Source organism: Salinicoccus luteus DSM 17002 (assembly GCF_000712035.1).
In the GTDB taxonomy this organism is placed as follows: Bacteria; Bacillota; Bacilli; order Staphylococcales; family Salinicoccaceae; genus Salinicoccus; species Salinicoccus luteus.
This window is the reverse complement of the sequence record NZ_KL544008.1, coordinates 555916-671258: the sequence shown is the minus strand read 5'-3', so window position 1 is coordinate 671258 and position 115343 is coordinate 555916. Positions and strand designations below refer to the sequence as shown.

The following is a 115343-nucleotide window of genomic DNA, read 5'->3' as shown; positions in this document are numbered from 1 at the left end:
GAGCCTGAAAAGTATAGGACTTGGATAAAAAGAATGGAAGATGAAGATGTGCTCGATGCTGGGACATTCCAGGAAATTGTGGAGGATTATCTGCTCGACTTCAAGGACCGCCACATGTACTTCAGGTTGAAGGACAACGAAAAACACAATATATATCATAATGGGTTCAGCACAAGGCGGTTTGATGATAAGCTTCATGTCACTGAAGTGACGGATGAGGACCGCCTGGAGACTGGTGATGCCCTCCTTTCTTTGGATGATGTACCGATCAGTGTACTTGTTGAAAAACACGCAAGGGAACTGTTCGAAACCGTGGCAGAGAGGGAAAACTGGAAGCCGATTATCCAAAGGTATACCAGCTGTGAAGTTGAAGCGAGGGATGGGACAATAAAGATGTTGGAGCTGAAGCAGTTTGCACAACAGGATCGGAAGCCCAGATTTAAAGTGGACAAGCTTAATGATGATGTACTTTTCATGTCCCTCCCCTCGTTCGGCGATGTAAAAGCTGTAGAGATGCTGCTTGAGCAATATGAAGGGGAATTGGATACTGCTGAAAAACTCATCATCGATGTCAGGGAAAACAGTGGCGGCAGTGATCTGGCATTCAGGAATCTGCTGCCCTACCTCTTTCCGGAAGGAGAGAACTCAATTTCGCTTGAGGATTCAATCCAAGAGTTCAACTGTACCCGGCGGAATGTCGAACTGACGGCAAAGGTGTTTGGTCAGTTCCTTGAAAACATCAATGATGAAACGATCAAAAAGAACTTGAATAAATATGTGGAGGACATGAAGAAGAATGTTGGACAAGGCTTCAAAATATTGGAGGATGAGACACCCACCATCAATATTCAGGGAAAGGCTTTTCCTAAAAAGGTCGTCGCTCTATCTGATGTGCACTGTGCCAGCGCGTCTGAAGCCTTGATTGAATTCTGCAAGGAATCTCCCAAAGCTACAGTCATGGGCCGGGCGACTGCAGGGGTCAATGACTACTCCAATCTTGTCATCGAAGAGTGGGAAGATCTATTTGAATTGTGGTACTCGACTTCAAGGATGGCAGGCGTGAATAAAAGAACTGCTGGTGAGGCTGTTTCCGTCATCCATCCGGAAATCTATATACCATGGACTTCTAAACATACTTGCGAAGATATGGATTTGAAAAAAGCATTGGAATTCCTGGAAGAATAAATTGCAGTAATTACGACTCCTTATGTTTGAACATACCACCAGCCTGCCGGCTGCATGCTAGAGTGGCAGGCTGGTGGCTTCATTATTCCAACTCATTTCTTCTTCCTTATGAACAGATAGATGAGAATGAGCGCAAGGATAATCAATATCGCATAGACGATTCTGGAGTACACATTCATATAGTCTACGATCGTCTGCCATGAATTGCCGACGGAGGCACCAAGATAGACCAGAACCACATTCCAAATCAGTGTACCTGCAGTTGTCAGCAAAAGGAACGGAATGATATTCATTTTTGCCATGCCGGCAGGAATGGAAATCAAGCTGCGCATCAATGGGATGAAACGGCAGAAGAATACTGTCCAATAGCCGTATTTGTCAAACCACCCCTGGGCCTTATGGATGTCCGCCTTCTCGAGTCGAAGAACATGCCCCCATCTGCCCACTATCCTCTCCAATCTTTCTACACCGAGCTGGCTGCCGAGAAAGTACAATACGACAGCACCTCCGACAGATCCTGCGGTTGCTGCAATGACAACTCCTGTAATGCCCAAGTTTGACTGTGTAGTCATGAAACCACCGAATGTCAGCACGACTTCAGAGGGTATGGGGGGAAAGATATTCTCAACAGCAATCAGAAATGCAATGCCAATATATCCGAAATCATTCATTATATCCGTCAGCCAATTTTCCATATTCTCCTCCTTGATTTCCCGGGATTGACAAAATCATCAATGGTGGCCTTCATGATTTTCACTGTCATGGGCGCCGAGCGATTCCAAGATGATGTGCTCTTCGTGAGTCAAGTCACCGACTGAAAAATACTTTATAGGCGCAGCGGTGATGTCTCCTGAAATGACGTTTGCCTTGGCATTAATACAAGCCTTCTTCCCGGATATCAATAGCTGTTGCGTATATACCTTCGTCATGGAGGAGTTTATATTTTTCAGCCGATTTTTCATCATCCACTGCTCTCCATACCTCGATTTCCACTTCTGCATCCTCCACCGGAACTTCACTTTCAGTGATTTCTACATAGATGGGCTGGTTATCAGCAGCTTCTATAACTTCTCCAGTATTTACACTGACGGTGACAGCGGGCAAAGTGTTATAGTCTTCATGATTATCTATATTGCATGCTGCCAGTGTTATAACGGCTAGCAGAAGCACAAGAAATTTATACATTCTTATCCACCTTCCCCTTGTCAGCATTAAACCAATCTCTGAGTTTGCCAATTCTCTGGATGATCATAACATCCATAAGGAAGATGATGACCATCGAGATGCCTGCCAATGGGAAAATCACTCCCAGTATGATGAGTATGGAGAATGGAACTTTATATCTTATGATGCCATCTGATTTCGGCGCCCCACTGTTTCCCTTCGGCTTTCTTCTGAGCCATAGCCAAAACCCGCTGAAGACCATCCCTACGAGACCGAGGCAGATCAGGAGACCGAACAATTGATTGATGATGCCGAACTGCAGTCCTTTGTGCATCGTTATGCCCAATGCCATGATTTTTCCAATAGCACCGTAGTCATCAAACTGATAGTCGGCTATTGTGACACCTGTATATTGGTCGATATGGACAGTCGCTTCGTCCTGAGCCTGATTTGGAAATGTGGAAAGTGTAAATACCCCTTCTGGCGCATTCGGGTAGAACACGTTATATGTCGGATGTACATCGAGCCGTTCTGCCTCTTGAACGACATCATCGATGGATATTTGCGCGTAGCCGGAAATGATTTCAGAGTCCGGCACGGGCAGATTTTCAGCCGTCCAGGATACATCGGCTACCTCTTCCGTTTTTACATCGGACTCAGGCGCTTCTCCTATCCATATGGAAGGCGGATAACCTGCACCACTGCTTGTGGTAAGGTGCTGAACTCCATTGCCCCAGAACCTACTCCACAAAAGGCCGCTGAGCAGAAAGAAGATTAATCCGCCGGACCACCACAAAGCCGGTACCGCATGCAGGTCGCGAACGAGTATTCGGGACCCCTTCCTGAATCGCGGAAGAAGGGTCCCCCACAATTTTCCTCTCTTTCTTGGGAACCAGAGATACAGGCCTGAGACGATGAGTATGATTGTCCAGCAGCAGCAAGCTCCACAATCCGGTCTCCAGCAGTCCCTGCCATGAGCTCGCCGTGTATTTCTTCTATCCGATCCATCAGCCGGTGCCCATCATTTAAAGTTCCGAGTACTTCCCCGTTGTATGGATTGATGAATACTGTAAATGATTCCCCCTGTTCCGTAGCAATTCCCACTTCTGCAGATCGCACATCGGATTCCCCGGGGCGGAACCTCATCACACTCCCGTCAATTTCATCAAGGGCAGCATCCACCTGTGCCTGTGCAGCTATCGGTGTACCGGAAGGTGTCACTTCATAATAGTCGGCATACAAGGTGTCTTCAATATCATGTTTGAATAGATAGCCCCCACCGGTAACAGCCAGCACAAGCAGAAGGGGTGCGATGACAATCCCTGCATAAAAGTGCCAGCGCCAAATCGCCGGGTATATCAGTTTCTTTTTTCTTTCCATTAACAACTCCTTCTGACTCGATCCATAATTAACTCTTCCTTTTCATGAATGACGGTATTGGAAGCAATCCATATCAAGTCCTTGAAAATTATTTTAGCATGATTTCTTTATAGCAGATCACTTCTCCTCTTTTTATTGGAGTTGTTTCTTCTTTTCTGACTTTCTGGCCACTTTGATAGTTTATGCAGGATTTCAAGGGGAATTGGAAGGTATCATTTTTTTCAGGAAGTGAGGATTTTGACAACATCACAGATTGTTCTACTTTTACTTATTGGCTATATTATATTCACAATCGATAAAAAGCAGGAAAACTTTCCTGTACCCATCATTCTCCTGATGCTGGGCATCAGCCTTTACTTCATACCATATTTCTCCACGATAGAAGTATCGGGACAGATGATCTATCATGTTTTCCTGCCGGCGCTTCTCTTTACATCCGCCTATCAGTTTCCAGCGGATGGACTCAGGAAGAACGGGGGTATCATCGTTTTCCTTGCAACTGCTGGCATTATGATGACTGTCGCCCTTCTTGGTGCTGCCATATATGCACTCAGCGGGCCATTTGTATCCATCCCTTTTATAGGCGCAATGCTGCTTGCTGCGATTCTTACACCCACTGACCCGGTTTCAGTCGTCTCGGTTATCAAAAAAGCCTCAGGGGACGAAAAGGTGGCGGATGTAGTAGAGGGGGAATCGATGATTAACGATGGCACCAGCATCGTCATCTTCAGTGTACTTGCAGGCATGTTTGCCAACAGCCGTTCCGTCTCGCTATTCTCCTTCATCGTAGAATTCCTTCTCGTTTCGCTGGGAGGCGTTGCACTTGGTGTAATGTTTGGTTGGCTGATGGCTAAAGCGGTCCACTTCACCCATCATAGGCAGTATCAGGTGATGCTCAGCATCATACTGGCCTACGGCATATTCAACCTTGCTGAAGCAATCGGTGTGTCGGGTGTGCTCGCCACCGTATTTGCCGGAATAATGCTGTCGTTCGAGTATGGCACCGCAAGCAGGGAAGAGCACTTCCGGGAATCATTGGATGGCTTTTGGGGGATTATCGAACCTTCCATCCTCTCACTGCTCTTTCTGTTGATTGGAATACAGGCAGCAGATACACTCCTTTTTGATTCATGGGGCTTTGCCATCATTGTCTTTGTCCTGTCATTGATAGTTCGTTTTATTGTAATTATGGGGACTACACAAATGTTTTCCAAATGGCGACACAAAATCAATTGGAGAGAATCGGTACTCATATCATGGTCTGGACTGAAAGGCTCCATGTCGGTCTACCTGATTCTGAGCCTGTACTCCGAAACCAACTCCGGAGATGCGGATATCATCATTTCACTTGGTTTCGCAGCTGTTTTCCTCTCACTTGTCATCCAGAGCCTGGGTGTTTCGCCTTTGTCCAAAAAATTGATCAAATGATGCTTTTTGAACTGAAAAAGCCTCTTCCAGTTGAATGGACAGAGGCTTTTCATTATGGTTTTCTATTATTGTTTTCTTCAAAATAGATATGGTGATGCAACTTGCATCCCGCGTTGAACTCGGAACTGCACTGCAGACATCTGTCTGTATTCTTATATTCGCTGATGGTATGTTCCCTTCCGCACACACCGCACAGTATGGCATACTCATCATATTGATTTGTTTCCCAAGGGATGACGGTGTGCGCTTCTTTATCATCGTGGCACCTGTAGCATGGATAATACTTACCGCAGCATTTGAACTTAATGGCAATGATGTCTTCAGCAGAGTGATAATGAATGCAGCGTGTCTGTTCGTCGATTGTATTTCCATATACTTCAGGCATAATTTTATAGCTCCCTTGCTTTTCCAGTATCATTCTTTATAGGCACTAAAAGTCCTGTCACCTTCATTGAATTCATCAAATCTGACATTCAATGTCTCTTCGCCATTTACTTGAATATCCAAATTCAATATTAAAGTATTACCCAATATAAGTGAATAGGGGCATTTCTTCGTAATTATCCATCGAGAAATTCGGAAATGACACCCTTTATATCTTCTGCCCAGGCAATTGCGGAGATGAGTGAGATGCCATCGGCGCCACTATCCATACACGATTTATAGTTGGTCAGGTCGATGCCTCCAATTGCGACCATCGGCATATCACCGATCATCCGCCTCATTTCGACCAGACCCTCGACACCGATTGCTGTCCCTGCATCTGCCTTCGAAGGTGTGCTGAACACCGGTCCTGTACCGATGTAGTCGACATTCTCAAGACTGCTCACTTCGAGTTCCGCTGCGTCCCTTACAGACAGACCGATAATCTTATCATCGAAATATTCAGGGAGGTCGGCTACTGCCATGTCATCCTGACCGAGATGGATGCCATCTGCATCCACCGCTTCAGCCAATTTCCAATCATCATTAACGATGAACGGCACACCATACTCTCTGCATAATTTCTTTATTTCAGAAGCGAACTGAACCAGTGCTTCTCCCTCAAGTGGATGTATTCCCTTCTCCCTGAGCTGGAACATGGTTACTCCGCCTTCCAGTGCTTCGCGTATGGTCTCAACCGCATCCCCTTTCGCATCCTCACTGCCACAGATGAAATAGAGCCTGAGCAGTTCGCGGTCCATCATACGCCACCCACCATACTGTCTTCCAGCAGAGTATCATCATTCAGATACAGTTCATCGATGAGGCCGGCTATGAATGTGCCTGGTGCCGGCATGGCACATTTGCCTGCAGCCGCTTCAGCACATAGATTGTAGTAGCTCACAGCATCCACAACCGCCTCTCGGCCGAAAGTATCCGCAGTCCCGATGAATGCAGCAATAATGGCGCCAAGCAGACATCCGGATCCTGTAATCCTGCCCTGCAGACCATGTCCATTGGCCATCGTTGTCACCCCGTGCTCCGTTGCCAGTGCATCCTTCTCTCCAGTGACCAGTGCCGGGACGCCATATCTCCGGTGGACAGCCTCCGCGATTTCTGTCGTATTTGCCGATTCGACGGAATCCACACCTTTCATCCGGCTTTCTGACCCGGATAGTGCCAGCATCTCTCCCGCGTTGCCCTTGATGAGTGCCACTTTGTGGCGGGCAAGCAGATCTTCCGTGATATCCACCCTGAAACGCGATGCACCGAAACCGACCGGGTCGAAAACGATGGGCACACCATTCTCCTCTGCCGCTTCCATCATTTCATCCATCAGATGCACTTTTGCGCGGTCCGCCGTGCCGATGTTGATCAATAACGCTGACGCCGCCTCCATCAGATCCTCTGACTCCGTGATTTCACCGCTCATTATCGGAGAGGCGCCGATGGCCAGCATGCCATTTGCCGTAAAGTTTTTAACCACGTCATTGGTGATGCAGACAACCAGAGGATTTTCATTCCTCATTTTTTCCAATCTATTCATGAACCTGTTCCTCCCTGAAACTGAAGTGGTTGACCGGACCGTTGCCCTTGCCGATGCCCGGACTGTTTCGAATGGCGGATGTAATGTATCTTTTTGCCAGACGGAAACTCTCTTCAAGCGTCTTTCCTTTCGCGAGTTCTGCCGTCATTACAGCAGAAAACGTGCACCCTGTGCCATGTGTGTGGCTGGTTTCTATACGCGGTTCACTCAGAATGACTGTGTCGTCATGCGTAAAAAGATAATCCACCGCATCCCCTTCCAGATGTCCGCCCTTTATCGTCACACTGTGCACCCCGAGTTCATCAAGGAATATCCGGGCGGCCTTTCTGATGTCCGCTTCCTGTTCGATTTTATGTCCTGTAATCTTCTCTGCCTCGTGGATGTTCGGCGTGACGGTAAGTGCGGCAGGGAGCAGCGTATTCCTGAGGAACGCGATCGACTCCTCCTCTATCAGGGCATCTCCACTGGTGGCGATCATGACCGGATCGATGACGAAGGGAATGTTGTGATCCTCCACCATATTCGCAACCACCACCATCATATCGACAGTCGCGACCATTCCAGTCTTCATCGCGTGGGGTACTTCATCACTGAATATGCTCTCGAGCTGCTTTTCCAGAAATTCTGCAGGAACATTGAACACATCCTGCACGCCCATCGTATTCTGGGCAGTCAGCGAAGTCACCGCCGCCATGCCGTATACGCCTCTCGAATGGAATGCCTTGCTGTCTGCAAGCACCCCTGCGCCACCGGTTGGGTCCGTCCCTGCCACCGTCAGTGCAATTGGCATCCTATGCATGGACATCCACCTCCATCCAGCGCTCTTTCGTCGCCGCCATATTGAAGAAGCGCCTTTCATGTTCCGTACTTTCGATGAAATTCCTCTTTAGCTGCCCGATATCTTCATCCGGCATTCTTTCCGCTTCATTATCGATTATCGTCAGCATCACATCGAGTGTATCGTCCATGTCCCTTGAGTAGAATTCAAACCAGCCGCGATAAGGATGGTCCGCTTCAAACGTATGACGTGCCATCACCTTCTCGGCAATCCTTCTGTAGACATATGGACAGGGTGCCATCGCACTCAAAGTGAATGCGATATTCTCTCTTGTGAATGCATTGAAGTACATATGCTTGATGTAGTGGTCGGCGGATGGGTACCACTCCCCGTCCCGGATGATATCCTCATAGGGTATATCGACCGCCTGCGCCAGTACTTCATGTGCTTCGCTTTCACCTTCAAGCAGGAATTCCATCTGTCCCAGAAGGTATTTCACAGTATCCTTCGAGTCGGATTTTGCAATCAGCATGGCATAGAGGTTCGCAAACTCCTCCAGGTAAAGTGAATCCGCCCTCAAATAATGGATGACTGCAGCCGCATCGATGTTTCCATGTATCAGCCCCTGGATGAAAGTGTCATTATAGATTGCTTCGATGATTGGTTCCGCCTCATTCTTCAACTCTTCAGTCAGCATATGATCTCTCCTTTTCCAATATAAAAACCCGTTTCCAGCGTAGGGAACGGGTTCAGTATGGAGGCAGGATATGCCGGACCAACCCACTTTCCTACGCTGGTATTATCCAGATCAGGTCCAAGGGATCAGCCAAACGGCTGTCTCAGCAAAAAAGCACCCCTAGTGGTGTTGCTATTCGATTGACTCCAATAATAAGGAAGATTCATTGCCATGTCAAACAATAATCGAAAATTTCAATATCTTGCATTTTAAAAAGAGAAGATATACACTGAATATATCAAATAATTTTGATTTAATAGGGGTGGTGCTAATTATGCAGCTTATGAACAGCAAAGAGGGTACGGCCAGTGAAAAAAACCTCGAATTCTATGAACAAATGTTCAATGCACTTGCGGACAGGATACGATTGAAAATAATCAGCGAAATAAGCAAAAGTACCAATAGGCAGCTCTGTGTGTGTGATCTGGAGGAAATACTGGATCTGAAGCAGTCGAAGATCTCCTATCATCTGAAGAAGCTTGTGGATGCGGACATCCTTTCGACCGAAAAGCATGGAACCTGGAACTACTACAAAGTCAATGAATCACACCTTCAGCGCATAGTGTCAGAAGAAGTCTGCTCAACCATCCTGTGATGGCCTCTTTCTACACTATAAATCAAATTTTATTGATTTATATATCAAATATTTTTGATGAATATAATGATAAGGAGCCAAGATGATGACTGATTCCATTACCGAATTCCTGCGGACGTTCTTCCAGCTCTCCACCACTCTAATCGTCCTGTTCATCATCATCAGTTTCCTCGTCAGCCTCCTCCAGCAGATAGTATCGGAAGAGAAGATAATGAAGGTTCTGAACCATCCCAACAAAACAGTCGGTTATATGCTCGGTACACTTTTTGGTGCGGCCACCCCCTTCTGTTCCTGCTCGACCATTCCCATTCTGGCAGGCCTGTTGAACTCAAAGGCACCATTCGGCCCTTCGATGAGTTTCCTGATCGCTTCCCCATTGATGAACCCGGTGATGATGTTTACATTATGGATACTGTTGGGATGGGAAGTCGCACTCGTCTACTTTATAGTTCTTGGTGTTTTCAGTGTTTTTGCAGGCGCCATTTTTTCAAGGTTGGATCTGGCAAAGACCTATAGGGAGGTCGGAATAAAAGTAAAGCAAGAACAGGAGCCGATGGAAGAAAATTCAAAAGTGAAACAGGCGATGGAGGATGCATGGGGATTTCTCTTCCCGATGCTGCCGTACTTGTTCATCGGTGTATTCATCGGTGCTTTCATATATGGATTTGTGCCTGAATCATTCATCGCAGGATATGCGGGGGGAGACGGCATTCTTTCCGTCTCCCTCGCTTCAGTGGTGGGCATTCCGATGTATATCCGTGCTGAAACGATGCTTCCCATCGCAGATGCCCTCATAGCCAAAGGCATGTCCCTTGGAACCGTCATTGCCCTGATCATCGGTGGTGCCGGCGCAAGCATTCCGGAAGTGGTCCTCCTGTCGAAACTTTTCAGCAGGAGATTTCTGGTGGCCTTCATCTCGGTAATCCTATTGGCAGCGATAAGTACAGGACTCATATTTAATGCATTGCTCTAATACAGCCGAAGGAGGTGGAAAAGATGGACATGAAGAATCTGTTTAAGAAAATCAGCCCCAAAGAAAAAGGATGCTGTTTATTGGAAATCGAAGAAAAAAGGCAGCACGGGAAGATGGAAAATGAAGGTAAGCCTTCGGAAACACAACGCAGTCAAAAGAGTGCTGAAAAATGACATTCAAATCGAAACCAGTCGATGCCTGTACATTACATTGTTTAACTGCAGGGCTGAGAAGGTAAAACAAATTATATCACTTATATCAAAATGCAAAGGAGTGTATGACAATGACAGAGGAAAATAAAGACCAGCAGGAACAGATGAGGGAACAAGCAGAGCAGAAAGCTGAAGAAGGCAAAAGCCAAAAGGAACAGATGAAAGAAAAAGCCCAGGCCAAACAGAAGGATTTCAAGGATGAGAAATCCAAAGTACAGTCAAAACAGGATGAAACCCAAGGGAAGGTCGATGATGCGGAAGATCAGGTCTTTCAGGAAAAGGGAGATAACCAGTTCAACCAGTACAGATAGATCCAATCTGCATCCTACTGGAACACGCGGACTTTGAATGAACGCTCCAACAATCCAAAACAGCAGTTCCCATTTGGGAGCTGCTGTTTTCTTGTCCTATTTTTCTGTTCTGCCTTTCACTTTCAAACCCCGGTAACGGTTGATAGCGGCACAGAATTCCTGCTTTCTGGGCAGCGCGAGATTTCCCGGATGACCCGTATAGGGTGAAATGGAGTCGAGGCCGTTTTCTTCGATATGGGCATAGATGAGGTCGGCCGCTTCGGACAGCGTACGTCTGTCATCCAGTATTTCATTCCTGAAATAATCCAGCATGACGGCGATACAGTTCGTTTGACTGGCATCGACGAGCTGCTCCAGGCCCGACATGTCGATCGGCTCGCGGCCGTACAGGATGCTGGTTCTGCCTTTTGGCTTCAGCCGTGCATCCTTCCCGGATTTGGAAAATCCAGCTTTCAAAGGGATTCTGTCAGACACTTCGCCGAATCGACTGTCAGAGGTCGTTTCCCGCCTGTACCCTTCCGTATCCGCGATGTCCTTGGCGGCCTCCGTGACATCCTTCAGCCTGTATTCATCCATCATGAGCACCTGGTCGGCCGCTTCAAAATAGTCGCCGGAACCACCGACAATCAGGATGGTGGAGACGCCCCTGTCATCATACAGCGGCTTCACTTTGCTGGAGAACGGTGTGATGGGCTCCTTGTCCGGTGCAATCAGCTTCTGCATCCTTGCATCCCGTATCATGAAATTCGTGGCAGAGGTATCTTCATCAATCAGCAGAAGGGACGATTCATATTCCAGCGCCTCCATCACATTTGCCGCCTGTGAGGTGCTCCCGCTGGCATTTTCGGTTGAGAACTGTCTCGTGTCCTTTTTGGCCGGCAGGTTGTTGATGAAGGTGCTGATGTTCACCTTCTCGATATTGCGTCCGTCCTCGGCACGGATCTTCACCGCGTCCGGCCGGGTGATGACCATCTCCCGGCCATCCCCTGGAATGTGATGATAGACCCCGCGCTCCAGAGCTTGGAGCAGGGTCGACTTCCCGTGATACCCGCCGCCGACGATCAGAGTGATCCCTTCGGGGATACCCATCCCGGTCACTTTTCGGCCGCTCGGCAGAGAAATTTCAATCTTAAACCGCTCCGGGCTTACAAATGGGACGGCACCCTCCATCGGCCTGTCGGAGACGCCGCTTTTTCGGGGGAGGATGGAATCATTCGCCACAAAAGCGACCAGGTTCCTGCGTGCCAATTCCTCCTGCACATATGCCTGATCGACCATGAGGGTCACCTGTTCCTTGAGCGCCTTCTGATCCAGGTTGCGATACAGCAGGGCCTGCTCGGCCATCTTCGGAAGTATGTCCATGAAGATGTGTGCAGCCGCCTTTCCGAGAATCTTTCTGCCTGCTGCAGGCATCCCAACTTCAAAACGCACTTCCAGCTCCTTTTCTCCAATCATCACGGAAGTGCGCTCCAGAATTTCCTGGCCGCATCTGTCAATCTGGATGCTGCTCTTGCCCTTTGAGGCATTTTTGTTGGACTGTATCTGCTCTGCGAACGTACGCGTCAAAAAGTCGGATACTGCGATGGCTTTATTTTTGGCGTCCATCAGTTCATCAGGAATACCCGCTGTGTCCAAATCCATGATGATCCGCATTTTGGATGGCGGTGCATAGGGATCGGACTGGATGTTGTCCACAGCCAGCCTGAACCCATCAAAACGGTATGTTCCCTTCAGGCGCTTGTATGCACCATATTTCTGCCCATCCAGGCTTCTCAGCAATTGATCAAACTGCCTAGCATCCTTCATTCAAATTCTCCTTTAGCTCATGTGTTTCATTCTGTACACTCACTCCCGATTCTAGCAACTCGTCTGGATGAAGTACAGCCATTATGAAATATGATGCAGTCATCCGGGTATGAAGTATAGGAGAAAGGAGTGTTTGAATGACACATAAAGTCTGGTTCCGGACAGCGGTTGCGATTATTTTCCTATTACTAATCATTCGTTTGTTCATGGAAGTTCAAGGAATATTTTCTCCAATTTTTGTAGTCGCACAAACCATCTTCCTACCCCTGCTGCTTGGCGGCGTACTTTTTTATCTGACAAGACCCGTGTTGTATTTCCTGCAGGAAAAGGGATTCCCCAAATGGGTGGCCATCCTGCATATTTTTATTCTGCTGGGCGCACTTATATGGCTGTTCTACATCCTGATTGCACCCATTGTTGCCAGTCAGATCAATTCTTTTGTGAATAATGCTCCTGGAATCATCAGAAGTGCAGAAGAATATGTAAGATCTCTCCTGGGTCAGCGTGAACACCTCCCAGATTCTGTCCAGGAACAGGCAAACAGCATAGCCGGACAATTTTCCGACTGGGCTTCCAATGTCGGTTCGTGGATTGTATCCTTCCTGTCGGGGCTGGTATCTGGAGTGCTTACACTTATTCTCGTTCCTTTTTTCCTGGTCTACATCCTGATTGACCACCAGAAGTTTGCACCGTTTGTCGCTCATTTCTTTTCCGGGGAGAGGCGCAGCTGGATCCACAAAACTTTGCATGAGGTGGACGAAACTTTGAAGGCCTATATCGTCGGACAGCTGTTTGTCAGCCTGTCTGTCGGTACCATGCTGCTGATCGGTTACTTGATCATTGGCCTTGACTATGCCTTTCTCCTAGCTCTTATTGGTGTTGCAACAAATGTAATTCCATTTCTCGGCCCCTATCTCGCGGTGATACCGGCACTGATAGTCGCTCTGGTGCAGGATCCGATCATGGCTTTGTATGTGGCCATCATCATGATTGTCGCCCAGCAGATTGAAGGGAACCTGATAACTCCGAATGTCATGGGCAACGCGCTGAATGTCCATCCCCTGACAGTCATCACAATAATACTCGCTGCAGGAAACATTGCCGGCATTTGGGGCATCATACTCGCAGTACCTTTCTACGCTGTGCTGAAAACGATTGTGACGAACATCTATGAAAAACGGGAGGAAATCACAAGGAAGGCAAGAGAAGAACTCTACTGACAGAAAAGATTGAAAGGCGCATCGACACTCCAGCTGATTGGAATTGGCCCTACTCCCTTCCTTAATCTGGAATTCACAGAAGGTGAACCGTCACCCGTCGAGCAGGCGAATATGTAAGTAATGCCCATCCAGTGGATGGGCATTATTCATAGCTTACCGATATCTTCAATCAATGCTTCAACATCATTTTCGTCGGTCGACCAGCTTGTACAGAAGCGAATCACTTTCCTGTCCGCATCCAGGTCTTCCCAGGGCTGGAAAGCATACTTTTGGTTCAACTTGTCGATCTGTCCTGTAGTCAAAACAGGAAACAGCTGATTGGTCGGCGATGGATAATGCATTTTGATCCCCTTATTTTCAAAACCTTCCTGCAGGCGCTTTGCCATTTTCAGGGCATGTCGGGATATATCGAAATACAGACCGTCTTCGAATAGCACTTTGAACTGGAGGCCAAGCAGCCTCCCCTTCGCCAGCATCCCGCCCTTCTGCTTGATGATATAGCGGAAATCCTCTTTGAGGGTGCGGTTCGATATTACGACTGCCTCCCCGAACAGTGCCCCCACTTTCGTACCGCCGATGTAGAAGACGTCACACATCCTGGCCAGATCGGCCAGGGTGATGTCGTTCTCTTTGGAAGCGAGTGCATATCCGAGCCTCGCACCGTCAATCATGAGATGGAGATTATGATCATCACAAACCTTTCGAATCCCCTCCAGTTCCCGCTTCGAATACATGGTGCCGGACTCGGTCGGCTGGGAGATGCAGATCATCTTCGGCTGGGACATATGCTCCCGGATGGGACTGTTCCAATGTCCCTCTACGAAATCTTTGACCTGTTCTGCACTGATCTTTCCACTTTCGTTTTCAATGATCAGCACTTTGTGGCCTGTTGCCTCTATCGCGCCGGTTTCATCAGCTGCGATATGTCCGGAATCCGGGGCAATGACGCCCTGATGCGTCCGGAGTGCTGATGAGATGATGGTCAGGTTCGCCTGTGTGCCCCCGACCATGAAATGGACATCGACATCATGATCGCATATGCTGCTGATCAGCGCCTTCGCCTCATCCGAGTAGTGGTCCCTACCATACCCCGGAAGCTGTTCTCCATTTGTATCTACGAGTTTCTCAATAATTCTTGGGTGTGCGCCCTCTGTATAGTCATTGTCGAATCGGATCATGCCTATCCCTCTTTCCCCATGTTTTGGACCTTATCAACTCCAAAGAACCCTTTACCTTTATAATAGTGTTCTGGTGGCATAGGCGTCAATTACATGGATTCTGATTTTTATCCCCTACAGAAATGGAGAGCACGTAAGCCCTCCTTCACATGAATCATTCGACTTCGAAACGGTGCAGAAGCTGTGCATTGATGGCGACTATGATGGTGCTCAGACTCATCAGGATTGCCCCCACGGCAGGACTGAGGATGATGCCCCAGGGGGCGAGTATGCCTGCTGCCAAGGGAATCGCGAAGATGTTGTAGCCGGTCGCCCAGATCAGATTTTGGATCAGTTTATTGTATGTCCGCTTCGACAGGCTGAATATCGCAAGTATATCCTTTGGATTGCTGTCGACGAGGACGATGTCTGCACTGTCCATGGCGATGTCGGTCCCAGCCCCGACAGCAATGCCGACGTCCGCCCGGGTCAATGCGGGAGCATCATTGATTCCGTCCCCGGTCATCGCTACAACAAGTCCCCGTTTCTGGATCTCTGCCACTTTTTCCGCTTTCTGGTTGGGCAGGACTTCAGCATATACTTCATCAATTCCGATCTGTTCGGCCACATAGTCTGCCACTTTTCGATTATCGCCGGTCAACATGATGGCTCTGATATTGCGCTTGTGCAGCTCGGCCACCGTCTCTTTTGCACTTTCCTTGATTTTGTCTGCAAGTGCGACCGCACCTGAGAGTCTTTCATCGACCATGAGGAAGACAACGGTCTTGCCCTGTCCGGACCATTCATTGAGCCGGGCATCGTCAAAGTCGATATTCTGTTCAGCGACGTAGCCGGGACTGACGACCTTGACATCTCTGCCATCGACTGTCCCTTCTATTCCGACGCCTGAAATGGAATTGAAATTGGACAGTTCAAGAAGTTCCAGATTTCTCTCAGAAGCTTCATCCAGTATGCCCGTCGCAATCGGGTGCTCCGAATCATTCTCCACTGTTGCCGCATAGGACAGAACTGTATTTTCATCCATGTCGCTGAAGGTTTCGATATCTGTGACGCCGAATGTTCCTTCAGTCAAAGTGCCCGTTTTATCGAATATCACAGCGTCTATATTGCGTGCCCGCTCGAACTGTGGACGCTTGCGTATCAGCAGCCCATGCTTGGCAGACAAGGCGGTGGAAACCGAAATGACGAGTGGCGCCGCCAACCCCAGTGCATGTGGACATGTGATGACCATGACTGTCACCATCCTCTGAATGGCCGTATCCACAGTCGAACCGATAGCCACCCAGACGATGAAGGTGATGATGCCTGCTGCCAATGCGATATAGAAAAGCCACTTCGCTGCCTGGTTGGTGATGTCCTGTGTCCTGGATTTGGTCTTCTGGGATTCCTTCACCATTTCGATGACCTGATTCAAGTAGGACTCGTCCATGAGCTTCTCTATTTCTACAGTAAGGGAGCCTTCCCTGTTGATTGAACCACCGATCACTTCATCACCTGCGGATTTGACTACAGGAACGGATTCGCCGGTCAGCATCGATTCATCGACCTGGGATTTCCCTTTGATGATCTTTCCATCCAAGGGCATCTTTTCTCCCGGCTTCACCATCACATGGTCCCCTGCCTTGATTTCCTCCACCCGTACCTCTTTTGTAGACCCATCTTCGGAAATGCGGTTTGCCGTGTCCGGCATCAGGGAGGCCAGGGACTCCAATGCTTTGGATGCATTGTTGATGGAACGCATCTCAATCCAGTGGCCAAGAAGCATAATGAGTACCAGTGTCGCCAGTTCCCAAAAAATCTGTTCCCCATCAAAACCAAATACGACGGCAATGCTATAGAAGAAGGCGATGGATATGGCCATGGCAATCAGGGTCATCATTCCGGGTTCCCCATCCTTCAGTTCACCGGATGCACCCTTGATGAATGGCCATCCCCCATAGAAGTAGACGAAGGTGGACAATGTAGCCAAAATATAGATATCACCTGTAAAACGCCAGTCCACTCCCATGAAGTTCTGAATCATCGGTGACAGCAGCATGATTGGTATGGTGAATATCAATATGATGAAAAACTTATTGCGGAACTCCGTCACCATGTCCCCATGGTGGTCATGACCCGCATGGCCATGGTTGCTGTAATCCCTGGGGTGGGGCCCGTGATGCTTTTCGTGGTCATGGTGATGATCGTCTCCATGATGATTATGCTGTCCATTTTTAGTGTGGTTCATCCTATCACTCCCTAATATATCATTTCACCCGAATTATACCCCTATAGGGTATAATTAAACAAACCTAATGCTTATCAGGCGGGCATAAAATCATTTGAATGAACACAACATATGAATTTTTCAGGGAAAGGAACCATATGTTAGAATGGAATGACAATCAAGAGCAACGATTTCTATTCCTATAAGGGGTTTTAATATGAGAAGCAGCAGCACAATACTGTATATATTGATTGCTGTAGCACTTATCGTCTTAGCTAGTGGAGCATATAATATTGCGGTCAACAATACGGCGAGTGTATTGCAGATTATCGCACTTGCAGGCCTCGGGGCAGTTTCTGTTGTAGCACTTCTGGGCTTGATCGTCAGACTGTTCACCACTTGAAGATGATAGGATATTGAATTAAAAAAGAAGTCCCGCATGAAAATATTTTCATGCGGGACTTCTTTATTTTATTGTCTAATCGGTTTTTTCAACAGTCCAAGCATTACTGCACCAATGAGTGTACCTATGAGAAGTGAAAGCAGGAACATGAGTCTGCCTTCTCCGATCGTCAGTGCAACGAACAGCCCGCCATGCGGTGCATTGATCGTCGTTGCGAATGCCATGGCAAGGGCACCTGCTGTTGCAGAGCCAACGACCATAGACGGAATGACTCGAAGCGGATCGGCGGCTGCAAACGGGATGGCACCTTCAGTGATGAAGGAGGCGCCCATGATCAGATTGGTTGGACCGGACGATCTTTCCACCTGTGTAAACCTGTTTCTGAATACCATTGTTGCGACCGCAATCGCAAGTGGCGGAACCATGCCGCCAATCATTGCTGCGGTGATCGGTTCAGGGTTGTTCGCAGACAGTGCTGCGATACCAAAAGCATAGGCCGCCTTGTTGATTGGGCCACCCATATCTATAGCCATCATGCCGCCAACAATCGCACCGAGGAGAATGATGTTGCTGCCGCTCATATTGCTTAGCGTCGTATTCATCCAGTCATTGAGTGCCGTAGCTGGAGGATCTACAATGTAGTACATGATGATACCTGTCAGGAATACACCAATCAACGGATAGAGCAATACAGGTTTCAGTCCATCGAGCACCTGTGGCAGCCCTTCAAGCAGCTTCTTGATTCCGACCATGAGATAGCCAGCGAGAAAACCTGCAATCAGACCACCGAGGAAGCCTGAACCCATTGTCGATGCCATGAGTCCTCCAATCATACCGGGAGCAAGGCCAGGCCTGTCCGCGATACTCATTGCGATGAAACCGGCGAGAATCGGAATCATCAGTTGGAATGCATTGCTGCCGATGAAGTTGATCATCTCTGCAAGTGGATTGTACTGTGCGTGTTCCGGATCGGCGGAGTGGATGCCGAACATGAAGCTGATTGCAATCAGTATACCTCCGGCAACAACGAACGGCAGCATGTTGGAGACCCCGTTCATCAGATGCTTATAGATGGAAGGTTTGCCTTTGGCACCCTTCTCTCCTTCCATCTGCTTTTTGGACTGTTCTGCACGGTATGGTGCCCTCGATGTGTCGAGAGCTTGGCTGATCAATTCATCAGGTCGCTTGATTCCATCTGCCACAGGGGCTTCGACGACATTCTTGCCATCAAAGCGTCCCATCTGGACATTTGTATCTGCTGCGACGATGATGCCTGTAGCACGGGCGATATCCTCATCAGTAAGTTCATTTTTCACGCCTGCAGACCCGTTCGTTTCGACCTTGATGTCGTAACCCATTTCCCCTGCCTTTTTCTTCAGTGCATCAGCTGCCATGTAGGTGTGCGCTATTCCTGTTGGACAAGCTGTGACACCCAAGATGAACGGACGGTCGGATGGTTCCGAAACAGCATCCTCCGTCGGCTCGGAGTCGTCGAAAGCATCGATCGTTTCGATGACTTCATCTTTTGTGGAAGCATTCATCAGCTGGTTTCTTGCATCGTCATTCATCAGTATGGTGGACAGTTTCGCCAGCGCATCCAGGTGCGTAGTCGCCTGACCCTCGGGCGCGGCGATCATAAAGAACAGATATGCCGGCTGACCGTCCATGGAAGCATAGTCGATGCCTTCCTGGCTGCGCCCGAACATGATCGCCGGCTCAAGCACTTCCGCAGTCTGCGCATGGGGTATTGCGATGCCATCACCCACGCCCGTCGTACTTTGTGACTCCCGTCTATGGATGGCTTCCTGGAACTTATCCTTTTCGGAAATCTTTCCTGCTTCATGCAGCCCTTCCACCAGTTCCGTGATGACAGCATCCTTTTCTGATGCACGGACGTTCATATTGATAGTGTCTTTAGTCAAAAGTTCTGTAATTCTCATCATTTCACCTCTTCTATCGTCTGGATTTCTATCTGGTCAAGCAGTGCTTCTATGTCCCCACGTGTGGCAAGATCATCACTGAACGCCGTGGCGCTGCCGCATGCTATGGCATATCTGAGCTGTTCCGTGATGGGATGCCCTTTTCTGCTGATGAAACCGGCAACAGTAGAATCCCCGGCGCCGACCGAATTCTTCAACGTTCCTTCCGGCGACGGGACATAGTACCTATGCTCCGGATTGATGAATAGCGCACCATCGCTGCCGAGGGTGAGCAGAATATTCTTTGCTCCAAGATCGAGCAGTCCCGTTGCCGCCTCGATCATCTCAGCTTTGGTCGACGGCTTCTTGCCGGTGATGCCTTCAAGTTCAAACAGGTTCGGTTTTATCAGATATGGCCTGTATTTGAGTGTCGATGTCAGCTTGTCGCCTTCGGCATCGATGGTGAACTCTATTCCTTTACTGTCAAGAAGCTGTGCCAGTTTTTCGTACAAGTTGTCGTGTCCCGAGGGAACACTTCCTGCAAATACGACATGGTCTTCTGTGGTGAGTTTTGATAGCTGGTCTTTCAGCCTATCGATATCGGAAGTATCTATCAGTGGCCCTGCAGCATTGATTTCCGTCTCTTCACCAGTTTTCAATTTAATATTTATGCGCGTGTCCCCCATAACTTTGATGAAGTCATGATGGATGCCCTGACTTTGAAGCGTCTCCTCTATGAAAGTTCCTGTGAACCCACCGACAAAACCGAGTGCGGTCGACGGCACTTCAAGGGCATTCAGAATCCTGGAAACATTAATTCCTTTACCTCCGGCATATTTTGCAGTGTCGCTGGTCCGGTTCAAAGCGCCAATTTCAAGCGCATCCAGGCGGACAATATAATCCACCGAAGGATTGAATGTGACTGTATAGATCATTATTTTTCACCCCCATAAATTTCAGTGCGTGATTTTATCTTTTCCACAAAAGGATGCTGCACATCGTCGGTGATGATGGATGCATCCTCTATGTCGGCAAATCTGATGAAAGCCGTACGATTGAATTTTGTGCTGTCTACCAGTGCATATGCATTCCTGGACTGGCGGATTGCACGACTCTTGATATACGCCTCCTCCTCTTCGGGAGTGGAAAGGCCATGCATCACATCCGCAGCATTTGCCCCGATGAAACACTTGTCAAACGACAGCCTGCTGATCTTGTCGATCACTTCAGGTCCAACAACTGCTTTGGTGACCGGTTTGATCCTGCCCCCAAGTACATGGACCTGATGACCATTGCGTACCAGCTGCTCAATCAATGTGATACCATTGGTTACAATTGTAAGATTCTGCTGAGAGATGAATGGCACCATCTCATATGTCGTCGTGCCGGCATCTATGAAGATGATGTCGCCCTCTTCAATCATACTTGCTGCTTTTTGAGCGATTTTGATTTTTTTGGAAAGATTTCTTACAGATTTTTCCCCATAATCTTCTTCCCTTTCAATTTGACTTATTGTAGCCCCGCCATGGATGCGCTCAAGCATCCCCTTTTCTTCAAGATACGTCAGATCCCTACGAATAGTAGGCGCACTGCTTGAAGTTATTTCTACAAGCTCATTGACTGAAGCCATCGTATTAGCATTCAAATAGTCCATTATTTTCTCGTATCTTTGATTGGTCAGCATTTCATCACCTTCTTCCATTAAAATATACTCCATTTTATAATCATAGTCAATCATAATCGTTCATAAACAATCAAAAAGGGCAAAAAAAGAAACGCCAGCATATGCTGACGTTATCTTCTGGATCTCGGTTTTCCGATGATTTCTGAAAAGATGACACCATTTACGATATCCTTGCGACCAAAGGAAAGGGATTCCTTTTGCACTTTCGGCTTCTGTTTCGGTTCCGCGGACTTCTGTTGCCTGCGGGGGCGTTCTCCCACCGCACTTGTTTCAATCTCATCCCTTTGTCCACGATCTTGCCGACGGTTTTTCACTTCTTCACGGGCTCTGTCGGCCCAATCGTGACCCTGTGGTACTTCTCTCGATTTCTGCATATAGGGGTCCGCCACCCTTTTGCCTACATTCGTTTCTTTGGCCTTCTCTTCAAGACTTCTTCCAAATGACCGCTCGGTCATAGGACGCTGATTCGATTGACGTTCTGCACGTTGGGATGCAGGTCTTGATGGACTGGCTTCCTGTGCAGGCTGTCTCGAACTTTTTGGAGTCTGATCTGTTTCACCGGAAAAGCGACGTTCTATCTCTCCGACCATATCATCAAAAAGTCCTTTTGACTGATTGTCAGAGCTTGATTGTCTTCTTCTGGGAGCAGCTGAACCGGTTGGACGGTCCATCTTGCTCGGATCAATATTCCGCTCTTCTTTCTTGCCTTTATCCTTCTGGCTGGCAATCGCCGTGTAGATGATGCCGCCTATGAAGATAAGCAGAGGGAGTATTTCCATATTATCACAGCCTATTCATCGTCTTGGGTATCGCGTGTCGGATCAGTCATCTTGTTGATTGAATCCCTCATGTTCGTATCCGCTTCGACGTTTTTAAGGTTGTAGTAGTCGCTTACGCCGATATTTCCACTTTTGAGTGCCTGGGCAAATGCAAGAGGCACTTCGGACTCGGCTTCTACAACTTTCGCCCTCATCTCTTGAACACGTGCTTTCATTTCCTGTTCTTGTGCTACGGCCATTGCACGACGTTCTTCGGCTTTTGCCTGTGCAATATTCTTATCTGCCACAGCCTGTTCAGTCTGGAGATCGGCACCGATGTTCTTGCCGATGTCCACATCCGCGATATCTATGGACAGGATTTCAAATGCTGTACCGGAATCGAGGCCTTTTGAAAGGACGGTCTGGGAAATGCTGTCCGGATTCTCGAGTACTGCAGTATGTTTGTTGGAAGAACCGATTGTTGATACGATGCCTTCGCCGACACGGGCGACAATCGTATCTTCACCGGCACCACCGACGAGACGCTCAATATTCGCACGCACTGTAATACGTGCTTTCGCCTTCACTTCGATACCATCCATCGCAACACCGGCAATGAAAGGCGTCTCGATGACTTTCGGATTGACGCTCATCTGTACGGCTTCAAGTACGTCACGACCAGCAAGGTCGATTGCCGCACATCTTTCGAAAGTCAGATTTATGTCTGCACGCTGCGCCGCGATCAGTGCATCAACGACACGGTCTACATTACCACCTGCCAGGAAGTGGGACTCGAGCTGGTTTGTAGTGACTTTTAGTCCAGCCTTATGCGCCTTGATCATTGGTTCAATTACACGCTTCGGCTTGACCCTTCTCAATCTCATCCCGACAAGGGAGAAGATTCCCACATTCACACCGGCGGCAATGGCTGAAATCCATAGACCGATCGGTACAAAGGATAGGAGGAAGGAAATGACGATGAATGCGATGACAATAAGGAATATTATCATCAGACTTGAACCGGTGATAAACATTAGATTCATGTAAAACGCTCCTTTTAAATTATTCTTCCAGTGGACGTACTACAACCCTGGTTCCTTCAACATGTATCACTTTAACTTCAACATCCCCGGCGATATAGCCGCCTTCCGCCACGGCGTCGATCCGCTCGTCCCCATATCTTATCGTGCCCGAGGGCCGGAGCGGTGTGACGGTCTTGGCTGTCTCGCCGAGCAGATAGGATCTGTCATCGAATGATGTATAACCCGATTCTGCATCTGTCGCATCCCTCAGAATCAGACGATTGAGGAATGGCAGCTTACTCTTTTTCTTTTTCACAAATATCACCCACTCGATTATAGCTAGAAAAATGATGACGAGAATGTAAAAGCTGAACAGAAGCGCACTGCCGCTCACCAGAACCATACTTATTATTATTATGATCCCGCCTGTCAGGGCGAGGAAACTCCCAGTCATGAAAAGTCCCACAATTATGAAGAGGGTACCGATGATGAAAAGGGCAAGCACGATTCCGTTATATTCACCGATGAGAAGATGTCCTGCATAGTAGACGATGATGGAGAGTATTGAAAGTATACCGATGATACTGACTCTTTCGGAAAAGAGCTGATAAATCAGCCCCAGGAAGAATATCGCTAATAAAATAAAGGCAACCAATGGCATCGTGACTACATCTCTGAAGGCAGTCAGAATATTCCCTATCAAAAATGCCTGAACTAGAGCCATTGTAATCCCCTCCATTAACTTCATTATACATGAAACCGCTATATTATTAAATTGATTGCACAAAAAAAGACAGCACAGTGTGCTGTCTCTATATCGTGATTATCAGAGGGAGTCGAACTATTTGAATTTACGCTTACGGGCAGCTTCAGATTTCTTCTTACGCTTTACGCTAGGCTTTTCGTAGAATTCTCTCTTACGAGCTTCCTGGATCGTACCGCTTTTAGAAACTGTGCGTTTGAAACGACGCAGCGCGTCTTCAATAGGTTCGTTCTTTTTAACTACTGTTTTAGACATCGTCTTCCCTCCCTCCGGATAACAAAAACCTTACTTTTACATAGCTATTACTATGTACTCACACATTATAATATATTGTAAAAAGCGGGTCAACTGCTAATTCAATAACTGCTCTCACTTGTGCCGCCGCTGACGATCTCTTTCCCGCTTGATGCACCGATTCGTGTTGCACCGCTTTCAATCATGATTCTGGCGTCTTCGAATGAACGTACACCGCCGCTTGCCTTGACACCCATATCTTCTCCGACCGTCATGCGCATCAGGGCGACATCCTCCGCTTTGGCACCTTCCCCATTGAAACCGGTGGAAGTCTTGACGAAGTCTGCTCCGCATTTTTTGCTCAGTTCACACGCTTTGACGATTTCGTCGCTGTCGAGCAGTGCAGTTTCTATAATGACCTTGACGATCACTTCCTGTCCGGCTGCATCGCAGACAGCTTTGATGTCATTGTAGACAAGGTCTTCATTGCCGGATTTTAATGCACCGATATTGATGACCATATCGACTTCGTCGGCACCATTCTGGATGGCATTCATCGTTTCAAAGGCCTTGACCTCAGATGTCGTCGCTCCAAGCGGAAAGCCGATGACGGTACATACTTTGACATCGCTCTCCTTAAGCAGATCTTTGCATGTTGAAACCCATGTCGGGTTGATGCACACGCTGCAGAAATTGTATTCCATTGCTTCCTGGCACAGCTCGAAGATCTGGTCCTGGGTTGCTGCCGGTTTAAGCAGTGTATGATCGATATATTTCGATAGTTCCATAGTATCACTCCATTAGTTGTTGGGATCGGTTGTTCGGTCCTGTTCCATTATATACTAGTTGGACCATTCATACATCAGATAGTGCGTTCGAGATAGGCATAGGCTTTGACCATCGGCTTCTCAAGTACCTTGACGACCTCACCCCTGCTCACTGGGTAGCCCGGTTCGGTGATCTTCACTTTGACAAGCTCCCCGGTCAGTGAAGGGTCTCCTTCGACCTCCACCTTGAGGTAGTTGTCGGAGTGGCCGATGAGTTTGCCGTCCTTCTCCTCTTCAGGGATGATTTCGAGTACGTTGTCCTTGAACTGTTCTGCATATGAAGTTGCAAGTTCGTTTGACAGTTCAATCAGACGATGAACCCGCTCATTTTTCGTCCCCTCATCCACCTGATCGGTCATCCGTGCTGCCGGTGTACCCGTCCTGATGGAATATGGGAAGACGTGCAGTTCTGAGAAGTGGTGCTTTTTGATGAAGTCGAATGTTTCCATGAACTCCTCTTCCGTCTCACCCGGGAAACCGACGATGACATCGCTTGTGATCGCGACGTTCGGCATGATTTCCTTCAGCTTGATGATGCGGGATTCGAAGAATTCCATCGTGTATTTTCTGCGCATGCGCTTAAGTACGGTATCACTTCCGGACTGGATCGGTATATGGAGGTGGCGGACAATCTTGTTGGAATCATTGATGACATCGATTACTTCGTCCGTCAGCTGACTCGCCTCGATACTGGAGATGCGCAGGCGGTTCAGTCCATCGACTTGTTCTAGGTCACGAAGCAGTTGTGCAAGGTTGTAGTCCTTGAGGTCCTCTCCGTATCCACCGGTATGGATGCCTGTAAGGACAATCTCCTTATAACCCTGATCCACGAGCTGCTGCGCCTGTTCCACGACCTTTTCAGGGTCCCGGGAACGCATGAGCCCTCTGGCCCAAGGGATGATGCAGAAGGTGCAGAAGTTGTTGCAGCCTTCCTGGATCTTCAATGTTGCGCGGGTACGGTCTGTGAAATAAGGCACATCCATCTCTTCGTATGTACGCTTCTTCATGATGTTCTTCACGCCGTTGATTGGTTGGCGCTCCTCATGATACTGGTTCACATAATCAATCAGTTTGTCGCGGTCTTCGGTGCCGATGATGATGTCAACACCGGGGATATTCATTATATCCTTCGGTGCCGTCTGGGCATAGCAGCCCGTAACGCAGACGACGGCGTCCGGATTGTTGCGGATGGCACGTCTGATGACCTGCCTGCTCTTCTTGTCGCCCGTATTCGTCACTGTGCATGTGTTGATGACGAATACATCCGCATTCTGAGTGAAGTCGACGCGGTCGTAGCCTTCGCCCTTGAAGAGCTGCCACATCGCTTCTGTCTCATAATGGTTCACTTTACAGCCTAATGTATGGAATGCGATTGTTTTTTCGCTCATAAAAATCAGATCTTTCTTCAGTGGATTTGTGGTTCATCTGCCCCATATAATAGCATAGCCCGCCTCTTTCTTCAATGTGAGGCAGGCTATTCGAGCTTGGCGCTGATGGCCGATAACGCATACAGGGGGGCTGTTTCGGCACGGAGTATCCTGGGTCCAAGACGTATGGAGTTGTGGCTGGACAGCTCTTCTGTTTCCGATTCGGTGAAGCCGCCTTCAGGACCGAATATGAAAGCGATGTGGTCGCCCTCTCGAAGAGACTGGAGCGCTTCGTGGAGAGCGGCAGCAGGATTTGATGCATTGCCTTCAAAGGCAAACAGCACATGGTCGAATTCCTCGAATGATAACTGTTTTACCGCCGGGACGAAGGAGATATCCGGGATATGCTGCCTTCTGCTCTGTTCACTTGCCTCCCTGATGATCTTTCCATATCTCTCTAGCCGCTTCCCGCGCTTCTTGTCATCAAGCTTGACGATGCTCCTGTCCGCATCATAGATGCGGAACGCATGCGCACCAAGCTCCGTCGCCTTCTGGATCATCCAGTCGAATTTTTCACCTTTCAGGAGCGGGCAATAGAGGAAGACATGTACAGGGAGTTCCGGTGATTCTTCCACCGCCTCCAAGACACGGCATTCCACCGTTTCCTCCACTGAAATGACTTCACATAGAAAAGTATGCTGGTCTCCATCCACCATATGGAAGGTGTCCTCCGGCCTGAAGCGCATCACGTTCTTCATATGATGCGTATCCCCGGCCGATGCTGCGAACACTTCATCAACAGTCAATGTTTCATCGGTAAAGTATCGCTGCATCATCTCACACTTTCCTGGCCAGAATACTGACCCATCCATTTTCTTCAAGCACTTCCTCAATGGAGAATCCGACATTCCTCATATGCGCAATGATATCATCCCGTGCTTCAGTGATGATGCCGGACGCGATGAAGCTGCCGCCTGCATTCAGATGGGCGTGTGCATCGTCGATCATATCATCGATGATATGGGCGAGGATGTTCGCGATGATGATATCGTAGTTTTCGGATTCCGACTTCAGAAGATCGCCTGTTTCAAGCACGATGTCCTCTACACAGCCATTCAATTCGAAATTCTCCCGGGCAACCTTTATGGACAGTTCGTCGATATCCGTCGCCTTAAGGTTCCTTGCACCCATAAGATGGGAACCGATCGTCAGAATGCCCGACCCGGTGCCGACATCGATGATCTTGTGTTCCGATTTGACCGTATTTTCAATCATTTTGAGGCACATGCTGGTCGTCGGGTGGTCTCCTGTACCGAAAGCCATGCCCGGATCAAGCTTGATCAGCTTGTCATCCTCCTGAAATTCATAGTCTTCGAGCTCCCATGAGGGCACGATGACAAACTGCTCGGAAACCCGGAAACTGTGGAAATACTTCTTCCATTCGTTTTCCCAGTCCTCCTCGTTGATCTCTTTGGTGTCAATAGTGATGGAGGATTTCTCATCGAGGGGCTGTGATCTGATGAAATCATGGATCTCACCGAGCTTTCCTTCGATATCGGCCGTTTCATCGAAGTAGACGATTATCCGGATGTCGCTTTCCGGATAATCCTTCGGATTGAGCCGATATTTGTCATCGAAGTCGTCAATCTTCTGCTTCAGGATATCCAGGGAATGCTCGACGGATATGCCTTTAGATATTGAATTGAGGAACAGGGAGAACGCCTCTTCATTGCTTTCCTTCGTATGGATGGATACTTCATGCCATTTCATATCTAGTCACCCTTAAAGAATCTTCGTGTCTTATCGAAGAAATTTTCATTCTGTTCGGTAATGTCTTCTCCGCCCTGTTCTGCAAGCTGACGGAAAAGGTCCGCTTCCCGGTCAGAAAGCTTGGTCGGCGTGACGACTTTCACAGTGACGAACTGGTCACCGTAGCCGTATCCATGTACGTTCTTCACGCCTTTCTCTTTGAGGCGGAAGCGCTTGCCGGACTGGGTGCCTGCCGGAATCGTAAGCACGACTTCCGAGCTCAATGTCGGCACCTTCACTTCATCACCGAGGGCTGCCTGCGCGAATGAAATCGGCAGCTCGAAGTGGATATCGTCGCCATCCCTCGTGAATCTGGAGTCCGGCCTGACACGGAATACGATATAGAGGTCTCCCGCCGGGCCGCCATTGATTCCCGGGTCACCTTTACCCTGGAGCCTGATCTGCTGGCCATTGTCCACACCTTCAGGAACAGTAACTTCAATATGCACGTCTTTTGTGACAGTACCTGCACCTTTACAGTTGTTGCAAGGATCCTCTATTTCTTCACCTGAACCGTTACAAGTTGGACATGTGCGTTCCGTCTGTATCCGGCCGAATGGTGTATTCTGCTCTACAGCTACACGGCCTGCGCCGGAACACATTTTACATGTCGATTTGGATGTGCCCGGCTTTGCACCGGTACCATCACATGTATCACAGTTCACTTCTTTTTTGATCGTAATGGTCTTTGTGACACCGAATACTGCCTCTTCAAAATTGACGGTCATCGTATATTGAAGATCATCGCCTTTCCTCGGTGCATTCGGATCCATTCTTGAACCGCCGCCGAAGAATGAACTGAATATGTCCTCAAAGCCGCCGAATCCGCCGGCACTGCTGAATCCGCCACCGCCGCCGAACTGCTGGTTCATCCCTTCATGGCCGAAACGGTCGTATTGTGCCCGTTTGTCCTCATCACTCAACACTTCATAGGCTTCCGATATTTCCTTGAACTTAGCATCGGATCCTTCTTCCTGGTTTATATCCGGATGGTACTTTTTCGAGAGCTTGCGGTATGCCTTCTTTATTTCGTCCTTTGATGCATCCTTGCCGACTCCAAGCACCTCATAATAATCTCTTTTCGCCATTTTATCGCCTCCAACCTGTATACTATATCATTTAAAAAAGTCAAAGCCAATGCTGTTGGCTTTGACTTTCATCAATCAGAAATTGATATCATAATTATTTCTTATCGTCTTCGTCCACTTCTTTGAAGTCTGCATCCACGACATCGTCGCCGGACTCCTGGGAAGCTTCTGCGCCTTCTTGGGCCTGCTGCTCCTGAGCCATCTGCTCATAAAGTTTCATGGACATGCCCTGGACAATCTGTTCAAGTGCTTCCTTCTTGGATTTGATTTCATCCATATCGGAGCCTTCAAGTGCTTTCTTGAGGTCTTCTTTTGCACTTTCCGCCTTTTCTTTCTCTTCAGCGTCGACTTTGTCTCCAAGGTCTTCAATTGTTTTGTCGGTTGTGAATACAAGCTGATCCGCTTCGTTTCTCAGATCCACTTCTTCACGGCGTTTCTTGTCTTCTTCTGCGTTCTTTTCAGCTTCCTCAACCATTCTGTCGATGTCGTCATCAGAGAGGTTGGAGCTGGATTCGATTGTGATCTTCTGCTCTTTGCCCGTACCCTGGTCCTTCGCTGTAACATTGACGATACCGTTCTTGTCGATGTCGAATGTCACTTCAATTTGAGGCACGCCTCTTGGTGCCGGTGGAATGTCCGTCAGCTGGAAACGGCCAAGCGTCTTGTTGTCTGCCGCCATTGGACGCTCACCTTGCAGTACATGGATATCCACGGCCGGCTGGTTGTCGGAAGCTGTGGAGAATACTTGGGACTTGCTTGTTGGAATCGTCGTATTGCGCTCGATGAGGACTGTGGATACACCGCCCATCGTTTCGATGCCGAGTGACAGTGGTGTCACGTCAAGCAGAACAACGTCCTGTACATCTCCGGAAAGTACGCCACCCTGGATAGCTGCACCCATTGCAACAACTTCGTCCGGGTTGACACTCTTGTTCGGCTCTTTGCCGGTTTCCTTCTTGATGGCTTCCTGTACAGCCGGGATACGTGTAGAACCACCCACGAGGATGACCTGATCGATCTCGTTCCTGTCGATGCCGGCGTCTTTGATCGCCTGGCGTGTAGGTCCCATCGTACGCTCTACAAGGCTGTTGGAAAGTTCTTCAAATTTTGCACGTGTCAGGTTCATTTCAAGGTGCAGTGGTCCTGCTTCCCCTGCTGAAATGAACGGCAGTGAAATTTGTGTGGAAGATACACCGGAAAGGTCTTTCTTCGCTTTTTCAGCAGCATCTTTCAGGCGCTGCATTGCCATCTTGTCCTGGGAAAGGTCGATGCCGTTCTCCTTCTTGAATGAATCTACGAGATGATCGATGATGACCTTGTCGAAGTCATCCCCGCCAAGGCGGTTGTCACCGGCTGTGGATAGTACTTCAAATACGCCGTCGCCGAGTTCAAGGATGGAGACGTCGAATGTACCGCCACCGAGGTCGAATACAAGTACTTTTTCATCCTGTTCCTGCTTGTCGAGACCGTATGCAAGCGCCGCGGCAGTCGGTTCGTTGATGATGCGCTCCACTTCAAGTCCGGCAATGCGTCCGGCATCCTTTGTCGCCTGGCGCTCGGAGTCATTGAAGTAGGCCGGTACTGTAACGACTGCTTTGGCCACTTTTTCGCCCAGGTAGCTTTCTGCAGTCTCCTTGAGATTTTGGAGGATCATTGCAGAAATTTCCTGTGGTGTATATTCTTTACCGTCGATATTTTCTTTATGGTCTGTACCCATGTGTCTTTTAATGGACATGATTGTATTAGGGTTGGTGATCGCCTGGCGCTTAGCCACTTCACCGACCTGTTTTTCTCCATCTTTGAATGACACGACTGAAGGCGTTGTACGGTTGCCTTCTGCATTCTGGATGACTTTAGGTTCTCCGCCTTCCAATACGGATACAACAGAGTTGGTTGTTCCCAAGTCTATGCCTATAACTTTACTCATAATAAAATTCCTCCATTATAGAAAATTTTCATTCGGTATTTTGATGCTATTCGCTTACTTTGACCATGCTCGGACGGATGACCCTGTCCTTCAGCATATAGCCCTTCTGGAACTCCTCAATTACGATTCCGTCTTCTTCATCGGAAGCTTCCGTCATCACTGCCTGGTGATAGTTCGGATCAAATGCCTGTCCGACGCTCTCGATTTCCTTCACATCATTTTTCATCAATGTGTTGACGAGGTCGTTGTAGACCATCTCGACACCTTTGAGGAGTGAATTGAAGGATTCGGAATCGCCTTCGATCTTGAGCGCACGTTCGAAGTTGTCTATGATCGGGAGCAAATCCTCGACGATGTCCTGGTTCTTGTACTTGTTGTTAGTTTCCATTTCCTGGCGGTTCCTGCGCTTGAAGTTTTCAAATTCCGCATAGAGTTTCAGGTACTTGTTCTCTTCTGTTTCCACCTGTTGCTTCAATGCTTCAATCTCTTCCTCTTTCGCTTTCAGTTCGGAATCTTCTTCGTTTCCGTCCGCTTCAATGTCCACTCCGTCTTCGGATGATTGGTCTTCGCCCTGAACCTTCTCCGCTTTCATATCTTCTTCAGAAGTGTTTTCCTCATGTTCCATCTCTTCTTCAGAAACCTGCTCCTCAAGCTCCTGATTCAATTCTTCTTTGGTTTTATTCTCCGTCACTGCGATCACTCCTTTTTATTTCCTGGTTCCGTATGGAGTACATCAGCCGGATGACTTCCTTGTACCCCATTATCTCAGGACCAATTATCATAAGATTCCCACTCATGCCATTGACGTTGAAATTAGTCGCAATGACCGAGATGGAATCATAATCCCGATTCAGCTCATCACTGAAATATACGTCGACCCCATCTATTGTATTGAGATCGATGATATCATTCAACTGATCCGATTCCATATCATCATACAGCAGCTGTAATGTACTGATATCCGTGCTGATCTGGTGGATCAGATGATTGAAGCCCGAATGTCCGACCACCTGCTGCGGCTCGCCTATTCCGTCAATGACCGCGTTGATGATGCTTGATTTGAGAGCGCCGAGCTGACGTCTGACCCGCATCGCATGGATGATGGACGGCAGGCTGCTCACGGGTTGTCCATATGAGAGCAGGTTCATTTCATTACCAAGCTTCTCAAGCTCTGGAACAGTGACATTTCCATCCATTTCAACCGGTATTTTTCTGATGGTTCCCGACTCAAGGACGATGATAAGGAGTAGTGTATTTGTGGTGATGGGTGTCAGAAAAAGACCTTTGACTATCTCATCCTCTTCGGCCAATGAAACCTGTGTCAGATACTGGGTCGTATTGCTGATCATATCGGCCAGGGAGCGGCTCATTTCGTTCCTGTCCATATCCCCGCCCGCTTCCGGGATGATGTTGAAGTTCAGCTGGTCTTCGGATTCGCCGATCTGCTTATTGAGCATATTAATATAGAAGCGCAATGCCTTCCTCGAGGGAATCCTTCCCGCTGATGTATGGGGTTTGGTAAGGAAGCCGTCTGCTTCCAGCTTGGCCATTTCATTTCTTACTGTTGCCGAAGAGATGTCAAGTCTGTACTTTTCAATCAGATGTTTGGAACTGATCGGCATCATAACCTTCAAAAAGTCATCGACTATTGAAAAAAGAATGATCTCCTGTCTTTGGGTTAAAATTGACATCACCTCATTAGCACTCTATATCCTTAAGTGCCAATATTAATTTATCAAAATGGTCAAAGTATGTCAATCCTTATGTTCGATAATTGCTGAAAACCGTTTTCTAGAGGAGGAACTCCATAAAGACGGTGTTCCCCACCAGCCGTCCCTTCTCTGTCAGCGAAATGAATCCGTCCTGTTCCTCAAGATGTCCCTTTTCGATTTCCTGCTCAATTACAGTGCCATATACATCATCCATCGGCCGGTCGAACTTCCTGTTGAATCTGGCAACTTCGACACCCCTGTTCATCCGCAGCCCCAGGAACATCTCCTCTTCCATCCTGGCCTTCTCATCCAGCGGCAGCGTTTCCTTGACGACGCTGCCGGACTCCTGCATGGACTGGATATAATGGTTGACCGGCTTGATATTGTAGTACCTTGTACCATCGACATATCCATGGCTGCCGGCTCCGGCACCATAGTAGGATTCGTTCAGCCAGTATGTCTTGTTGTGGGCGGATTCGTACTGTGCTGTCGAGAAATTCGAGATTTCATACTGCGGATAGCCAAGCTTCTCCAGGGATTCAATGATATGGAAATACTTCTCCCCCTCCGCTGAATCGTCATCCACCTGCATCCTGCCTTTCCTGATCTGGTTGTAGAACACGGTATGCGGTTCGATGATCAGGGAATACCAGGAAATGTGCTTGGGTTTGAGGCGCTCGACGTGGCGCAGGCTGTCTTCTATATCTTCCATCGTCTCCCCGGGCAGGTTGTACATCAGGTCGAGCGAATAGTTGTCGAGACCGATCTTCTCCATGTGACTGATGGCGTTGAATATATCGTCGTAGCCATGGGAACGGCCAAGCACTTTCAAAAGATCCTCGTTGAACGTCTGCACACCGAGGCTGATGCGGTTCACACCGAAGCTTTTCAGGACATCCAGCTTTCCGGGAGTCAGCTCGTCGGGGTTGGCCTCGAATGTGAACTCATCAGTCACCGTGAATTTCCCGGTGACCACTTCAAGGAGGCGGGCTAGCTGCGCCTCCGTCAGTGCCGTGGGTGTCCCCCCGCCGACAAATATGGTCTTCATGCGGTCCTCCTCGATCATTTCAATTTCCCGGATCAGTGCATCCAGATAGTCGTCGACCGGCTGGTTTTTGATCAGTACCTTGTTGAAGTCACAGTACGTGCATATGCGGTTGCAAAAGGGTATATGAATATAAAGACTCTCAACCATTTTTTCACTCCTTTCAAAAGTAAAAGCCACTTGATAGTGGCTTTTACTCTTCATCCATCTTAAGTACAGAAAGGAATGCCTCCTGAGGTATCTCGACATTTCCGACTGCCTTCATTTTTTTCTTTCCTTCTTTCTGCTTCTCAAGCAGCTTGCGTTTTCGGCTGATGTCTCCCCCGTAGCACTTGGACAGCACGTTCTTGCCCATCGATTTGATGTTCGTCCGCGCAATGACCTTGTTTCCGATTGCCGCCTGGACCGGCACTTCGAACTGCTGGCGCGGAATGAGGGTCTTGAGCTTCTCCACGATATTCTTGCCCCGGTCATATGCGAAGTCACGGTGGACAATGACACTGAGTGCATCGACCTTCTCGTTGTTCAGCAGTATGTCCATCTTGACCAGTCTGCTTTCCTGATAGCCGATCAGTTCATAGTCGAATGAAGCGTAGCCCTTCGTCTGGCTCTTAAGCTGGTCAAAGAAGTCGAATACGACTTCCGACAGCGGGATCTCATAGATGATGTTGACACGGATGTCATCCAGATAGTCCATATTGATGAAGTTGCCGCGCTTCTTCTGGCAGAGTTCCATCACAGCTCCGACATAGTCGCTTGGGACCATGACGGTGGACTTGACGTAGGGTTCTTCGATATGGTCCACCTTTTGTGGATCCGGCATTTCAGCAGGATTATCCACTGTAATCACAGAGCCGTCCGTCATGTACACTTCGTAGATTACTGAAGGGGCGGTCGCAATCAGTTCGATGCCGAATTCACGCTCGATGCGTTCCTGGACGATTTCCATATGGAGCAGTCCGAGGAATCCGGTACGGAAACCGAATCCGAGCGCCTGCGATGTTTCCGGCTCATAGACGAGGGAGGAGTCGTTCAGCTCGAGCTTCTCAAGCGCCTCGCGCAAGTCGTTGTATTTCCCGGTATCAATTGGGTAGATTCCACAGTAGACCATCGGATTCATCTTCTTGTAGCCTTCAAGCGGTGTTTCCGCCGGATTGTTGGCCAGAGTGATCGTATCCCCGACGCGGGAATCGCTGACATTCTTCACAGATGCCATGAGATAGCCGACATCTCCAACGGTCAGTTCCTTAACAGGCAGCGGCTTTGGTGTGTTGATGCCGACTTCAGCCACTTCAAATTCCTTTCCGGTCGCCATCATCTTGATCTTATCCCCAGGCTTTACCGTGCCTTCCATAATACGGATGGAGGAGATGACTCCCCGGTATGGATCGAAGACAGAATCGAAGATCAGTGCCTTGAGCGGTGCGGAGGGATCCCCAGCCGGTGCAGGGACCGTTTCAACGACACGCTCCAGTATCTCCTCGATGCCGATGTTCGCCTTTGCCGATGCATGGATGGCCTCGTCCTTGTCGAGTCCGATGACATCCTCCACCTCCTGGGCAATCCGGTCCGGGTCTGCTGCAGGCAGGTCGATCTTGTTGATGACAGGTATCAGCTCGAGATCATTATCCAGTGCCAGATACACATTGGCAAGTGTCTGTGCTTCAATGCCCTGTGCCGCATCCACGACAAGCACGGCGCCTTCACACGCCGCAAGAGACCTCGAGACCTCGTATGTAAAGTCGACATGTCCCGGTGTATCGATCAGATGGAAGATGTAGTCTTCCCCGTCTTTGGCAGTATATTTAAGCTGTACCGCATTCAATTTGATTGTGATGCCGCGCTCACGTTCCAGATCCATCGAATCCAGGAGCTGCGCTTTCATCTCCCTTGATGTGACGGACTTGGTGTTTTCAAGAATACGGTCTGCGAGTGTACTCTTGCCGTGATCAATATGGGCGATGATTGAAAAGTTCCTTATTTTTTCCTGACGTTTCAAACGCTCTTGATCATTCATATATCTTCCAACTTTCTCTTATTAGACAGTGGTTGTATTATAACAACAAACATAATTTCATTCAATTCATTTTCCATTTATATTGCATAACGGCGGGATATTTGGTAAAATACTTTTTGTTGCAATAAAAGTTGTACAACTACAAGGTGGAGGTGAATGCAATGCCTAACATTAAATCAGCAATCAAAAGAGTGAAGACTACTGAATCCGCTCATAATCAGAACATTGCTCAAAAAAGTGAGATGCGCACAGCTGTCAAACGCGCAATGACTGCTAAAGAAAATAATTCAGAAAACGTTGAGACACTCGTTTCAAACGCTGTGAAACACGTAGATAAAGCTTCCAAAAAGAACTTGATCCACGGCAACAAAGCAGCACGTATGAAATCCAAGCTCATGGCAAAATAAGACCTTCCACAGGAAGGTTTTATTTTTTTGCCGAAAATGAAAACCGCCCCCTTCGAACGCTTCTGGAGGGGGCGGTTTCTATATCTCCATAATGAAGAGTTCAAACAGGCTCTGCCTGTCCAGGTAGCTGGATTTGAACTTGTAGTCGATGTCCCGGCACTTGACCATTTTGTGTTCAAGCTCTTCCTGGCGGTACTTCCTGACTTCACGGCTTGCCAGCTTCACCCTGTATGGATGAACTTTGAGTGATTTCGCAATGGAGTCCCCCTGGTAGCCTTCCCCCTGCATCAGCTTCACCTGGTACAGGAGCCTAAGCTGGCTGATGATGAGGTGCAGGAGCTGCATCGGCTCTTCATTCTGCAGAATCAGCACCCTGAGCAGCCTCACGGCCTCCGCCTTCCTGCCCGAGAGTATGAAGTCCGTCAGTTTGAAGATGTTCTGCTCCAGGCTGACACTCACAATCTCCTGGACATCCCCTCTTGTGATGGTCTCCTCCACATACAGGAGGAGCTTCCCGAGTTCGTTGGTCACATGCTCATACTTGATGCCGACCAGTTGAATGAAGAGGTCGAGGGCGTCGGGTTCCAGATGGACTCCTGCATCTTCCGCTGCACTTTTTATATGGCTGCGGACTTCCTGCTCGGTCATCTCACTGATTTCAGTGACTTTTCCTTTCGACTTCATCAGTTTGGTGATCTTCTTTCTGTTATCCAATTGTTCACTGTATACTTTGAAGATGACGAGGGTATCGTCATTCTTATTATTGATATATTCCACGAGCAGGTCGATGTTGTGCTCGACTTCCGAGCGCACTTTGGCCCCGGTGAAGGAGAATGCATCCTCCACGATGATGGCTTTCGCATCGGACAGGAAGGGCAGCGTCTGGGCCTCTTCTATGATTCCTTCAACCGGTGTCTCTTTGTAATTCAGGGTGACTATGCTGAAGGCATCCGGGTCTTTTACATAGGATTGAGCCAGTGTTTTTGCCTTTTCGGAAATCCTCATGGTATTGCTGCCGTGTATTAGCTGTAATCGTTCCATTTAAAGTCACTCCTGTATTAATTGTAAATCCATTATAGCTTTTTTATAATAAATATCCTATACTATTAGTGATATGTTTAGGAGGTTATCTCATGAATAAATTCGAAAAGCATGTACAATCAAAGAACAATGATGTTGTTGATTCCGGACTCGGCTTCATCGTCGGATTCCTTGGGCTTACTGCAATCTATGTTGTAGCCCAGATCTTCCAGATTGTTGCCGGATAAAAGAGCTGATCATTCAGCTCTTTTTTTTATGCAGTGATTGCGCGACGGATCGAGCTTCGTTTCGACACACATCCGCCCGCCCTTGATCCTGAAACGCACCATGCCGAGTTTTGAGGTATCGAGAAGCTCCATATCCTGCGCCCGCTCCACTACTTCATGGTGTGGATGCCCGTATCGGTTGCCTGCTCCTGCGGATATCATTCCATATGTAAAGTCGGTATTGGCAATGAAGTATTCCCCTGTCGAAGTGTCTGAGCCATGATGGGCAAGCTTCAGCACGTCACCTTCTATCCGTCCTGCCTCCGATACCCATAACCGCTCCATCTCTTCATCCGTATCCCCTGTAAAAAGGAAGCTGTATGCCCCAGTCTGCACCTTCAGTACGAGGGAATTCCTGTTTGGATCATCATCCCGGTGTTCAGGACCGGGGAAAAGCCGCGTGATGTCGATATCCCCCACCTGCAGCTCCGTTGCCTGCAGCGCATCTATAACCACACCTCCAGAACCATCCGGCATGCTTTCATGCCACTCATTGAACCCGGGGTCATTGGGGTTTGCATATATGTGCTCCACCGGTACTTTCCCGAGGATGTGATGTGCCTCCCCTACATGATCCAGGTCGAAATGCGACAGGATTATCATATCAATGTGGTCGACCCCCGACTCCTTCAGATACGGCAATACGGTCCGATCTGAAAGCTTCTGTCCCGCTTCCCTGTAGTAGTACTTGCCGCCCGTATCGATCAGAAGGACGGAGTGGTTCCGATGATCCTCGATGACAAAGGCATCTCCCTGACCGACATCCACCATTGTAACAGTAAAATCATCTTGAGGAATACGGTCGATCAGAAATATTGATAGAATGAAGCATGCTGAAAGCATCAGGAATTTCCTGATCTGTCTGAGGCAGAGCGTCCGCATCATCCAATAGGAGATGAGGGTCAGCAGGATGAGCCAGAATGGTCCCAGATTGGCGACCGCAATGCGGTGCTCCATACCATTTGCAATCAGTGTGATGGCTCCCTTCAACGCCGTAAAGACAAACGCATAGGCCATATCGGCGACTTCCGGCAGATGGATGAAAGCCATGGCATTGAACAGGATGACCATCGGGAAAATCAGAGAGGTGAAGAGGGGCACAAAAATCATGTTCATGACAATGCCGCTGATGCTCACTTCGTTGAACTGATGAAGCAGGATGACCAGTGTTGATATTTCGGCGAGCAGCGTGATGCCGAGCAGTTGGGTAAAGAAGCTGGCACCACTCCAATAATAACGGCTCAATATGATGACGAAAGTCGTTATATAGGATAGCTGAAATCCTGCATGGAACACGATCCATGGATTGATGATGATCTGTATCAGTGCCGAGAGTGAAATGACAGAGAGATATGGTTTCTTTCTTGTAAATGAAACAAGGAGCAGCGTCACCGTCATAAATACCGCACGGAAGACGCTCGGACTGAAGAAGTTGAGGCACAGGAACATCAGTAGTGCGGCAATCATCAGCAGCTTGATTGATGTGATGTCCAGCCTGAAACGGTTCAGTACATGAAACAGTATGGCACTGATGAAAGCCACATGGGTGCCCGAGATGACATAGAGATGGTAGATGCCGAGTTTCTGGAGGGCATCGAAGAGATCCGAAGTGATATATGCCTTGTTGCCGATCGAAAGGGTAAGTATATCGAACTTGTAGTCATGGTCTGTCGCTGCAAGGACGGTTTCCATATATCGATCGCGGATATCGGCAAGCCGCATCCCCCATGTCCTCACCCCCTCCGCACAGAGCCCTGGGTCGATCGATGCTGCGTAGATCCGCCCATCCAGATTATTGACCCTCATATTCATCAGGTCGTCCTTCTTGATGAAGTTTCTCTGTTCGTCCGGCACCGTCACTTCGAAAGGGCCCGAGCACTCTGCACCGATCGGCAGCTTCTCCGCCTCCTCAAGATACAGATCATAGCGCCCCTCGTCGTGTGCCACAGTATGTGCGATGCCATCCTGAGAATATTTATATCCAGTGACCGTCAGCGTGTCGATCATGCCGGGAGCCTGTTTTTCAGGCAATATAAAAACAGCCATTGCGACAATGACTGTTGTTCCAAGATGAAAAAGCAGGAATGCCTTCCCCTTCATTTTTCTATGGCATATGAGGCTTGTGAAAAAGACGAAAAACACTCCCAGAATCGGCTGTCCATGCAGGATATATCCATTCAGCACCGAGAGGAGTATGAGAAAAAGGATCATGGCTGCTTTTCAAAAGAATCAATGATACTTGCCCTGTCGAAATCGATGCGTTCATAGTGGACTCCCGTCTTGTCCAACAGTTCCAGGGCATACGGATGGTTCTTGTAGTCCTCAGCGTAATATATGTAGCTGATGCCTGCCTGTATCAGGGATTTCGTACAGTGCACACATGGGAAGTGTGTAACATAGATGCTCGCGCCTTCCGTTGATACGCCAAACTTGGAGCACTGCAGCAGTGCATTTATTTCAGCGTGAATGGTTCTGATGCAGTGGCCACCTTCAACGAGGCAGCCGACATCTATGCAGTGGGCCTCACCCGATACGGACCCATTGTATCCCCCGGCAATGACCCGGTTGTCCTTCACAATCGTCGTTCCCACCTTCAGCCGCTCACAAGTAGAACGGAGGCTCAGCAGATGACTCTGTGCCAGGAAGTACTGGTGCCAGTCTATTCTCATTTTATCCCTCCTCGTCATTTGTTCATTAATCTATTGTAATATATGGCTCCAGACTTTCAAATGTTTTATCGCCGATACCGGGTATATTCTTGATGTCTTCGAGCTTCATGAACAGCCCCTGCTCCTCCCTGTAGTCGATGAAGAGCTGCGCCTTCTTTTCCCCAATGCCATTCAGTGTCACCAGCTCCTCCACCGTTGCGGTGTTGATGTTCACCTTCGCTGCTTCCTCTTCGCCCCCAGGCCCTTGCACGGCAGCAGGATCGACGCCTTCCGCCTCTCCTTCGACAGGGACATAGATGACCATCTCGTCCGTGAGCTTCATGGACTGGTTGACGGTGAGGAGGTCGGCTTCCGTTTTCAATTGGGCCATTTCCAGCACATTCTTCACCCTGGCATCAGGTGGCAGTTCGAACACCCCGGGATACTTCACAGCCCCTTTTACTTCCACAAAAATGGTCGCTTCCTCAACCATCATCTCCTCAGGGGATGGCTCTTCAGTGGACGGCTCCGGTTCATAGGCCATCACCTCCACATTCTGCGCAGGGGATAGCAGTGCATATGCCGCTGCTGCGAACAGCAGAAGCGCACCGCCACCAACAATCCAGATTTTGTACTTCTCCCATATTGTCCTGATATCCATCATTCCGCCTCCTCCATAAAAAAGCTCTTTCTATGTATATGGAACGAAAACGGCATTTTGATTTTTTTCAATGTCGAATAAATAAAAAAACTTGAGAAATAAAAATGACCCGGCTATACAGCCGGGCCAATAGTCACATCTGTTTTTTCTTCAAAACATAGAATACCCTGTCAGACACTTCAGTCACGGCATTATCCGGATCGAAATCGCTGAATGCAGTGTCTATGATGAACCCTGACCTGTCAATCAGCTGAAGCATGTCCTTATGTGTATATGTCCGCTGCACGTGGGTTTCCTGCACTTTACGGTAGAGATCCGATGCCCCCTCCTCCTTTATGAAGAAGGTCATATCATGGATGACCGAAAGGGGTGCCTCCCCCTGGATGGCATTCCATATATAAGTGATGTGCTCAGTCTCATCACTGTATGTCATATCATTGAAATCATTGGTCATTTTGAAGACGCTGTGGATATCAAATATGAAGAGGCCGCCCGGCGTCAGATGGTCATGGACGTTTCTCAGGACATCCAGCACCTCTTCGCCATTCCTACAATAGTTGAGTACATCGACGGTTGCAGTTGCCATATCAAACTGACTGCCAAGATTGAAGTCTTTCATATCCCCTTGAACGTACGCGACCGTTCCAGCACTTTCCTGCCTTGCGACATCGATCATCATATCAGACTGGTCCATTCCGGTAATTTCATTGAACGGGAGCTGGACCGTCAGCCTCCCTGTACCACAACCGATATCGATTACAGACTGGCGTTCACCCTTGAAGTGGCGGATGATGTCAAGCCACAGCCCATAGGGCATATCATATGTCAGTTCATCATAATAGTGGCTGAAAAGCTGGTAGACGGGCCTAGACTTCAACACGTTCACCATGCTTGAACAGACGTTCAAGGTTGTAGTAGTCACGCTCCGGCTTATGGAAGACATGTACAACCACGTTGTTGGCATCTAGCAGAATCCATTTTGCGTCCTTGTACCCTTCAACGAGAAGATCCATACCATTCTCCTTGCAGACATCCATGACTTCATCAGCAATCGCCTGCACCTGTCTGTCCGAATTTCCGTGGCAGATCAGGTAGCAGTCGGTGACGCTGCTCGTGTCACTTACATCAAATTTCATGATTTCCTCTGCTCGTTTATTATCACATGCTTCAATCAGCATGTTGACTAGATGTTCAGTATCCATACAGTCACTCCTTAACCATATTATAGTAGTTCAGACACTCCACCGTTCTGTGATAGACCGCCCGGTCCTTCGAGACCAGGTGGAGCACGTTCGACTTTGTAATCTCATATATTGCAAGATCCAGGTTTTTCATTTCGAATACGATATCGCGTATCCGGTCGACACCGGGCTGAGTCCGTTTCGGTTCGATGTAGTCGGCAACATAGATGATCTTTTCATTCAGGGACATATGGCTTCTGCCGGTCGTGTGGTTCATAATTGCCTGGTAGATCTCCTCATCCAGAATGCCATGCTCCTCCCGCATCTTGACTGCGGCCACTGGGCCATGCAGTACTTCGGCTTTGAAGCTCAGCAGTTCGGGGTCGAGTTTATAGTTGGTTACGTACTGGTACATTTCTCCCAGTTCATCATATTTGGAGAAATCATGAAGGATGCCGGCCAGAAAACATTTATTGGCGTCCCCACCATATATTTTGGCCATTTCAATCGCTGTTTCAGCAACCCGCTTGGAATGCTTGTAGCGTTTCTCGGGCAGTTTGTCCTTTACAAGAGTGATGGCTGCCTTATGCTTCATACAGATGATTCTCCTTTACATACTGATACACTTCGGGGTCGAGCTGGTGGCGGACGATTTCGCCCTCCCTGATGCGGTCCCTGATGATTGTGGAGGATATCTCGATTACCGGCTGGTTGATTGTAATGAACCGGTCATCGCTGATCGGCTCACCCGAATACCGGTCCAGGATGACGAAGTTCATGAGGGCGAGCAGTTCCTCATGCCTATGCCATTTTTCAAAACTTTTGTATTGGTCTGTGCCGATCAGGAAATATCGTTCATCCTCCGGGTATTTTTCCTGCAGGTAGATGGCGGTATCATACGTATAGCTGACACCTTCCCGGGTCATTTCCCAATCGTCGATTTCCATGAATCCATAATCCCTGATGGCGAGATCCAACATATTCAGCCGATGGTCATCCCGGGTCGGTGCACTCGTTTTGAGCGGAGACTGCTTCGCGGGGATGCAGACCACCTTATCGAGTCCCAGTGAAATTTTGGCTTCAGCAATCGCATGGATATGCCCGGGGTGGACCGGGTCGAAAGTTCCGCCAAAAAAACCTATCTTCATGACAACTCAATCTTCTTGTTCTCTTTTGACTCCCTGTACAGGACGATCGTATTTCCAATGACCGTGACAATATGGCTGTTTGTCCCTTCACTGATCTGAGACGCAATATTATCCTTGTCTTCAAGACAATTCTGCAGGATGGAAATTTTGATCAATTCCCTTTTTTCAAGCACATCGTCAATCTGTTCCAGAAAGTTATCATTAACCCCGTTTTTCCCGACCTGGAAAATGGGATTGAGATGATGAGCTTGTGATTTGAGCTGCTTCACTTGACGTGAAGATAATTTATTCATGATTTACCTCCGATATAATCTTCATATTTTTTATTTACTGCCTCGTAGTCTCCCTTTTCACCTGTCCAGATGCCATATGCATCCATGGCCTGGTGGACGAGCATCGGCATGCCATTCATGTAGTGTCCATCCGGGAAATATTCAAGAAACTTCGTCTTCTGCGGCTTGTAGATCAAATCCACTCCGACTGCACTTCCAGAAACCAGTGTTTCAGGAATATCCATCTCTTTCAGAAGGTCTTCCCCCTTCATACCGACGGGTGTAGCATTTATGATCGCATCAAACTCTTCGGCTCCGGTGATGTCTGAGATCAGCATGGGTTTGAAGTCATCAGCTTTGAACTGTTCGAAACTTTCCATACGCCGCGCTGCAATCGTCACGTCGTCTCCGTTATTGGCATGCGCCCGATGGACGGCTTTCGCAGCGCCGCCTGCCCCGATGATCAGCACGCGCCGCGCCGCCTGACCGAATGCATCCAAAAATGCATGCATATAGCCGGTGATATCGGTGTTGTGGCCCGTCAGTATATCGCCATCGACCGAGACTGTATTGACTGCCCCGATCTTCTGTGCATCCTCGTCCACTGCATCCAGATATGAAATGATCGCTTCCTTGTGTGGAATCGTCACGTTGAATCCCGAAAGTTCCTTCGTTGCGATCAGATCCCTGATATGCAGCAGATGATTGGGATGCACGGATAGTGCGGTATAATTGTCATCTGTGCCCTTTGCTTCAAAATTCGCATTGTGGATGAGGGGGGACAGCGTATGGGAGATTGGATACCCTATTACTGCATAATTACCCATTATACCCCACCTTTAAAGATTGTCGGTCTTGAAGTGACGTCGATGCCTTTCGGTACACGGACCGCCACCTTCACTGCGGCCCCCACACGGATGAATGCCAGACCACTGATCGAAATGTCGCTGTCCTCTTCGATATCAAATTCGAAAATTTCATATGACTCGCTCAGATAGGCCGTATCGAGCTCCGGTGGTGCCAGCAAGGTATTGAAGTGCTTCTCATAGAAAGCCTCGGCATTTTCCGTCTTGGTACGGTGGATGTTCAAGGCGTGGTTTGTATAGACGATGAAACTGTTTCTGTCCCCGTCTACAAAATCCAACCGTGCGAGATTGGATATGAAGAGCGTCTGCTGTGAATCCAGCTGGAATCCCTTCGGTTTGATCTCCTTGACCGGCGTGATATGTTTCAGATCCCCGGTTTTGACATAATGGGCCATCTGCGAGTCCATCACTACACCTGGAGTGTCATAGATGAAAGCATTCTCATCCAGGGGAATGTCAATCAGATCGAGCGTCGTGCCCGGGAACCTGCTCGTAGTGATCACTTCCCTGTCTCCGGAAGTGTTTTCGATGAGCCGATTGATCAGGGTGGATTTTCCCACATTCGTCGTGCCCACTACGTAGATGTCCTTACCGTCAGCATAGCCGGACAGCTTGTCCACGAGCTTGTCAATGCCTTCGTTCTTCATGGCACTGACCACTACAGTGTCCACGGCTGTGATGCCTGCTTCGCTGAGCATCTGTTTTGCACGATGCACCAGACGGCCGCGGTTGACTGATTTCGGCAGCAGGTCGATCTTGTTGATGACGGCAACCACCTTCTTGTCACCGACGATGCGGTTGAATGCCGGGATGAGGCTGCCATGGAAATCGAAGACATCGATGACTTTGACGATCAGCCCTTCGGTCTCATACAGGGCATTCAGCATGGTCATGAATTCTCCTGAATTCACATCTATATCCATCACTTCGTTATAATGCTTCAGACGATAGCACCTTTTGCATATCGGTTCTTCCTTGTCCAGCCCGCTTGCCGGTATGAATCCAGGTTTGTTCTTATCCTCAGTCTGCAGCTCAGCGCCGCAGCCGATACATTTTATAGATTCCAAATACTAGTCCCCCCATTGGATTAGACCTTTACGGTCGAAATATTTCATGATGATGCGTTCAATCCTGCGGTTGACGATGGTCGCCCAGCCATCCCTGTTCTTTACAGGTACGACGAGTATGCTCTTCAGGCCGGCACGGTTCGCTCCGAATACATCGGTAAGCAGCTGGTCCCCGATCATGACGGTCTCAGCGCTGTCCATTCCCATCATGTGCACCGCTTTCCTGTAGGAGCGGCCAAGGGGTTTTCTTGCCCTGAATATATACTCGATATCATGCGGGTCACAGAACTCACTGACCCTGAGCCTGCTGCCGTTGGAGACGATGGTCACCTTTATGCCATTGTCCTTCATCGTCTTGAACCACTGCAGCACCTCATCGCTTGCATCCGGTTCATCAAAACCCACAAGTGTATTGTCGAGATCGGTGATGACGGCACGGATGCCGCGATCCTTCAGATACTGGGGTGTGATACCGCGAAACTCCTTGAAATAGTCACTGGGAAGGAAATATTTTTCTAACAGCTTCAATATGCGCACTCCTAATGAGTTTTTTTATATTCTACCACAAAAATAAAAGCCCCTTAAAAGATTAAGGCGCTTTTTGTGTTATTCAATGATTTCATTATCTTCTGTTTCAGTATCCCTGTAGATGAGGAAACCGATAACGACTGTAATGATGATTGAAATGATCATAAGAAAAAGCATGGATTTTCCCTCCTGATTACAAGTCCTTCAATAATGATTTTACAACTTCGGATGAATGAACACAAGCTTTGGAGAGAAATTCTTCATAAGCCATATCCGCCGTGTCATCCGCCCTGTCCGATATGGAACGGATAATGACGAAAGGTGTGGAATACTGATAGCATGTCTGGGCAATGGCGGCCGACTCCATGTCAACGGCCATTGCCTTCCTGAAGTTTTTGGTGATCTTCCCCTTCTGTTCACTGTTGCTTATAAACGAATCCCCGCTGACGATCAGGCCACCGTGGCCTTTGATGTCCGGAAGTGAAGAAATCGCTTCAAGCGTCAGTTTGACGAGTCCCTTGTCCGCAATATAGAATTTTGGCATGCCGGGCACCTGCCCAAGTTCATAGCCAAACTCGACGGCATCCACATCATGATGGAGTACCGAGGTGCTCACGACCATACCCGTCACATCAAGGGTGCTGGACAACGCACCAGCCACACCCGTATTGATGATGATGCGGACATTGTAGCGTTCTATCAGCAGAGCTGTGATCATGCTGGCATTGACTTTGCCGATGCCGCTTTCAACCAATACGGCATCCTGGCCGACCAGGGTACCCCTATACACTTTCGCATGGGCAATCGTATCCGTCGCCTCGATATCCATCCACTCCTTGAGGATATCGATTTCAGGCTCCATGGCTCCGATAATGCCGATGATGCCCTTAGTCAATAGACACGATCTCCACTTTCATCTCGTTGCCGTTCGGGAGCGGTACATTCACGGAATCATTGAGCTTTGCACCAAGCAGTGATTTCGCAATCGGTGATTCATTTGAAATCTTGCCTTCAAATGGGTCCGCTTCGGCACTGCCCACAATCTGATAGGACTCCTCATCTCCGTCCGGAAGCTCTTTGAATGTCACCGTCTTGCCGATCTGTACCATATTGTTGTTGCTGGTGTCCTCGATGATTTTCGCATGACGCAGCATATCCTCGATTTTGGTGATTTCCTGTTCCACGAATCCCTGCTCGTCCTTCGCTGCATCGTATTCGGAGTTCTCGGAAAGGTCACCGAAGCTTCTTGCCACTTTGATCTTCTCCACCACTTCCGGGCGCTTTACCGTTCTCAGGTGCTCGAGCTCCTCCTGCAGCTGTTCATATCCACTTTGTGTCATCGGAAATTCTTTTTGTATATCCATCGTAATCCTCCATAAATTGATAAGTTTTTTTAAAATCGTCTATTCATTGAGCAGAGTGCGGATCTTGGTTGTGATCAGGTCGATCGCCACGTTGTTCTCTCCGCCTTCTGGAATGATGATATCGCTGAAACGTTTGGTCGGTTCTATGAACTGCAGATGCATCGGCCGGACGACATTCAAATACTGGCTGATGACCGAGTCCATGGTACGCCCCCGCTTCTCGATATCCCGCTTCAACCGTCTCAGGATGCGGATGTCGGAATCGGTGTCCACATAGAGTTTGACATCCATCAGATTCCTCAGATCTTCATTCTCAAGCGCAAAGATGCCCTCTATGATGATGACATCCTTCGGCTCGACCTCTATGGTTTCGTCACTCCGGGTGTGTATTTCATAGTTGTACGTGGGTATTTCCACCGGCTGGCGGTCGATCAGCTGCCTGATATGGGATATCAGAAGATTGTTGTCGAAGGCGAAAGGGTGATCATAGTTCGTCTCGAGCCTCTCTTCAAATGTCTTGTCACTCTGGTCCTTGTAGTAGTAGTCCTGTTCGATCAGAACGACGCTGTGACCATTCAGGGCTTCCATGATTTTGCGGGTCACTGAAGTCTTTCCGGACCCGGAACCTCCAGCAATGCCTATGACTGTTGGTCTTTTCATCTGCGTTCTCCCTCTTTGTCCTTAGTAATAACAAGCAGGCCATCGCCCACCGGCAGGAATGCCGAGGATACATCTGATTCTGCGATGGCCCTGTTGAAGCTGTCGACCTTCTCCTTCATTTTTCGGGTGCCCCTCGAGGTGATTTCCTCCTCGGTGACGAGGCCGCGAAGCAGTATATTATCGACGATGACCAGGCCGCCCGGTTTCACGAGCGGCAGGTACCGTTCATAGAAGCGCTGGTTGTTCCCTTTTGATGCATCTATAAAAAGCAGGTCGAAGGGCGCCCCGCCCAGCTGATCGAGCGGAATCTCCTTGGCATCGCCAAGCAGGCTTCTGACCCTGCCCGTAACCCCGTACCGCGCAAAGAACGTGTTTGCCTGCCTGTGGGATGCCTCGTCCTTCTCAAGCGTCACAACAGAGACGTCCTTGTCCACAGAAAGCATATGCATTGCACTATAGCCTATGGCGGTCCCCACTTCAAGCACATGTCTGGCCTGCGCCACTTTCATATAGTGCTTCATCACATTCAGTGCATCTTCATCCATGATCGGCACGTGATGCTCGCGCGCATATTCAAGCATATCCGGAAACAGTTCCGGATATGCATTCAGATTCCTTACATATTCGTAAATGTCCATATTCCCCACCATATACAAAAAATACAACTGATAACTTCCGTTATCAGTTGCTTTATTTATCACAATTCATAGTAGCACAAATCATTTTACTTGAAAAGGTGCTTTTTGTCTTTAGTTGTTGTTGATATACTGCTCACGGTTTTCGACATGCTCCTCGAAAGTCTCAGCGAAATGGTTGTTGCCTTCGCTGTCCGCAAGGAAATAATAGTAGTTGGTGTTGGATGGATTCATTGTACTCTGGATGGACTCCATTCCCGGAGAAGCGATCGGTCCAGGCGGCAGTCCCGTATTGATATAGGTGTTGTACGGATCCTCCACCTCAAGGTCTTCGAAAAGCGTCCGTTCCTGATGCTCGCCGAGGGCGTACAGTACGGTCGGATCCGTCTGGAGCGGCATGCTCGGGCTTTCCGACATCCTGTTCAGGAAGACGCTCGCAATCTTGGAACGGTCCGCAAGCGACGTCGCCTCTTTTTCAACCAATGATGACAGTGTCAGGAATTCATGGAAGGAAAGATCCCTCGATTCCCCTTCAAAATTGATCGAATAGCCATTGCTCGACTGGAAGACGCTATAGCTGTTGCTTCTCGTCGCGTCGAGCATCTGTCTGACGAGTGCTTCGATGTCGGGCTCCTCTTCTGTTATATCATAGGTCGCCGGATACAGATAGCCTTCAAGCGGATACTTGATATCATCGGACAATATGTCCTCTGAAAGCATATCCGGATATTCCTCAATCAGCGTATTGATGAAATCCTCATCCTGCATCAGCTCCAGGAAGCGGTCACCGACGATCGGCAGCTGCTCATCCGCCTGTTCTGCGATCTGCTCGATGGCGTATCCTTCAGGTATGGTCAGTCTATGGAGCACTTCCTGATAGATTCTGCCCGTTTCCAGCGTTTTGGCGATCTGTTCGAAGTCCATGGACGGCGAAAGTTCATAGTCTCCTGCATGATAGTTGGTGATGCTGTTCAACTTGAGGAAGTATTCGAACATGGTGCCGTTCCTGATGATCCCCTCATCTTCCAGCTGGTCACCGATCATGCCCGCTGAAGAACCCTGTTCTATCGTCACTTCCTTCACCTCAGTCGAATTCGGATCCAATGGTTCGGAACCCGATTTGATGTACATGTAGATGAAGAATGCAATGACGATGAAGATGACAGCAAGAGCAGCAATTACGAATAATGAAAGGTAGGATGAAACATTCTTTGAAAATTTTATATCTTCGTATTTACTCATATATGACTCCTATCTTAAAAATAGCTTCCAATTGATATTGGAAGCCATTCCCTGTTAACTGAAAAAATCTACTCTTCCGGATCATCCATCCGGGTATTTACAACCTCTTCAATCATATCCCATTCCTCATCCGTCTCAACAGGCATGAACTTGCCGCCTTCGCCGTCTTCATCCGGCATGTTGATCATCGGGATAAGCTCTATTTCTTCATCATCATTGGAGAAGTTGCCTTCTTCAGCAAGAATCACATAATCCTTATTGAACTCCGGATGATGAAATTCAAGCATCTTGCGGTAGAGGACCTCGTTGCCTTCCTCATCATACAGCGTAAGAAGTTCTTCTTCCATGTTGAAATCCATTTCTTCCTGACTCATAGTTCAGTCTCCTTTAACTGGATTGTCGAGATAGCCCTGCAGTATGAATACCGCGGCCATTTTATCGATTACAGCTTTTCGTTTTTTTCGGGAGAGGTCCGCTTCAAGGAGCGATCTCTCGGCACCGATGGTGCTGAGACGCTCATCCCATAATATTATTTTAACATCTGGCAGTTTCTTTTCAAGCAATTTACTGTAGTGGATGGATCTGTCGCCACTTTCTCCGACAGAGTTGTTCATGTTTTTGGGAAGACCGACGATGATTGTGGAGACATCGTTCTCCTCTACAATCCGGGCCACCTCTTCAATGCCGTATACTTCCTCTTCGTAGTTGATCTTCAGTGTCGTCAGCCCTTGTGCTGTCCATCCCAGTGCATCGCTCAGTGCAATGCCGACCGTTTTGGTGCCTACATCCAGTCCCAGTATCCTATTCATGGATTTCCTTCTCGATGTAGGTCCTTACAAGCACTTCCATGATTTCGTCACGGTCAATGTGCCGGATCTGATTCCTCGCTTCATTATGACGGGGAATGTACGCAGGGTCACCGCTCTGCAGATAGCCCACAATCTGGTTTATGGGGTTGTACCCGCGCTCTTCCAGCGTGTTATAGACAATGGTCATGATCTCCTTCACATTGTGTGCTTTTGCTTCGTCCACATTGAACTTCATCGTTTCGTCAAATTGATTCAAATTCAGCACTCCCATCCTTGCTTGCATTTCCATCCATTATATCATTGATGTCCTTTTATTGAGTACTTTTAATGTAGTCTTCAACAAATTGTAATGCATTTGTTATATTCTCGGGTGCCGTACCGCCACCCTGCGCCATATCCGGCCGGCCGCCGCCTTTGCCCTCCACGGTGGAGGCCATGCCCTTCATGATTTCGCCGGCCTTGAATCTGCCTGTCAGCTCTTTCGGCACAGTGACTACAAGCGACACCTTGCCTTCGTTCACGGAGCCGAGGGCAATGACCGTATCCTGCGCCCGGGATTTGATGCGGTCCATCGTTTCGCGAAGTTCCTTTGCACCATCTGCCGACACCTCTTTGGACAGCACGCGGACACCGCCGATCTCCTTGATGTCGCCTGTGACATCCGCCAGCTTTTCATCCTGTCTGGATTCCTGCAGGGCCTTGATTTTCTGCTGCAGCGTGCGGTTCTCGTCAAGCAGCGATTCGATGCGCTTTTCCACCTGGTTCTCCTTGACCTTCAGGCGCCCCGAGATGGACGCGAGCTGCGCCTCCTTCTCCTTGTAGACATTGACGGCGTAGCGGCTCGTCACGGCCTCAATCCTGCGTACGCCGGCACCGATGCCTGTTTCGGAGACGATCTTGAACAGTCCGATCTCCCCGGTGTTCCTGACATGAATTCCGCCGCACAGCTCGACTGAATACTGGTCGATATCCACTACCCGGACGACATCGCCGTATTTCTCCCCGAACAGCGCCATCGCCCCCTTCTCCTTCGCCTGGTCGATCGGCATTTCAGAAATCTGGACGTTCATGTTGCTGTAGATCTTCTCGTTGACGATTGCTTCGATCCTTTCTGTCTCTTCCTCTGTCAGACCTTCAAGATGGGAGAAGTCGAAGCGCAGACGCTCCTTCTCGACGAGGGAGCCCGCCTGGTTGACATGGTCCCCGAGCACATCCCTGAGTGCCTGATGGAGCAGGTGCGTCGCCGTATGGTTCTTGGTGATGAAATCGCGGCTGTCCTTCAGCACCTCGAGGGTGAACGTTTCACCGGTTTTGACAGTGCCGGACTCGATGCGGGCGACATGGACATTCTGTCCATTCGGCGCACGGTATACCGACTCGACCTGAAGTTCCGCATCACCGCTTGAGATGCGGCCCTTGTCCGCAACCTGGCCGCCGCTTGTGGCATAGAACGGCGTCCTGTCGAAGATCAGCTCCACCGGCCCCTCTGTGGCGCGGTCGACCGTCTGGTCCTCCTGTATGATATAGAGCAGGCGGCCCGCCTCCCTGAGGGAGTGGTAGCCGGTGAATTCGCTCTGTTCGGTAAGTCCGGCAAGCGTCTCGGACTGCACCTGCATGGATTCGCCCGACTTTCTTGCGTTCCGCGCACGCTCCCGCTGCTGCTTCATCTCCTCGATGAATCCTTCCTCATCTACTTCGAGGCCGTCGTTCTCTGCATATTCCTTCGTCAGCTCATACGGGAAGCCGTATGTGTCATAGAGCCTGAAGGCATCGTGCCCGCTGATGACACCGCCGCCGGCCTTCGCCTTTTCCCGGACCTGCTCGTATATCTGGATGCCTTCATCAAGCGTCGCCAGGAACCGCTCCTCCTCCTTCTGGATGACGTCGCGGATGAAGGAGAGGCGCTCTGTGACATTCGGGTAGAAACCGTGCATGACTTCCGCCACCGGGTCTGCAAGCTCATACATGAAGGCACGCTCGATGTCGAGCTCCTTGCTGAAGCGCACTGCCCGGCGGATGAGCCTTCTGAGGACGTAACCGCGGCCCTCGTTCGAAGGCAGTGCCCCGTCTGCGACCGCAAAGCTCACAGTACGGATATGATCGCTGATGACCTTGAAGGCGACATCCGTAGCGTCATTCTGTCCATACTTCCTGCCGCTGATCTCCTCGATACGGGAGAGGATCGGTGTGAACAGGTCCGTGTCGAAGTTCGTCGGCACCTCCTGCGTGATGCTTGCCATGCGTTCAAGCCCCATGCCGGTATCGATGTTCTTCTTCGGCAGCGGTGTATATGATCCATCCTTGTTATGGTTGAATTCACTGAACACCAGATTCCAGATTTCGAGGTACCGCTCGTTTTCGCCGCCCGGATACATCTCCTCGGCCGGTGTGTCGAATTCGAATTCCGGACCACGGTCGTAGAAGATTTCGCTGTTCGGTCCACATGGACCTTCACCGATATCCCAGAAGTTGCCCTCGATGCGGATGATGCGCTCCGGGGACAGTCCGATGACATCCCTCCAGATGTTGTAGGCATCCTCATCCTCCGGGTGTATCGTCACATAGAGCAGATTTTCGTCAAACCCGATCCAGTCACTGCTGGTCAGGAAGTCCCAGGCATACTTGATTGCCCCTTCCTTGAAGTAGTCCCCGATGGAGAAGTTCCCGAGCATTTCGAAGAATGTATGGTGGCGGGCTGTAAACCCGACGTTTTCTATATCGTTTGTACGTATCGCCTTCTGCGCGTTGACGATCTTCGGATTGTCCGGGATGACCCGGCCGTCGAAGTACTTCTTCAGCGTCGCCACGCCGGAGTTGATCCACAGCAGTGAATCGTCGTCGATCGGGACTAGCGGCGCACTCGGCTCCACCATGTGCCCCTGTGTTCTGAAATAGCTGATGAACAGCTCCCTTATCTCATTGCCTGTCAATTGCTTCATTACTCTCACTCCTCAGTTTTTGGAAAATAAAAAAAGACCCTCCCAAAATATATGGGACGATCTGGACCGCGGTACCACCCAAGTTATGACCGTAGTCATCACTCCAAGAGTATTTACCTGGACGGAAAGCAGCACGTGAAGGGATGCGTCATTGTTTCCACCAGCCACAATGTCTCTGTATAGCACATGCCCACACTTAGAATTCCATCTTTATTAAACTTGCTTTGATTATAGAAATATTCAGCCGATATGTCAAATGAAATCGTATGGCGTAACGCCGTCCATATTGATCATCGCCGGAATCTCGAACATCCGCTCTTCGGAGAGGGTTTCCGGAGCCGCCTGGGGGGGTTCCTCCCCTGATTCCGATGCCTTGCCGAATAGCAGGCGGATCATTTCATAGAGGGATGTGCGGCGCTGGATGCCCTCCTTCTCCAGTGATTCATAGAAGGCTTCCGCGTCACCGCACAGTATCAGCGACTCCTTCGCTCGTGTGATGCCGGTATAGACGATGTTCTTCATCAGCATGTGGCGGTAGCTCCGGACCACCGGCATGATGACGATCGGGTATTCACTCCCCTGCGCCTTGTGGATGCTGGTGCAGTATGCATGGGAGAGCTCCGTCAGTTCCTTCCGCTCATAGGCGATATGGATGCCCTCGTAGTCGACCATGATGGTATCCTTCTCCGCCCCGTCGCCATCCTTGAAAAGGATGGATTCGATGACGCCGGAGTCGCCGTTGAAGATGTTGTCCTCTGCACGGTTGACGAGCTGGATGACTTTGTCGCCCTCCCTGAAGATGACATCCCCGAAGGCGATTTCATTCTTGTCCTCCTCCTCGGGGTTCAGGATGGACTGGAGAATCTGGTTGAGCTTCAGTATGCCTGCATCCCCCTTATAGATCGGGGCCAGCACCTGGATGTCCCGCATATCATATCCCTTGGCCACGGCCTTGTTGACCACATTATCCACGAGGTCCGGGATCTGGCTCACCCTTGCCGGAATGAACAGCCGGTCCTTGAACTTCTCGGTAATGTCCATCCGCCTCTGCTCCTTGATCTCATGCGCGAGGCGGATGATGGAGGAGCCCTCCCCCTGGCGGTAGATCGTGTCGAGTTCGGTCACGGGAATGATTTCAGACTCTATCAGATCCTTGAAGACCGTCCCCGGGCCGACCGAAGGGAGCTGGTCCCTGTCGCCGACGAACACAAGGTTCGTGTAGGGCTGTACATTGCGCATCAGCTGGTAGAAGAGCCACGTGTCGACCATGGACATCTCATCGATGATGATCAGATCGGCATCGATCTCTGCATCGATCATTTCATCCTTTTCCGTATCCATCCCCCACCCGATCATCCGGTGGATCGTGGAGGCGGGGATGCCGGCGGTCTCGCTCAGCCGCTTCGACGCCCGTCCCGTCGGCGCGACGAGTTTGATAGGATATTCATCCCCCTCGTACTCATCGTGCGCCTTCAGATCATGGAGTTCATGATAGGCCTTGATGATGCCTTTGACGATGGTCGTCTTGCCCGTCCCTGGACCGCCTGTGATGATGGAGATCTTCTCCGTCAGTGCAGCGATCATCGCGGACTTCTGCTTCGCATTGTAGTGGATGTCGAACCGCTCCCCCACTTCGCTGATGACTTCCCCCGCCTTCTCCTCGCTGACCGGGATGTCGGTGCGGTCATTCATCATCCTGTAGATCTGTTCAGAGGACTTGTATTCGGAATAGAACAGCGAAGGAATATACAGGCGGTTTTCATATTGGACCAGCTTATCGTTGTCGGAAAGCGAATCGATCGTCCGGCTGATGTCCTCCCTGGTGAAATATTCCTGGCCATCCTGGTTCAGCAGGTCGGCTGCCAGATCGATCAATTCATCGTGGCCCATGTAGGTGTGCCCGTCCGACATGACGATGCCTTCCATGATGTACATGATGCCCGCCTCAAGACGGCTTTCGTCATTGCGGGCGATGCCGGCTGTATGGGCGATGCGGTCCGCCGTCTGGAAACCGATCCCTTCTATGTCCATGACCAGCCTGTATGGATCCTTCTCTATCACGTGGAGCGCCTGATCCTGATACGTCTTCAGGATCTTTGCACTCATGCGCGCTCCGAACCCGAGCTCGGTGAGCTTGATGACGAGCCTTTCGGTCTGGCTGTTCTCGAGGATGCGGTGATGGATCATCTCCCGCTTCTTCGCAGTGAGTCCTCCAACCGCATCGAGGGCCGACCGGTCATCTGCAATCTTCTTCAGGGCATCGACACCGAGCGTTTCGACGATTTTCTTGGCAGTCTTCTCGCCGATGCCGGGGAAGGTGTCCCCGGACAGGTACTGGATGACGCCGCGCACTGTGGTCGGCTGCTCCTTCCTGAACGTTTCCGCACTGAACTGCTCACCGAAGCGGGCGTGCTTGGTCACCTTCCCGGAGAAGCGGTAGGTCTCCCCTTCCGCAATCGCATGGAAGTAGCCGGTGACGATCACTTCATCATCGAAGTGTGTATTCGTTTCATTTATCAATACTTTGAGTACAGTAAAGCGCGTCTGTTCACTGAGGAATATGACGCGCTCCACTTCACCAACGATATAGGTATCGTCATAGATTGTTGATTGTGCCAACTGAGATCACCGTCCCTGACGCTTGCTGTCTTCCTATTTGAGTTTGCTGATGGCATTGTGGGCAAGATGATGGTCTGCCTGGATGTCGACGGCCCGGTGAAAGTGCACGAGCGCCTGTTCCTGGTCATCATCCTTCATCAGCTTCAGAAGCCCCATATTATACTCGGCGTCTGCATTCTCCTCTTTCCTGATCACTTTCCCAAGCAGCTTGTCGGCCGGTTCATACAGGCCGATCTGGCAGCACAGCAGCCCATACTGGAAAGTGATTTCCAGATCTTCAGGCTTCGCCTTGTGGGCAGCTTCGAAGAACTGCAGCGCCCGCTCTGCATCATTGAGGTGGATATGCGACATGCCCAGCATGAAGTTCAGATCCCCGTCTTCCGGATTCCGGCTGTATGCAAGCAGATAGAGCCTGACCGCCTCTTCGAACCGCTCGCGGTCATAGTAGATGTTGGCGAGTGTATAGTATGCGCTTGTGCTTCCGGGATTCAGCGTGATCGCCTTCTGGAGGAAGCGTTCCGCCTCCTCATCCCTTCCTGCCTGGTGGAGGAGGTTCCCGCCATTGATATAGTGGGCCTCCTCTTCCGGGTGTGCTTCTATCTCCTTGAAGATCTCCTCGAGTGCCTCTTCAATTCGTCCGTCTTTGATCAATTGTTCATACTTGATTGTCATTATCCCAGATACTCCAATTCTTTCGCTTCTTTGAAGACGCGGTCGATCGTGGCACCGCCGAGACAGACATCCCCATCATAGAAGACGACCGCCTGTCCGGGTGTGATTGCACGTGCCGGGTCGTGGAATTCCACATACAGTCTGCCGCCATCTTGTTTGGTCACCGTAACCGGCACATCCTCCTGGCGGTACCTGAACTTGGCTGTGCATTCAAAATGTTCCGGCGTATCATTGATGAAGTTAATTTCGGACGCTTCGAGGCTTGAAGAATAGAGGGCTTCATTTTCGTAGCCGGATACGACATAGAGTTCATTCGTCTCGAGATTCTTGCCTGCAACGAAGTATGGACCGCCGTCCCCTCCGATGCCGAGCCCCTGCCGCTGGCCGATTGTGTAGTACATCAGGCCATCGTGCCGACCTTTGTCTTCACCGGTGTCCATGTTGATCATGCGTCCCGGGTTCGCCGGAAGATATCCGCTCAGAAACTCCTTGAAGTCCCGCTCACCGATGAAGCAGATGCCGGTGGAGTCCTTCTTGTCCTTGGTGGCGAGGTCATACTCGTGGGCAAGAGCCCGTACTTCGGACTTCTCCATATGGCCGAGCGGGAACATGACGCGGGAGAGCTGCTCCTGGGACAGCTGGTTCAGGAAATAGGTCTGGTCCTTGTTGCGGTCGACCCCCCTGAGCATCGTCGTCCCATTTTCATCATGGATGACCCTTGCATAGTGGCCGGTCGCCACATAGTCCGCGCCGAGCTTCATGGCATGGTCGAGGAATGCCTTGAACTTGATTTCCTTGTTGCACATGACGTCGGGGTTTGGAGTCCTGCCCTTTTTATATTCGTCGAGGAAATATTGGAAGACCCTGTCATAGTACTCCTTCTCAAAGTTGACGGAGTAGTACGGGATTCCGATCTCCTCTGCAACCAGCCTGACATCCTCGTAGTCCTCGGTTGCCGTGCATACACCGAACTCATCGGTGTCGTCCCAGTTTTTCATAAAGATTCCAATGGTGTTGTAGCCCCGGTCTTTGAGCAGCTTGGCTGTGACGGAACTGTCCACGCCGCCGCTCATGCCGACTACAACTGTAATGTTCGAGTTGTCCATCAGATCATTCCTTTCCATTTATAATTATCAGTTCATCAGTCTTTCATATATATCCTTCAGTGCTGCAACGATTCTTTCGATTTCCTCATCCGTCATCATGTACGAGAAGCTGAAACGTATGGATTTCGTGCTCCTGTCCGTTTCCCCGTACATCGATGCCAGTACATGGGAAGGCTCCAGGGTGCCTGCATGGCATGCCGAACCCGCAGAGAGGTAGATGTCCGCCATATCGAGGGCCGTAAGCAGAAATTCCGCATCGGTCCATGGGAAATGTATATTGATGATGTGGCTCGCCGCCTGATTGACATCCCCATTCACCTCGAACGGGATTTCGGCTGCTGTGAGCGTGTTCAGCAGCAGTTCCTTCAGCTGCATCTCCCGGAGGCTCCGCTGCGTCATCGTGTCTGAAGCCTTCTGCATCGCTTCTGCCATCGCCTGTATCCACAGGACATTCTCGGTACCGCCTCTTGCATCCCGCTCCTGGGAGCCGCCCGTGATCACCGGGGCAAGATGGACATCTTTCGATCTGTAGAGCAGTCCCACACCTTTCGGTCCATACAGCTTATGGGCGCTCAGCGACAGTAGATCCACACCGAGGTCTTCGACATCAACCGTCATATGCCCGAATGCCTGGACCGCATCGACATGGAGGAGCGCATCGTGCCCTGAGAGCATCTCCTTGATTTCATAGATCGGCTGCATTACACCCGTTTCATTGTTGACGAGCATGACCGATACGAGTGCAGTATCCTCCCGGAGGGCGCGCTTCAGTGCCCCCATGTCCACCACACCCTTCTCATCGGCAGGGATATAGGTGATCTCGGCATCAGCCTCGAGGGCTTTGTACGTGTTCAGCACAGAGGCGTGCTCAATCTCGGTCGTGATGACATGCGGACGTTCATGGCGTCCGATCACTCCCCTGATTGCCATGTTGTTCGCCTCGGTCGCACCGCTTGTGAAGACGATTTCCGAAGCCGATGCATTGAGCAGGGCAGCTATATCCCTTCTCGCCTTCTCAAGCTGTGCCTTGGCACGCTTGCCCGCCTTATGGATGCTGGATGGATTTCCGAATTCATCCGCATTGTCGATCATATTTTTTAGAATATCCCTGTCCACCGGGGTGGTTGCTGCATAGTCGGCATATACTTCCACTCTTGATCACCCTACTTTACAAATAGCTTTATTATACAATATAGAATTTTAACATGGAATAGTAAATTTTTATACTTTCCAAACCGTTTATTAGACAAAATAATTCGCATGGCCGATAATTGTTTCCAGATAGGAGGAATCACAAATGCCAAAGAAATTGACACCATCCATCCTGAACCTCGTGCCCGTACGTGAGGGCAAGGATGCCGGCGATGCATTCAGGGACATGGTGGACCTCGCCCAGCATGTGGATGGCTCCGACTACGCCAGATACTGGGTGGCCGAGCACCATAATACAACATCTATCGCGTCCTCTGCGACGCGTCAGCTCATCCACCACATACTGCAGCATACGGCGCACATACGCGTCGGAAGCGGCGGCGTCATGCTGCCGAACCATTCCCCCCTCGTCGTGGCAGAGGAGTTCGGCACGATGCATGCCATCTTCGGCGACCGGCTCGATATCGGGCTTGGACGCGCTCCGGGCACGGATATGCGGACAGCTGCAGCAATAAGGCGCAACAACCATGACGGTGTATATACATTCGGATCGGAAGTGGAGGACATCCGCAAATACCTCTCTGATGAAAAGACCCATGTCGTCGCCTTCCCCGGACAGGGCACAAACATTCCATTATACATCCTCGGGTCATCGACGGACTCTGCACATATTGCTGCACGACTCGGTCTGCCGTATGCGTTCGCGGCACACTTTGCACCGGATCAGATGGATGCAGCCTTCAAGATATACGAAAGGGAATTCGAGCCGTCGGATCAGCTCGATGCACCCTACAAAATCGCCTGCCTGAACGTCATCTGTGCGGATACGGACGAAGCGGCTAAGTATCTCTCGACGACAATGTCGCAGTTCGTACTGAACGTCGTCCGCGGCGGAAGAAATAAACTCCAGCCGCCGGTCGATGACATGGGACCGCTCTGGACGGAGCAGGAAAAACAGATTGTGGAAAGCCGTTTCCCCGTCGCGCTCCTCGGTTCGGAAGCGACGGTGCTGGATAAGCTCAGGCTCTTCCAAAGCCAGTATAATGCTGATGAAATCATGGCTGTCAGCTATATATATGACACCGATGCACAGAAGCATTCCTATGACATATTCGAAAAAGTGGTACAGAAATACAACAGCTGACCGACAGAAGACCCCTCATATTTTCATATGAGGGGTCTTCCTATTGAAAAATTTCAACTTTTTCGTGCAGGCAGCCGGAAACACTGTCGAGCGCCTCCACTATCCGATCGGCGTCTTCCTCCCTGCACAGTGTCAGGAGTGAAGGGCCGGCGCCGCTGATGACCGTCGCATAGGCGCCTTCCGACAGTGCAATCCTTCTGATGTCTCCATACTCCGCTATCAGAGATTCGCGGTATGGTTCATGGAGGCGGTCCGACATCATCAGCGCTCCCATGGACTGATAGTCCCTGTTCAGGATGGACAGCAGCATGACATTGTTGATGGCATTCTGACTGACCGCGTCCGCCCTCGAATATGTGGACGGGAGCGCCGCCCGCGCCTCCCCTGTATCAATCTCATATGGCGGCACACTGATGATGGCGGCAAGGCCGTCGGATGCCAATGTGTGGTAGTAGAGGCTGCCCTCACTGTAATATCCGACGAACAGACCGCCTGTTACAGCCGGTCCGACGTTGTCGGGGTGTCCTTCAAGCTCGCTGCCGCACATGACCTTGTCGAAATCGCTCAGTCCAAGATCGCAGAAATGATCTGCAAGCTCCACCCCGGCGATGATTGCCGAGGCCGAACTGCCCATGCCATGGGTCAGCGGAATTTCACTGCCCATTCTCACCTTCAGGGGCGGCAGTGTCCTGCCATATTTTTTGGCGATCCTGAGGGCAGTATCAAGGACGAGGTTCTTTTCGTCAGTGGGCAGGACTTCGAGGAAGTCATTTTCGAATACGACCTCGAAGCGCTCGCCCGCTTCCGCTTCAATCCTGAGGAACTTCCCGAGTGCGAGTCCCATGGAGTCGAATCCGGGCCCGAGGTTCGCACTCGTCGCCGGGACTTTAAACTGATGGGCTGGCATCTTTGGAAATACTTTCGATGTATTCGATGATCTGGTCTTCGTCATTCGGCAGCACCTTCGGTTTCTGTGTAATCTGTTCGATTGCAGTTTCCGGGTCTTTCAGGCCGTTTCCAGTGAGGACAGTCACGACTGTGGATCCCTTTTCGATTTTGCCGTTCTCAAGTGAGCGGATCAGTCCTGCAACCCCTGCATTGGAGCCCGGTTCTGCGAATATGCCTTCAGTCCCCGCGAGCAGTTCATAGGCAGCAAGGATCTCATCATCAGTGACCGCTTCGATGGCACCGCCGGATTCATCCCGTGCCGCCACCGCAAGCGACCAGCTCGCAGGATTTCCGATCCGGATGGCAGTGGCCACCGTCTCGGGCTGGGCGATGATTTCATCATTGACGATGGCCGCCGCCCCTTCCGCTTCAAAACCGAGCATCTTCGGCAGTCCGCATGATTTCTTTTCATCATACTCCTTGAACCCTTTCCAATAGGCGGAAATGTTGCCTGCATTCCCGACGGGTATCGTGAGGTAGTCCGGCGCCTTGCCGAGCACATCGACGATTTCAAACGCTGCCGTCTTCTGGCCTTCGAGCCTGTATGGATTGACCGAGTTGACGAGCGTGATGTCATCCTTCTCCTCGGCGATCCGGCGGACGATCTTGAGCGCCTCATCGAAGTTCCCCTCGATGGATACGATCTTCGCCCCGTACATCATCGCCTGGGCAAGTTTCCCAAGAGCGATCTTGCCCTCCGGAATGACGACGATGGTATTGAGGCCAGCCCGTGAGGCATAGGCTGCAGCAGAAGCGGAGGTATTGCCGGTCGATGCGCAGATGACCGTATGCGCCCCCTCCTCCTTCGCCTTGGCCACGGCCATGACCATGCCGCGATCCTTGAATGAACCGGTCGGGTTGGCCCCTTCAACCTTTGCGTAGAGGTCCGCTTCATATTTTTCACTCAGGGTATCAAGGCGTATAAGCGGAGTGTCCCCCTCATGCAGCGTCAGTTTCGGCGTCTCTTCGTTTACTGGGAGCAGCGCACTGTATTCTTTGATTAAACCTTGCCAATTTGCCATGCTATCAATCTCCTTCCACCTGATATATTGACTCGATGCGGTATTCCCGGTTTTGCTTCAGTTTTTCAAGCTGTTCCGGGTCGATTGGTGATGTAACCACCGTCGTCCCGGAATCCGCATCCACTACGCTGTACTCGACATTGAGGCCAGCGAGATGGGCCTTTACGTCCGCTTCAGCTGCATTGAAACGGATGAAATACTTATTGCTCGACTGCGATGGCTTTACGGACGCCGTCTGCTGCGGCGTCAGATTGAACTGCTTCCTGCCTGCATTGCGCCAGCAGTTGATCAAGTCAGACACGATGGCAGATGCCGTTTCCGGCCCGCCGGCACCAGGGCCGTAGAACATCGTTTCCCCGACCGCGTTGCCATTTACATATACGGCATTCTTTTCATAGGCGACCGAAGACAGCTGATGGTCCGCCGGCAGGAACACGGGTGCCACTTCAACCGACAGGCCCTGACCATCAAATTCACTTTTGCCTACAAGCTTCAGTATGAGCCCTTCCTTCTTGGCGGTCTCTATATCCTTCAGTTCAACATTGCTGATGCCTGTAACCGGAACCTCCTCAATATCGACCTTGCGGTCGTAGGCCAGCCGGGACAGGAGGACGATCTTCCGCTGGGCATCGAAACCGCCCACATCATTTGTGGGATCCGCTTCAGCATACCCCTTCTCCTGTGATTCCTTCAATGCCTTCTCATAATCCCAGCCGTCATTCGTCATTTTGGACAGGATGTAATTCGTCGTTCCGTTCAGGATGCCCATGACCTTATGTATCTCGTTGGCATTCAGACCATGCTCGATGGCGTGCAGGATCGGGATGCCGCCCGCCACGCTCGCTTCATACAGCAGCCGCGCATCATGTGCGTTCGCCACCTCGGTCAGTTCATCGATATATTTGGCAAGCATATCCTTGTTCGCACTGATGACGTGGATTCCTTTTTCCAGGAATTTCTTCAGAATATCCCGCGTATCCTCCATGCCGCCCATCACTTCGATTACGGCATCTATGTCATCGGCCCCATACAGGTCCTCAATGTTATCCGTCAGCTTCGCATCCTTCAGGTCGACATCCCGTTCCTTATGGATGTTGTTGACGAACACATGACTGATCGTTACATCTTCACCTATGAGTCCTGTGATCTTGCTTTTATTCATTGAGAGTACTTCCACGACTCCACAGCCGACCGTACCCATACCAAGTATTGCCAAATTCATATCGCAAACAACCTCCTGTTATCTTTTCATCGTATAAGATTATATATTAGAGAGAAAAGTTCAAAAATTCAAGAAATAATTTAAAAAAAGGTACACAAGTTTTAATATTTGATGTAATATTGTTTTTAAAATTCCGAAGACAGAGGTGTGAGATGATGAAAGTAGTGAAGTTTGGAGGCAGTTCCCTAAGCGATTCCCATCAGGTCAGAAAAGTGGCCAATATAATTAAAAGTGATTCCGAACGGCGGATTGCTGTCGTCTCGGCACCAGGCAAACGGTTCAGTGAGGATACGAAGGTCACGGACATGCTGATCGCCCTGCATGCCAACAAGACGGCCGGCTTTGATACCAGGGAGGCAATCGACCGTATCATCGAGAGGTTTTCTTCCATTATCAACGACCTCGGAATCGACCATAACCTGCTCGGCCGATACAGGGCCACCCTGAATGCCTACCTTGATACCATCGAGGAGGAGGACCGTCTGCTCGATGCATTGAAATCCTGCGGGGAGGACTTCAATGCGCAGCTTTTGAGTGCCCACCTGAATATGATCGGTGTGGCGGCGGAGTACATGTCACCGAAGGAAGCAGGCATACTGGTCACGGATGAACCTTCCAATGCCCAGCTGATCGAGTCATCCTACGATCAGCTGAACAGGCTGAAGGATTCTCCGCGTGTCATCGTCATTCCCGGCTTCTTCGGCTATTCTGAAAACGACCAGATCGTCACCTTCCCAAGAGGCGGCTCGGACATTACGGGTGCCATTGTAGCAAGGGGCGTCGAAGCCGAGCTGTATGAAAACTTTACAGATGTGAGCTTTATCTACTCCGCCCACCCGGGGCTCATCGACAATCCGCATGCCATCAAGGAAATCACTTACCGGGAGATGCGGGAGCTCTCCTATGCAGGGTTCGGTGTCTTCCATGACGAGGCGCTTGCCCCGGTATACAAGAAAAAGATTCCTATCATGATCAGAAACACGAACGACCCGGACGTCGAAGGGACGAAAATAGTTGCAGAACGGGAATTCATCCCTGAAATGCCGGTCATCGGAATCAGCTGTGATGAAGGCTTCACTTCAATCACCATGAACAAATACCTGATGAACCGGGAGATCGGTTTCACGAGACGGCTGCTGCAGATACTAGAAGACCACTGCCTGTCCTATGAGCACATCCCGTCCGGCATCGACAATCTCTCCATCATACTCAGATCCAGACAGTTTGAAGGCAACACGAAGCTCGAAGAGGTCATGGCGGACATCAACGACAAGCTCGAGCCGGAATCCATGTATGTGGAGGAGGACCTGGTGCTTCTTGTCATCGTCGGCGAGGGCATGAAGGAGCATATCGGCATCGCAACCAAGACGACGACTGCGCTGAGCGATAATGGTGTCAACATCAGCATGATCAACCAGGGTGCATCCGAAATCAGCATGATGTTTGCGATTGCCCTGAAAGATGAGGAAAAGGCGCTCCGTGCCATCTACAGCAACTATTTCAAAGAAGTGAAAGTGTGATTTTGGCATTCAAATGGATGAATGATTCTCTCTCACAGGGTATACTGGTATGAAGAGATACTGGAACATGGGAGGGGCAGAATGATATTTGAAAAAAGACTGCAGCATATAAAAAGGTACAGGGAAATCGCCCTCGCCTTCTCGAAGAGCGGCTTCGGCTATATCGTCGAGGAGCTGGGACTGGATGAAGTGCTTTCCCTACCGAAACGGATTCTTCTGAAGCAGGACAGGGAGCACGTTGAAAAGACGCGTGGGGAACGCATCCGGCTCTTCCTCGAAGAGATGGGCCCGACCTTCGTCAAAATCGGCCAGGTGGCAAGCACCCGGCCCGACCTGGTGCCTGAAGACATCATAAATGAATTGTCGAAACTCCAAAGCCATGTCCCCCCATTCCCCTACGATCAGGTGGAGGAGATCATCGAGGAATCACTCGGTGTCCAGATTGAAGACATCTTCGAAACTTTGGAGACCGAACCGATCGGCTCCGCCTCCATCGGCCAGGTCCACAGAGGTGTGCTCGTCACGGGGGAAGCGGTCGCCGTCAAAGTGCAGCGTCCGAACATCGAAAAGATTGTGCGGAATGACCTCGAAATCCTCCATAACCTGGCAATGATGGCCGAATCAAGACTGGAATGGGCCCGGCAGTACCAGCTGAGGGACATGATCGAAGAATTCACGAGGGCAATCATCGATGAGCTGGATTATACGATAGAGGCGAGAAATGCAGAAAAGATCGGCAAGCAGTTCGCTGATGATGCGACCGTCCATATTCCCGAAGTATTCTGGGAAGTGACGACAAAGAACGTCCTTGTACTGGAACATATCAATGGCATAGGCATCAACGACCTTGACGCCATCGATGAAAAAGGATATTCCAGGGAACGCCTGGCCGAGCGGCTCACCCATGCCATCTTCCATCAGATACTGATTGAAGGCTTCTTCCATGGCGATCCGCACCCCGGCAACATCACCATAATGGAGGATGAGATCATCGGCTTCATGGATTTCGGCATGGTCGGCAAGATGACAAAGGAGATGAAGGCCAATTTCGGCTCGCTTCTGATTGCCATGATGCGGAAGGATGCGGACGGTGTCGTCAGGGCAATCACCCGGATGGGTGTCGTTCCTGACGAGGTCGATATGAAGGCACTGAAGAAGGATGCCGAGCTGCTCCGCGACAAATACTATGATATACCGCTCAGCCGCATGAACCTTGGTGAGGCGGTGCAGGATATTTTTGACATTGCCAATACGCACCGCATAAAACTGCCGACGGACTTCACCATGCTCGGCAAGACGATCCTTACACTGGAGAGCATCGTGCGCCAGCTGGATCCCGATTTCAGCATCGTCGATGTGGCCGAACCGTTCGGCAGGCAGCTGCTGAAGGAACGCTACAATCCAAGGAACATTTCAGACCGGGCATGGCATCAGTGGCTCGATTTCAGCGATGATCTGAGGGACACCTCCAACAACCTCCATGAATTTTCAAAAGGCCTGAAGGATAAGAAGGTGCCCGTCGAACTGGAGATGCGCCGCAGCGAACAATTCATGAGGCGGCTGGACCGTCTGGGCAACAGGCTGTCCTTCAGCATCGTACTGCTGTCCTTCAGCATCATCATGGTCGGACTGATCATCAGCTCCGCCCTATCCGACCAGTCGACAGTGATTCTGAGCATACCGGCAGTGGAAATCGGCTCCGTCGTAGCCCTCATCATGTTCATCGGCATGATCTATTCGATATTCCGATCGGGGAGATTCTAAAAAAACTTGGAGATCATATGATCTCCAAGTTTTTTATATATAGAACATATAGTCGTCGACTTCATCCTCATCATGGTTCAGCATGTCCTGGAGGGAGGTATGGTCGAGCACATCCCTCAGCGCATCCCTGATGCGCCCCCAGAGATACCGTTCAGTGTCCGTGTCCTTGTCGTCGCCCTCGACCGCGACGATGTTCTCCTCGAGCGTCCTGAATATCTTGCCGACCGTGATTTCGTCCGGCGGGAGATTGAGTTCATAGCCGCCGTACGCACCACGTGTACTCTTGACCAGTTCCGCCTTTTTCAGATTCGCCACTATCTGTTCCAGATAGAGGTCGCTGATGCCCCGTTCCTCTGCTACCGATTTGACGCTTCGTTTCCTCTCTCCGTAATTCCTGGCCAACGCCAGCATGAAATAGAGTCCGTATCTTCCTCTTGTAGAGATCTTCATACAACACCTCGTAGTTTAAGTTCATTTATAATTATATTATAGTATTATTAAATATACCATAACTCGGAAACAGGTGAAAATATGTCTACTCAACCATTAAGCTACAGGATGCGCCCGAAGTCGATCGATGAGATACTCGGACAGGCGCACCTTGTCGGTGAAAACAGCATCATCAGAAGGATGGTCAAAGCCAGAAGGCTGTCCTCCATGATCCTCTATGGCCCGCCCGGCATCGGCAAGACGAGTATAGCCAGCGCCATTGCCGGCTCCACGAACTACAAGTTCAGGACACTCAATGCAGTGACGAATACAAAGAAGGACATGCAGGCGGTTGCCGAAGAGGGAAAGATGAGCGGCAGCGTCATTCTGCTGCTGGATGAGATCCACCGTCTGGACAAGGCGAAGCAGGACTTCCTGCTGCCCCATCTCGAAAATGGAAACATCATCCTGATCGGGGCGACGACCTCCAATCCGTATCATGCCATCAATCCGGCCATACGGAGCCGGTGCCAGATATTTGAACTGGACCTGCTTGATCCGGATGATGTCAAAGAAGCCCTTGAACGGGCCATCAGGGATGAGTCGCGCGGCCTTGGCGATATGGATCTTGAAATTTCAGATGAGGCGATCGGCTACCTTTCCCATACCAGCCAGGGGGATGTGAGAAGTGCACTGAATGCCCTGGAACTCGCTGCACTGAGTACCGAAAAGAATCCACAGGGGGTCACGGTCATCGGCATTGAGGATGCCAAAGCATGCATGCAGAAGTCGGATCTCCTGTATGACAAGGACGGTGACCAGCACTATGACGTCATGAGCGCCTTCCAGAAATCCATTCGAGGCAGTGATGTGGATGCAGCCCTCCACTATCTCGCCCGACTCGTCGAAGCAGGTGATCTTGTCACCATCGCAAGACGCCTGCTCGTTATCAGCTATGAGGATATTGGCCTTGCCAATCCACAGCTTGCCTCACGGACACTGGATGCCATCATCTCGGCCGAACGCCTCGGCTTTCCGGAAGCACGCATCCCCCTGTCACAGGCCGTCATCGAGCTCTCCCTGTCACCGAAATCGAACAGCGCCATCAAAAGCATCGATGGTGCACTGTCCGACATACGGAAAAAGAAGACAGGCGCCATTCCGAAGCATCTTAAGGACAGCCACTACAAAAGTGCAGAAAAGCTTGGAAATGGCATCGGCTACAAATATCCACACAACTATCCGAACCATGTGGTCAGGCAGCAGTATCTCCCCGACCCCCTCAAAAATGCCGCCTACTATCAGACATCGGATGTCTCCAAGTATGAAAAACAGCTTGCCGACATTTACGATAAGCTTAAAAAACTATAAAAAAATAAGCACCGAATTATTGCAATTCGGTACTTATTCGGAATATCCGAGCTAAAGCCGTGTGTTATTGTTGATTATTTTGGCCTGCTAAGTGCAGGTGGGTGCCTTGTTCCCTACTCCAAACGTCCTGTCAAGCAGGCTTGTTTTTCATAGGAAAACCTATCAGGCTCCCGATTAAAAAGGTGTTAGGTCAAAATATAATTCAACACATCACGCACTTCTCAGATATTCCTATTACCAATATAATAGCATACGTCTCCAAAAAAAGATAGTAATATGTACCTTTTTTATCCTGATAAATTTGGCACATATCATCGGCATCGTCCATATCCGCAACCTCACTTTGAGACGCACCTCCCCGGGGACTGCAAGTCTTTTCACTCCCTCATGGGAAGGATTTCGGCCTCCCTTATAGGGAGGTTCTTCTATTCCTCGATGTCTACCTCAATGTGCAGTTCCTTGAGCTGCGCCTCCGAAACTTTCGAAGGTGCATTCATCATCAGATCTCCGGCGCTGGCAGTTTTCGGGAATGCGATGACGTCACGGATGTTGTCCGTGCCGGCAAGCAGCATGACGAAGCGGTCGAATCCATAGGCGATGCCACCGTGTGGCGGAGCGCCATATTTGAATGCCTCAAGCAGGAATCCGAACTGTTCATCCCGTTCCTCATTTGTGAAACCAAGCGCCCGGAACATCTTCTCCTGTGTCTCTGCATCATGGATGCGGACGGAGCCGCCGCCCAGTTCGTATCCGTTCAGAACGATGTCATATGCATTGGCAATGACTTCCTCCGGTGCAGTTTCCAGCTTCTCGACATCTTCCGCTTTAGGGGAAGTGAATGGATGGTGGGCGGCAAAATAGCGGCCTGCCTCTTCATCATATTCGAACAGCGGCCAGTCGGTCACCCATAGGAAGTTGAACTGGTCCTCCGGTATGAGGTCTAGGTCTTTTGCCAGCTTGTTCCTCAAGTTGCCGAGTGATGCATGGACGACTTTTTCCGTATCCGCTACGAAAAGGATGAGGTCCCCATTCTCAAGCGAGAGAGTCTCAAATAGATCCCGTCGGTTGTCTTCGCTGAAGAATTTTGCAATCGGCCCATTCAGGTCATCTTCCTTCACTTTGAGCCATGCCAGCCCCTTCGCCCCGTAAGTCTTCACGTAGGTCTCAAGCTTGTCGATATCCTTTCTGGAGAAGCGGCTCTCTTCGCCCTTGACGACGATCGCCTTGACCATGCCTCCGTTCTCAACAGCGGAACGGAAGACTTTGAAGTCGACGGATCTGCTGAAATCGCTCAGGTCATTGAGTTTGAGTTCGAACCGTGTATCCGGCTTGTCCACACCGTACTCAGCCATCGCCTGGGCATATGTCATCCGTGGCAGAGGCGTTTTTATGTCGACTCCTTTGACATCCTTCATTACCTGTTTGATCATTCGTTCATTCAGCTCGATCATCTGCTCCTGGTCTGTAAACGACATCTCGATGTCGACCTGGGTGAATTCCGGCTGTCTGTCCGCCCGGAGATCCTCATCACGGAAACACTTTACAATCTGATAATACCGTTCCATGCCTGAGAGCATCAGAAGCTGCTTGTATATCTGGGGCGACTGCGGCAGGGCATAGAACTCCCCTTCATGTACACGGGAAGGGACAAGGTAGTCCCGGGCCCCTTCCGGTGTCGACTTGGATAGGACGGGAGTCTCGATGTCGATGAACGTTTCATTGTCCAGGAAGTTCCTGATGCTGCGGTTGAGCTGATGCCTCAGCTTCAGGATGTTCTGCAGCTTCGGCTTCCTGAGGTCGAGGTATCGGTATTTGAGGCGGATGTCTTCAGCAATCGACTCATCCATGATCTGGAACGGTGGTGTATCGGCTTTTGACAGCACCTCCACTTCGTCGACCAGCACTTCGATCTTCCCTGTTGAAATGTTGTCATTGTATTGGGATGGGTCCCTCTGAAGCACTTCACCCGTTACAGCTATGACATATTCGGAGCGGATGCGTTCCGCGGTTTCGAGGGCCGCTTCGGATACTTCCGGGTTGAAGACGACCTGCATGACGCCGGAACGGTCCCTGAGGTCGATGAAAATCAGGCCGCCCAGGTCACGTCTTTTCTGCACCCATCCTTTCAGATGGACCTTTTCACCTGTCATTTCTTCTGTAATTTCCGTTGCATATTTTCTCATGATCAATTCTCCTCAATTAGCGTACTTAGTTCTTCCAGATCATCCAGGTTGACTTTCTTCGATTCTCCGGATTCCATATTCTTCAATTCAACTTCCCCAGTTTCAAGCTCAGATTCCCCGAGCACGATCGTGAATGCCGCCCCTTTCCTGTCTGCATCCTTCATCTGGGCTTTCAGCTTCCTGTGCCTGTAGTCCATATCACAGCTGATGCCCTCTGCACGCAGCCTGTGGAGCAGCTGCCCCGCTGTGGCTTCAGCGGCCGCATCCAGCGTACAGATGTAGAGATCGATGCCTTCGGGTTCAGGTATTTCGATGCCTTCCGCTTCCAGCGCAAGCAGCAGGCGTTCGATGCTCAGTGCGAAACCGATGCCGGTTTCCTTCGGTCCATCCAGCAGCTCGAGCAGGCCATTATAGCGGCCGCCGCCGCACAATGTTGTAATGGCTCCAAAACCTTCCGCATCACTCATCAGCTCGAACGCCGTATGTGTATAGTAGTCAAGTCCCCTCACGAGGTTGTAGTCGATCTCGTAGGAGATGCCGAGCGCATCGAGGTTTTCGGTCACTTTTTCGAAGTAGGCCTTGGATTCATCATTCAGATAGTCGTATATCCTGGGTGCATTCTGGACGAGGGGATGATCCCTGTCCTTTTTGCAGTCGAGTATGCGCATCGGGTTCGTATCAATGCGGGTCTGGCAATCCGAACAGAACTCATCGATCGATGGTCTGAAGTGGTCCACGAGCGCCTGATTGTAGGCGGCCCGGCTGTCCTGGTCACCGATGGAATTGATGTAGAGTTTCAGATCGGACAGACCGAACGACTGGTATATGTGCATCAGCATGCTGATGACCTCCACATCGATCAATGGATCCTCAACACCGATCGCTTCGATGCCGAACTGGACGAACTGGCGGTATCTGCCCTTCTGGCGGCGCTCGTACCTGAACATCGGCGCCAGATAGTACACTTTGACCGGCTGGTTGACGTCATGCTGCATCTTATTTTCGATGTAGCTTCTGACGACCGGTGCTGTGCCTTCCGGTTTCAGCGTCATGCTGCGGTCGCCCTTGTCCATGAACGTATACATCTCCTTATTGACGATGTCCGTCGAACCGCCAACGCCCCGCACAAACAGTTCGGTGGATTCGAACACCGGAGTACGGATTTCTTTGTAGTTGTAGTTCTGTGCAATCTCATGCAGCCTTTCTTCAATGAACTGCCATTTGTATGTGTCCTTCGGCAGGATATCCTGTGTGCCTCTTGGAATCTGTATCATATGTTCCACTCCATTCATAAAATATAAAAAAGCCCCTTATATCCAGACGGATATAAGGGGCGATTAGATCGCGTTGCCACCCTGATTCAGCCCTTCATACGGGCCCTCTTGCATAGTAACGGCTGCCACCGCCTGTATAGGAGGATCCTACCGAAGTGTCGGCTGACGGATACTGGCGGACAACCTGCTTTCAGCCTGGGCAGGTCTCTCTGGTGGCCACCATATCCACCTCTTCGGATCGATGAATTCACATCATTCAATTATTTAATATGATATTGTTTAACCCGGCACAAGTCAAGCACTCAGTTCAAATAATCGTCTATACCTTCGACAATTCCCTTCACCATCATATCCTGGTAGCGGCCTTCATTCATCACCATATCATCTACGGCGTTGCTCAGATAGCCCAGTTCCACAAGGACCGCCGGATAGTCGAGCTGCCACGTCACCTGGTAGTTCATCGAATGCACCCCGCGGTTATGGAAATAGGACCGCCGGTCGAGTGCCTGGTTGATGGACTCTGCAAATGCCTTCTGTTCCGGATGTGTATAGTATGTTGTAAATCCGGATACCGCCGGGTCGTCCATGGCGTCACTATGCAGGCTGATGAACAGGTCACCGTCCACCTTCCTCTGGTCAAGGGAAGCAAACTCATCCTCGTTGCGTGTCAATACGACTTCTGCACCGGCATCTTCAAGTGTCTCCCTGAGGTTACGTGCAATGCTGAAGACGATTACATCCTCATTTACGCCGGAAATGCTCGTGGCCCCTGGGTCTTTTCCGCCATGGCCCGGATCGATGACGATCACCGTGCCGCTGAAGTCATATGACGTTTGGTCCAGTTCCATCTGGACGGCATCTCCCGAAACTGAAAAGAAACGATTATAGAGCAGCACGGCGATCAGAATGATGCAGCCGGCTGCTGTCAGGAAAAACAGGGGGGCTGCATAGATGTGCTTTTTATATTTCAGGAAATGGCGGAGGCTCTGAAATATACTGTTCGGAATTCCAGCTCGCCTCTTCATTACTGGATTTTGCCACCAATGGATTCATAAAGTATGGTGATCGGTCCGTCATTGTTGATCTGCACATTCATCATTTCACCAAAGAACCCCTCTTTGACGGTCAGGTCCATCTTCTGCAGATGGGAATTGAAAAGCCGGTACAGCCTGTCGGCATGCTCTTTGCCCGCAGCCTGCGTAAAACTCGGCCTGTTCCCTTTTCTGACGTCCGCATAGAGTGTGAACTGGGAAATGCTCAAAATGTCCCCGCCCACATCCTTGATCGACAGGTTGATCTTGCCTGATTCATCCTCGAAGTTTCTGCTTGCGGCTATCTTCTCCGCCAATTTCAGTGCATCTTCTTCCGTTGAATCCTTAGAAACACCCACAAGCAGGCAATAGCCCTGCCTGATTTCATTGAAGAATTCATTGCTGATGACAGTGGCACTTGATACTCTCTGTAATACGACTCTCATTTCTACACCTCATTTAAAAACGCGTTCCACGCTGTATATGTCAGGAAGCTGTTTGATCTTGTCCACGACCCTATGGAGGTCGGCGACGTTCTGCACCATGACGGACAGGCTGATTTTCGCATGCTTGTCGATGTCCGCCCGGCCGTTCACGCGGGTGATCGGGAATTTGGTGCTGGCGACGACGTTCAGCACTTCATTGACCAGACCCTGGCGGTCATATCCGGATACTTCCAGATCCGCCTGGTATTTGCGGTCCTTATTCTTGTTCTTGACCCATTCCACATCGATCAGGCGCTCTTTTTCATGCCTGATGTTCGGACATGTCGCAACATGGACCTTCACCCCATGCCCTTTCGTGATGAAGCCGACGATGTCGTCTCCGGGAATCGGATTGCAGCACTTCGACAGGTTGATCAGCAGATTATCCATGCCCTGGACATACACGCCGGATTCCGTCGATATCTCCTTGTAGTGATGGGTCCGGTCGATCTCCTCGACGACATTCGTCTTCTCCTCGCTGACCTTGAACTTTTCCATCAGGCGGTTCGTCACCTGCTGGGCCGTGACACCGCCGAAGCCGACCATGGCGTACAGATCGTCCTCATTGCTGATGTTATAGCGGTCCAGTACAGGATCGATGAACTGCGGCTTCAGTATCTCATCCGGCTTATGGTCACGGTTTTTGATCTCATGCTCCACCGCAAAGCGTCCTTTTTCGATATTGCTCGCACGGTCCTGCTTCTTGAAGAATGCACGGATCTTGTTCTTCGCACTCGATGAGCGGACCATCTTCAGCCAGTCGAGGCTCGGACCATAGGACTGTTTGCTCGTCCTGATCTCCACAATCTCACCGGTGGAGAGTTCATAGTCGATCGGCACAATCTTGCCATTGACCTTGGCGCCGATCATTCGGTTCCCGACTTCCGTATGCACCTGGTAGGCGAAGTCTATCGGGATGGCGCCTTTCGGCAGCTCCACCACATCGCCGTTCGGGGTGAAGACATAGACCTTGTCGCTGAGGAGGTCCGTCTTCAGTGCCTCCATGAACTCTTCTGCATCCGGGGAGGAGGTCTCCTGGTCGATCAGGTCCTGGAACCAGTCGATCCGCTTGTCCATGGCAGGTTCGCCCTTCAGCTCCTTGCCCTCCTTGTAGGCCCAGTGTGCTGCAACACCATGTTCCGCAATCTCGTGCATCTCATATGTACGGATCTGGATTTCCAGTGGATCGCCGTTCGGCCCGACCACGGTCGTATGCAGGGACTGGTACATGTTCGGCTTCGGCATGGCGATGTAGTCCTTGAACCGTCCGGGCATCGGCTTCCAGATGGTATGGATGACACCAAGCACTGCATAGCAGTCCTTGATGTTTGTGACGAGCACCCGGATGGCGAGCAGGTCGAAGATCTGGTCGAACTGCTTATGCTGCTTCTTCATCTTCCTGTAGACACTGTATATGTGCTTCGGACGGCCGGAAAGTTGGCCTTTGATGCCAGTATGGTCCATCTCGTCCTGGATGCGGTCGATGGCCTGGTTGATGACGATTTCCCGCTCGCTCCGCTTCTTCTTCATCAGGCTGACGATCTTGAAATACTGCTGGGGCTCGATATACCTGAGCGCAGTATCCTCAAGCTCCCATTTGATGCTGGAAATACCGAGGCGGTGTGCCAGAGGCGCATATATCTCAAGCGTCTCCTGCGCAGTACTGATCTGTTTATGCTCAGGCATGGCCTTGAGCGTACGCATGTTATGGAGGCGGTCTGCAAGCTTGACCAGTATCACCCGGATATCCTTTGCGATGGCAATGAAGAGCTTGCGGTGGTTTTCCGCCTGCTCCTCCTGCTTGGAGCGGTACTTGACCTTCTCGAGCTTGGTGACACCGTCGACGATTACGGCAACCTCCTCGTTGAACATCTCCTCGAGGTCATCAAACGTATACGGTGTGTCCTCAACGACATCATGAAGGAACCCGGCAATGATCGTCGGGCCGTCCAGTTTGAGTTCCGCAAGTATACCCGCCACCTGAACGGGGTGCAGTATGTACGGCTCCCCGCTCTTCCGGTACTGGCCCTTGTGTGCTTCATTGGCCAGCTCATATGCTTTACGGATCAAAAGCATATCCTCTTCACCCATGTATGATTCACACATGCGGATGACATCGTCCTTGCTATATGGATATTCCTTGTTCATGACCTCACCGCTTCCCATCTACACTAGTTAGAATCATCATACTATAAAACCTCTTTCAAATAAATGAATGACAAAAAAAGCCTGTTTCCACAGACTTTAAAACGGACTACTCGTCATAGGTGATCAATGAGAGTGTATCATATCCTTCGAGGCGTTTCATGCCATCCAAATATTCAAGTTCTATCAGGAAAGCAAGTCCCACCACAATGCCGCCAAGAGACTCGACAAGTTTGATCGTCGCTTCTATCGTGCCTCCCGTTGCCAACAGGTCATCCGTAATCAGTACACGCTGGCCGGGGGAAATCGCATCCTTGTGCATCGTCAATGTATTCGATCCGTACTCGAGATCATACTCATGTCTGATGACTTCCCTTGGAAGCTTCCCTTCCTTCCTTACAGGCGCGAATCCGATGCCCATGCTGTATGCCACAGGGCAGCCGATGATGAAACCGCGGGCTTCGGGACCGACGACGATGTCGACTTCCTTCTCCCTGGCATATTCCACTATCTGGTCTGTCGCATACTGGTATGCCGGACCGTTGTCCATGATTGTTGTGATGTCCTTGAAGCTGACACCTTTCTTGGGCCAATCCGGCACTTCTGATACATATTTTTTTAAATCCATACTAATCCACCACTCAATTCGAAATTAATGATCTGAGATACTCTTTCAGTTCAGACGAAGAGGACATCTTAAGAAGTTTTTCAGCTTCCAGCTGATTTTTAAGTTTACGGTAATACCGTGATTCTTCCAACTTCCAGCTTCCTTCTTCCCGGTCCTTGTATACTATACCATTTTTTAGTGTGATAATCTCCAAATCTGTCATAATATCGATGGCCATCTTAAGAAATTTCATCTTCATGCCGAGCCGGTCAGCCAGGGCCGGTGCATGTTTCGCAAGATCTATTGACCCATCCTCCGCTTTTTCGACCAGCTGCAGCACATTCGATATGTCGTCTGATTTGGGTATGCCTGTGAAAAACAGCTCCTCCTTCTGATGGAAGAGGGCGATGATTTTCGAGGCATGGACGTCCCGCAGTGAATACGACAGGTTATCAAGGCTCTCGGGGAGGTCCCTGAGCACTACCGTCTTCGATGTGAAAGGCAGTGCTTCACCAAAGTGGTAGTAATTGTCCCCTTTTTTCTCCCTGCCCTCGGCTATGACGAATACATCTTCCTTTGTGATCATATCGAAGCGCTGGTCGGTGCGGCTTCTCATGTCGATCAGCTGGACACTGTCGACGCTTGCATCCTGAAGCATCATCTGAAGCGTCCGCTTCTGGTTGAACTCGTTTACGTTCACCGTCCCCACAAGACTGATCGTATCCTGCGTGGATACTTCATTGATCAGATGGCCGAAACCGAAGCCGATGACATCCATCCCGACTTTCGGCATGGACAGTTTGATGTGGGAGCGGTCCTTGCCGACCTGTTTTATTGTGCCGATATTTTCATTGGTGAGGAGGAATACCGGGGACTGGAAGGATTGGCCGAAGGGTTTCAGCCGGTCGAACCGCTCGAATGCCTTCATGCTCATGTTCCCCTGCTTGATCTGGTAGTCTATGTGCTTCAGAGGCCTCAGGTTCAGCTGCAGACCATTCATATGCTGCTCGAGCTCCTCCCTGAAGGCCTCGATGTTTGATGCATGCACTTCCACGCCGAGCGCGAGCGCGTGGCCGCCGAAGCGGTGATGGAAATGCGAATGCTCCGTGAGGATTTCATGCAGGTCCACCCCTTCTATCGAACGGGCCGACCCGCGATACGCGTCGTCCTCCTGGGTGAGGACGATTGCCGGTTTCCCATATTTTTCAACGATCTTTGAAGCGACGATGCCGAGCACGCCCGGATGCCACCCTTCCCGATAGATGATATTGATCTGATTGGTGGGATCTATTTCTGCATCCGCCTCGCTGAAGATCGTCTCCACCAGCTGCTTCCGTTCCATATTCATATTCTCTACAACTACGGCCTGCTCGTAGGCGAGGTTCGTATCCTCCTCAAGGAGCAGCTCGACAGCGATTTCAGCCTCTCCGAGGCGTCCTGTCGCATTAAGACGCGGCGCCAGCCCGAAAGCGATGGTTTCTTCATCGATGTATCCGTCGCTCCCTGCACTTCTCAGGAGTGTGTGGATGCCTGCCGGCGGCAGGTCATTAAGAATCTTCAATCCTTCTATGACGAGTCTTTTATTTTCATCTATCATCGGGACAAGGTCTGCCACCGTGCCGATCGCCACCCAGCCGAGATCCTCCTTCCGGTCGAGGCCGAGTGCCTGCACAAGCTTGTAGGTGATGCCGACACCGGCCAGGGACTTGAATGGATACTCCCCATCCGGATGATCCGGGTGCAGGATCGGGACATCGGGCACATTCTCACCGAAGGCATGGTGATCCACCACGATCACATCGACGCCCTGCGAAGTGAGAAACGCGATCTCCCTGCCCCCTGAGACCCCGTTATCCACAGTGATGACAAGATCGTACTGGCCGACGACGATTTCCTCGAATATGGCCTGGTTGGGGCCATATCCATCCTCTATGCGGTTGGGAATGAAGAAGTCCACGCTGTCGGTGGCGGCTTTCCTTCTGAGTGCAGAGAGAAGCAGTACCGTACTTGTGATGCCGTCCGCGTCAAAGTCGCCATAGACGAGTATGCGTTCACCGCCGTCCAGGGCGGCCTCTATGCGCGCCACTGCCGTATCCATCATATGGACGAGCCCGGCATCATACGTCTTTGGATGATAGATCTTCTCCAGGTCTGCCTCCGTCGTGAATCCCCTGTTTTCCAGTATGGTCTGCTCCAGTGGATTCAGTTTGAACTTTTCACGGATCTCCTCTGGAATATCAGAGGTTTTGCGTCTTACTTTCCACTCGTACTTCGACTGATACATATGTTTCATCCTTTGCAAAACGCCCAAGGTTCCCTGGGCGTTTTAGAGATTATACTAATATTTTATCATCGTCCTTGCTTTTTTCCTCATATACCGTCAGGGCACCATCTGCATTGCGCAGCTGGCGCTTCTTCAAGATTCCCCATAGCTGCAGTGCAATGAAGAGTGAAGAATAGATGCCGCTGATCAGGCCGACCAGGAGGGCGATGGAGAAGTTCAGTATGGCAGTGCTTCCGAAGAGCACAAGGAACACCACAACGATGATGACCGTAAGGACCGTATTGACGGAACGGGTCAACGTCTGCTTGAGGGAACGGTTGATGATTGCATCAATCTCCTCTTCCTTCCGGATGACCTTGAACTTCCTCAGGTTCTCCCTCACCCTGTCGAATGTGACGATCGTATCGTTGATCGAGTAGCCGACGATCGTCAGTACAGCCGCAATGAAGGTGATATCGACTTCCAGATGGAAGATGGAGAAGACGGCGACCATGATGAAGGCATCATGGATGAGTGCGAGCACGCTCGGCAGCGCCATGCGCCATTCGAATCGTATGGAAGCATAGAGAATGATGCCGACAGAAGCAATGGCGAGTGCGATGGCCGCATTCTTGGCCAGCTCCTGCCCGATGACCGGGCTCACCGTGCTGATTGCCGGCTCACTGCCATAGAGGTCATCGAATGTGGTCTGCATCTCGGTGACGGAATCCTGCGGGAGGTTTTCCGTATACCGTACGACCACCATATCCTCACCCGAAGTCGTGATGCTGTCCGGCGGCAAGTCCATCTCTTGGAGCTGCTCTTCCACCTGCTCCACCGTCGCTTCGCCGCCAGTCTGTATATCGGCCCGCGTACCACTTGTGAAGTCGATGCCGAGATTCAGCCGGAATATGGACAGGATGATCAGTCCGACCAGAATGGTCGCCAGGCTGAATGCGAAGAACTTCTTCGCATGGCCGACGAAATCAAAGCGGTCCCATGGCGTCGTCAGATCTTCTATATCCTTGCCTTCATTGATGTTGAATCTGCTCTCCTCCTTCACACCAAACCATCCGGGCCGCTTATTGAAGAAGCCCGACTTGATGAGCATCGAAAGCAGGAGGCGTGTCAGGAAGACTGCAGTGATGAAGCTCATGATTATGGAAAGCAGCAGCATGGTCGCAAACCCTTTTACACTGCTTGTGCCGAAGATGAACAGTACGACTCCGGCAACCATAGTGGTGATGTTCGCATCGACGATTGTCCATAATGAAGCCGCAGACGCTTTTTTATAGGCCTGCTTCAGATTCCGGCCGATGCGCAGTTCATCCCTTATGCGCTCGTACATGATGATGTTGGCATCCACGGCCATCCCCACACCGAGGATGAGGGCTGCGATACCCGGCAGCGTCAATACCCCGCTGATCATATTGAAGCCGAATATCGTCAGATAGATGTAGATGGTGAGCGTCACCGCAGCAATGACGCCCGGCAGCCTATAGAACGCAATCATGTATATGAATACGAGTGCCACACCGATCAGGCCGGCAGTGACCGTTTCATCCAGCGCCTGTTCACCGAACTGGGCACCGACGGATGTCGAATAGATCTCGCTCAGTTTGACCGGCAGTGCGCCGGAGTTCAGCAGTGCTGCAATATTCTGTGCGCGCTCAAGACCTTCCTGGCCCGAGAAGCCGCCTGAAATCATGACATCAGAGGAGTTGATCGGCTGTGAGACGCTCGGGGCAGAGATGAATTTGGGGTCCTCCTTTTGGACCTCCTCTTCAAAACTGTCCTCTCCTTCCTCAAAGTCCATCCAGATGACCATCAGATTCTCGCCGGCTGGACGCTCGGAAATCTCTTCAGTGATTTCCCGGAATTTGTCCGGGTCCTTCAGTTCGAGTGAAACCATTGGTTGGTTCATTTCATCGAAGTTCTGGCTTGCACCGCCCTGCACGAGATCAGAACCGTCCAGCAGCACATTGTCATCGACATCCCGGATCGTCAGTTCAGCCTGGGTGCTGAGCAGTTCACGTGCTTCCGCCTGATCTTCGACCCCTGCAAGCTGGACGCGTATCCGGTTGCCCTCCTCAATCTGTATATTCGGCTCCGAAACCCCGAGCACGTTCACCCTCGAATCAAGGGTCTGGGCGGTGCTCTGAACCGCCGTATCATCGATTTCATCGCCTTCTTCCAAAGGTTCGACCTGATACAGCACTTCAAAGCCGCCCTGGAGGTCCAGGCCGAGATTGACATTCCTGGCAAGGTCCTTGGCGGTCAGGCCGACGACTGTCAGGAGCAGCACGGCCACCAGGACAGCAGCTATGATTCTATTCTTTTTCACATTCAAAAAAACACACCTCGATTATATTGTAAGTCCTCAACGTTTCAATTATAACCGTTACCACCAAAAAATAAAATGAAAAAAGCTGACTCCATGAGCCAGCCTGTTGTCTTCCTATTTTACGATTTCTTTAAGTGCGACACGCTCAAATTTGAGTACTGCGCCGTTCACTTCATCCGTACGGATGTACATGTGCTTCTGGTCGAACGATTCCACTGTGCCATGGATACCGCCGATTGTGATGATTTCGTCACCTTTTTGCAGGTTTGACTGCATGTTCTGAACTTCCTTCTGCTTCTTCTGAGCCGGACGGATCATCAGGAAGTACATTACCAGGATGAGTACCAGAAACGGCAGGATGGCCATAAAGAATTCCATCTATACATCTTCTCCTCTGTTAGAAATTTTTCGGATTTTCAACATTTAATCCGTATGATTCGAAAAATGCTTCTTTAAAATCCATCAATTGATCATTTAAAATCGCAGTTCGAATATCCTCCATCAATTTTAGCAGAAAATACAGGTTATGATAAGTGGTAAGCCTCAATCCTAAAATTTCATCCGTTTTGAACAGGTGGCGCAAATATGCCTTCGTATAGTTGCGGCATGTGTAGCAGTCACATCCGGGATCGAGCGGTGTAAAATCACGTTCGAACTTCTTGTTCTTGACGACGACCCGTCCCTTCGACGTCATCGTCGTGCCATTCCGTGCAATGCGCGTCGGAAGCACGCAGTCGAACATGTCTATGCCCCTGATGACGCCTTCAATCAGGGCATCGGGCGAGCCGACACCCATCAGATACCTCGGCTTGTCCTCAGGAAGGAATGGTACCGTCTCCTCCAGCATACGGTACATGATCGGCTTCGGCTCACCGACGGAAAGGCCGCCGATCGAGTAGCCCGGGAAGTCCATCGCCACCAGGTCCTTTGCACTCTGGGCGCGCAGGTCACTGTATTCTCCGCCCTGTACGATGCCGAACAGGGCCTGGTTCTTGTCATGCCCCTCTTTGACGTGGTGGCTGAGGCAGCGCTCGGCCCATCTTGTAGTCCGCTCGATCGAATCCTTGACATACTTCTTCTCTGCAGGGAATGGCGGACACTCGTCAAACGCCATCATGATATCCGATCCAAGGTCATGCTGGATATCCATCGCCTTCTCGGGGCTTAAAAAGAGTTTGGAGCCGTCGAGGTGGCTTCTGAAGTGGACGCCTTCCTCTTCGATCTTGCGCCTGTCACTCAGGCTGAATACCTGGAAGCCGCCGGAATCCGTCAGGATGGGCTTGTCCCAGTTCATGAACTTGTGGAGGCCCCCGGCCTCCCTGATGATATCACTGCCGGGTCTCAGCCACAGGTGGTATGTGTTGCTCAGAATGATCTGGCTGCCGATGTCTGCGAGCTCCTCGGGCGTCATCGTCTTCACCGTTGCCAATGTCCCCACCGGCATGAATATCGGTGTATCGATCGTGCCATGCGGCGTGTGCAGCTTGCCGATGCGGGCACCGGTCTGCTTGCATGTCTTTATATGTTCATATCTTATTGCCATCTAGTCTTCATCCTCATATATAATCATTGCATCCCCAAAACTGAAGAACCGGTATTTTTCGTCGATCGCATGCTGATAGGCCTTCATGATTGTCTCCTTGTCACTGAAAGCACTGACCAGCATCATCAGGGAGGATTTGGGCAGGTGGAAATTCGTGATCAGCGCATCGATGGCCCTGTATTGGAAGCCGGGATAGATGAATATGTCTGTAAACCCGCTCGCTTCCTCAAACCTGCCATGATCGCGCATGATCGTCTCAAGTGTCCGTGTACTCGTCGTACCGACACTGACCACTTTCCCACCGTTTTCCTTCACTGCATTGAGTGCATCTGCCGTCTCCTTGTTCATGATATAGAATTCGGAATGCATTCTGTGATCCTCTATGTTCTCTGCACTGACGGGCCTGAACGTGCCGAGGCCCACATGGAGGGTGATATAGGCGATATGTACACCCTGCTCCCTGATACGCTCGAGCAGCGCTTCCGTAAAATGAAGCCCAGCCGTCGGCGCAGCGGCAGATCCCGTATGTCTTGCATAGACCGTCTGGTACCGATCCTTGTCCTCCAATGTTTCCTTGATGTATGGCGGCAATGGCATCTCCCCAAGTTCATCCAGGACATTCTCGAGCAGTCCCTCGTGGTGGAGGCTGACATGCCTGATGCCCTCATCGAATGTGCCGGTGCATACCGCCTTCAAGAGACCGTCGCCGAAGTCGATCTCCGTCCCCTCCTTGACTTTCCTGGCGGGACGGATGAGCACTTCATACCCTTCTTCGATCGGCTTGAGCAGCAGCATCTCTATTTTTGCACCCGTATCACTCTTCACACCGAAAAGCCTTGCCGGCAGCACTTTCGTATCGTTGAGCACCAGGGCATCCCCCGGGTTGAGATATTGTATAACATCCTCGAATTTACCATCCGATACTGTGCCGGTGGCCCTGTTCAGGCCGAGCAGCCTGCTCTGTGCCCGGTCTTTTAGAGGGGTTTGGGCGATGAGCGATTCAGGCAGCTCAAAATCAAATTCGTCGAGTTTCAAAACCTATTCCTCATTTCTAAATATATCCATCTGACATTTTCCATTAAAGTAGTCGTAGCTTTTGGCTGTCGCCTTCCGCCCTCTCGGCGTCCTTTCCAGGAACCCCTGCTGGATCAGGTATGGTTCATACACATCCAGAAGCGTCACCACTTCCTCGCCGATCGACACGGCCACGGTTTCAAGGCCGACAGGTCCACCGCCATATGTGTTCAGAATCGTATTCATGATCTTGTGGTCGATCGGGTCCAGGCCGCTCGGATCAACTTCCAGCACCTTCAGTGCGTGGTTCGTCGTATCGAGGGTGATGGACGGCTCACTCTTCACAATCGAGAAGTCCCGGACACGCCTGAGCAGCCGGTTGGCGATCCGCGGGGTCCCCCGGGAACGTCTGGCGAGTTCCATCGCACTGTCATCATCGATTGCAACTTCGAAGATGTCCGCTGTCCGGTTGACGATGGTGACCAGACTGTCGACATCGTAGTACTCCAGCCTCAGCTGGACACCGAAACGGTCACGCAGCGGTGCCGAAAGGCTGCCGAAGCGCGTCGTCGCCCCCACGAGCGTAAATGGCGGCAGGTCGATCCGGATGCTTCTGGCCTCCTCGCCCTTGCCGATGACGACATCCAGGAAGAAGTCCTCCATTGCTGAATAGAGGATCTCCTCCACAGCTCGCGGAAGCCGGTGGATTTCATCGATGAACAGCACGTCCCCCATTTCGAGGCTCGACAAAATCGCCGCCAGATCCCCGGCACGTTCAATTGCCGGTCCGGAAGTCGTCCGTATATTCACACCGAGTTCGTTGGCGATGATGTTGGACAGCGTCGTCTTGCCGAGCCCCGGGGGGCCGTGCAGGATGACATGGTCCAGCGCCTCTTCCCTGATCCGTGCCGCCTCGATGAATACGTTCAGATTGTTCTTCAATGTCTGCTGGCCGATATACTGATTCAGGTATTCCGGCCGGAGCGACATCTCCAAATGCTCTTCATGCTGCTGCTTTCCTTCATCTAAAATGCGATCATCCATAATAGCACCCCATTACTGAACTAGGTATTTAAGCCCTCTTTTTACTGCTTCGTCCACTGAACTGAAAGATTCGCTGCCCATGTGCTTCTCAATGCGCTTGAGCTCACGTTTGCTGTAGCCGAGCGCCTCCAGTGCCAGCAGGGCTTCGCTGATGAAGTGGTCATTATCGTCCACAGCAGGGGCTTCTGGAGAAGCCTCCACATGCGCGAGTTTGCCTTTCAGATCGAGGATGATCTGGCTGGCCGTCTTCTTCCCTACACCAGGGAACTTCTGCATATACTTTTCGTCTTCCGCCTCGATCGCACCGACGATTTCATCCGGAGTCGAGGCTGCAAGGATGGCCATCGCACTCTTCGGGCCGATGCCTGTGACCTGCAGCAGAGACTTGAAGAGGATCTTTTCATCCCTCGAGTTGAAGCCATAGAGCGTATGGCTGTCCTCCCTCACAATCAGTTCAGTATGGATCTTCACTGCGCTCTCTTTATTATGCTCAAAGCGAAAAGGATTGGGTACCATAATCAGGTATCCGATCCCATTCGATTCCACAGTGATATACTGCGGTTCCACTTCCTTCAAAACACCACTAATATACTGATACATCAAATCACCATCATTCTACGAATTCGAATTCTCCGCCGAGTATCCTTACAGTATCGCCCGTCTGGATGCCACGCTCCCTGAGCGCATCATCTATGCCCATCGAGCGCATCTGTCTGGCAAATCTCCTGACGGCTGCGTCCCGGTTGAAGTCGGTCATCTTGAACATCCGTTCTATAGCGTCGCCGGCAACCACATAGGCACCATCATCATCCCGTCTGATTTCGAATGCATCCGGGTCTTTCTCGTGACGGTAGACCACGCGGTGGTCCGTCTCTTCTATGACTTCCTCCTCTTCAGTTGTCTCTTCGAGCAGGTCTGCAACCCTGTAGAGCACAGTGTCCAGATTCTTTCTCGTCGCTGCGGATATCCTGAATATTTCCTTGTCGTCCCCTACGGCTTCTGTGAAGCGGTCGAAGACCGCTTCATCCTCCACCAGGTCGACTTTGTTCAGCACGATGATTTCAGGACGCTTCAGAAGGTTTTCGTTGTACAAGCCCATCTCATTTCGGATGATCCTGTAGTCCTCGACTGCATCCCTGCCTTCAAGGCCACTGATGTCAATGACATGGACGATGACCTTCGTGCGCTCGACATGGCGCAGGAACTGGTGGCCAAGTCCCGTGCCTTCGGAGGCCCCTTCGATCAGCCCAGGCAGATCGGCCATAACAAATGAACGGCCATCTCCGGTTTCGACAACACCAAGGTTCGGTTTGATTGTCGTGAACGGGTAGTCGCCCGTCTTCGGCTTCGCTTTCGATACTGCACTGAGGATCGTGGACTTGCCTACGCTCGGGAAGCCGACAAGGCCTACATCAGCCAGCAGCTTGAGCTCCATGATCACATCGAGCTCATCACCCGGTTCACCATTCTCAGCAAAATCCGGTGCCGGGTTCCTGGAGGAGGCGAATCTTGAATTGCCGCGTCCCCCGCGTCCGCCTTTTGCTACGACTGCCCGTGCCCCGTGCTGGACGAGATCTGCAATCGTTTCCCCCGTATCCTTCCTTTTGACAATGGTGCCCGGCGGCACTTTCAGTACCATCGGCTCACTGTTTTTTCCGTGGGCATTGGAGTTCATCCCATTCTGGCCGCGCTTCGCCTTGAAGTGGCGCTGATAGCGGAAATCCATCAGTGTCCTCAGCCCTTCATCGACTTCAAAGATGATGTCTGCACCATTGCCCCCGTCACCACCGGCTGGTCCGCCGAGCGGCACATACTTCTCACGTCTATATGCGACAAGGCCGTTTCCGCCATCGCCGGCTTTTAAGTATATATCTACCTGATCTATAAACATTGTCTCACCTCTATCCTTAAATATTATAGCATATCAATTTCAACTCATTTAAATAAAAAGGACACCAGCTTTGCTGATGTCCACTCGTTTCATTATTTTGCTTCCTTGTATACGGAAACGCGCTTCTTATCGCGACCGAGACGCTCGTATTTTACAACGCCGTCGATTTTGGCGAAGAGTGTATCATCGCCACCGCGGCCTACGTTTTCACCCGGGTGGATCTTAGTCCCACGCTGACGGAAAAGAATGGAGCCGCCTGTAACGTGCTGGCCGTCCTGCCTTTTCGCACCAAGACGTTTGGATATGGAATCACGACCGTTTTTCGTTGAGCCTACACCTTTTTTGGATGCAAAGAATTGAAGATTCAGTTTAAGCATTGCTTTCACCTCACTTGAATAATAATCTGATATGTTCACCGTATTCTTCTTCTATCGTTTTTAAAGAAATGATCATGCTTTCAAGCAGTAACTGCAGTTTTGCATCATCCGGATCTTCGACTTTGAATTCGAAATAGCCGGTCTCTTCCTCCATATTAACAGAAGGGTTGGCTTCAGTCATATTGAGGATTGCATTTACAGAACCGAAAACGACTGCTGAAGCACCGGCGCAGACAATGTCCTTACCGTGTTCATCGAACTGGGCATGTCCTTCCATCTTGAAGGATGTAACCTGTCCGTCATCGTTTATGTTGAACTCTACATTGATCATTACGCGTCGATCTTATCAACAGTCAGCTTTGTATATGGCTGACGGTGTCCTTGTTTACGCTTGTAGTTCTTTCTGCGCTTGAATTTCACCACATCGATCTTCTTACCGCGACCGTGCTTTTCAACTTTCGCTGATACAGTCGCGCCTTCAACTGTCGGCACACCGACTTTGACGGAATCTCCTCCTACGAAGAGCACTTTGTCAAAAGTGAAGGTTGCTCCTGCTTCTGCATCGATTTTCTCGACGTAGATTGTCTGGCCTTCTTCGACCTTGAGCTGTTTACCACCTGTTTCGATAATTGCAAACATACTTACACCTCCTGATTTAAAATAAGACACGCCATCTACAGGTGGATATGCATCACTTGAACCTGTAATTGAGCGGTTGATGTCTACATTATCACCAACCACTGCATTATACCAACCGCGTTGCCGGCTGTCAATGCTTTGGCAGGACCTCTTTTCTGATTCTGGAAGTTTTCAAGGCAATGATAAATACCAGGATGAAGATCAATGCGTTCAGAAGCAGACTTGGCGCGGCCCTGAGCGCCAGGTAGTCGAATGCCGGCAGATTCACCATATCGAGCAGCCTGTATATGAAGAAGATATACATATCATAGAACAGGATGAGGAAAAGCACAACGAAGGCCATGGCGACAAAGTCCTTGTGGAACACCCTGAAGGCGGTGTGCATGAACAGGACGAAGGCCACCATTCCAAAAGTATGTATGCCGTATATCGATCCTATGTACAGATCCAGCATCGCACCGAAGACGACACTGAGCAGGACGCTCATCTGGGGGCTGGCATAGACGGAAACGAGCAGGATGAACATCAGCAGTGCACGGGGAACGAAATATACCTCCACTCCGCCGAGCGTCATCGGACTGAATTCTGCAAACAGGAAATCCACATACATCAGCAGGAATGAAAACAGAAAAATTATGATCGCCCTCATGCTATTCCTCCATGGATTCCGGATTTCTCTCGATGACGAAGACGACATCGACATCGTCGACATTGCCCTTCATCTGGACATAGGCATTCTGACTCAGTCCATATTCATCATTCTGGACCTCCACAACAGTGCCGATCAGAAGGCCTTCAGGATAGTCGCCCACAAGTCCGCTCGTAAGCACCTCGTCCCCGCGGGCCAGACCGCTGCGGTTCTTTATATTCTCAATGACAAGAAGGTTTCTTTCGGTATCGTATTCCCGTATGTTGCCATAGATCGGATTCCCCTCATGCATGATCTCCACAGAGAGGTTGTTCTGTGAAACGGAAGTCGTCAGCATTTCGACATAACTGGAGCCGCCATTTGCACGTGCCACTGTGCCGATCAGCCCCTCTGTCGTCATTACAGCCATGCCTTCATTAATACCATCCGCCTCCCCCTTGTCGATTGTGAAATTATCCAGCCACTGGTCCGGGGAACGTGAGATCACCCGGGCATTGATGCTCTCGTAGGATTGCTTGGAGCTCACTTCCAAGGCTTCCCTCAGTTCCTCATTTTCTGTTTCAAGACGTTCCAGGTCCGCCTGCATCTGGGGAAGCATCTCCAGTTGCGCCTTGAGCCGCTCGTTCTCCTCAACCGCATTGAAGCTTTGCCTGATGCTCGTGAATATGCTTCCTGCAAAGTTCAGCGGTGCGTCGATGATCATCTGGGAGCCGGCTGCAGCATCGGCAGTGAACTGTTCAGCTTTGGTGGTCGAACTGCGGTCGCTGATCGAAAAGCCGATCAGTATGATGAGTATGATGATGCCGAATAGGATGATCAGCATGCGATTACGGTTGAAAAGCCTGTTCACAGTAGAGCGCCTCCATTAAATCGTTGATATATGATAAAAGAATACCATAGACAGCCGTTTCTGATAAGCATATGTAAAACAAAAAAATAGAGAGGCGGCAGCCTCTCTATAACAGATAAGATAATAATATATATGATATCTAGAACAAGAATGGATCTGTTCTATCAAAAGCCACGATTCGCGATGGACATCACTACTTCATGACTTGTTATGTCGTTTTCATTACATCTATTATGTTACATGTATTCCGGCATCCTTTCAAGGGGGGATTCGAAATTAAATGTTGTACTTTTCCACATTACTGCCATAGATGTCGGATGTTTCCAAACCGTGAAATGACATTTTCCAGCACCTCATCACTGACGGCAAGCGAAATTCTGATGTAGTGCCGCCCCCTCGAACCGAACGGGATGCCCGGGGTGACGAGGATGGACTGCTCTTTCATGAGAAACTCTTTGAAGGATTCCCCGTCATGGCCTTCCGGCACCTGAATCCATCCAAAGATCCCGCCTCTGATGGGGTTGATCGGGATGCCCATTTCTGTAAATGCCCCAGTCACAAGGTCACTTCTCTGCCGGAACTTCTCTTCCTGGTGCGGCAGTATCTCTGCTGCATTCTCCAGTGCTGCAATGGAGGCATCCTGCAGGACGCCCCACATGCCGGTCTGGGTGTGGTCCTGATACGTATTGATCGTCTCGATCATCTCATCGTTGCCGACCGCAAACCCCACCCGGAAACCGGACATGTTGAAGCCCTTGGAGAGTGAGTATATCTCGATGGAGCACTCTAGATCCGGGTCGCTTTCAAGCATGCTCGGGTGAGGACCTTCGAATGAGAACGGGGCATAGGCGAAGTCATGGACGATGCGTGTCTTTGTACCCTTGAACCGCGCCACCGTGCGGTCGAAGAATTCCTTGTCTGCGACGGCACCGAGTGGATTGGACGGATAGTTCAGGTAGATCAGCCTTGCATTTTCAAGCTCCTTGTCGGGTAGACTGTCATAGTCCGGCAGGTAGCCGTTCTCCGGAAGAAGCGGAAGGTCATAGACTTCTCCACGTGCCAGCCTCACTCCGGCTTCATAGTCCGGATAGCCCGGGTTCGGCAGATAGACGCCCTCGCCCGGTTCGATGAACAGCATTGGAAACTGGACCAGGGCATTTTTCGTACCATAGAGTATCGCTATATTGTGTTCCGCAAGTTCTACGCCATACTGTTCAAAGTAGAATCTGATGATCGCATCCTTAAAGGACTGCTTCCCCCTGAAAAGACCATACCGCTGATTCTCTTCCTTATATAGGGCATCGGCCGCTGCACCCAGAATCTGCTCCGGCGTCTCCCCATCCGGGATGCCGACCGCCAGATTGATCAGCGGCAGCGGTCCCTGTTTCACGTCACTCGACATTGCCGTTTTAAAATAGCTTGGTGGTATGCTCTCAATCAGCCTGTTTGCCATCAGAACCCCTCCGGTTTATCGAAGCCCTGGAACTGGTTGTCTATCGTCTGTTTAAAATGCTCAGACTCGACTGCCTGGATCAGGGCACGGGCGAGTTCCGTATCCTCATCTTCTGCATTGATGACAATCTGGTTCCGGAAATTCTCGTTCATATTCTCAAGCTGCAGTGCATCAGCCAAATCCATGCCGCTTGCAAGGGCGAAATTGCCCGGCACGAGCGACAGCCCAATCTGGTCCACACTCCTCGGCAGCTGGCCCGAATCCTGGTAGACGAACTCAAGGTTCTTGTTGTTCTGAAGGATGTCCTCCTCTTCGATGGCCAGCATATTTGCATCTTCAGCAATTTCTATCAGTCCTGCGTCCATCAGTGTCTGGAACCCTCTTGAGGAATTGACCGGATCGAGCGGCAATGCGACTTCGCTTCCATTTTCAATCTCTGCGATGGAATCGAATGCGCTGGAATAGAGCCCCATCGGCGCAGTCGGCACCTGGATCAGATTGATGAAGTCGGTGCCATTTTCGTTGTTGAAGTCCTGCATGAAGGATTTGTTCTGATAGAGGTTGGCATCGAGGTCGCCATTATGCAGCGCGTTGTTCGGCTGGATGTAATCCGTATATTCGACGATCTCCACCACATACCCCTGCTCTTCGAGTGCCGGCTTCAGGGCGAAATTCACCATATCACTGTACGGTCCCGTTGATGCACCGATTGTAATGACCTCGCCCTCCCCTTCATAGAGCAGGGCGCTTGATCCGATGATCACTGCCAGTGCCGAAGCAAGAAATATCAATATTCCACGCATATCAGTTCCCCTCCTGTCTTTGGCTCAAGTAGTCTCCAATGAGCTGTATCAGCTGCACGATGATGATCAGCACGACGACTGTCGCAACCATCGTCACCGTATCATAGCGATAGTAGCCATATCTGATGGCAAGGTCGCCGATGCCGCCCCCGCCGACGACACCCGCCGTTGCACTGAAGGCGACGATGGAGATGATCGTCAGCGTAATCGCCTGTGTGATGCCGCGTTTTGATTCCGGTATCAGGACGTCCGTCACGATCAGCCATAGGGAGGCACCACCGGCGATGCTCGCCTCAATGACACCCGTGTTGACGCCGTTGAAGCTTGTTTCAACAAGCCGTGCAAACAGCGGAATGGCCGCGAGCGACAACGCCACGCTTGCAAATACCGGACCATGCGAACTGTTTGTCAGCCAGGTGGCAATCGGCATGATTGCGACGATCAGTATGATGAATGGGAATGAGCGGATTACGTTGGTCACTGCGCCCAGAAACTGGTTTAAAGGTTTTATCCGAAACAGCAATGGATTCGCCGTGATATAGAGCAGTATGCCGAGCGGGAGCCCGAGCAGCACCGCAAAGAAGATGGAAATGGAAACCATCAGTGTCGTCTCCAGCAGTGCACGGTACAATAGCGGTGCAATCTCAGTCAATCTCTGCATAGATTTCAGCCCTTTCTATTCCTTTGGATTCGTCGATGAAGCTTTTCAGACGCGCTATCTCCTCCGGTTCACCCTTGATGTGGAGCATCAGGAAACCGAGAGGCATATCATGTATGTATTCGATGCGTCCGTTCAGAATGCTGATGTCGCATTCAAAATGGCGGTAGAGCTGGTTGACATAGTTCGCTTCGGCATGCTCGTTGAGGAATTTGATCGTAATCACTTCCGAACGATTGTTCACATCGATATGGGGCGGGATGGCAAAATCATATATATCCTGCACAAACCCCTTCGTCACATCATGCTTAGGGTGACTGAACGTGCTGTAGACATCACCCTTTTCCACAACCTCGCCTTCCGACATGACGCCGACACGGTCGGCAACTTCCTTTATGACTTCCATTTCATGGGTAATCAGCACGATTGTAATACCAAGCTCCCTATTGATCCGCTTCAAAAGTTTCAGGATGGTCTTCGTCGTGTCGGGGTCAAGTGCACTGGTCGCTTCATCGCATAGCAGGACATCCGGATGGTTCGCCAGAGCGCGGGCGATGCCGACACGCTGCTTCTGGCCGCCGCTCAAGTTTTTCGGATAGCTGTCCACCTTGTCGCCGAGCCCCACAAGGTCGAGAAGCTCCTCGATGCGCCCCCGTATTTTCTTCCTGTCATACCTGCTTGCCTTCAGAACGAATTCGATATTTTGATAGACTGTCTTCGATTCGATCAGATTGAACTGCTGAAAAATCATGCCGATCTTCTGCCGGCGGATTCTGAGGTCATCCCCCGTCAGACTCCCGAGGTCAGTCCCGTTCACATTCACTTTGCCGGAACTTGGCGCCTCAAGCAGATTGATCAGTCTGAGCAGCGTACTCTTCCCTGCTCCGCTGAAACCGATCAGCCCGAATATCTCCCCGTCCTCTATCGTCAGGGAAAGTTTTTTCAAAGCTTCAATTCTCTTCCCCTTGACTTCATATGTCTTCGACACATCTTCAAGCACAATGGCCATCCCATCACTTCCTTCCTGAAATTAAAAAGCCACCTGCCCAAAGGCAAATGGCTTCAATCGTTTATCTGCCAAGCCTAGGGCTTGCGGGATTTAGCACAGTACCTCCCGGCCTGCTGCTGAAGCTTCATAGGGCCCAATCCCTCCACTTCTCTGGATAAAAGTATTCAATTGAATGCTCATTACTCTACATTAACATAGGAGAAAAGTCAAATTTCAAAATATTGCGGCCCACAATTATTCCACTACGGATACATGGGCCACCTGCATGGTGTACATCTTAGCGTATTCCCCGCCCGATTTGAGGAGGGCTTCATGACTGCCCCGCTCGACAATACGTCCGCCATCAAGCAGGAGAATCTGATCTGCATGCTGGATCGTCGAGAGTCTGTGTGCAATGATGAATGTCGTCCTGTTCCGGCTTACGACCTTCATGGCATGCTGGATCATCTGTTCCGTCTCAGAATCGATGTTGCTTGTCGCCTCATCCAGTACGAGCACTTTCGGATCGAACACCAGAGCACGTGCGAATGAAATCAGCTGCCGTTCCCCAAGGGACAGTGTCGAACCGCGTTCTGCAAGTTCTGTATGCACGCCATCCGGCAGCCTGGAGAGCATTTCAGCCCCACCCACACTCACGAGTGCCGCCTCTGCCTCCGCTTCCGTAATATCGGTATTGTTCAGCCTGAGGTTGAACAGCAGCGTCCCGCTGTAGATGAAGGGATCCTGGAGCACAATCGACATGTACTGCCTCAAAGACTGCTTGCCGATGTTTTTGATATCCCTGCCATCAAACCGTATGGTGCCTCCGGTCGGGTCATAGAACCGCATCAGCAGGTTGATGATCGAACTTTTGCCGGACCCTGTATGACCGACAAGTGCCACCGTCTCTCCTGGGGATACTTCCATATTGATGTCCTCAAGCACCTGATGTCTGCCGTCATATGAAAAACCAACCCGTTCGAAGGCGATATGTCCATCAAATTCGCCAAGCAAACCCGTGTCATCCTCTTCTGCCTGCGCATCCAGCAGTTCGAACACTTTGAGCGCCGCCACCCGCGCCTGTTCATATATATCCAATTGGCGGATGATCTCGAACAACGGGTTGAAGTAGCGTGTAATATAGTCGACCAGGATATACATCGTCCCGACCGACAGGGCTGCCGACCCGTCGAGGAAAGCGGAGGCGAATATATAGACCAGCACAGCGAACAGCAGGGAACGGAAGGTCCCCATAAGGTTCTCTCCGGTGGCACTTTCAAGTCTGATCAGGCTGTTCGAACTTCTGACATAGCCATCGTTCAGATTTTTGAACTCCTCCGTCACCTGGGATTCCCGGTTGAAGGCCTGGATGATCGGCATGCCGCTGATCGACTCATTTATCATGGCGTTGATGTCGCTGTTCCGCTCCCGCCGCATATGATTGTACCCTTCCGAATACTTCCTGTAGAGCATCATCCATATGAGGACAAGAGGGATGACCACAAGCATGGCAAGTCCCGCCCAGAAGTTGATGAAGAATGTCACTGCCGTAATGCCGCCGATGGTCAGAGTGCTCACCAGAAACATCGGCAGCACCTCTGAGAACATATGCAGGATGGATTCCGTATCATTCGTGATTCGGGCGACCACCTTGCCGGCCGGCAGATCGTCGAAGTAGCGGATCGGCAGCTTCTGCACATGCCGGAAGACCTCATTGCGGATATCCTGCACTACGAGGGCGCCCGATTTCTGCAGCACGATCTCCTGCAGGTAGCTGAAGATGGCGTGCATCATCTTGATGCCGAGGAATACGCCAAGGAGCTGGTAGATCGGCAGCATTTCTATCTGCCCTGTACCGTCCTGTATATGATGGTCGAGGATCTGCATGGCAATAAAAGGCCCGAGCAGTTCGAATCCGACCATCAGCACCATGAGCGATATCCCCAGGATGAAATGCCTTCGGAACTTAAAGGCATAGCCCATCAGTCTTTTCATTTCCTTCATGTCGATGCACCCCCCTTCAGATAATAGTCGTTCTGCCGGCTGTACCAGCCATCTGAAGCGGACAACTCAGCATGGGTCCCCATCTCTATGACCCGGCCGTCATCCAGGACGACGATCAGGTCAGCATGCTGGATAGCAGACAGCCTGTGCGTCACGATGATGGTCGTCTTATCCGTACGATTCGTACGGATGCCGTCGATGATCCGCTTTTCCGTTTTTGCATCCACGGCACTGAGGGCGTCATCCAGGATCAGTATATCCGGATCCCGGATCAGGCTCCGTGCAATGGAAATCCGCTGCTTCTGGCCGCCGCTCAGGGCGATGCCCTTTTCACCGACCATCGTCTCGAGTCCTTCGGGCATCCGTTTGAGGTCCTGATCGAGCGCACTGAGATGGATTGCATCCTCAAGCTGTGTCTCCGTCGCACCGGGATTTCCGAACAGGATGTTCTCCCGCACCGTCCTTGAGAAGAGGATGTTCTCCTGGGAGACATATCCCACCTTCTCCCGCAGTGTTCTCCGGTCAAGCTCCGATATCGGCCGCCCATCAATGACCAGCCTCCCCTGCCCTTCCGGGTAGAACTTCAGAAGCTGTTTGATGAGCGTCGATTTACCGCTGCCCGTCCTGCCTACGATGCCGAGCGTTTGACCGCTTTTTAGCGTGAGTGATACATCATCCAGGTTCGTTCTGCCACTCAATGGATACTGGAACGAGACGTGGTCGAAATCCATATTTGATTCCTGAATGCCATGCACGCCCCGATCATTCACATCATCTTCCGTATCCAGAACACTGTTGATGCGCGTCAGCGAAGCATTTCCCCGCTGCATGACATTGAACAGCATGCCGACGGCGAACATCGGCCATATCAGCATGTTCAGATAGACATTGAAGGCCACGATGTCTCCGACAGATATGAGGCCGCGGTTCGCAAGCACCGCGCCATAGCCGAATGCGACCATGAAGCTGAATGTCGTGACGATGATCGTCAGCGGCTGGAATAATGCATCAAGACGTTCCACCTTCATGAACTTCTCCAGATAGTCGTCCGTCATCCTCCTGAACCGCCTGTTCTCGGCCGCCTCCTGCACATAGCTCCGGGTGAGCTTCACCCCTTCCACGATTTCGAGCACCGAATCGTTCATGGATCCGAACGCCTCCTGGCTCTCCGTATGCGCCGCGTTGATTCTTTTGCCGAGCCGCTGCTCGACAATCGCCAATATCGGCAGCGGCAGCAGTGCAAAGAAAGTCAGCTGCCAGGAAATCGTGAATCCCATGACCAGTATGATCGTGAGCATGAAAGTCGTCGCATCCACCAGGGTCAAAAGTCCCATGCCAGCGGCCTGATTCACGCTCTTCAGGTCGTTCGTCGCCTTCGCCATAAGGTCGCCCGTCCGATTGCGTTCATAGAAGCTCGGCGACATGAGCAGGAACTTTCGCATCAACTTCATCCTGATGATGCTTTCGATCTTCACCGCTCCGTCAAAGAGCAGATAGGACCAGAGATATGTCGCCGCATAAGTCAGTATGGTCACCACGATGAATACACCGACCAGCTGCCACATCAGACGCTCCGTCATTTCCCCACCGGCAATGAAGTCGATGGTCCAGCCGATCAGCTGGGGCGGAATGACTTCAAGGATATTCGCCACAAGCAGTACAAGTACGATTGTCGTATACTTCCATTTATGTTCTCCAAAATACCATTTCAATTTCCATAGAAAATCAAACATGATATCACCACCCTGTCCGAAACCAGGGATTCAATCCACAATTACAGTCGATGGTCCCCTCTGGTTTTCCTTGTTGTGTTATTCGTTGGTGTCATAGCGTCAAACTGTCTTATGCAAATTGAAGATACCACATCATCAGCTCCTTGTTTACAGAATTTTCTTAAAAATGACATCAAAAAAAGTGCGCACTCTATTTGTGCACACTGATTACAGGCAAAAAAATAGAGAGGCGGCAGCCTCCCCATAACAGATAAGAAATAATATATATGATATCTAGATCCAATCGGAGTGATTAGAATCTATCAAAGGAGGCAACACTATAAAATTGATTTACGGATGAAAGAATTACATTAATCATCAGGTTGTCCTCCTTGTTATGTCATTTATAAGTCATATTTATAATATCCTAAACTATTTCGGTTTTCAACAGAATTTACAAATATTACAGATTTGTAATCGATTTGTAATGTTTATAATCGTACTTTACCAATCAGAAGTGAAGAAAAGATCGTATTTTTCATAATCTATGAATTTGGCATGATAGAAGTCACAAGCTGCCTGATTGATGTAGTTATGGTATATCCGGTCATATTCATAAGAACCAAAGAAAGGACCAGGGAATACAGGCATAAGAAGATGCGATTTTTCAGGAGAATGGCGAATTTCATTAAGCAAAAGATACAGCTCATTTACCATTTCTACTGACAACTTGATTTTCCCACAGTTTTCAAGACTGAAATTTTTTACGAAGTAACCCTGTAGGGCGTTGAACTTTCTATAATAACTGTATTCAATGACTTCATTGGTCTCACGTTCCTGAAGATATAGATACATATCCAATCCCATATGCCCACTCCTTATTTGATGAAATTCATTTCTTTTAAACTGATGTATTTTCCCGAACCAATAATAATATGATCAAGAAAATCAACCCCTATCATCTCTCCACATTCATGTAGTCTTCTTGTTACTTCTATATCTTCCCTGGAAGGCGAAGGATCTCCACTTGGATGATTATGGACGCAAATGATTGCTGCTGCGCTTCTTTTCACAGCTTCTTTGTACACTTCTCTTGGATGAACGATGGAGGTGTTCAATGAACCTTTGAACATTGTCTCCTGGTGTATCACCATATTTTTGGTGGAGAGGTAGAGAACTACAAAATGTTCCTGCTGAAAATACCTCATCTTCTCCATCAGGAGATCACTTACATCATCCGGACTTTTAATGAAGATATCCTCTTCAAGTGAATGGGTGTGCATTCTGATTGCAAGCTCAATTACAGCAAGGATTGTTATGGCCTTAGCCTCTCCTATACCCTTTACACTGGTCAGTTCCTGGTAGGTCAATCCTCTGAGTTCACGTATGGTCTTCATGTCTTTTATGATTCTATTGGCCACTATAATACTCGATTCTTCCCTATTGCCTGTATTGATGATGATGCCCAACAGTTCCTGATTGGTCAGTTTGTCAGGACCATAGTTCATCAACCTTTCCCGAGGTTTGTCAGAGTCATGCATTTCTTTGATTAATAGTGTCATAGGAACCCTCCGAAATAGATTGTATTTATATCTTCATAAAGGATGAAGGATAGGATGAGTGCGTTTGTTATAAAGGGGACAAGAGGAATCTTGCGTGGCATATCACTCCTGTAGAAATGCAGAATGATGATGAATAATCCTCCAATCATATAGGTGAGTAGAATTGTGTAAACAAAAAAATTGACCGGCGTAACCAGTGTGATTACTGTGAACAGTTTGATGTCTCCATAGCCCACCGAATCTGAAAACAGGAAATAGAACAAATGTAGGATGATGATGATCACTACATCTTTAAAGGGGTCGATATATGATAAATCTGTCAAAAAGAGTCCAGTGAAAAGGAAAAGCAGACTCATATGGTTTGGAATCGTAAATGTCTTGAAGTCATTCAGAGCAATTGGTATAAGTATAGTGACTATAAGATAATACAAGGTCAAATCCTTAAGTGACAGGTCATAAAATAAAGGAAGAAGATAAAAGAAAATCAATAAAACCTCGCACATGAAAGAACCTAAATCAATCTTGCTCCTACAGTATGCACATTTCCCCCTGAGCAGTATAAAACTGATGATTGGAATCAATTCTGACCATTTCAAAGTATGATGACAACTATTGCATTTACTTCTTCTGTATAAAATGCTGAAATGTTTTGCTTCTGTAACTGCATACATGAATGATGCGCATATACCACCTATCAATATGATCCAGACCATACTCACCCTCCTCTGCTATAAACATATTACCTCCGATATTATTTGTTGTAAAAATGCAGAAATAACGAAACATGGGACCTTTGTCTGGATTATTCTTTTAATGTATTTATAAATGTACAGATTTCTTATTTCTGCATAGATTGGTTTGAAAATCATACATTTATTGACTATGCTCGAAGCAAGAGTGATTCAATTCTTTATAACAATATAGATTTTCAAATGAATAAATATGAAAATACAAAAAAACCCAATATCTCAAAAATCTCGAAGACTTATGAAGTATTGGGTCTTAGTTAAAGCTATGAAACATAAAATCAATTATTAATCTATGAAGTCTTTCTGGATGCGTGCTTTATACATAGTTGATAGAAATGAATGAAGGAGGTTACGAAATCTTCTTTCATCATCTCTTACCCATCAACTTCTCTCAACAACCCCTACATACCTAAACCTTCCACGACAACTCCGACAAATATACCGCTTCTCATACCCTTTCATATTCCTGCTGAACTGGTACTGGCACTTCCTGCATTCATAAAGGTGGCTCTCTCCCCTGTACATATGGGTCCGTGTCCTGGAAATACCCAGACGATCGAGAGTTCTAATGAAAATAGTATCAGAATCCCTGTAGGGCTGATTTTTAGCGAAGAGTGCATAGTGCACGCATTCGTGGTACAACACATCAAGAATGGTTTCAGCGGAATTATTACTGATGAAAGTATGGGACATCACAATCTCCATTTCCTTGTCATTTGCTTTGCCCCGAATATATTTGATTCGGAAGGCTCCGAGTTTTGACTTCATGCGTTTTGAAATGCGGATCGGTATATCGAGCGGCATGCCGAATTGCCTTTTAAGGAAAGCGTCCGCATGCTGCTCCAGTTGTATCTGTTCCATTTTCATCGACCTCTATCATCCTGATTTTTCATTGTCTTCATCTTCTCATATTTTACTTGCTGATGGAATTTCATTTGGGCAGAAAAAAGCCAGGGTATCATCTACCCTGGTTTCATCTATCCATTAAAGCAATTCTTTCGCAAGCAGTTTGTAGACATCAAGACGTGTCTCCTGCGCGTGCGGGATGCTGACGATCATCGCTTCATCGAAGCCGTACATCTCCTGCTCGTCCTGCAGCTTTTCTGCAACTTCCTTCGCCGATCCGACGATATGGAGTGGACGGCGCTGCTGGATCTTCATCTTGTCCATCTCGGTGAGTGGATAGTCTTTGGCTTCCTCCGGGGTCAGGGATTTCTCGATCCTGCCCTGTGAGAGCCATAGACCTGCAATGTCCTGCGGCTTTGCCTGGTATTCCGCTTCTTCCCGCGTCTCCGCTGCCGTCACCATATAGCACACGTTGATTTCCGGCTTCTCCATGAACGCTGAAGGCTTGAAGTTCCTTCTGTAGGCATCGAGTATTTCACGACTCAGTTCACCATTGAAGAACTGTGCGAAGGAGTATCCGACACCCATTTTTGCGGTCTCGATGGCACTGTTGCCGCTTGACCCAAGCATCCATGCCTCCGGCAATGTCACATTGTCCGGCACTGCAGGTGTCGAGCCGAAAAGTCTGCCTTCCGGCGTCTCGTCATTGATCAGCTGGAGCGCAATCTGATACTTCTCATACATGTTGTCCATCTCGGGACGCTTGCCTTCAGACAGTGCATAGACCGCCCTGCCGTCTCCACCGGGTGCACGGCCCACGCCGAAGTCGATCCGCCCAGGTGAGAATGCACTGAGCGTCTTGAACACTTCAGCCATCTTGAGTGGCGAGTAGTGCATCATCATGACACCGCCTGTGCCGATGCGGATATTCTCAGTCTTTGCCGCAAGCCTTGCTGCCGTGATTTCCGGAGCGGAGCTGACGACGGATCCGATGCCGTGGTGTTCGGCCATCCACATGCGGTAATAACCGAGTTCATCAGCAAGAACAGCGAGTTCCTCCGATTTTCTCAGCGCATCCACGCCGGTGTTGCCTTTTGTCACAGGTGCCTGGTCCAGTACACTTAATCTCATCATTAACATCCTTTTCTTTATCTGTCGTTTTATCTGATGCCGCTATTGTTCGAAGAGTCTATTGAGTTCCTGTTCACGCTTCAACTTTGCAGGGGTCACGTCATTGCCGAGCGGATCGATGACCGTCAGGCCGGCGAGGTTGTCGAGCACCTGTCCGCGGAACTGGCGCATATAGTCTTCCCTCAGCTGTCGCTGCTCCGCACGCTCTTCATCCGTCAGCCCGATCTGCTTCTGCTTTCTTGCCAGTTCATTGATCCTATCGAGTCCTATAATCATAATTACCATCTACCTTTTAATATTAATACTCACTCTCTATTGCGACATTATTCTCTCTGAATTCAAATGTCCTAGACGACCATCTTTTCATCCAGCCACTTTCTGAGAGCGGCCATCTGACTGCTGTATTGCTCCGCCTGAAGCTTATCGGTCAGGGAAGCGATGGTCTCCCGTTTGAGCACGGATTTCCATGAATCCTCCGCTTCATCCATCAGGCTGCCGAGGATGCAGTGTTCTTCCTCACTTCCCAATTCGAGCATGCCATCGAAGATGCCGCTAGGTGTATAGAGGGACTGCTGCCCTTCTATCGCCACATATATATCATATACACGGATATCCTCCGGCCGCTTCTTCAGCTTGAATCCGCCTTTTGTGCCGGGGACGGAAGTGATCAGATCCGCACTGCCCATCTTCCTGAGCAGCTTCTGAAAATACGTGGGAGACGCACCGATCTGCCTGCTGATCTCTTCGCTGTGCAGCACTGCCCCATCCGGGAGCATGTTGAGCAGCAGAGCCGCATAGACCGACTGTTCAACCCCTGTCTTCATTTTCATGTCCTGATCACTTCCTTTCCGTCTAAACTGGATAATTGTTGTCCAGATTGAAATAAATTATAACAGATGCATTCCTATCGTTCAAATGAGATGACTTGAACGTAAAAAAACAGTACAGAATCCATCTGTACTGTTAAATGTTCACTCTTCCATCTTCAGCAGTCTGCGTGCATTCCCCTCCATGATCTTGGCCATGATGTCAGGGGGCAGATCACCGCTTCTGTAATGCTTCATTGCGTAGTCATAGGGCACATTGGGATAGCAGCTTGCATACAGCACCTGGTCTTCAAGTCCTTTATCCGCCGCTTCCAGATACTGTTCTGCCCCCGGGAATCCCATGTAGAAATCCGGGCAGAGATACAGGTTTGGATAATGGACAGCCACAGCTATGGACTCATGGACAAAGGGCCAGGCGGCATGTGAAATGATGAGGTCCAAATCCGGATACTTCTCCAGTACGCGGATCAGCTGGCGCGGGTGGATATAGTCATAATCCGCCCCTTCAGCCAAAAGTGTAATCAGCATGCTGAGTGTCATGCAGAATGGCAGATCATGCTCCATGCACGCCTCGAATATCGGATCCAGAATTGGGTCACCAATGGGTGTGAGCGGCCTGATCTTGGCAGGATTGGCTGCCACACCATGGAACCTCCCGGTTGCAGCATACTTGTGGATCGTCTCCACCGCTTCCTCCACCGTCATATCCTCGATGCCTATGAACCCGAAGAACCGCCCCCCTTCATTGCTGGAAAGGAAATCAAGCAGTTCTGCATTCGAACTGCCCGCCTGATTGTTCCTCCCCAGAATCACGGAATGGGTAACCCCCTGGCTGTCCATCTCATCAAGCATATCCTTCATGGTCATGGCTTTAGTCGGTGTGAGATCCTTCAGCACACGGAACCTCCCCACCACCGAAGTCCTCCCCTGTTTAAAAAGCGGTTCCCATTTGGGAATCGGTGCCTTCATCTTGAAGCCGATTGCCATATCATGTACGCCTCCTCATCTTGCTGCCGTTCTATCCCTCAGCACTTACAGTCACATCTTCACCAAACCATTCATTGGAGATTTCAGACAAAGTGCCATCCTCCCGCATTTCCTGAAGGGCACCGTTGATCTCTTCGATGAGCTGGTCATTCTCCCCGGTTTTGGCAAATGGCAGAGCGACCAGCTTTTCTCCAAATGCCTCTTCCGTCACCCTGAGTGGAATCCCCTTGTCCTGTATTTGCGCAAGCAGTGTCTCCCTGCCTGTGACAAAGGCATCCATATTTCCACTGGCCACGTCGCTGATGATGACGTCCATGGTGTCATAGTTCACCAGTTCGATTCCATCCGCCTCATCCTCGGTCTTCAGGACATCACCATAGTTAGAGCCGGTGACATTGGCTACCCGTTTGCCCTGGACATCCTCAAGCGAATTGATGTCTTCATTATCCTGTGCAACTCCCAAGCCTGCCCTGGAATAGTAGTAGGGATCGGTATAATTGTACTTTTCCTGCCTTTCCGGCGTCACTGCAAAATTGGCCAGTGTGTCCACCTTCCCGGTCTCGAGTGAAGCCAGAGCACCGGTCCAGTCCGTCAGCGACCATTCGATTTCATATTCCAAGCGGTCGAAGACTTCCTGATAGACATCGGCACTGAATCCTTTTACTTCCCCATCTTCCGAATATACTTGCGGATATCCATCCGGCGTCGAACCGATTTTTATGACCGCGCCCGACTCCGCTTCATTGGCACTGGATTCTCCACATGCACCCAAAACGAGCACAAGTGCGAACGTCAAAAATATATAAAACTGCTTCATCATTTCCGCCTCCATCTATAAATCATACTTACAAACTATGTTTTTCATCCTAATAAACATATCATTTAAAAAGTATGACTACAATGGACTCTCTTATAGATGATTCCCCGCTTCCTTATAACCTTTTTCAATAAGCCATGAAGAATATAAAAAAGCAGACTCACAGAGTCTGCTTTTTATGATGGCTTCTCTACTATGAAATTTTGTGGTGCCACATGTACTCCTGTTTTTTGGTCAGGACGAGATGTACGTGCCGCCATTTACATGGATGAACTGGCCGGTCATATAGGCGGAGCCTTCCGAAGCCAGCAGAATGTAGGGCTCGACCAGGTCTGCAGGCTGTCCGGGACGGCCGAGAGGCGCTGTGACCCCGAATGATTCCTGCATATCGGTCGGCATCGTAGCCGGAATCAGCGGCGTCCAGATGGGTCCAGGTGCTACACCGTTCACCCGGATGCCCTTCTCGGCAAGCTCCTGGGCGACCGAACGGGCAAAAGCGACGATAGCGCCTTTCGTGGATGTATAGTCGATCAGCGCCTTATTGCCGACATATGCATTGATTGATGTCGTATAGATCAGACTGTCTCCAGCCTGCAGATGCGGGATTGCGGCTTTCGTAAAATGCACCATCGAAAAGAAGTTGACGTCAAATGTGTGTTTGAACTGCTCGGCGCTGATGTCCACGACACTGCTCTTCACTTCCTGACGTGCTGCATTATTGACCAGTATGTTCAGCTGGCCGTGCTTCTCCACCACTTCCTCAACCACTTTGAAACAGAATGCTTCGTCCGCGATGTCCCCGGCATGCAGCGTACACTTTACACCTTCCTGCTCGACCCGCTGTTTTGTAGCCTCTGCATCTTCATGCTCATCCAAATAGGAGATTGCGATATGTGCCCCTTCCTTCGCGTAGCCGATGGCAACCGCTTTTCCAATTCCGCTGTCCCCACCGGTGATCAGGGCCACTTTGCCTTTCAGCTTGCCCGAACCGACATGGCTCTCCAGTTCATAGACCGGTTCAGGGTCCATTTCCTTTTCCACGCCGGGCTGGCGGGACTGCGTCTGTGGCTTCACACCGTCTGATAGATACGTCTGCTTATCCAGTTCACTCATTATAGAATGCCTCCTTGGAGAATTATTGAAGTCACCCTTTCAGTACCACTTCGTGGAAAAGCTAAACGCCTGGCGACAATCCGACTGTCTGTCCTTTGGTCATTTCAAATGATTCAGTATGCAACTCTGATGTTTCTGTCCCCTGCACTTTTACTTTATAATGGAGGAAGACGAAAGGAGATACATAGTATGGAGATCAAAGAAATAACAGATATTCAGAACGACCGTGCGGAGTTGTCACGGCTATTCCAGGAAGTCGTAGCCCAGGGCGCCTCCATGAACTATCTGCACCCGATGAGCGATGAGACGGCAGCCCGCTATTGGGAGGGTGTCCTGTCGGAACAAGTCCATCTATACGTCGCCATACTGGATGGACAGATTGCAGGCACGGTACAGCTGCACCTCAGCGATAAGGAAAACGGACAGCACCGGGCGGAAGTCGCCAAACTGATGACACATCCGGACGCCCGCAGGAAAGGGGTCGCGAAAGCATTGCTTCAGCATGCAGAACAGGCAGCCATCCAGAAGAACAGGTGGCTGTTGATGCTGGATACCGAAAAGGATGGGCCGGCGAATGTCCTCTATCAGTCGGAAGGATACATGCTCATTGGTGAAATCCCTAGCTATTCACAGGATCCATTCGGAGAATACAAAAATGTGAACGTCTACTATAAGCTTTTGAACTGACTGGGCGGATCCTCCCCAAAAATTCATATGCGTTTTCTTTAGTTGATGCAGATTATGGGTAGATATTCTATATGTCAGATTCACTCGGCATGAGGGCGGGACATTGGACAGCCCGCATCCCCGCCCCGCAGGGACCAAGCATGCCGTGACAGCCAAATTTCAAAATCAGGGAGAGAAGAAGATATGAAAAATGTTGAATTCCACAATGGAAATACGATGCCGCAGATAGGACTCGGTGTATTCAGGGTTGAAGATGGTGAAGAATGCAAGAACGCAGTCAAACATGCGATTGTGAACGGCTACCGCAGTATCGACACGGCCATGATATACAAGAATGAAAAGAGCGTCGGTGAAGGCATCAAAGAAGGCATGAAGGAAGCCGGCATCGACCGCTCGGATCTTTTCATCACCTCAAAGCTGTGGTTTGACGACTTCGGCCGTGGAAATGTCGAGAAGGCCTATGATACATCACTCGAAAATCTGGATCTTGACTACCTTGACCTGTACCTCGTCCACTGGCCGGGTACTGACGAGGAGCTCATGATCCAGACGTGGCAGGAGATGGAACACCTGTACAATAACGACCGGGTCGAGAACATCGGCGTCAGCAACTTCTTGATTCCGCACTTGGACAAGCTCCTGCAGCGGACGGACGTCAAGCCTGTCATCAATCAGGTGGAGTACCACCCCTACCTTGTGCAGAACGACCTGAAGCTGTATCTGGAGTCCCGCAAGATCATCATGGAATCCTGGTCTCCACTGATGAACGCCAAGGTGCTCAATGATGAGACCATCAACGAAATTGCTTCAGAAACCGGCAAATCAGCAGCACAGGTCATCATCCGCTGGAATATCGAAAACGGGCTCGTCACCATTCCGAAGTCCGTTACACCTGAGAGAATCGAAGAGAATATAGATGTATTCGACTTTTCCCTCAGTAATGAGCAGATCAACCGGATCAATCTGCTGAACAGGGATGAACGCAATGGATCGGACCCTGCCACATTCAATGGCAAAAAGTAATCAGACATGCTCTCGCAATGACCATGTGAATAAAAAGAAAAACCACTCCCATAACCGGACAGCTTCCGGCATATGGGAGTTTTTTATTGTCCTGTCCTCCTCTTCCCTCATTCGGATGGATAGATAAAGTAAAATCCTCTGCTTTCCGGTATCTGTCTACCCGTTCTGCAGAGGACTTTCTAAATCATATGGAAGAGTGCACAATGCCTCCAAGTGTGAAAATCAATCGACAGCCGGCCGCTGCCTCACAAAGCCGAGGAATATGATCAGTGCACCAATGCTGCAGAGGATGATGACGAGCCCCATGGGCCATGCCGCCTCATCTCCTGCCATGCCGACCAGCGGTGATACAAGTGCACCGCCGATGAATGGCAGCAGCCCGAGAAATGCTGAGGCGCTGCCGGCGGACTTCTTCTGGTTCTGCATGCCGAGCGAGAAGGCGGTCGTCGACACCATGCCGACACTGGATACGACGAGCAGCAGAGCGATGAGCATCGGCAGGAGAGGAAGCTCCAGCATGACCACTACTATGAGCAGGAGGCTGCCGACAACGGACATCGACACGCCCATCAGCAGTATCCTCACCTCATCCACTGTCGAGGAGAGTCTGCCGGCCGCCTGGGCGGCTACGATGATACCGAGGCCGTTCATCGCGAATATGAGCGAGAACTGCTGGGGTGAGACTTCATAGATGTTCTGCAGAACAAAGGGCGAACCGGCGATGTAGGCGAACATGGCGGACATGATCAGCGCCTGGGTAAAGGCGATGCCCATGAAGACTTTATCCTTAAAAAGGTCGTCGAACGTTTTGACGACGGCAAACATGCTGCCCTCTGAACGGTTCGATGCCTCCAGCGTCTCCTTGAACATGAAGGAAACCGACAGGAGCAGAAGCACGCCGATGGCCGCGATGACCAGGAAGACGACCGGCCATGAACCGAAATTGAGGATCATGCCGCCTGAAATCGGAGCAAGTATTGGTGCCGCCCCATTGACCAGCGCCAATAGTGCAAATGCCTTCGTCAGTTCCTTTCCTATATACATGTCCCGTGCCGCCGCCCGTGCGATGACGATGCCCGCTGCACCCGTAAACCCTTGAACGAAGCGGAGCAGCACGAACACCCATATGTTGCCGGTGAAGGCGCATAGTGCAGAAACCAACGCGTATATGGCAAGTGTATATAGAAGTGGCCGCTTCCGTCCCATGATGTCACTGAGCGGACCGAATATGAGCTGTCCGGCGGCAAGACCGATCAGACAGGCCGTCAGACTCAGCTGGGCGAGCGATGCAGTGGTATTGAGGTCCGTGGCCACAATCGGCAGTGCCGGTAGATACATATCCATCGACAATGGACCGATCGCAGTCAGCAGACCAAGCAGTACGACAATCCAGACCTTCCGGGATTTTTCTTCATGATTCACGTTCATGGGACACCTCTTCTTATATCATATTTCTGATGATTAAACGCCCGCTTATCATTGGCCAAGAAACAGGCCGCAATTGAACATTCAAAAAGGTATTGAAACATTAGATATCATTCTTCAAATTCTATGTCGTCGTATGCATGAGTCCAATGATAAGGTTGAAGTGCTTCCAAAGTTTTGAATTCAATGTTGTCATGATAGTTGCTTGTCACCGCAACCTTAACCCCTCTGCCCCAATAAAGTAGACGTTCCTGACATGTACCGCATGCTGTCAGTATTTTAAATGCACTACTTTCATCATCTCTGACCAGACATAAGGAGTGTGTGATAACTTCTGCCTCTTTATGTGCCTCCAGTATCGAACCTGTTTCAATGCAAAGTTCTGTAGAAGCATTAATGACTTCTGGAGCTACGGACGTATAAATTTTCCCTGATTTTGTGTACATAGCTGCGGCTCCGCCCCAACCTTTTGGATATCTATTTTCTATCAATTCTTTTGCTTCTTCAAATAAAAGCTGCTCTATACTCATTTCATTCACCCTCTCAATTATTTAATATGAGGATTGCACTTATAGCATGGGTTGGACATCTTTTCCTCCCATACCATTCGTCTCCCCATCGGCACAAATCGCTGTTCTTTCAACTATACAAATGTTCTCCTGCTATACTAATCTTCAAACATCACACCCGGACATCTCTTTTTGATTTCGCCAAGGAAATTCTTTTTATATTGAGGTGAAATTTTGATGCTTCCAAAAAATGTATACTGATTGAAAATCTCAAGCGCATCCCTCGATGACAATATTCTATGTCCTGATAAAACTTTATCTGTAGAGGTTATTCTTGTGATACTTTTATATGGAATCCGGCTCCTGAATGGACCGCCTTTTATCAATAAGTAGTCATCCAAGAAGACATACTCGACTGAAAAAGTCATACATAAGATGAGACTTGCCACCAAAAGGAATATAGAAGCACATATGAGGATCGCCAGTAATGGTGCATCTTCCAGTAATAGTGGTAAAAATGAAACCAGTCCAATGATCAGTATTACAATCAATATAAAGCCAGTATAAAATGCATCAACTTTTGACCGAAAAACCACAACCCTTCCTCCTTTTATATGTCTTCAATCACATATAGAACTTAAAGTGCTACATTTCATCCACTACCTCCATGCCCAGAACAGACATAGCATCTTTTATTATTTTTGAAATTTGCTCCAGGAGGATCAGTTTCGACTGCTCGTTCCCGCTCCCTATGATTCGCTCTTTACCATAGTACGCATTGAACAGCCTGCATAACTGCAAAGTATATCTGCAGATGACGGAAGGAGCATAGCGGTCTGCCGCCTCGACCAATACGTCTTCATATCTTGCCATATGTTTGAGCAAAGGCCACATGGCATCATCAAAAGTCATTGCAGCCTCAGAATCGAGTTCGCTTTTTCTTAAGATTGAATGGATCCGGGAATTGGTATACATGACATAGACGGCAGTTTCACCATCGAATTTGAGCATATCTTCAATATTAAAATCATAGCTGTTCATCCTGTCATTCTTAAGGTCATGAAACTTGATCGCACTGACTGCGATTTTTTCCGCCACAACTTCTTTATCCTGCAGTTCCGGATTTTTTTCATCTATGACAAACATAGCTTCTTTCTTTACATCCTCTATGATTTCTTCAAGTAATATGACTTCGCCCTTTCTTGTGGACATTTTCTTGCCATCTTTCAAAATGAGTCCAAACGGAATATGTCTGATCTCCGGTTTCAAGTCGAGCAACTCGCCCAGTTGGAACAGCTGCTCGAAATGTACAGACTGCTCCTGACCTACAACGTATAGAATCTTATCTGGATAGAATATATCAGTTCTATAGAGCATCGCTGCAATATCTCTTGTGATATAGAGGGAAGCCCCATCTTTCTTTTTAATTAATGCCGGTGGCACGTCTTCCAATCTTACAATGTATGCCTCATCATCATATTCCAACAGATTTTGCTTCTCCAAAAGGATGCTGGCTTCTTCAAGTTTATCATTGTAGAAAGACTCCCCCTGTATGTAGTCGAAAGAAATATCCAGTTGATCATAAAGCTTCTGGAAAGCCTCCAATGAAACTGTTCTGAACCATTCCCATAAATCGAGGTATTCCCTATCCCCTCTCTCAAGCTTACTGAACGCATCTCTTGCCTCCTGATCCAACGGTGGATTTTTATCCGCTTCTTTATGGAAACGTGTATACAGTGCGAAGAGTTCTTGTATGGGATTGGCTTCAACCTTTTTAGCATCCCCCCACTTGCTGTAGGCGACAATGAGTTTTCCGAATTGAGTCCCCCAGTCGCCCAGATGGTTAATGCCAATAACTGCGGCACCATTTTTCTTGAGCAGCCTTGAAAGGGAATCACCGAGTATGGTCGCTCTCAGGTGTCCCATGGAAAAAGGTTTGGCGATGTTCGGGCTGGAAAAGTCCATGACATAGGATTGCCCCTCCAAATAGGATATATTTCCAAAGCCCTCTTCAAGAATGGCATCCATAATGAATCTGCTTCCTGTCTCCTTGTCGATGTAGAAATTGATATAGCCATTGATGATCTCTACTGATGAAACCATCTCACTTTGAAATTTCATGGAGATATCTTCAGCAATCAATTTGGGCGATTTTCTGAATAACGGTGCCAATGTGAATGTAGGAAATGACAAATCCCCGTATTCTTCGTTTGAAGGGGTTTCGAGAATTTGAATAACCTCTTCCAATCCCAAGTGACCTTCCAACACTTTATGCAAATCTTCAGCAATTCTATTCTTCAGCATATGATTCCCCCTAAAAATAAAAATAACCCACCTCCATATAGAGGTGAGTTGCTCACGGTACCACTCCAAATATACTCTCATTGATAACGGTGTTGCCACCAGATGAACGTAATGCGTTTCGTCCACTTCCCCCATCCGGCTTCCACCATCCCGGACTCGCTTAAGAACTCCATGAACTACTCTTTTACTGAATTATTCAATTATGTATATTATAGCTAACATCTAAATTTTTTCAATAGTTAATTAATATAACAGTGGAGTAGAGTCTTCTCTCCTTCACTGCAAATATTTTACTCATTCCATGCCACGCCATAATGATTATAATCTATCTCTGCGGCTTTTTCGACAGCAGTGCACTGATGATGCCGATGACCGGGAAGACGACCATCAGCGTGAGAATGAATGTATAACTGCCGAACATATCGTATCCAAGGCCGAACGGCAATGGGCCGAGTGAAGAGCCGATGACGACCATTGTAGAACCGACGCCATTGATGCTTCCCACGTAGCGTCTGCCGAAATAGTTGGACCAGACGACATTCGTCCCGATCCGTTCGAGTCCGTTCGACATTCCCCATATGACACCGAAGAGTATCGCGAGCGCATAGGTGGTCACGTTATTGAGGAAAAGCAGGAGGATGATTTCAATGACGAATATCATGACCAGGATGTAGTTGGTCCTGATCCTGTCGGTGATGAGGCCTGAAACGAAGGACATCGGAATGCCGACCATGGCCATCAGGCTGAGCACCATAGCGGAAGCCCCCATTTCAAGGCCGTTCTCCTTGAAGATGGAGACGATGTGGAAGGTGATGCCCGTATTGATCATCGACGGTATGCCGACGCATATGAGCAGTGTCCAAAATGACAGGGTACGGGTCGCTTCCTTCAGGGTCCAGCTGTCCTCAAGGACATGAATGTCGTCACCGCCATCTTCTTCATTACCATCTATATTAAGGCGCAGCCCATCCGGTGACAGCCCCATCTCCTCCGGTGTATTCCGGATGAAGATCCAGGCGATCGGTACGAATATCACGAGCAGCGCAAAGCCCCAGAACTGCCAGGCAAACCGCCAGCCCCATTCCGATATGAGCCAGACATTGATGATCGGGAACAGCATCGCGCTGGAGAAGCTCCCGAGCATCATCAGACTGAACGCCAGTCCCCGCTTCCGGATGAACCATTGGGGGACGAGCGTATTCGGAATCAGTGTCATGCTGCCCTGCCCGAAAAGGCGGATGAAGAAGAAGCCGATGGCCAGCATGAACATATTCTGCACGAAGCTGTTGAAGAAGGTCGCAAGAGCAAGGACGATTGCCGCGATGATCATCATCTTCTTCTGGCCGAACCGGTCGATGAAGTTGCCCACCCCGATCATGACGAATCCGGCGACCAGTGTCGCAAATGAATAGAGGCTCGATACTTCCGTACGGCTCCATCCAAACTCTTTTATGTATTCATCGATGAAGGCGGCATTCGAATAGGTCTGTCCCGGTCCCGAGAAGAAGACGGCCAGTCCGCATACCGCCACGATCACCCAACCATAATAGAAATTGTTTTTATTTTTCATTTCGGCGTCACATCCATTTGGAATCAAAGATTATGATGCAACCGGAAATAGGCAGTTATATACTGCAACCGGTTTTCTTTAGAATAAATGATTCATCTCCATAAAAGAAGCCCCCAAAGCTGATATGGTTCAACTTCGGGGATACGGAGTGGTTTTAGCCAGCCATTCTCTACTCCATCTCTTCCCGCTTCGGCATGCCGCTCTGGGCACCAAGCTTCTGTACGGAGAGGGAGGCGGCTTTATTGGCGAATGCGACCGCTTCTTCAAGCGTCCTGCCTTCAGCGAGTGCGACGGCGAGTGCGCCATTGAATGTATCACCGGCTCCTGTAGTATCGGTGACTTCAACCTTCTCGGTCGGCACTGTGATCATCCTGTCCTCCCTGAAGAAGGAAGCGCCTTTGGCGCCATTTGTGATGATCAGCCTGTCATGGAATTTCGGCAAGCCGTCTGTATCATATGCAAACAGCTTCTCCGCTTCATTATCATTTGGTGTGATGTATGTGGCCTTTTCCCAATGTATATCATCCAGCTGCATGGCAGGCGCGGGGTTGATGATGACGGGTACGCCGAGTGTACCGCAGAGATCGAGGATGTGCTCAATGGCCCGTTTCGGAATTTCGAACTGGATGAGGACATAGTCACTTGCTTCAATTTGTTCTTTGAATCCGTCCACATAATCCGGGGTGACTTCACCGTTGGCACCGGCAATGATGATGATCCGGTTGTCATGGTTTGAGACGATGATGTTGGCGAGTCCGGAGGAGATGCCTGCCTCCGTTTCTATGGCACCCGTATCCACACCCTGGGCTTCGAAATTATCAATGAGGGTGGCACCGAACGGATCGCCCCCCACCTTGCCGATCATATGTACTTCTGCACCGAGTCTCGCGGCGGCGACGGCCTGGTTGGCGCCCTTGCCGCCGGGCAGGGTCTTGAAGCTGTCTCCTGAGATGGTTTCGCCCTGCTCGGGCATGTTTTCCGCAACGGTCACGAGGTCCATATTGATGCTGCCGATGACTGTAATTCTAGGCGTCTTCATACGCTTTCACCCCACCGTATGATTCAAGGATTTCTTCGAACAGGTTCCAGAATGCTTCCTGATCCACCTCATGGGCGAAGCGAGTGTTCGGTATACGGCCCGTGACACCAAGCATGTCGACTGCGGTTGCTCCGTATGTGAATTCGCCTTTCGTCTCGATCGCCACATGGACGTGTTTGAAGCCGAACAGTTCCGGCTTCAGCAGATACATCGTCGTGCAGGCATCATGGATCGGCCCGCCCGCCATGCCGAAGTGCTCCTGATACATATCGCCGAAGAATACGAGCAGCTCGGCGACGAAGTCCGCCACCTTGTTGTCGATCTTTGCGATCCGTTTCTGGATGTCATCCGTCGCAATCACCTCATGTGTGGCATCGAGTCCGAACATTACAATCGGAACACCGCTCTCATAGACCACTTTTGCGGCCTCCGCGTCCACATATATATTGAACTCGGCAGCGGGCGTCCAGTTGCCGAAGGTACCGCCGCCCATCAGGACGATCTCTTCTATATTCGCCTTTATTTCGGGCGCCTTGACGAGTGCCATGGCGATGTTCGTCAATGGACCGGTCGGTACCAGTGTCACCTTCTCTTCAGACTGCATCACCTGATTGATGATGAAATCCACCGCATGGCCGTCCGTTTTCCTGCTCACCGGCTCCGGCAGTTCGGGGCCGTCCATACCGGACTCCCCATGGATTTCAGTCGCGATTTCGCTCTCCTTCACAAGGGGCCTCGAGGCGCCCTGCACGACCGGGACATCGAGTGCGAGCAGGTCCTTCACCTTCAGTGCATTGACCGTATTCTTCTCGACTTCCACATTACCGGCGACCGTCGTGATGCCGAGAATTTCGAGGTCGCTCTCTTTTGAAGCGGCGATGATGATGGATATTGCGTCATCATGCCCCGGGTCACAATCCAGAATTACTTTTCTTGCTGTCATTTTTCTGCATCTCCTGTCATCAGTATGGATTGACGTGAACATTCACGTCCTTTACTTCTTCGTGATTCTTGAGCAATGTCTGTTTGACGATTCTTGCGACGTGGTGTCCCTCTTCTACGGTAATGTCCGCATCGACGCTGATTTTGATGTCGATGATGACATACGAGCCATGCGACCGGGCAATCAGCCGGTCGATCTGCCTGACCTTGTTGATCTCGACGACCGTCTCCCGCATCTCCCGCGTCTCATCCTCATTCAGGACGACTTCAAGCGTCATGCTGACGGCCTCTTTTGCGAGCTGATACCCCATGTACATGATGATCAGTGCGATGATGGCACTCGCAATGGGATCCAGGTAGCCGAGATAGGGAATGCCGTAGGCCGTGCCGATGATGGACAGGCCGATGCCCACCAGGGCGACGACGGAAGAGATGGCGTCAGAGCGGTGATGCCAGGCATCAGCAATGAGCGCCGGGCTCTTGATTTTAGTGCCCAGCCTGTATTTGTACTGGAAAAGCACTTCCTTGACGATGATGGAGAATATGATGATATAGAGTGCAATCATCGTCGTGTAGTTCTGTGCTGTGCCTGCCATCAGTGAAACGATTGCGTTGTAGATGATCTCAAAACCGACGACGACAAGCAGTATGGCCACAATCAGGGTCGCCACGTTCTCCGATTTTCCATGCCCATACGGATGCTCACTGTCCGGCGGCTTTTGTGCCGCCCGGATGCCGACGAGGACGGCGATGGAACTCACCACATCCGAAGCCGAATGGGCGGCATCGGCGACGAGTGCACGGCTGTTGCCGAGTATGCCGCCCACCGCCTTCAGTACTGCGAGGAGCAGGTTCACGGCAATGCCGATCATTGTCGCAATCTGTGCCTTCTTATATCTATTACTCATGATTCAGCCCTCTTTTGCATGCATTATCATTTCATACTATCATATTCCCCTATTCATGGAACAAAAAAACAGAACCTTGCGGTTCTGCATCTACTGGAGGCCTTCCTCTGCCAGCGTTTCCACGTCGGAGACGACCTCCTCAAGCGGGAATTCCGTATCTCCGGTGTCCACACCCGGATAGTCCTTGATGATCTTGCCCTCTTGGTCGATCAGGTAGAAGCTGATGCCATGCGTCACCTGGTTGCTGCCTTCAGGCGGCGGTGCCACGATGGTCTTGAAGTTGTTTTCGGCAAAGTTCCTGATGAAATCATAGTCATATCCGGTCAACAGCTGCCACTCCGTCCCTTCGGGCACATCATAATATTGGATATAGTCCGTAAGTACTTCCGGCGTATCCGTCTCGGGGTCGACGGAGAAGCTCAAGACACCGTAATCCTCAATGCCCCGCGCTTCAAGCTCTGTGACCACTTCTGTCATATTCGCCGTCATCGGCGGACATACCGTCGCGCAGTTGGTGAAGATGAAGTC

At 49.9% G+C, this 115343-nt stretch carries 116 protein-coding genes, 1 other RNA gene, 1 pseudogene, 2 riboswitches and 1 other annotated feature (2 of these 121 only partly in view); of the genes and pseudogenes, 16 read left to right on the top strand and 102 right to left on the bottom strand.

From position 1 onward, the window contains the following. A protein-coding gene (locus tag BO53_RS0113185) for a S41 family peptidase (RefSeq protein WP_031549093.1) crosses the window boundary here: on the top strand, window positions 1-1185 show its 3' portion. Its footprint begins 81 nt before the window's first position; the window shows 1185 of its 1266 coding nt (coding positions 82-1266); the start codon falls outside the window, past its left edge; it ends in the stop codon at window positions 1183-1185. Window positions 1186-1277: 92 nt separating this feature from the next. Here BO53_RS0113185 and BO53_RS0113180 read toward each other — a convergent pair whose 3' ends face one another. From BO53_RS0113180 to BO53_RS13505, 3 genes and pseudogenes are all read right to left on the bottom strand, one after another. Further along, window positions 1278-1880, bottom strand: a complete 603-nt coding sequence (locus BO53_RS0113180; protein WP_031549090.1) for a DedA family protein — start codon at window positions 1878-1880, stop codon at window positions 1278-1280. A gap of 178 nt (window positions 1881-2058) precedes the next feature. Next, window positions 2059-2370: a FixH family protein gene (locus BO53_RS0113175; RefSeq protein ID WP_031549087.1), complete on the bottom strand. Its 312-nt coding sequence runs from the start codon at window positions 2368-2370 to the stop codon at window positions 2059-2061. After that, window positions 2363-3729: pseudogene (locus BO53_RS13505) on the bottom strand (PepSY-associated TM helix domain-containing protein). The gene BO53_RS0113175 and the pseudogene BO53_RS13505 overlap by 8 nt, the downstream one beginning before the upstream one ends. 237 nt (window positions 3730-3966) lie before the next feature. On the opposite strand from BO53_RS13505, the gene BO53_RS0113165 reads away from it, so the two are divergent. Continuing rightward, window positions 3967-5157, top strand: a complete 1191-nt coding sequence (locus BO53_RS0113165; RefSeq protein WP_031549083.1) for a cation:proton antiporter — start codon at window positions 3967-3969, stop codon at window positions 5155-5157. 52 nt (window positions 5158-5209) lie between these two features. Here BO53_RS0113165 and BO53_RS13800 read toward each other — a convergent pair whose 3' ends face one another. From BO53_RS13800 to tenA, 5 genes are all read right to left on the bottom strand, one after another. Continuing rightward, window positions 5210-5542, bottom strand: coding sequence for a CHY zinc finger protein (locus BO53_RS13800; RefSeq protein ID WP_084185084.1), 333 nt, complete (start codon window positions 5540-5542; stop codon window positions 5210-5212). Window positions 5543-5717: 175 nt separating this feature from the next. Further along, window positions 5718-6344, bottom strand: coding sequence for a thiamine phosphate synthase (gene thiE, locus BO53_RS0113155; protein ID WP_031549077.1), 627 nt, complete (start codon window positions 6342-6344; stop codon window positions 5718-5720). Beyond that, entirely contained in the window at window positions 6341-7126 is a 786-nt protein-coding gene (gene thiM / locus BO53_RS0113150) for a hydroxyethylthiazole kinase (protein WP_031549074.1), read from the bottom strand. The genes thiE and thiM overlap by 4 nt, the downstream gene beginning before the upstream one ends. After that, on the bottom strand, window positions 7119-7925 hold the full coding sequence (gene thiD, locus BO53_RS0113145; protein ID WP_031549072.1) for a bifunctional hydroxymethylpyrimidine kinase/phosphomethylpyrimidine kinase: 807 nt from the start codon (window positions 7923-7925) through the stop codon (window positions 7119-7121). Before thiD ends, thiM begins: the two co-directional genes overlap by 8 nt. Further along, window positions 7918-8601: a thiaminase II gene (gene tenA / locus BO53_RS0113140; protein ID WP_031549069.1), complete on the bottom strand. Its 684-nt coding sequence runs from the start codon at window positions 8599-8601 to the stop codon at window positions 7918-7920. Before tenA ends, thiD begins: the two co-directional genes overlap by 8 nt. A 71-nt stretch (window positions 8602-8672) precedes the next feature. Then, window positions 8673-8772: riboswitch (TPP riboswitch) on the bottom strand. A 142-nt stretch (window positions 8773-8914) separates the two neighbouring features. Here tenA and BO53_RS0113135 point away from each other — a divergent pair. The 4 genes from BO53_RS0113135 to BO53_RS0113120 all read left to right on the top strand — a co-directional run bounded on the left by BO53_RS0113135 (window position 8915) and on the right by BO53_RS0113120 (window position 10731). Further along, entirely contained in the window at window positions 8915-9235 is a 321-nt protein-coding gene (locus BO53_RS0113135; protein WP_031549066.1) for an ArsR/SmtB family transcription factor, read from the top strand. A gap of 85 nt (window positions 9236-9320) precedes the next feature. Then, window positions 9321-10208: a permease gene (locus BO53_RS0113130; RefSeq protein WP_031549063.1), complete on the top strand. Its 888-nt coding sequence runs from the start codon at window positions 9321-9323 to the stop codon at window positions 10206-10208. A 23-nt stretch (window positions 10209-10231) separates the two neighbouring features. Then, window positions 10232-10381, top strand: a complete 150-nt coding sequence (locus tag BO53_RS13970; RefSeq protein WP_156956155.1) for an alcohol dehydrogenase — start codon at window positions 10232-10234, stop codon at window positions 10379-10381. A 110-nt stretch (window positions 10382-10491) separates the two neighbouring features. Beyond that, window positions 10492-10731, top strand: coding sequence for a hypothetical protein (locus BO53_RS0113120; protein ID WP_031549060.1), 240 nt, complete (start codon window positions 10492-10494; stop codon window positions 10729-10731). Between the two features lie 96 nt (window positions 10732-10827). On the opposite strand, the gene BO53_RS0113115 is transcribed toward BO53_RS0113120, so the two are convergent. Then, a complete protein-coding gene (locus BO53_RS0113115) occupies window positions 10828-12537 on the bottom strand; it encodes an ABC-ATPase domain-containing protein (protein WP_031549057.1) in 1710 nt (569 codons plus the stop codon). Window positions 12538-12674: 137 nt separating this feature from the next. On the opposite strand from BO53_RS0113115, the gene BO53_RS0113110 reads away from it, so the two are divergent. Next, window positions 12675-13757: an AI-2E family transporter gene (locus BO53_RS0113110; RefSeq protein WP_031549053.1), complete on the top strand. Its 1083-nt coding sequence runs from the start codon at window positions 12675-12677 to the stop codon at window positions 13755-13757. Between the two features lie 146 nt (window positions 13758-13903). Here BO53_RS0113110 and BO53_RS0113105 read toward each other — a convergent pair whose 3' ends face one another. Both BO53_RS0113105 and BO53_RS0113100 read right to left on the bottom strand, forming a co-directional pair. After that, window positions 13904-14935, bottom strand: a complete 1032-nt coding sequence (locus BO53_RS0113105) for a threonine aldolase family protein (RefSeq protein ID WP_031549050.1) — start codon at window positions 14933-14935, stop codon at window positions 13904-13906. A gap of 154 nt (window positions 14936-15089) precedes the next feature. Continuing rightward, window positions 15090-17162: a heavy metal translocating P-type ATPase gene (locus tag BO53_RS0113100; protein WP_031549047.1), complete on the bottom strand. Its 2073-nt coding sequence runs from the start codon at window positions 17160-17162 to the stop codon at window positions 15090-15092. Between the two features lie 196 nt (window positions 17163-17358). Here BO53_RS0113100 and BO53_RS0113095 point away from each other — a divergent pair, with 196 nt between their 5' ends. Further along, the gene (locus BO53_RS0113095) at window positions 17359-17544 is read left to right on the top strand and encodes a hypothetical protein (protein ID WP_031549044.1); all 186 of its coding nucleotides are present in this window, start codon (window positions 17359-17361) and stop codon (window positions 17542-17544) included. 68 nt (window positions 17545-17612) lie between these two features. Here BO53_RS0113095 and BO53_RS0113090 read toward each other — a convergent pair whose 3' ends face one another. The 17 genes from BO53_RS0113090 to lepA all read right to left on the bottom strand — a co-directional run bounded on the left by BO53_RS0113090 (window position 17613) and on the right by lepA (window position 35716). Next, window positions 17613-19484, bottom strand: coding sequence for a PTS fructose transporter subunit IIABC (locus tag BO53_RS0113090; protein WP_031549041.1), 1872 nt, complete (start codon window positions 19482-19484; stop codon window positions 17613-17615). Further along, window positions 19484-20398, bottom strand: coding sequence for a 1-phosphofructokinase (gene pfkB / locus BO53_RS0113085; protein ID WP_031549038.1), 915 nt, complete (start codon window positions 20396-20398; stop codon window positions 19484-19486). The genes BO53_RS0113090 and pfkB overlap by 1 nt, the downstream gene beginning before the upstream one ends. Further along, complete coding sequence (locus tag BO53_RS0113080; RefSeq protein WP_228310353.1) at window positions 20398-21165, bottom strand: DeoR/GlpR family DNA-binding transcription regulator; 768 nt, start codon at window positions 21163-21165, stop codon at window positions 20398-20400. The genes pfkB and BO53_RS0113080 overlap by 1 nt, the downstream gene beginning before the upstream one ends. A 92-nt stretch (window positions 21166-21257) precedes the next feature. Continuing rightward, complete coding sequence (locus tag BO53_RS0113075) at window positions 21258-21926, bottom strand: hypothetical protein (protein ID WP_031549031.1); 669 nt, start codon at window positions 21924-21926, stop codon at window positions 21258-21260. 11 nt (window positions 21927-21937) lie between these two features. Further along, window positions 21938-22915 carry a flotillin-like protein FloA gene (gene floA / locus BO53_RS0113070; RefSeq protein WP_031549028.1) on the bottom strand — a complete coding sequence of 326 codons (978 nt, stop codon included), beginning with the start codon at window positions 22913-22915 and terminating at the stop codon, window positions 21938-21940. A gap of 52 nt (window positions 22916-22967) precedes the next feature. After that, window positions 22968-23651 (bottom strand): NfeD family protein, encoded by a 684-nt coding sequence (locus tag BO53_RS0113065; RefSeq protein ID WP_084185057.1) that lies wholly within the window; start codon window positions 23649-23651, stop codon window positions 22968-22970. Between the two features lie 117 nt (window positions 23652-23768). Continuing rightward, window positions 23769-23945 (bottom strand): 30S ribosomal protein S21, encoded by a 177-nt coding sequence (gene rpsU, locus BO53_RS0113060; protein WP_017548804.1) that lies wholly within the window; start codon window positions 23943-23945, stop codon window positions 23769-23771. A gap of 101 nt (window positions 23946-24046) precedes the next feature. Next, the gene (gene deoC / locus BO53_RS0113055) at window positions 24047-24712 is read right to left on the bottom strand and encodes a deoxyribose-phosphate aldolase (protein ID WP_031549020.1); all 666 of its coding nucleotides are present in this window, start codon (window positions 24710-24712) and stop codon (window positions 24047-24049) included. 74 nt (window positions 24713-24786) lie between these two features. Next, the gene (mtaB, locus tag BO53_RS0113050) at window positions 24787-26139 is read right to left on the bottom strand and encodes a tRNA (N(6)-L-threonylcarbamoyladenosine(37)-C(2))-methylthiotransferase MtaB (protein WP_031549017.1); all 1353 of its coding nucleotides are present in this window, start codon (window positions 26137-26139) and stop codon (window positions 24787-24789) included. 86 nt (window positions 26140-26225) lie between these two features. Next, window positions 26226-26954 carry an RsmE family RNA methyltransferase gene (locus BO53_RS0113045; protein WP_245608243.1) on the bottom strand — a complete coding sequence of 243 codons (729 nt, stop codon included), beginning with the start codon at window positions 26952-26954 and terminating at the stop codon, window positions 26226-26228. A 1-nt stretch (window position 26955) separates the two neighbouring features. Further along, window positions 26956-27888: a 50S ribosomal protein L11 methyltransferase gene (gene prmA, locus BO53_RS0113040; RefSeq protein WP_031549010.1), complete on the bottom strand. Its 933-nt coding sequence runs from the start codon at window positions 27886-27888 to the stop codon at window positions 26956-26958. Window positions 27889-27890: 2 nt separating this feature from the next. After that, a complete protein-coding gene (gene dnaJ, locus BO53_RS0113035; protein ID WP_031549006.1) occupies window positions 27891-29015 on the bottom strand; it encodes a molecular chaperone DnaJ in 1125 nt (374 codons plus the stop codon). Window positions 29016-29109: 94 nt separating this feature from the next. Further along, a complete protein-coding gene (gene dnaK / locus BO53_RS0113030; RefSeq protein WP_031549002.1) occupies window positions 29110-30942 on the bottom strand; it encodes a molecular chaperone DnaK in 1833 nt (610 codons plus the stop codon). 46 nt (window positions 30943-30988) lie between these two features. Continuing rightward, window positions 30989-31633: a nucleotide exchange factor GrpE gene (gene grpE / locus BO53_RS0113025; protein WP_031549000.1), complete on the bottom strand. Its 645-nt coding sequence runs from the start codon at window positions 31631-31633 to the stop codon at window positions 30989-30991. Then, the gene (locus BO53_RS0113020; RefSeq protein WP_037342232.1) at window positions 31620-32633 is read right to left on the bottom strand and encodes a hypothetical protein; all 1014 of its coding nucleotides are present in this window, start codon (window positions 32631-32633) and stop codon (window positions 31620-31622) included. The genes grpE and BO53_RS0113020 overlap by 14 nt, the downstream gene beginning before the upstream one ends. 100 nt (window positions 32634-32733) lie before the next feature. Then, window positions 32734-33849, bottom strand: coding sequence for a radical SAM family heme chaperone HemW (gene hemW / locus BO53_RS0113015; RefSeq protein ID WP_031548996.1), 1116 nt, complete (start codon window positions 33847-33849; stop codon window positions 32734-32736). A gap of 43 nt (window positions 33850-33892) precedes the next feature. Then, the gene (lepA, locus tag BO53_RS0113010) at window positions 33893-35716 is read right to left on the bottom strand and encodes a translation elongation factor 4 (RefSeq protein ID WP_031548994.1); all 1824 of its coding nucleotides are present in this window, start codon (window positions 35714-35716) and stop codon (window positions 33893-33895) included. Window positions 35717-35877: 161 nt separating this feature from the next. On the opposite strand from lepA, the gene rpsT reads away from it, so the two are divergent. Then, window positions 35878-36123, top strand: coding sequence for a 30S ribosomal protein S20 (rpsT, locus tag BO53_RS0113005; protein WP_031548992.1), 246 nt, complete (start codon window positions 35878-35880; stop codon window positions 36121-36123). 78 nt (window positions 36124-36201) lie between these two features. On the opposite strand, the gene holA is transcribed toward rpsT, so the two are convergent. After that, a complete protein-coding gene (gene holA / locus BO53_RS0113000) occupies window positions 36202-37164 on the bottom strand; it encodes a DNA polymerase III subunit delta (protein ID WP_051683121.1) in 963 nt (320 codons plus the stop codon). Window positions 37165-37256: 92 nt separating this feature from the next. On the opposite strand from holA, the gene BO53_RS13795 reads away from it, so the two are divergent. Further along, entirely contained in the window at window positions 37257-37391 is a 135-nt protein-coding gene (locus tag BO53_RS13795; protein WP_084185055.1) for a YqzM family protein, read from the top strand. Window positions 37392-37400: 9 nt separating this feature from the next. Here BO53_RS13795 and BO53_RS0112990 read toward each other — a convergent pair whose 3' ends face one another. From BO53_RS0112990 to BO53_RS0112870, 24 genes are all read right to left on the bottom strand, one after another. Continuing rightward, window positions 37401-39641 carry a DNA internalization-related competence protein ComEC/Rec2 gene (locus BO53_RS0112990; protein WP_031548988.1) on the bottom strand — a complete coding sequence of 747 codons (2241 nt, stop codon included), beginning with the start codon at window positions 39639-39641 and terminating at the stop codon, window positions 37401-37403. Then, window positions 39638-40099 carry a ComE operon protein 2 gene (locus BO53_RS0112985; RefSeq protein WP_031548986.1) on the bottom strand — a complete coding sequence of 154 codons (462 nt, stop codon included), beginning with the start codon at window positions 40097-40099 and terminating at the stop codon, window positions 39638-39640. The genes BO53_RS0112990 and BO53_RS0112985 overlap by 4 nt, the downstream gene beginning before the upstream one ends. Window positions 40100-40124: 25 nt before the next feature. Next, window positions 40125-40739, bottom strand: coding sequence for a helix-hairpin-helix domain-containing protein (locus BO53_RS0112980; RefSeq protein ID WP_051683120.1), 615 nt, complete (start codon window positions 40737-40739; stop codon window positions 40125-40127). 133 nt (window positions 40740-40872) lie between these two features. Continuing rightward, window positions 40873-41661, bottom strand: a complete 789-nt coding sequence (locus tag BO53_RS0112975; protein WP_245608242.1) for a class I SAM-dependent DNA methyltransferase — start codon at window positions 41659-41661, stop codon at window positions 40873-40875. Continuing rightward, complete coding sequence (gene rsfS / locus BO53_RS0112970) at window positions 41606-41941, bottom strand: ribosome silencing factor (protein ID WP_031548979.1); 336 nt, start codon at window positions 41939-41941, stop codon at window positions 41606-41608. Before rsfS ends, BO53_RS0112975 begins: the two co-directional genes overlap by 56 nt. A 4-nt stretch (window positions 41942-41945) precedes the next feature. Further along, window positions 41946-42515 carry a bis(5'-nucleosyl)-tetraphosphatase (symmetrical) YqeK gene (gene yqeK, locus BO53_RS0112965; RefSeq protein WP_031548976.1) on the bottom strand — a complete coding sequence of 190 codons (570 nt, stop codon included), beginning with the start codon at window positions 42513-42515 and terminating at the stop codon, window positions 41946-41948. Continuing rightward, entirely contained in the window at window positions 42505-43068 is a 564-nt protein-coding gene (nadD, locus tag BO53_RS0112960; protein WP_031548973.1) for a nicotinate (nicotinamide) nucleotide adenylyltransferase, read from the bottom strand. The genes yqeK and nadD overlap by 11 nt, the downstream gene beginning before the upstream one ends. Beyond that, window positions 43065-43361: a ribosome assembly RNA-binding protein YhbY gene (gene yhbY / locus BO53_RS0112955; RefSeq protein ID WP_031548970.1), complete on the bottom strand. Its 297-nt coding sequence runs from the start codon at window positions 43359-43361 to the stop codon at window positions 43065-43067. The genes nadD and yhbY overlap by 4 nt, the downstream gene beginning before the upstream one ends. Further along, window positions 43358-44167, bottom strand: a complete 810-nt coding sequence (gene aroE, locus BO53_RS0112950) for a shikimate dehydrogenase (RefSeq protein ID WP_031548968.1) — start codon at window positions 44165-44167, stop codon at window positions 43358-43360. Before aroE ends, yhbY begins: the two co-directional genes overlap by 4 nt. Further along, complete coding sequence (yqeH, locus tag BO53_RS0112945; RefSeq protein WP_031548965.1) at window positions 44167-45273, bottom strand: ribosome biogenesis GTPase YqeH; 1107 nt, start codon at window positions 45271-45273, stop codon at window positions 44167-44169. The genes aroE and yqeH overlap by 1 nt, the downstream gene beginning before the upstream one ends. 3 nt (window positions 45274-45276) lie before the next feature. After that, window positions 45277-45801, bottom strand: a complete 525-nt coding sequence (locus tag BO53_RS0112940) for a YqeG family HAD IIIA-type phosphatase (RefSeq protein ID WP_031548961.1) — start codon at window positions 45799-45801, stop codon at window positions 45277-45279. A gap of 193 nt (window positions 45802-45994) precedes the next feature. Further along, window positions 45995-46684 (bottom strand): 5'-methylthioadenosine/adenosylhomocysteine nucleosidase, encoded by a 690-nt coding sequence (locus BO53_RS0112930; RefSeq protein WP_031548958.1) that lies wholly within the window; start codon window positions 46682-46684, stop codon window positions 45995-45997. Between the two features lie 4 nt (window positions 46685-46688). Continuing rightward, window positions 46689-47165, bottom strand: a complete 477-nt coding sequence (gene greA / locus BO53_RS0112925; RefSeq protein WP_031548955.1) for a transcription elongation factor GreA — start codon at window positions 47163-47165, stop codon at window positions 46689-46691. Window positions 47166-47204: 39 nt separating this feature from the next. Continuing rightward, window positions 47205-47825 (bottom strand): uridine kinase, encoded by a 621-nt coding sequence (udk, locus tag BO53_RS0112920; protein ID WP_031548951.1) that lies wholly within the window; start codon window positions 47823-47825, stop codon window positions 47205-47207. After that, entirely contained in the window at window positions 47822-48463 is a 642-nt protein-coding gene (locus BO53_RS0112915) for an O-methyltransferase (protein WP_031548948.1), read from the bottom strand. Before BO53_RS0112915 ends, udk begins: the two co-directional genes overlap by 4 nt. A 111-nt stretch (window positions 48464-48574) precedes the next feature. Continuing rightward, window positions 48575-49702, bottom strand: coding sequence for an endolytic transglycosylase MltG (gene mltG / locus BO53_RS0112910; RefSeq protein ID WP_031548945.1), 1128 nt, complete (start codon window positions 49700-49702; stop codon window positions 48575-48577). Between the two features lie 68 nt (window positions 49703-49770). Next, window positions 49771-50076 (bottom strand): DUF1292 domain-containing protein, encoded by a 306-nt coding sequence (locus BO53_RS0112905; RefSeq protein WP_031548942.1) that lies wholly within the window; start codon window positions 50074-50076, stop codon window positions 49771-49773. A 3-nt stretch (window positions 50077-50079) separates the two neighbouring features. Then, complete coding sequence (ruvX, locus tag BO53_RS0112900; RefSeq protein WP_031548939.1) at window positions 50080-50511, bottom strand: Holliday junction resolvase RuvX; 432 nt, start codon at window positions 50509-50511, stop codon at window positions 50080-50082. Further along, complete coding sequence (locus BO53_RS0112895) at window positions 50504-50767, bottom strand: IreB family regulatory phosphoprotein (RefSeq protein ID WP_156956153.1); 264 nt, start codon at window positions 50765-50767, stop codon at window positions 50504-50506. Before BO53_RS0112895 ends, ruvX begins: the two co-directional genes overlap by 8 nt. Before the next feature lie 55 nt (window positions 50768-50822). After that, the gene (gene alaS / locus BO53_RS0112890; protein ID WP_031548933.1) at window positions 50823-53450 is read right to left on the bottom strand and encodes an alanine--tRNA ligase; all 2628 of its coding nucleotides are present in this window, start codon (window positions 53448-53450) and stop codon (window positions 50823-50825) included. 252 nt (window positions 53451-53702) lie between these two features. Next, entirely contained in the window at window positions 53703-56069 is a 2367-nt protein-coding gene (gene recD2 / locus BO53_RS0112885) for an SF1B family DNA helicase RecD2 (RefSeq protein WP_031548930.1), read from the bottom strand. Between the two features lie 33 nt (window positions 56070-56102). After that, complete coding sequence (locus tag BO53_RS0112880; RefSeq protein WP_031548927.1) at window positions 56103-56741, bottom strand: tetratricopeptide repeat protein; 639 nt, start codon at window positions 56739-56741, stop codon at window positions 56103-56105. Next, window positions 56741-57847 carry a tRNA 2-thiouridine(34) synthase MnmA gene (gene mnmA, locus BO53_RS0112875; protein ID WP_031548925.1) on the bottom strand — a complete coding sequence of 369 codons (1107 nt, stop codon included), beginning with the start codon at window positions 57845-57847 and terminating at the stop codon, window positions 56741-56743. The genes BO53_RS0112880 and mnmA overlap by 1 nt, the downstream gene beginning before the upstream one ends. A 27-nt stretch (window positions 57848-57874) precedes the next feature. Then, window positions 57875-58999, bottom strand: a complete 1125-nt coding sequence (locus BO53_RS0112870; protein ID WP_031548922.1) for a cysteine desulfurase family protein — start codon at window positions 58997-58999, stop codon at window positions 57875-57877. Window positions 59000-59144: 145 nt separating this feature from the next. Between BO53_RS0112870 and BO53_RS0112865 the strand changes: the two genes are divergently transcribed. Then, window positions 59145-60143, top strand: coding sequence for an LLM class flavin-dependent oxidoreductase (locus tag BO53_RS0112865; RefSeq protein WP_031548919.1), 999 nt, complete (start codon window positions 59145-59147; stop codon window positions 60141-60143). Between the two features lie 40 nt (window positions 60144-60183). Here BO53_RS0112865 and thrB read toward each other — a convergent pair whose 3' ends face one another. From thrB to BO53_RS0112850, 3 genes are read right to left on the bottom strand one after another with little or no spacing between them, the layout of a single operon-like run. Continuing rightward, the gene (gene thrB, locus BO53_RS0112860; protein ID WP_245608241.1) at window positions 60184-61095 is read right to left on the bottom strand and encodes a homoserine kinase; all 912 of its coding nucleotides are present in this window, start codon (window positions 61093-61095) and stop codon (window positions 60184-60186) included. Beyond that, window positions 61031-62113 (bottom strand): threonine synthase, encoded by a 1083-nt coding sequence (thrC, locus tag BO53_RS0112855; RefSeq protein ID WP_031548912.1) that lies wholly within the window; start codon window positions 62111-62113, stop codon window positions 61031-61033. The genes thrB and thrC overlap by 65 nt, the downstream gene beginning before the upstream one ends. Before the next feature lie 4 nt (window positions 62114-62117). Further along, window positions 62118-63335: a homoserine dehydrogenase gene (locus BO53_RS0112850; protein WP_031548909.1), complete on the bottom strand. Its 1218-nt coding sequence runs from the start codon at window positions 63333-63335 to the stop codon at window positions 62118-62120. A 155-nt stretch (window positions 63336-63490) separates the two neighbouring features. On the opposite strand from BO53_RS0112850, the gene BO53_RS0112845 reads away from it, so the two are divergent. Continuing rightward, a complete protein-coding gene (locus tag BO53_RS0112845) occupies window positions 63491-64855 on the top strand; it encodes an aspartate kinase (RefSeq protein ID WP_031548905.1) in 1365 nt (454 codons plus the stop codon). 81 nt (window positions 64856-64936) lie between these two features. Next, entirely contained in the window at window positions 64937-66619 is a 1683-nt protein-coding gene (locus BO53_RS0112840; RefSeq protein WP_031548901.1) for an ABC1 kinase family protein, read from the top strand. Window positions 66620-66652: 33 nt separating this feature from the next. Here BO53_RS0112840 and BO53_RS0112835 read toward each other — a convergent pair whose 3' ends face one another. Further along, the gene (locus tag BO53_RS0112835) at window positions 66653-67069 is read right to left on the bottom strand and encodes an RrF2 family transcriptional regulator (protein ID WP_031548898.1); all 417 of its coding nucleotides are present in this window, start codon (window positions 67067-67069) and stop codon (window positions 66653-66655) included. Between the two features lie 81 nt (window positions 67070-67150). Between BO53_RS0112835 and BO53_RS0112830 the strand changes: the two genes are divergently transcribed. Beyond that, window positions 67151-68419: a replication-associated recombination protein A gene (locus BO53_RS0112830; RefSeq protein WP_031548895.1), complete on the top strand. Its 1269-nt coding sequence runs from the start codon at window positions 67151-67153 to the stop codon at window positions 68417-68419. Window positions 68420-68458: 39 nt separating this feature from the next. On the opposite strand, the gene ssrS is transcribed toward BO53_RS0112830, so the two are convergent. The 36 genes from ssrS to BO53_RS0112650 form a co-directional block, all read right to left on the bottom strand. Then, a non-coding RNA gene (ssrS, locus tag BO53_RS13790) (6S RNA) lies at window positions 68459-68650 on the bottom strand. Window positions 68651-68844: 194 nt separating this feature from the next. After that, on the bottom strand, window positions 68845-70602 hold the full coding sequence (aspS, locus tag BO53_RS0112820; RefSeq protein WP_031548892.1) for an aspartate--tRNA ligase: 1758 nt from the start codon (window positions 70600-70602) through the stop codon (window positions 68845-68847). A gap of 2 nt (window positions 70603-70604) precedes the next feature. Beyond that, a complete protein-coding gene (gene hisS, locus BO53_RS0112815; protein ID WP_031548889.1) occupies window positions 70605-71876 on the bottom strand; it encodes a histidine--tRNA ligase in 1272 nt (423 codons plus the stop codon). A 302-nt stretch (window positions 71877-72178) separates the two neighbouring features. Next, window positions 72179-72901, bottom strand: a complete 723-nt coding sequence (locus BO53_RS0112810; RefSeq protein WP_031548886.1) for an N-acetylmuramoyl-L-alanine amidase family protein — start codon at window positions 72899-72901, stop codon at window positions 72179-72181. Then, entirely contained in the window at window positions 72901-73353 is a 453-nt protein-coding gene (gene dtd / locus BO53_RS0112805) for a D-aminoacyl-tRNA deacylase (protein WP_031548883.1), read from the bottom strand. The genes BO53_RS0112810 and dtd overlap by 1 nt, the downstream gene beginning before the upstream one ends. A gap of 9 nt (window positions 73354-73362) precedes the next feature. Beyond that, window positions 73363-75540 carry a RelA/SpoT family protein gene (locus BO53_RS0112800; RefSeq protein ID WP_031548879.1) on the bottom strand — a complete coding sequence of 726 codons (2178 nt, stop codon included), beginning with the start codon at window positions 75538-75540 and terminating at the stop codon, window positions 73363-73365. 106 nt (window positions 75541-75646) lie between these two features. Continuing rightward, window positions 75647-76165 carry an adenine phosphoribosyltransferase gene (locus BO53_RS0112795; RefSeq protein WP_031548876.1) on the bottom strand — a complete coding sequence of 173 codons (519 nt, stop codon included), beginning with the start codon at window positions 76163-76165 and terminating at the stop codon, window positions 75647-75649. Between the two features lie 13 nt (window positions 76166-76178). After that, entirely contained in the window at window positions 76179-78428 is a 2250-nt protein-coding gene (gene recJ, locus BO53_RS0112790; RefSeq protein ID WP_031548872.1) for a single-stranded-DNA-specific exonuclease RecJ, read from the bottom strand. 49 nt (window positions 78429-78477) lie between these two features. Beyond that, complete coding sequence (gene secDF, locus BO53_RS0112785; RefSeq protein WP_031548869.1) at window positions 78478-80751, bottom strand: protein translocase subunit SecDF; 2274 nt, start codon at window positions 80749-80751, stop codon at window positions 78478-78480. 114 nt (window positions 80752-80865) lie between these two features. Then, window positions 80866-81129 carry a preprotein translocase subunit YajC gene (yajC, locus tag BO53_RS0112780; protein ID WP_031548865.1) on the bottom strand — a complete coding sequence of 88 codons (264 nt, stop codon included), beginning with the start codon at window positions 81127-81129 and terminating at the stop codon, window positions 80866-80868. A 19-nt stretch (window positions 81130-81148) separates the two neighbouring features. After that, on the bottom strand, window positions 81149-82294 hold the full coding sequence (gene tgt, locus BO53_RS0112775; protein WP_031548862.1) for a tRNA guanosine(34) transglycosylase Tgt: 1146 nt from the start codon (window positions 82292-82294) through the stop codon (window positions 81149-81151). Continuing rightward, entirely contained in the window at window positions 82295-83329 is a 1035-nt protein-coding gene (gene queA / locus BO53_RS0112770; RefSeq protein ID WP_031548860.1) for a tRNA preQ1(34) S-adenosylmethionine ribosyltransferase-isomerase QueA, read from the bottom strand. It abuts the gene before it with no gap. 3 nt (window positions 83330-83332) lie between these two features. Next, window positions 83333-84352 (bottom strand): Holliday junction branch migration DNA helicase RuvB, encoded by a 1020-nt coding sequence (gene ruvB, locus BO53_RS0112765; protein WP_031548857.1) that lies wholly within the window; start codon window positions 84350-84352, stop codon window positions 83333-83335. A gap of 12 nt (window positions 84353-84364) precedes the next feature. Further along, complete coding sequence (ruvA, locus tag BO53_RS0112760; RefSeq protein ID WP_031548855.1) at window positions 84365-84952, bottom strand: Holliday junction branch migration protein RuvA; 588 nt, start codon at window positions 84950-84952, stop codon at window positions 84365-84367. A gap of 10 nt (window positions 84953-84962) precedes the next feature. Then, on the bottom strand, window positions 84963-86243 hold the full coding sequence (gene obgE, locus BO53_RS0112755) for a GTPase ObgE (RefSeq protein ID WP_031548852.1): 1281 nt from the start codon (window positions 86241-86243) through the stop codon (window positions 84963-84965). Between the two features lie 92 nt (window positions 86244-86335). Then, the gene (gene rpmA / locus BO53_RS0112750) at window positions 86336-86620 is read right to left on the bottom strand and encodes a 50S ribosomal protein L27 (protein ID WP_031548849.1); all 285 of its coding nucleotides are present in this window, start codon (window positions 86618-86620) and stop codon (window positions 86336-86338) included. Window positions 86621-86630: 10 nt separating this feature from the next. Beyond that, window positions 86631-86951, bottom strand: a complete 321-nt coding sequence (locus BO53_RS0112745) for a ribosomal-processing cysteine protease Prp (RefSeq protein ID WP_031548846.1) — start codon at window positions 86949-86951, stop codon at window positions 86631-86633. Beyond that, window positions 86951-87259: a 50S ribosomal protein L21 gene (gene rplU, locus BO53_RS0112740; protein WP_031548843.1), complete on the bottom strand. Its 309-nt coding sequence runs from the start codon at window positions 87257-87259 to the stop codon at window positions 86951-86953. Before rplU ends, BO53_RS0112745 begins: the two co-directional genes overlap by 1 nt. Before the next feature lie 14 nt (window positions 87260-87273). Further along, window positions 87274-87347 (bottom strand) — a sequence feature (ribosomal protein L21 leader region). Between the two features lie 42 nt (window positions 87348-87389). Further along, a complete protein-coding gene (mreD, locus tag BO53_RS0112735) occupies window positions 87390-87908 on the bottom strand; it encodes a rod shape-determining protein MreD (protein WP_031548840.1) in 519 nt (172 codons plus the stop codon). Window position 87909: 1 nt separating this feature from the next. Further along, window positions 87910-88758 carry a rod shape-determining protein MreC gene (gene mreC / locus BO53_RS0112730; protein ID WP_031548837.1) on the bottom strand — a complete coding sequence of 283 codons (849 nt, stop codon included), beginning with the start codon at window positions 88756-88758 and terminating at the stop codon, window positions 87910-87912. Between the two features lie 298 nt (window positions 88759-89056). Beyond that, entirely contained in the window at window positions 89057-90211 is a 1155-nt protein-coding gene (locus BO53_RS0112725) for an aminotransferase class I/II-fold pyridoxal phosphate-dependent enzyme (protein WP_031548834.1), read from the bottom strand. Further along, complete coding sequence (locus BO53_RS0112720; RefSeq protein WP_031548832.1) at window positions 90211-91014, bottom strand: MetQ/NlpA family ABC transporter substrate-binding protein; 804 nt, start codon at window positions 91012-91014, stop codon at window positions 90211-90213. Before BO53_RS0112720 ends, BO53_RS0112725 begins: the two co-directional genes overlap by 1 nt. A gap of 1 nt (window position 91015) precedes the next feature. Beyond that, complete coding sequence (locus BO53_RS0112715; RefSeq protein ID WP_031548829.1) at window positions 91016-91675, bottom strand: methionine ABC transporter permease; 660 nt, start codon at window positions 91673-91675, stop codon at window positions 91016-91018. Beyond that, window positions 91659-92681 carry a methionine ABC transporter ATP-binding protein gene (locus tag BO53_RS0112710; RefSeq protein WP_031548826.1) on the bottom strand — a complete coding sequence of 341 codons (1023 nt, stop codon included), beginning with the start codon at window positions 92679-92681 and terminating at the stop codon, window positions 91659-91661. The genes BO53_RS0112715 and BO53_RS0112710 overlap by 17 nt, the downstream gene beginning before the upstream one ends. Window positions 92682-92739: 58 nt before the next feature. After that, window positions 92740-92842, bottom strand: a riboswitch (SAM riboswitch). A gap of 73 nt (window positions 92843-92915) precedes the next feature. Then, complete coding sequence (locus BO53_RS0112705; protein ID WP_031548824.1) at window positions 92916-94664, bottom strand: ABC transporter ATP-binding protein; 1749 nt, start codon at window positions 94662-94664, stop codon at window positions 92916-92918. Beyond that, window positions 94661-96397 carry an ABC transporter ATP-binding protein gene (locus BO53_RS0112700; protein WP_031548821.1) on the bottom strand — a complete coding sequence of 579 codons (1737 nt, stop codon included), beginning with the start codon at window positions 96395-96397 and terminating at the stop codon, window positions 94661-94663. The genes BO53_RS0112705 and BO53_RS0112700 overlap by 4 nt, the downstream gene beginning before the upstream one ends. Window positions 96398-96880: 483 nt before the next feature. After that, window positions 96881-97243: a hypothetical protein gene (locus tag BO53_RS0112695; RefSeq protein WP_031548818.1), complete on the bottom strand. Its 363-nt coding sequence runs from the start codon at window positions 97241-97243 to the stop codon at window positions 96881-96883. Between the two features lie 11 nt (window positions 97244-97254). Beyond that, a complete protein-coding gene (gene radC / locus BO53_RS0112690; protein WP_031548816.1) occupies window positions 97255-97938 on the bottom strand; it encodes a RadC family protein in 684 nt (227 codons plus the stop codon). Next, a complete protein-coding gene (locus BO53_RS0112685) occupies window positions 97935-98651 on the bottom strand; it encodes a prepilin peptidase (protein WP_031548813.1) in 717 nt (238 codons plus the stop codon). The genes radC and BO53_RS0112685 overlap by 4 nt, the downstream gene beginning before the upstream one ends. Before the next feature lie 417 nt (window positions 98652-99068). After that, on the bottom strand, window positions 99069-99548 hold the full coding sequence (locus BO53_RS0112680; protein ID WP_037342283.1) for a SprT-like domain-containing protein: 480 nt from the start codon (window positions 99546-99548) through the stop codon (window positions 99069-99071). Between the two features lie 123 nt (window positions 99549-99671). After that, on the bottom strand, window positions 99672-100664 hold the full coding sequence (locus tag BO53_RS0112675; RefSeq protein WP_031548807.1) for an LLM class flavin-dependent oxidoreductase: 993 nt from the start codon (window positions 100662-100664) through the stop codon (window positions 99672-99674). A 42-nt stretch (window positions 100665-100706) separates the two neighbouring features. Next, a complete protein-coding gene (locus tag BO53_RS0112670) occupies window positions 100707-100940 on the bottom strand; it encodes a DUF896 domain-containing protein (protein WP_031548803.1) in 234 nt (77 codons plus the stop codon). Between the two features lie 71 nt (window positions 100941-101011). After that, the gene (locus BO53_RS0112665) at window positions 101012-101494 is read right to left on the bottom strand and encodes an RrF2 family transcriptional regulator (protein WP_031548800.1); all 483 of its coding nucleotides are present in this window, start codon (window positions 101492-101494) and stop codon (window positions 101012-101014) included. Between the two features lie 141 nt (window positions 101495-101635). Beyond that, window positions 101636-102478, bottom strand: coding sequence for an amidohydrolase family protein (locus tag BO53_RS0112660; RefSeq protein WP_031548797.1), 843 nt, complete (start codon window positions 102476-102478; stop codon window positions 101636-101638). A gap of 31 nt (window positions 102479-102509) precedes the next feature. Then, on the bottom strand, window positions 102510-103298 hold the full coding sequence (locus tag BO53_RS0112655; RefSeq protein ID WP_031548793.1) for a transporter substrate-binding domain-containing protein: 789 nt from the start codon (window positions 103296-103298) through the stop codon (window positions 102510-102512). 231 nt (window positions 103299-103529) lie between these two features. After that, window positions 103530-104408: an SDR family oxidoreductase gene (locus BO53_RS0112650; protein ID WP_031548790.1), complete on the bottom strand. Its 879-nt coding sequence runs from the start codon at window positions 104406-104408 to the stop codon at window positions 103530-103532. Between the two features lie 189 nt (window positions 104409-104597). Between BO53_RS0112650 and BO53_RS0112645 the strand changes: the two genes are divergently transcribed. Together BO53_RS0112645 and BO53_RS0112640 are read left to right on the top strand one after the other, a co-directional pair. Continuing rightward, on the top strand, window positions 104598-105095 hold the full coding sequence (locus tag BO53_RS0112645) for a GNAT family N-acetyltransferase (protein WP_037342224.1): 498 nt from the start codon (window positions 104598-104600) through the stop codon (window positions 105093-105095). Window positions 105096-105278: 183 nt separating this feature from the next. Beyond that, the gene (locus BO53_RS0112640; RefSeq protein ID WP_031548782.1) at window positions 105279-106118 is read left to right on the top strand and encodes an aldo/keto reductase; all 840 of its coding nucleotides are present in this window, start codon (window positions 105279-105281) and stop codon (window positions 106116-106118) included. 222 nt (window positions 106119-106340) lie between these two features. Here BO53_RS0112640 and BO53_RS0112635 read toward each other — a convergent pair whose 3' ends face one another. From BO53_RS0112635 to BO53_RS0112595, 9 genes are all read right to left on the bottom strand, one after another. Further along, window positions 106341-107546 carry a multidrug effflux MFS transporter gene (locus BO53_RS0112635; RefSeq protein WP_031548779.1) on the bottom strand — a complete coding sequence of 402 codons (1206 nt, stop codon included), beginning with the start codon at window positions 107544-107546 and terminating at the stop codon, window positions 106341-106343. 107 nt (window positions 107547-107653) lie between these two features. Further along, complete coding sequence (locus BO53_RS0112630) at window positions 107654-108073, bottom strand: cytidine deaminase (RefSeq protein WP_031548776.1); 420 nt, start codon at window positions 108071-108073, stop codon at window positions 107654-107656. Between the two features lie 137 nt (window positions 108074-108210). Then, window positions 108211-108648: a PH domain-containing protein gene (locus BO53_RS0112625; RefSeq protein WP_031548774.1), complete on the bottom strand. Its 438-nt coding sequence runs from the start codon at window positions 108646-108648 to the stop codon at window positions 108211-108213. Window positions 108649-108697: 49 nt separating this feature from the next. After that, window positions 108698-110482 (bottom strand): arginine--tRNA ligase, encoded by a 1785-nt coding sequence (gene argS, locus BO53_RS0112620; RefSeq protein ID WP_169738753.1) that lies wholly within the window; start codon window positions 110480-110482, stop codon window positions 108698-108700. A 199-nt stretch (window positions 110483-110681) separates the two neighbouring features. Then, window positions 110682-111926: an MFS transporter gene (locus BO53_RS0112615; protein ID WP_031548768.1), complete on the bottom strand. Its 1245-nt coding sequence runs from the start codon at window positions 111924-111926 to the stop codon at window positions 110682-110684. Between the two features lie 169 nt (window positions 111927-112095). Continuing rightward, window positions 112096-112965 carry a ribokinase gene (rbsK, locus tag BO53_RS0112610; protein WP_031548765.1) on the bottom strand — a complete coding sequence of 290 codons (870 nt, stop codon included), beginning with the start codon at window positions 112963-112965 and terminating at the stop codon, window positions 112096-112098. Next, on the bottom strand, window positions 112952-113908 hold the full coding sequence (locus BO53_RS0112605; protein ID WP_031548762.1) for a nucleoside hydrolase: 957 nt from the start codon (window positions 113906-113908) through the stop codon (window positions 112952-112954). Before BO53_RS0112605 ends, rbsK begins: the two co-directional genes overlap by 14 nt. A 19-nt stretch (window positions 113909-113927) precedes the next feature. Continuing rightward, window positions 113928-114815 carry a cation diffusion facilitator family transporter gene (locus BO53_RS0112600; protein WP_031548758.1) on the bottom strand — a complete coding sequence of 296 codons (888 nt, stop codon included), beginning with the start codon at window positions 114813-114815 and terminating at the stop codon, window positions 113928-113930. 90 nt (window positions 114816-114905) lie between these two features. After that, window positions 114906-115343 carry the 3' portion of an SCO family protein gene (locus tag BO53_RS0112595; protein ID WP_031548756.1) on the bottom strand. 174 nt of this gene lie beyond the right edge of the window, so the window shows 438 of its 612 coding nt (coding positions 175-612); the start codon falls outside the window, past its right edge — the gene reads right to left on this strand; the stop codon is at window positions 114906-114908.

What these genes read in the sequence shown, in the direction of transcription:
- deoC (WP_031549020.1), bottom strand. Translation starts at nt 24,712, where the DNA reads ATGGAACTATCGAAATATATCGATCATACACTGCTTAAACCGGCAGCA.
- BO53_RS0112830 (WP_031548895.1), top strand. Translation starts at nt 67,151, where the DNA reads ATGTCTACTCAACCATTAAGCTACAGGATGCGCCCGAAGTCGATCGAT.
- aroE (WP_031548968.1), bottom strand. Translation starts at nt 44,167, where the DNA reads ATGGGTAATTATGCAGTAATAGGGTATCCAATCTCCCATACGCTGTCC.
- thiD (WP_031549072.1), bottom strand. Translation starts at nt 7,925, where the DNA reads ATGCATAGGATGCCAATTGCACTGACGGTGGCAGGGACGGACCCAACC.
- BO53_RS0112605 (WP_031548762.1), bottom strand. Translation starts at nt 113,908, where the DNA reads ATGACAGCAAGAAAAGTAATTCTGGATTGTGACCCGGGGCATGATGAC.
- BO53_RS0112600 (WP_031548758.1), bottom strand. Translation starts at nt 114,815, where the DNA reads ATGAGTAATAGATATAAGAAGGCACAGATTGCGACAATGATCGGCATT.
- BO53_RS0112715 (WP_031548829.1), bottom strand. Translation starts at nt 91,675, where the DNA reads ATGCAGAGATTGACTGAGATTGCACCGCTATTGTACCGTGCACTGCTG.
- BO53_RS0113135 (WP_031549066.1), top strand. Translation starts at nt 8,915, where the DNA reads ATGCAGCTTATGAACAGCAAAGAGGGTACGGCCAGTGAAAAAAACCTC.
- BO53_RS0112645 (WP_037342224.1), top strand. Translation starts at nt 104,598, where the DNA reads ATGGAGATCAAAGAAATAACAGATATTCAGAACGACCGTGCGGAGTTG.
- BO53_RS0112980 (WP_051683120.1), bottom strand. Translation starts at nt 40,739, where the DNA reads ATGGATATCAGGACAATATGGGAGAAGTACAAAATCTGGATTGTTGGT.
- BO53_RS0112800 (WP_031548879.1), bottom strand. Translation starts at nt 75,540, where the DNA reads ATGAACAAGGAATATCCATATAGCAAGGACGATGTCATCCGCATGTGT.
- BO53_RS0113045 (WP_245608243.1), bottom strand. Translation starts at nt 26,954, where the DNA reads ATGATGCAGCGATACTTTACCGATGAAACATTGACTGTTGATGAAGTG.
- thrB (WP_245608241.1), bottom strand. Translation starts at nt 61,095, where the DNA reads ATGACGAAGACCAGATCATCGAATACATCGAAAGTATTTCCAAAGATG.
- BO53_RS0112695 (WP_031548818.1), bottom strand. Translation starts at nt 97,243, where the DNA reads ATGGGATTGGATATGTATCTATATCTTCAGGAACGTGAGACCAATGAA.
- pfkB (WP_031549038.1), bottom strand. Translation starts at nt 20,398, where the DNA reads ATGATCTATACAGTCACATTCAATCCTTCGGTGGATTATATTGTCCGC.
- BO53_RS0112845 (WP_031548905.1), top strand. Translation starts at nt 63,491, where the DNA reads ATGAAAGTAGTGAAGTTTGGAGGCAGTTCCCTAAGCGATTCCCATCAG.
- mltG (WP_031548945.1), bottom strand. Translation starts at nt 49,702, where the DNA reads ATGAGTAAATACGAAGATATAAAATTTTCAAAGAATGTTTCATCCTAC.
- BO53_RS0113020 (WP_037342232.1), bottom strand. Translation starts at nt 32,633, where the DNA reads ATGTCAATTTTAACCCAAAGACAGGAGATCATTCTTTTTTCAATAGTC.
- lepA (WP_031548994.1), bottom strand. Translation starts at nt 35,716, where the DNA reads ATGAATGATCAAGAGCGTTTGAAACGTCAGGAAAAAATAAGGAACTTT.
- BO53_RS0112880 (WP_031548927.1), bottom strand. Translation starts at nt 56,741, where the DNA reads ATGACAATCAAGTATGAACAATTGATCAAAGACGGACGAATTGAAGAG.
- BO53_RS0112640 (WP_031548782.1), top strand. Translation starts at nt 105,279, where the DNA reads ATGAAAAATGTTGAATTCCACAATGGAAATACGATGCCGCAGATAGGA.
- BO53_RS0113100 (WP_031549047.1), bottom strand. Translation starts at nt 17,162, where the DNA reads ATGAACCACACTAAAAATGGACAGCATAATCATCATGGAGACGATCAT.
- BO53_RS0113130 (WP_031549063.1), top strand. Translation starts at nt 9,321, where the DNA reads ATGACTGATTCCATTACCGAATTCCTGCGGACGTTCTTCCAGCTCTCC.
- alaS (WP_031548933.1), bottom strand. Translation starts at nt 53,450, where the DNA reads ATGAAGCAATTGACAGGCAATGAGATAAGGGAGCTGTTCATCAGCTAT.
- BO53_RS0112705 (WP_031548824.1), bottom strand. Translation starts at nt 94,664, where the DNA reads ATGAAGGAAATGAAAAGACTGATGGGCTATGCCTTTAAGTTCCGAAGG.
- BO53_RS0113105 (WP_031549050.1), bottom strand. Translation starts at nt 14,935, where the DNA reads ATGATCCGATTCGACAATGACTATACAGAGGGCGCACACCCAAGAATT.
- BO53_RS0112685 (WP_031548813.1), bottom strand. Translation starts at nt 98,651, where the DNA reads ATGGTCTGGATCATATTGATAGGTGGTATATGCGCATCATTCATGTAT.
- yqeK (WP_031548976.1), bottom strand. Translation starts at nt 42,515, where the DNA reads ATGAAGCATAAGGCAGCCATCACTCTTGTAAAGGACAAACTGCCCGAG.
- BO53_RS0112865 (WP_031548919.1), top strand. Translation starts at nt 59,145, where the DNA reads ATGCCAAAGAAATTGACACCATCCATCCTGAACCTCGTGCCCGTACGT.
- BO53_RS0112655 (WP_031548793.1), bottom strand. Translation starts at nt 103,298, where the DNA reads ATGATGAAGCAGTTTTATATATTTTTGACGTTCGCACTTGTGCTCGTT.
- BO53_RS0112850 (WP_031548909.1), bottom strand. Translation starts at nt 63,335, where the DNA reads ATGAATTTGGCAATACTTGGTATGGGTACGGTCGGCTGTGGAGTCGTG.
- prmA (WP_031549010.1), bottom strand. Translation starts at nt 27,888, where the DNA reads ATGAAATGGCATGAAGTATCCATCCATACGAAGGAAAGCAATGAAGAG.
- BO53_RS0112650 (WP_031548790.1), bottom strand. Translation starts at nt 104,408, where the DNA reads ATGAGTGAACTGGATAAGCAGACGTATCTATCAGACGGTGTGAAGCCA.
- BO53_RS0113115 (WP_031549057.1), bottom strand. Translation starts at nt 12,537, where the DNA reads ATGAAGGATGCTAGGCAGTTTGATCAATTGCTGAGAAGCCTGGATGGG.
- BO53_RS0113175 (WP_031549087.1), bottom strand. Translation starts at nt 2,370, where the DNA reads ATGTATAAATTTCTTGTGCTTCTGCTAGCCGTTATAACACTGGCAGCA.
- mreD (WP_031548840.1), bottom strand. Translation starts at nt 87,908, where the DNA reads ATGAGGGCGATCATAATTTTTCTGTTTTCATTCCTGCTGATGTATGTG.
- tenA (WP_031549069.1), bottom strand. Translation starts at nt 8,601, where the DNA reads ATGCTGACTGAAGAGTTGAAGAATGAGGCGGAACCAATCATCGAAGCA.
- thiM (WP_031549074.1), bottom strand. Translation starts at nt 7,126, where the DNA reads ATGAATAGATTGGAAAAAATGAGGAATGAAAATCCTCTGGTTGTCTGC.
- BO53_RS0112700 (WP_031548821.1), bottom strand. Translation starts at nt 96,397, where the DNA reads ATGTTTGATTTTCTATGGAAATTGAAATGGTATTTTGGAGAACATAAA.
- BO53_RS0112630 (WP_031548776.1), bottom strand. Translation starts at nt 108,073, where the DNA reads ATGAGTATAGAGCAGCTTTTATTTGAAGAAGCAAAAGAATTGATAGAA.
- dtd (WP_031548883.1), bottom strand. Translation starts at nt 73,353, where the DNA reads ATGAGAGTCGTATTACAGAGAGTATCAAGTGCCACTGTCATCAGCAAT.
- ruvX (WP_031548939.1), bottom strand. Translation starts at nt 50,511, where the DNA reads ATGAATAGGATACTGGGACTGGATGTAGGCACCAAAACGGTCGGCATT.
- ruvB (WP_031548857.1), bottom strand. Translation starts at nt 84,352, where the DNA reads ATGGATGATCGCATTTTAGATGAAGGAAAGCAGCAGCATGAAGAGCAT.
- thrC (WP_031548912.1), bottom strand. Translation starts at nt 62,113, where the DNA reads ATGGCAAATTGGCAAGGTTTAATCAAAGAATACAGTGCGCTGCTCCCA.
- BO53_RS0112615 (WP_031548768.1), bottom strand. Translation starts at nt 111,926, where the DNA reads ATGAAAAATAAAAACAATTTCTATTATGGTTGGGTGATCGTGGCGGTA.
- yhbY (WP_031548970.1), bottom strand. Translation starts at nt 43,361, where the DNA reads ATGAATAAATTATCTTCACGTCAAGTGAAGCAGCTCAAATCACAAGCT.
- BO53_RS0113075 (WP_031549031.1), bottom strand. Translation starts at nt 21,926, where the DNA reads ATGGAAATACTCCCTCTGCTTATCTTCATAGGCGGCATCATCTACACG.
- rpsT (WP_031548992.1), top strand. Translation starts at nt 35,878, where the DNA reads ATGCCTAACATTAAATCAGCAATCAAAAGAGTGAAGACTACTGAATCC.
- BO53_RS0112720 (WP_031548832.1), bottom strand. Translation starts at nt 91,014, where the DNA reads ATGCGTGGAATATTGATATTTCTTGCTTCGGCACTGGCAGTGATCATC.
- dnaK (WP_031549002.1), bottom strand. Translation starts at nt 30,942, where the DNA reads ATGAGTAAAGTTATAGGCATAGACTTGGGAACAACCAACTCTGTTGTA.
- BO53_RS0112725 (WP_031548834.1), bottom strand. Translation starts at nt 90,211, where the DNA reads ATGGCAAACAGGCTGATTGAGAGCATACCACCAAGCTATTTTAAAACG.
- rplU (WP_031548843.1), bottom strand. Translation starts at nt 87,259, where the DNA reads ATGTTTGCAATTATCGAAACAGGTGGTAAACAGCTCAAGGTCGAAGAA.
- BO53_RS0112835 (WP_031548898.1), bottom strand. Translation starts at nt 67,069, where the DNA reads ATGAAGATCTCTACAAGAGGAAGATACGGACTCTATTTCATGCTGGCG.
- BO53_RS0112795 (WP_031548876.1), bottom strand. Translation starts at nt 76,165, where the DNA reads ATGGATTTAAAAAAATATGTATCAGAAGTGCCGGATTGGCCCAAGAAA.
- floA (WP_031549028.1), bottom strand. Translation starts at nt 22,915, where the DNA reads ATGATAATATTCCTTATTGTCATCGCATTCATCGTCATTTCCTTCCTC.
- BO53_RS0113090 (WP_031549041.1), bottom strand. Translation starts at nt 19,484, where the DNA reads ATGAGAATTACAGAACTTTTGACTAAAGACACTATCAATATGAACGTC.
- ruvA (WP_031548855.1), bottom strand. Translation starts at nt 84,952, where the DNA reads ATGTATCAGTATATTAGTGGTGTTTTGAAGGAAGTGGAACCGCAGTAT.
- BO53_RS0112635 (WP_031548779.1), bottom strand. Translation starts at nt 107,546, where the DNA reads ATGAACGTGAATCATGAAGAAAAATCCCGGAAGGTCTGGATTGTCGTA.
- mtaB (WP_031549017.1), bottom strand. Translation starts at nt 26,139, where the DNA reads ATGAGCGAAAAAACAATCGCATTCCATACATTAGGCTGTAAAGTGAAC.
- BO53_RS0112665 (WP_031548800.1), bottom strand. Translation starts at nt 101,494, where the DNA reads ATGAAAATGAAGACAGGGGTTGAACAGTCGGTCTATGCGGCTCTGCTG.
- BO53_RS0113110 (WP_031549053.1), top strand. Translation starts at nt 12,675, where the DNA reads ATGACACATAAAGTCTGGTTCCGGACAGCGGTTGCGATTATTTTCCTA.
- holA (WP_051683121.1), bottom strand. Translation starts at nt 37,164, where the DNA reads ATGGAACGATTACAGCTAATACACGGCAGCAATACCATGAGGATTTCC.
- nadD (WP_031548973.1), bottom strand. Translation starts at nt 43,068, where the DNA reads ATGAAGATAGGTTTTTTTGGCGGAACTTTCGACCCGGTCCACCCCGGG.
- BO53_RS0112985 (WP_031548986.1), bottom strand. Translation starts at nt 40,099, where the DNA reads ATGAGAATAGACTGGCACCAGTACTTCCTGGCACAGAGTCATCTGCTG.
- BO53_RS0113095 (WP_031549044.1), top strand. Translation starts at nt 17,359, where the DNA reads ATGAGAAGCAGCAGCACAATACTGTATATATTGATTGCTGTAGCACTT.
- BO53_RS0112810 (WP_031548886.1), bottom strand. Translation starts at nt 72,901, where the DNA reads ATGAAGAGGCGAGCTGGAATTCCGAACAGTATATTTCAGAGCCTCCGC.
- mnmA (WP_031548925.1), bottom strand. Translation starts at nt 57,847, where the DNA reads ATGGACAACTCGAACATTACAGTTGTAGTCGGCATGAGCGGCGGCGTG.
- rbsK (WP_031548765.1), bottom strand. Translation starts at nt 112,965, where the DNA reads ATGAAGACGCCTAGAATTACAGTCATCGGCAGCATCAATATGGACCTC.
- BO53_RS0112840 (WP_031548901.1), top strand. Translation starts at nt 64,937, where the DNA reads ATGATATTTGAAAAAAGACTGCAGCATATAAAAAGGTACAGGGAAATC.
- BO53_RS0112990 (WP_031548988.1), bottom strand. Translation starts at nt 39,641, where the DNA reads ATGATCCTTTTTCTCATACTCCTCTCGGTGCTGAATGGATATATCCTG.
- BO53_RS0112675 (WP_031548807.1), bottom strand. Translation starts at nt 100,664, where the DNA reads ATGAGATTAAGTGTACTGGACCAGGCACCTGTGACAAAAGGCAACACC.
- greA (WP_031548955.1), bottom strand. Translation starts at nt 47,165, where the DNA reads ATGGATATACAAAAAGAATTTCCGATGACACAAAGTGGATATGAACAG.
- BO53_RS0113120 (WP_031549060.1), top strand. Translation starts at nt 10,492, where the DNA reads ATGACAGAGGAAAATAAAGACCAGCAGGAACAGATGAGGGAACAAGCA.
- tgt (WP_031548862.1), bottom strand. Translation starts at nt 82,294, where the DNA reads ATGGCAATAAGATATGAACATATAAAGACATGCAAGCAGACCGGTGCC.
- recJ (WP_031548872.1), bottom strand. Translation starts at nt 78,428, where the DNA reads ATGTATCAGTCGAAGTACGAGTGGAAAGTAAGACGCAAAACCTCTGAT.
- thiE (WP_031549077.1), bottom strand. Translation starts at nt 6,344, where the DNA reads ATGATGGACCGCGAACTGCTCAGGCTCTATTTCATCTGTGGCAGTGAG.
- hisS (WP_031548889.1), bottom strand. Translation starts at nt 71,876, where the DNA reads ATGATACAGATTCCAAGAGGCACACAGGATATCCTGCCGAAGGACACA.
- dnaJ (WP_031549006.1), bottom strand. Translation starts at nt 29,015, where the DNA reads ATGGCGAAAAGAGATTATTATGAGGTGCTTGGAGTCGGCAAGGATGCA.
- BO53_RS13970 (WP_156956155.1), top strand. Translation starts at nt 10,232, where the DNA reads ATGGACATGAAGAATCTGTTTAAGAAAATCAGCCCCAAAGAAAAAGGA.
- BO53_RS0112905 (WP_031548942.1), bottom strand. Translation starts at nt 50,076, where the DNA reads ATGAGTCAGGAAGAAATGGATTTCAACATGGAAGAAGAACTTCTTACG.
- BO53_RS0112660 (WP_031548797.1), bottom strand. Translation starts at nt 102,478, where the DNA reads ATGGCAATCGGCTTCAAGATGAAGGCACCGATTCCCAAATGGGAACCG.
- hemW (WP_031548996.1), bottom strand. Translation starts at nt 33,849, where the DNA reads ATGGTTGAGAGTCTTTATATTCATATACCCTTTTGCAACCGCATATGC.
- obgE (WP_031548852.1), bottom strand. Translation starts at nt 86,243, where the DNA reads ATGTTTATAGATCAGGTAGATATATACTTAAAAGCCGGCGATGGCGGA.
- BO53_RS13800 (WP_084185084.1), bottom strand. Translation starts at nt 5,542, where the DNA reads ATGCCTGAAGTATATGGAAATACAATCGACGAACAGACACGCTGCATT.
- rsfS (WP_031548979.1), bottom strand. Translation starts at nt 41,941, where the DNA reads ATGGATACTGAACATCTAGTCAACATGCTGATTGAAGCATGTGATAAT.
- BO53_RS0112680 (WP_037342283.1), bottom strand. Translation starts at nt 99,548, where the DNA reads ATGGAACAGATACAACTGGAGCAGCATGCGGACGCTTTCCTTAAAAGG.
- BO53_RS13795 (WP_084185055.1), top strand. Translation starts at nt 37,257, where the DNA reads ATGAATAAATTCGAAAAGCATGTACAATCAAAGAACAATGATGTTGTT.
- BO53_RS0112915 (WP_031548948.1), bottom strand. Translation starts at nt 48,463, where the DNA reads ATGGACATTTACGAATATGTAAGGAATCTGAATGCATATCCGGAACTG.
- rpmA (WP_031548849.1), bottom strand. Translation starts at nt 86,620, where the DNA reads ATGCTTAAACTGAATCTTCAATTCTTTGCATCCAAAAAAGGTGTAGGC.
- aspS (WP_031548892.1), bottom strand. Translation starts at nt 70,602, where the DNA reads ATGAGAAAATATGCAACGGAAATTACAGAAGAAATGACAGGTGAAAAG.
- yajC (WP_031548865.1), bottom strand. Translation starts at nt 81,129, where the DNA reads ATGGAATTCTTTATGGCCATCCTGCCGTTTCTGGTACTCATCCTGGTA.
- BO53_RS0112710 (WP_031548826.1), bottom strand. Translation starts at nt 92,681, where the DNA reads ATGGCCATTGTGCTTGAAGATGTGTCGAAGACATATGAAGTCAAGGGG.
- radC (WP_031548816.1), bottom strand. Translation starts at nt 97,938, where the DNA reads ATGACACTATTAATCAAAGAAATGCATGACTCTGACAAACCTCGGGAA.
- BO53_RS0113180 (WP_031549090.1), bottom strand. Translation starts at nt 1,880, where the DNA reads ATGGAAAATTGGCTGACGGATATAATGAATGATTTCGGATATATTGGC.
- BO53_RS0112745 (WP_031548846.1), bottom strand. Translation starts at nt 86,951, where the DNA reads ATGATCAATGTAGAGTTCAACATAAACGATGACGGACAGGTTACATCC.
- udk (WP_031548951.1), bottom strand. Translation starts at nt 47,825, where the DNA reads ATGAAAAGACCAACAGTCATAGGCATTGCTGGAGGTTCCGGGTCCGGA.
- BO53_RS0113065 (WP_084185057.1), bottom strand. Translation starts at nt 23,651, where the DNA reads ATGGCTCTAGTTCAGGCATTTTTGATAGGGAATATTCTGACTGCCTTC.
- rpsU (WP_017548804.1), bottom strand. Translation starts at nt 23,945, where the DNA reads ATGTCTAAAACAGTAGTTAAAAAGAACGAACCTATTGAAGACGCGCTG.
- BO53_RS0112670 (WP_031548803.1), bottom strand. Translation starts at nt 100,940, where the DNA reads ATGATTATAGGACTCGATAGGATCAATGAACTGGCAAGAAAGCAGAAG.
- BO53_RS0113080 (WP_228310353.1), bottom strand. Translation starts at nt 21,165, where the DNA reads ATGGAAGAAGGTGATGAAATGCTGACCAATCAAAGATACGAGAAAATA.